We start from the raw sequence: 111,994 nt of genomic DNA on the forward strand, positions 1-111,994 counted from the left end.
GGCCGCCGCCCCGATCACAACGAAACTCGCGCATCAATACGGAGTGGCCCCTACCATGCTCTGGGCGGTGGTGATTTCGGCGCTCAGTTCGCTCGGATTTTACTACGCCGAGGATTTCTGGCTCTGGTTTCCTCTTCGCTTTGCCTTCCACGGTGCGACGACCACCCTGTTCATCCTGTCCGAGTTTTGGATCAACGCTGCCTCACCGCCCACGAAACGCGGATTCGTGCTTGGTATTTACGCGACGGTGCTTTCGCTCGGCTTCGCGGCGGGGCCTCTGCTCTTTTCGATTCTCGGCAGCGATGGAATTCTCCCATTTATTGTCGGTGCGGCCGCGATTCTGCTTGCGGCCATTCCGATCTTTATCGCGCGGCACGAAAGCCCGATCCTCGAAGAGAAGCCGGAACTGCATTTCATGCGCTACGTCTTCCTGGTGCCGACGGCAACAGCCGCGGTCTTCATTTTCGGCGCGGTCGAGGCGGGTGGCCTTTCGCTGTTTCCAATCTATGCGATCCGCGCGAACTTCACCGAATCGCAGGCGGCACTGCTGCTGACGGTCATGGGCATCGGCAACGTCATCTTTCAGATCCCGGTCGGAATGCTCTCCGACCGGATTTCCGACAAGCGCCCGCTGCTTGCCGCCATGGCCTTCATGGGCCTCATCGGCTCGCTGATGCTGCCGCTGCTCTCCCACAGCTGGATCATGATGGCAGGGGTCTTGCTCTTCTGGGGCGGCTGCGTTGCCGGTCTCTATACCGTCGGCCTCAGCCATCTCGGCTCCCGGCTAACAGGATCCGACCTTGCGGCGGCGAATGCCGCCTTCGTCTTCTGTTATGCGGTCGGCACCGTTGCCGGCCCGCAGGCGATCGGAGTTGCTATCGACGTTGCCGGAAACAATGGTTTTGCATGGGCGATTGCCTGTTTCTTCGGCCTTTATGCCTTGCTGGCGGGCATAAGGCTGCTTTTCCTCCGAAAGCGGGCTTGACTTTTCGGGCTGGATTCGTAGTTTCGCGCCAGAATTTGCCGTGGAGCCCATCCGGCTTTCCACGGCTTTCATTTTCTTAAAGGCAGGACGACCATGGCCAAGGCTACCACAATCAAGATCAAGCTGCTGTCGACGGCCGACACCGGTTTCTTCTACGTCACGACGAAGAACAGCCGTACGATGACGGACAAGATGACGAAGACCAAGTATGACCCGGTTGCTAAGAAGCACGTTGAGTTCAAGGAAACCAAGATCAAGTAACCCTTGATTTCAGGTTCTTTCAGGAAGCGCGCGCCACATGGTTGCGCGCTTTTTTCATTTCTGGATTGTTATTTTCCGCAAAAGCGCAAACGCCGTCTTTCCCTATGATGGGAACGACGGCGTTTTTCCGATAAGGGGTCGGCCAGCAGGCAACGCGGCACGAGGAACCGCGTAAGTTGCATGCTAGCCGACCGACCCCACGACCCAGGAGATGCGGCGGACCTGAGCATCATGGGGTATGCGGGCTCCTCAAGAGGGAGCACTTTCTCTTATGAGCCGATAATTTGCGCAAAAAAGAAAGAAAATCAACAAATTCTTAATGATGAGAAATTCCTGCCTGCTCCTATGGTTAAAAGTCCAATTTTGGGGCAGGTGGAGATCAGCCGAATGACTTAGGCGCTCAGGAAATGAACCAGTTTTGCGAAGAAACCTATAGGCACATAGCAGTAACTTTGTCGGATACTGACGTTACGTAATGTCGCAACATTTTCGCTGAGGAAATAGCACTGCTTGCACAGTTACCGGTCGCGATGGGTGTATTCTTTGGCGGTACGCCTTTGTTCTTCCCGCCGCCAGAGATGCACCATAAGAAGGTCACCGAAGGCAGAAATCCATTTCCAGATCTTTTCCACAAAAGAAATATGTCTTTTGCCTGCGCGACGATTACAAATTTGTAAGCTTCACCCTTTTCCGGTGGAAACGGTGTCCGGAGCCGTTCTTGAAACAGTATTGCCGTCAAGCCGCAGCAGCAACGACGCGGTTCCGGCCGGTGTTCTTTGCTTCATAAAGAGCAAGATCAGCCTGCTTCATAAGCTGATCCGGCGTGATGACCGAAGAGAGGCGCGAAGAAATGCCGAAGGAGGCGGTGACCTTCAGCTCCTGCCCCGCCGATTTCAGCTCGAAAGGAATGCTTTCGACGGAGGCCCGCAGACGCTCGGCAACCGCAGCGGCCACCTCGGGCGACGTATCCGGCATCACCACGACGAACTCTTCGCCGCCGTAACGGCAGGCGAGATCGGCGCCGCGGACGGTCGAGCGGATGCGATTGGCAAATTCCTTGATCACTTCGTCGCCGGCATCGTGGCCGTGCGTGTCGTTCACCTGCTTGAAGCGGTCTATGTCGGTGATGAGCACGGAAAGCGGCCGGCCCCGCGCCATCGAGCGGTTGAAGAGAACCTTGAGATGATTGTCGAGATAGCGGCGGTTGTTGAGGCCTGTCAGCGGATCGGTGACAGCAAGTTCGATCGTCTGCTTGACGCTCGCGCGCAGACGGTCGTTGAAACGCTTGCGGCGGATCTGCGTCAGGCTGCGGGCGACGAGTTCATTCGGATCGACCGGACGGACGATGTAGTCGTTGACGCCGAGATCGAGCGCCCGGATCACCATGTCATCTGCGCCCTGCTCCGTCATGATCAGGATCGGCAGAAAGCGGGTACGCTCCAGCGAGCGGAACTGGGAGCAGAGCCGCAAGGGATCGTAGTTGTCGAAATTGGCATTGACGATCACAAGTTCGAAGGCGTTCTCGGCGGCTTCGAACAGAGCTGCCTGCGGGTCGGAGATGGCGGTCACGTCGGCAATCGGCTTCAGCGCCTTGATGACGCGCTCCTGCGAATTGGCGCGGCTGTCGACCAGCAAAATCTGACCGGCCTCTTCCGGACGTGTTTCGCCGGCGCGGATGAGGTCGTCGATCCCCATCGTCTCAGCCGTTTCGGCGCGGATACGCAGTTCATCGCTCAGCGTCTTCAGGCGCAAAAGGCTCTTTACGCGGGAGATGAGCTGCAGGTCGTTGACCGGCTTGGTTAGGAAATCGTCCGCGCCCGCCTTCAGGCCTCGCACGCGGTCGGCCGGCTGGTCCAGCGCCGTGACCATCACGACGGGAATATGCGAGGTCTTCGCGTTCGCCTTCAGGCGCGCGCAGACTTCGAAGCCGTCTAGCCCCGGCATCATCACGTCGAGCAGGACGAGATCGACCTGGTTGCGCTCGCAAATCGCCAGCGCCTGATAACCGTCGGCGGCCGTCAGCACGTCGAAATATTCAGCGAGGAGCCGCGCTTCGAGCAGCTTCACATTCGCCGGAATATCATCAACCACCAATATGCGCGCCGTCATAAACGTCTTTCAGATGCGCTATGCATCACCGAGATAAGTCTTGATCGTTTCAATGAATTTCGGAACCGAGATGGGCTTGGACACGTAAGCTTCGCAGCCGCCCTGACGGATACGCTCCTCGTCGCCCTTCATGGCAAAGGCGGTCACCGCGATCACCGGGATGACATGCAGTTCGTCGTCTTCCTTCAGCCATTTGGTGACCTCCAGGCCGGAAACCTCCGGAAGCTGGATATCCATCAGGATCAGGTCCGGCTTGTATTTTCGAGCAAGATCAAGCGCTTCCATTCCGTTACGGGTCTGAATCGTCGTATAGCCGGACGCCTCGATCAGGTCGCGAAAGAGCTTCATGTTGAGCTCGTTATCTTCTACAATCATCACCTGTTTGGGCATTGCACGCTTGTCCCTACGTCTCGTCCCTGCAGCCGATCGCGCCGTGACAGAACACTGCGCGCGCGAATCCAGGAAACCGATAGTGGTAAACTACCGGTATTTGGTTGAAGAAAAGGTAACTTACCCAGCGAAATGCAAAGCAACTTCAAGACTTCCAAACATTTAGCCACAGACCCGCAGGAAACGGCGATCGCCGTTCTCGGCTGGCTGGCAAACGAGCCCGACATCTTCTCGCGTTTCCTGGCGCTGACGGGCGTGGAGCCTGCCCAGGTCCGCAACGCCATCAACGATCCGGGCTTCCTTGCCGGCATGCTGGATTTCCTGATGAACCACGAGCCGACGGCGGTGGCTTTCTGCCAAACGACCGGCACGGCGCCTGATACGCTCACTGCCGCGTGGCGGCATTTCTCCTCTCCCGGCCTCGATTCCGGAGAATACTGAGCGCAATGGAGACCGTGACCTTCGACATCTCGCATGTGCGGCTCGGCGACCGGCCGCTGATCGTCTGCGACGTCGATGACGTCGTGCTGCAGTTTATCGATCCTTTCCAGCGGTTTCTTCTCAGCGAAGGGCATGAGCTTTTGCCGCGTTCCTTCCGTCTTCATGGCAATATCGTTTCTAAAGATGGGGTTGCGCTCGAGGATATCCACGTCAGCCGGCTGGTCGAAACCTTCTTCGAACGGCAGGAAGAGTGGCAGTTGCCGGTTTCACTGGCCGCGGAGACGCTCAGCAGGCTCTCCGCCGAGGCCGATATCGTTTTCCTGACCGCAATGCCGCCGGTCTATGCCGATCAGCGGCGGCGGCTGCTCGACCGCTTCGGCCTGACCCACCCTCTTTTGGCGGCGCGTGAGCCGAAAGGGCCGATCGTCAAGATGCTGCATGGCGCTCGCCCCCTGCCCGTCGCTTTCATCGACGACATGGCGGTCAATCTTCATTCGGTGCGCGAACATGTCGATAACTGCCTTCTGCTACATCTGATGCCGGTCTCCGAAATTCACCGTTTCGCGCCTGCGGCGATGGACGGCACTCCACGCGTCAAGAACTGGAACGAAGCCGCATCCATGATCGGACGGCATTTTGCCGAAGCCAACGCGGCTCGAAGCCTCACTGCTGCAAATCCAGCCGCATAAGCGGCCGGCCGTCCTTTCGCCGCGCCACCGGCTCGAAGCCCGCCGCATCGAAGATCGCGGTCGAGCCGATGCAGAGCGTGACCGACTTTGATTGCTTCGTATGATCGATGGGGCAGCCTTCGAGATAGCGCGCGCCGTTCTGCCTCGCGTGGTCGATTGCGCCCTGCAGCAGATGGTGGCTGAGGCCCTTGCCGCGCAACGGTGCTGCAAGAAAGAAACAGCTGATCGCCCAGATGGACGCGTCCAGTGCATCGCCATCCTCTAGCGGCCGGGAAACGACGCGCGGTGAGTTGAACTGCGGAACGTCATGGCGCGGACCGATCTGCACCCAGGCGACCGGCCGGTCATCCGCATAGGCGAGAATGCCGGGCGGCGGACCGGCGGCGATGCGGCTTTTGATATGCTCTTTCCGCTCCTCCGGCCGCATTTTGGTGCGCACCGCATGCGGCAGCCTCAGCGCCACGCACCAGCAGTCGCAGAACGCGCCGCGCGGACCGAAGAGCGTCTCGAAATCCGTCCAGCGCTCCGGCGTCACCGGCTCAAAACGCAGATCGATGTCCAAAGCCAAACCTCTCCCGTCTCTTGAGACTCGGAAGCTTAAGGCGTAATCTCTCGATGTTCAATCTTTGTTCTCATCACGATGACGCCAACGCCTGACAAGACACCCGGCTTCTGTCGCGACTGCCTTGCCGAGCAGAAGGGCGAGGCACGCCGCTGCATGGCCTGCGGCAGCCCGCGTCTCGTGCGGCACAGGGAGCTTTACGATCTGACGCTCGCGCATATCGATTGCGACGCCTTCTACGCCGCGGTCGAAAAGCGCGACAATCCGGAGCTTGCCGACAAGCCGGTCATCATCGGCGGCGGCAAGCGCGGCGTCGTGTCCACTGCCTGCTATATCGCCCGCATCCACGGCGTCCGCTCCGCCATGCCGATGTTCAAGGCGCTGGAGGCGTGCCCGCAGGCGGTCGTCATCCGCCCCGATATGGAGAAATACGTCAAGGTCGGCCGCGAGATCCGCACCATGATGCAGGAGCTGACGCCGCTGGTGCAGCCGCTTTCGATCGACGAGGCATTCCTCGAACTCGGCGGCACCCAGCGCCTGCACCACGATCCGCCGGCGCGGACGCTGGCGAAATTCGCCCGCCGCGTGGAAAAGGAGATCGGCATCACGGTTTCCGTCGGGCTGTCCTACTGCAAGTTCCTCGCCAAGGTGGCTTCCGACCTGCAGAAGCCGCGGGGCTTTTCCATCATCGGCCGCGAAGAAGCCGTGGCGTTTCTGGCGCCGCGGCGGGTGACGACCATCTGGGGCGTTGGCAAGGCCTTTGCGGCAACGCTCGAAGCGGACGGCATCCGCACGATCGGCCAGCTTCAGACGATGGAGGAGACCGATCTGATGCGCCGCTACGGCAGTATCGGCCAGAGGCTTGCCCGCCTTTCGCGCGGCATCGACGACCGCAAGGTGCACCTCAACGATCCGGCAAAGAGCGTCTCCTCGGAGACGACCTTCTTCGACGATATTTCGCGCTATGAGGATCTGGTGCCGATCTTGCGCAGTCTCTCCGAGAAGGTCTCCTGGCGGCTGAAGAAGAGCGGCATTGCCGGGAGCACCGTCGTGTTGAAAATGAAGACGGCGGACTTCAAATCCCGTACACGCAACCGCAAGCTGGAGGACCCAACGCAGCTTGCCGACAGGATTTTCCGCACCGGCATCGAGCTTCTGGAGAAGGAAACGGACGGCACGAAATTCCGCCTGATCGGCATCGGCGTCACCGACCTTTGCGACCCGGCACGCGCCGACCCGCCGGATCTCATCGACCAGCAATCCACGCGTCGGGCGGCGGCGGAAGCCGCGATGGACAAGCTGCGCGAGAAATTTGGCAAGAAGACCGTGGAGACCGGCTACACGTTCGGCAGCGGCAAACGCGACGGATAATCTGGCAATCGCAAGTACATGGCTGAGCCGGCTATAGATCACCAATGCGTGAACGCCGATCCAGCGACCAATGCTCAAACCTTCCTTAAGCATCGTGCCGTAATATGCCGGTCAAGTATTGCGTATTGGTTGGCTAACATGTTCTCGCGTTTTGTTTTCGGCCTCGGCTTGCTGTCGGCGACCGCACTCGTGCATCACCCCGCTTTTGCGGCGGATGCCCGCACGCTGCAAATCTTCGTTTCAAAGGACAAGCAGTCGCTTGCCGTCTATGACGGCGCGGATGTGATCGCAACGTCGAAAGTCTCGACCGGCAAGGCCGGCCACACGACGCCGAGCGGCATCTTTTCCGTGCTCGAGAAGCAGAAATATCACGAGTCCAACCTCTACTCGGCGGCTCCGATGCCGTGGATGCAGCGGCTGACCTGGTCCGGCATCGCGCTTCATGAATCGAATTCTGTGCCGCGCAATCCGGCCTCCCACGGCTGCGTGCGCATGCCCGCCGCCTTTGCCAAACAGCTCTACAAGATGACGAGCCTCAGCGTGCCGGTCATCATCAGCGATGCGGAAGTGGCGCCCGAGCCGGTTGCGCATCCGAATCTCTTCCGTCCCGATCTGCCGGAACCGCCGCTGCTGCTTTCGGATGCGGCACTGCGTCCGGCGATCGGCGAAACCGGCGGCGAGCCGGTTCGACTGGCGATGAACAGCGCAGTGCCTCCTCCGGTCGCGCGGGCCGCAGTACCGGAAAACACCAATCCGATCCGCATTCTCATCACCCGCCGCACCGAGCGCGAGACGGTGATCAATATCCAGACCTATCTCAACCAGCTCGGCTTTTCCGCGGGCGCGCCAGACGGGCTTCTCGGTACTGCAACCATTCAGGCCATCAATGCCTTCAAAGCGCTTCGATCCATGCAGTTCAAGGACGACAAGGCGCTCGTCAGCGACACTCTCTTGAGGGAAATTTACGCGGCGGCAGGCAAGGGCGAACCGCCGAACGGCGTCATCATGGTGCGCCAGGATTTCAAACCGGTCTTCGAGGCGCCGATCACGATCGGCAATCCGCGGCAGGCGCTCGGCACGCATTTTTTCACGCTGCACGCCGTCGACGTCGAAAACGGCAGGGCTGACTGGCTGGGCGTGACGCTCAAGAACAATCTTTCCAGGCAGGCGATGAAGCGGCTCGGGATCGTCGCCAACGAGAGCTCGATCGTGACCGGCGGTACGCCGATCGCCGATGCGCTCGACCGCATCACAATACCAGACGGAACACGCAGCCGGATCGACGGCATGCTGGCCAAAGGCTCGACGCTGACGATCTCCGACACCGGCATCGGCCCGGAGACCGGCGCCGGCACGGATTTCATCACGATCACGCGTTAGAGTGCCGCTACACGCAAGATGCGGCGAAGGCGCTCAAACGACCTTCGCTTGAGAGCGAGCGCAGGAAATCTTGATTTATGCACATGGCCCTGATGAGATTCAGCATGAGCAAGCGCAAGCCGTTCGATCTCGATGGATACCTGCGTGATATCACGACACGGCCCTGCTTTATCTGCGGCGTGGTGAGCGGAGATCCCGCGTTCTTCCATCATCGCATTTTCGAGGATGAGGAGACAATCATCTTTCTCAGTAAGTATCCAACATTGCCCGGATACTGCTTGGTTTCCCCGAAGAAACACCGCGAAGACTTGGCGCAGGATCTCTCGACCGAAGAATACCTGCGATTGCAAAGGCATATACACGTCTTGTCTCGTGCTCTGAAAAAGCTACTCGAGGCTGAAAGGATCTACGTTCTTTCGCTGGGCAGCCAGCAAGCCAACAGCCACATCCATTTCCATGTGGTCCCTCTGCCCGCAGGCGTTCCGCTCCAGGAGCAACAGTACCACGCACTCATGGCCGAGCATGGCGTGCTGCAGATTCCGGCCGACGAGATGGCACGGCTAGCGGGGCAGATCACCCAAGCTTTCCTTGAAGAACTGAGCGCTTCATAGTGCAGGTTCAGTTCACGACCTAGACAAGCTCGACATCGACAATGCCGGGGGCGGCGCGCAAGGCGGCGGCGATTTCTGGCGTGATGCGGTATTTCTGCGGCAGCTCCACCTCGACCTCGCGCTTGCCGTCCTCCTTGATGACGATGAAGGAGACGAGGCCGTCGCCCTTGGCGTTCAGATGTGCTGCAACGGCGCGCAGCGGGCCGGAATCGCGAACATAAACGCGCAGCGCCTTCTGCATCTGCAGCGATTTCTCCTCGAGCGACTGGATCGTCTGCAAGCGCAGCCCTACGCCTTCCGGACGCTCTTCGCCGGTGGCGGTGAGCACGAAGGATTTCCCGGCCTCCAGCACATCGCGGTACTGGTTCAGCATTTCGGAGAACAGCACGGCTTCGAACTGTCCGGACGAATCCGAAAAGACGATGATCCCCATCTTGTTGCCGGTGCGGGTCTTGCGCTCCTGCTTCGAAATCACAGTTCCGGCAAGGCGGGCATTGGTTGCGCCCTGCTTCACGGCGGCGGAGAACTCGGCAAAGGTCTGGACCCGCATCTTCTGCAGGATGTTGTTGTAGCTGTCGAGCGGGTGCGCCGTCAGGTAGAAGCCGAGCACCTGGAACTCCTTGAGCAGCTGCTCGGAGGCGAGCCAGGGCGAAAACGGCGGCAGCGCGATCTTCTCCGGACCGGACGACAGCGCGCCGCCGAAGATATCCGACTGGCCGCTCAGCTTGTTTTCCTGCGCGCGCTGGGCATAACCCAGAATGCGATCAAGGCCGGCGGCGAGCTGGGCGCGATCCTGGCCGAAGCAATCGAAGGCGCCGGCATAGATCAGGCTTTCCAGCACGCGACGGTTGACCTGGCGCGGATCGATACGCAGGCAGAAATCCTCGATACTGGTAAAAGGCTTGTCGCCGCGCACCTCGACAATGTGATCGACGGCATTTTCGCCGACGCCCTTCAGCGCCGCCAGTGCATAATAAATGCGGTTGTCGCCCGTTTCAAATTGGCGGAATGAGCTTTGAACCGAAGGCGCAATGACCTCGATGCCTAGGCGCTTGGCATCCTGCCGGAAATCATTGACCTTATCCGTGTTCGACATGTCGAGCGTCATCGACGCGGCGAGGAACTCGACCGGATAATGCGCTTTCATATAGGCCGTCTGATAGGAGACGATGGCATAAGCTGCTGCGTGCGACTTGTTGAAGCCGTAATTCGCGAACTTCGCCAGCAGTTCGAAGATGTTATCGGCCTGCGGTTTCGAAACGCCGTTGCGGATGGCGCCGTCGACGAAGCGTTCGCGCTGCTGGTCCATTTCCGCCTTGATCTTCTTGCCCATGGCGCGGCGCAAGAGATCGGCTTCGCCGAGCGAATAGCCGGACAGGACCTGGGCGATCTGCATCACCTGTTCCTGATAGACGATGACGCCCTGCGTTTCCTTGAGCAGATGGTCGATCATCGGATGGATCGACTCGAGCTCTTCCTCGCCATGCTTGCGGGCATTGTAAGTCGGGATGTTTTCCATCGGGCCCGGGCGATAGAGGGCGACGAGGGCGATGATATCCTCGATGCAGTCCGGCTTCATGCCGATCAGCGCCTTGCGCATGCCGGCACTTTCCACCTGGAACACGCCGACCGTTTCGCCGCGCGAAAGCATCTCGTAGGTTTTCTTGTCGTTGAGCGGGATTGCAGCGAGGTCGATGTTGATGCCGCGCTTGGCGACGAAATCAACGGCGACCTTCAGCACAGTCAGAGTTTTCAGGCCGAGGAAGTCGAACTTGACGAGGCCGGCCTGCTCGACCCATTTCATATTGAACTGGGTAACCGGCATATCCGAGCGGGGGTCGCGATACATCGGGACCAGCTTCGAGAGCGGCCGGTCGCCAATGACGATGCCGGCGGCATGCGTCGAGGCGTGGCGGTAAAGGCCCTCGATCTTCTGGGCGATATCGAGCAGGCGCGCCACCACGGGCTCCTTTGCCGCCTCCTCCTGGAGCTTAGGCTCCTCTTCGATCGCCTTGGAAAGCGGCGTCGGATTGGCCGGGTTGTTCGGCACTAGCTTACAGATCTTGTCGACCTGGCCATAGGGCATTTCCAGCACGCGGCCGACATCGCGAAGGGCGGCCCGCGCCTGCAGCGAACCGAAGGTGATGATCTGCGCCACCTGCGCGCGACCGTATTTCTGCTGGACGTAGCGGATCACCTCTTCGCGGCGGTCCTGGCAGAAGTCGATATCGAAGTCGGGCATCGAGACGCGTTCCGGATTGAGGAAGCGTTCGAAAAGCAGCGAGAAGCGCAGCGGATCGACGTCGGTGATCGTCAGCGCATAGGCGACGAGCGAGCCCGCGCCCGAGCCGCGGCCGGGACCGACCGGGATACCATGCTGCTTCGCCCATTTGATGAAGTCCGCAACGATCAGGAAGTAGCCGGGGAACTTCATGCGCTCGATGACGCTGAGTTCGAATTCCAGCCGTTCGCGGTAATCCTTCTCCTCATAACCGGGCGACATGCCGAGGGTGGCGAGGCGCATGTCGAGCCCCTCCTCGGCCTGCCGGCGGAGCTCGAGCGATTCGGCGCGGTCCGCCTCCTCCGGATCGTCGGTGGCGCCGGTAAAGCGCGGCAGGATCGGCTTGCGGGTCTTCAGCACGAAGGAGCAGCGCCGGGCGATCTCGACCGTGTTTTGCAGCGCCTCCGGCAGATCGGCAAAGAGCTTCGCCATTTCGGCGCGACTCTTCAGATAATGGTCCGGTGTCAGGCGGAAGCGGCTGTCGTCCGACACGATGGCGTTATGGGCAACGGCCATCAACGCGTCATGGGCATCGTAGTCGTCGCGTGCCGGGAAGAATGCCTCGTTGGTCGCCACCAGCGGCAGATCGTGCTCGTAGGCAAGCCCCACGACCCTCTGCTCATGGCGCTTGTCGTAGGTTCCATGGCGCTGCAATTCGACATAGAGCCTGCCAGGGAAAAGGCGCTTCATGGCGAGCAGCCGGTTTTCCGCTTGTGCGCCATGCCCCTGCTTCAGTGCCACATCGACGGGACCGCCAAGCGCTCCCGTCAGCGCGATCAGGCCCTCCGTTCCCGCCTCCTCCAGCCAGGAGGCGCGGATATGGACCGCCTGATCGTCGCCGCCGCCGAGATAGGCGCGGCTGACGATATCGACCAGCCGCTCGTAACCTGCCGCGGTCGAGGCAAGCACGACGATCGCCGGTAGCTTGGCCAGCGCCTGGTGGCCGCCGCGCCTTTCGGTCTCCAGACCGTCTTCCATGTCGATCGACATCTGGCAACCGATGATCGGCTGCAGCCCTTCTTCCATCGCTTTCTGCGAAAACTCGAGAGCGACGAACAGGTTGTTGGTGTCGGTGATGGCGATCGCCGGCTGGCTGTCGCCCGATGCCTTGTAGAGAATCTTCTTCAGCGGCAGCGCGCCTTCAAGCAGCGAATAGGCCGAGTGGACGCGCAGATGCACGAAACCCGGAGTCCCGCTGACAAAGCCGCTCTCCGCATCCGCCATCTTATACCCTTCCAATCGCCCGAATGAATCGATTTGCATTGTCGGTGTTGATGACGGCGATGTCCAGAAGCGGTCCCTTGCGCGGACCACATGAAGCGATGCGGTCCCCTGAAAAATTACATTGCCATGAGAATCAGCGAGAAGCTGGCAACAAACATTGCGATGGAGGTGAATGCTGCGATATCACGGATCATGTCAGTCATCTTGCTCTCCTTACTCGTTATGTTTCCAATTTGTTCCGCTATTGTTCTGTTGTCAACAGGAATCTTTTCCGCATAGTTAACGGCGGAACCGGGGGAGAATCATGAGGACCGCCATCGCATTCATCGCCATTCTCGCTGCAACGGCGACATCGGCTGCGGACATAGACGCTGGCCATATCGTCGATGCCGCGACCGGAGACTGGAACGGCGACGGCAAGCCGGATCTCGCAATCCTCGCCGGACCGGCCGAAGCTGCAAGCGACGAGCAGATCGGCATCTATATCTATTTGCGCGACGCCGATCACGAGCTGCTCAGGCTTTCGGCGAGAGCGCCCGACAAAATCTGGGGCAGCACGGATGCAGACGGCGTCCTCGGTCAGGAACCGTCGATCAAGGCGGCCGGGAAGACCTCCATTGCCGTCCGTTCCCAGAACAGCGCGATCGGCCGCGAGCGCTGGGACCAGACGCTGACGCTCGCCTATCGTAACAAGCAGTTCGTGGTAGCCGGTTACACCTATAATCACTACGACACGCTCGCCAATGCCGGCGGTTCCTGCGACTACAATGCGCTGACTGGCAAGTTGCAGAAGGACGGAAAGGACGTGAAGACCGTGCCGCGCGTCATCGCGATCGAGCAATGGAGCGACGAGACCGGTCAATCGATCTGCGGCCAGTAGTCACAAGTTCTCATTTTGTTCTTTACAGGCATACGTTTTTCGGAGAGGTTCGGCGCGGGGGCCGAGCGCTATGAATCTTGCAGCATTGAACAGCTTTATCGTCGAAGCGAAGGCAAATACCTATGTCGGCGGCGGGAAAACATTAGGCGCCTGCCGCGCCGGGTCGCACGACATCGGCTACGAGCGCGGAGATTGGCGCTATCTCGACAGCTACTTTGGCGGAACGGATTTCGCCGGACAGGAAGTCGTGTGGCTGAGCGGCGAGCCTATCTGGGTGATGAATTATTTCGGCCGCATCGTCGAGCCGTCGCTGATCGATGGGCAGAAGGCAGGCGTGGTGATCAAGGCTGCGCTTTCGACGATGTATGCCGAGCACCAGCGCTTTCTGGGCGGCATGGAATTTGAACATGCCTTCGGCTTCTACGCCGACGACAGCACCGGCGATTGCGATCACTTCAGCGGGCGGGAAATGATCATCGTCGAGGAGCGGAGAGCCTACGAGCTGGACTATCGCGGCGGCCTCATCCGCCCCTAATCAGAATTCGACGATCTTGCCGTCGCTGATGGTCACGCGGCGGTCCATGCGGCCGGCGAGTTCGTGGTTGTGGGTGGCGATCAGCGCTGCGAGACCGGACTGGCGCACCAGCGCCTCCAGCGCGTCAAACACGTAATGCGCGGTTTCCGGATCAAGGTTTCCGGTCGGCTCATCGGCGAGAAACACGGTCGGCGCATTGGCAACGGCGCGCGCAATCGCGACCCGCTGCTGCTCGCCGCCCGACAGCTCGCCGGGACGATGATTGGCGCGATGGCCGATGCGCATATAGTCGAGCAACTGCTTAGCGCGCTCGGCCGCCTCCTTGCGCGGCAAACCGGCGATCAACTGCGGCATCATGATGTTTTCGAGCGCCGAGAACTCCGGCAGGAGATGGTGGAACTGGTAGACGAAGCCGATCTCGCTGCGGCGGATTGCCGTGCGCTTCTCGTCGTTCAGCCCTTCGCAGGCTTGACCATTGACGGCGACTTCGCCGCCGTCCGGATGCTCCAGCAGGCCGGCGACATGCAGCAACGTCGATTTGCCTGTGCCCGACGGAGCGACCAGCGCGACGATCTCGCCGCTGTGGAGAACAAAATCGGCCCCCTTCAGAATGGTGAGCACGGTATCGCCCTGGCCATAGTGACGCTCGACGCCCGAAAGCTTGAGAACGACGTTCCGTTTCATTGAAATCAGCATTCCTTATTCGTAGCGGAGCGCCTGCACCGGATCGAGCTTCGAGGCCCGCCAAGCTGGGAAAATGGTCGCGAGAAAGGAGAGCGACAGCGCCATGACAACGACAGAGACCGTCTCGCCAATGCTCATCTCGGCTGGCAACTGGCTCAGGAAATAGAGCTGCGGATTGAAGAGCACAGTGCCCGTAATCCAGGAGAAGAACTGGCGGATCGACTCGATATTGATGCAGACGACGACGCCGAGCAGCACGCCGGCAATGGTGCCGACGATGCCGATCGCAGCACCGGTCATGAAGAAGATGCGCATGATGGCGCCGGACGTCGCACCCATAGTGCGCAGGATCGCGATGTCGCTGCCCTTGTCCTTCACCAGCATGATCAGGCCGGAGATGATGTTTAGCGCCGCAACGAGCACGATCAGCGTCAGGATCATGAACATCACGTTGCGCTCCACCTGCAGAGCGGAAAAGAAGGTCTGGTTGCGCTGGCGCCAATCGGTGATGCCGATCTGGCGGCCGGCCGCTTCCTCCACCCTGGGGCGGAGATTGTCGATGTCGTCGGGATTGTTGGCGAAGAGCTCGATCGACTGAACGAGGCCCTCGGCATTGAAATAGAGCTGCGCCTCTTCGAGCGGCATATAGATGATCGCCGCATCATATTCCGACATGCCGATCTCGAAGATACCGGAGACGGTGTAGGATTTGACCCGCGGATTGATGCCCATCGGCGTCACGTCGCCTTCGGGGGAAATCAGCGTGATGGTATCGCCTGCCTGCAGGCCGAGTTGCTCCGCCATGCGCGAGCCGACGAGAACGCCCTGCCCCGAAGCGAAACCGACGAGGTCTCCGGACTTGATGTTGTCGGAAACCGTCTTGAGCTTGGTGAGATCTTCAGCGCGGATGCCGCGCACCAGGGCGCCGGTCCCGGCACCCGCCTGCCCGGAGGCCAGCGTCTGACCTTCGACCAGCGGCAGCGCCATCCTGATGCCGGGCACCGCCGCGAACCTGTCGGTCAATGCCGCATAATCATTGAAAGGCCCGTCCACCGGCTGGACGATCATATGACCGTTGATGCCGAGAATGCGCGAGATCAGCTCGGTTCGGAAACCGTTCATGACCGCCATGACGATGATCAGCGTTGCGACGCCCAGCATAATGCCGACGAAGGAAAAGCCCGCGATGACCGAGATGAAGGCCTCCTTGCGGCGAGCGCGCAGATAGCGCCACGCCACGAGGCGTTCGAAGGCGGAAAATGGCCTGCCCGCCGGACCGAGGCCGGATTTCGAACCCCGCTGGTCCACCGCCGCATCTGCCATTTCGCCTCCGTTCGGCCTTACGCCAAGAGCTTGTTGATCGCCGCGTCGATCGTCATCGTTTCGCGGGCACCGGTCTTGCGGTCCTTGAGTTCCACTTCGCCGTTTGCGACCGCGCGCGGGCCGGCGATGACCTGCACGGGTATGCCGATCAGGTCAGCGGTGGCGAACTTCGTTCCGGCGCGATCATCGGTGTCGTCATAGAGGACGTCCTTGCCGGCCTTCGAAAGTGCCGCGTAGATTTTATTGCAGACGCCGTCGCAGGCGGCATCGCCCGCCTTCATGTTGATTACGATCGCATCGAACGGCGCAACAGAAGCCGGCCAGATGATTCCGTTGTCGTCATGCGATGCTTCGATGATGGCGGGAACAAGGCGGGTCGGCCCGATACCGTAGGAACCCATGTGGACGGTGTGTTCCTTGCCGTCCGGACCCTGCACCTTAGCGCCCATTGGCTCGGAGTATTTGGTGCCGAAATAAAAGATGTGGCCGACCTCGATGCCGCGGGCGGAAAGACGCTCGCCTTCCGGAAGGGCGTTGAACGCAGCTTCGTCGTGCATCTCCGAGGTGGCCGCATAAACAGAGGTCCACTTGTCGAAAATCGCATTCAGGCCGGCGACATCGTCGAAGTCGGTGTCGGCCGGCGGGATATCGAAATTGACGAAATCCTTGTGGCTATAAACTTCGGATTCGCCGGTTTCCGCGAGAATGATGAATTCGTGGCTAAGATCGCCACCGATGGGACCGGTGTCGGCGCGCATCGGAATGGCGCGCAGGCCCAGGCGGTCGAAGGTGCGCAGATAGGCCGCGAACATTTTCTTATAGGAGTGCTCGGCGCCTTCGCGCGTCAGGTCGAAGGAATAGGCGTCCTTCATCATGAACTCGCGCGAGCGCATGGTGCCGAAACGCGGACGGATCTCGTCGCGGAACTTCAGCTGGATGTGATAGAGGTTCAGCGGCAGGTTCTTGTAGGACTTGACGTAGGAACGGAAGATATCCGTCACCATCTCCTCATTCGTCGGTCCATAGAGCATCGGCCGGTCCTGGCGGTCCTTGATGCGCAACATCTCCTTGCCGTAGGCGTCGTAGCGCCCGCTCTCCTGCCAGAGCTCGGCGGACTGCAGCGTCGGCATGGAAAGCTCGATTGCGCCGCTGCGGTTCTGCTCCTCGCGGATAATGGTGTTCACCTTGTCGAGAACGCGCTTGCCTAGCGGCAGCCAGGAATAAATGCCCTGCGATTGCTGGCGGATCATGCCGGCGCGCAGCATCAGCCGGTGGGAGACGATTTCCGCCTCCTTGGGGTTTTCCTTGAGGATAGGCATGAAATAGCGGGACAGTCGCATGACGGATTCCAGAGCAGTTGGGATTCCGCGTCTCATGCGGAATCGACAGCAATCGTTGATATCGGGTGCGTTCATAACCGCTTCGCGGCCGGAAAGAAACCCGCGTGACGCGCGAGCAGCCTATCGTAGACGCAAGTTTGCGGCCGAAAAATGCCAATGCGAAGAAAAGCGGGCGTTTCTAAAGGTTTGCATCAAAATGTTGTCAACAGGAATTTTTTTCTGAAGTGTAGCAAAAATGCAAAAAAAGCTGGTGACAAAGCTTATTCTTTGAGCTAGCTTTAGCTCACAAAACAGGCAGGGAGATTAAATTCCTGTCGAATTCGCGGTCAAGTCTTGGGAGGATCAGATCTTAGGCGCGCTCGTCGCAGCCCCGGCAACGGTTACAGATCACGCGATACTTAAAACAAGGCTTTCAGCCTTGTTTTTTTTTGGTTTTTCGACCTGCTCGTTCGCAGAAAAACCGTCTTCCTTCCCTTACGGCACGTTTCTCATGCCGTAGCGTGAGTTCCATGCAGCAATTCCATGACACGTGCATGACAGCTCCGAAGCCCTCGGAGTTACACATGCCCAAAGTTTGAGCAAAAGCTCCGCCTCACCGGAAGCTTGGGCCTATCTGCGGGAGAGCGTCAAACCCCCAGCCGAAATAGGTCGAGGAGATATACCAGGCGCCGTAGATGACCGCGGAAACGATGGTCGTCAGCGAGAAGGTGAAGAGCGCCCGAAAACGCGTCGGCGCGCTCGGTACGGTGCCGAGAACCACGTCATTGTCCTCCGCCTGCGTGCGCAGGCCGATCGGCAGCACGGCAAAAAGCGTGATCCACCAGACGATGAAATAGACGGCAAAGCCCTGTAGAAAAACCTGCAGCATTCCTGTGTCCTAAGACGCCGTTGCAAACATTGCAACAGACGCGCTTATAGAGCGGAATGGCGGATAGCTCAAATGGTGTCCGGCCGCCTTGCGCAGTCGGTTCGCTCTGCCGCAGCATCAATCTTCATGCAGCGCCCGGTCATAAAGCTCTTTGCATGCTGGGAGCCTATCCGTCAGCCGCCGTGCTTAATTATTTTCTGCAAGCTTGATGTATTGGGTGATGCTGGCCTTCATAAGTCTGTCTGCGTCCGTCGCCGCATTGCCGGCGCGCTGCAGGTTTCGGCGGCCAACGCTTCGCAAGAGTACATAGCGGTCATTCATGCTTTCGCGTCGTATCGTCTGCCAATTGGCGGGATAAATCTCGACCAGCAGCCGGATAAGGCCGCACATTCCAACTGCCGTGTGCCCTTCTCCTGAACTAGGGGCAGTCTTTCTTTCGCCGCCGAAAAGGTGGGGCTCCAGACCACAAGCAACATAGCAAGCAAAATGGCTGCTGAACCTCGCATGTCGATCCCTCTGTTCTTCATGAACGGATAGCACCAAGCACTGAAAGCAACCAAGAGTGGTGGATTCTTAGAGAATTCGCCTCAAATCTGTTCCAACTCGATCAGCGTGCCGAAGAAGTCCTTCGGATGCAGGAAGAGCACGGGCTTTCCATGGGCACCAGTCTGAGGTTCGCCGCTGCCGAGCACCCTTGCCCCTGATTTCACGAGTTGCTCGCGCGCGGCAATGATGTCCGAAACCTCGTAGCAGATGTGGTGCATGCCGCCAGAAGGATTTTTTTCGAGGAAGGCGGCGATCGGCGAATATTCGCCGAGCGGCTCCAGCAGCTCCACCTTCGTGTTCGGCAGTTCCACGAAGACGACGGTGACGCCGTGTTCAGGCAAAACTTGCGGCTGCGAGACCCTGGCGCCCAGGGTATCGCGGTAGCTTGCCGTTGCTGCGGCAAGGTCGGGAACGGCGATGGCTATATGGTTGACGCGGCCGAGCATCGATCAGACCTTTGTGATGAACGCGGTTACGATCGGCTTCTTGCCCCAGGTCTGGTTTGCCGCGGCACGGACTGCGCGGCGCACCGCTTCCTGCATCATGTCGAGGTCCTTGCGGCGGGCACGCGGGATGCTTTCTATGGCGCCGACGACAGCGTCGAAGAGTGTGTCTTCCATTTCGTCGCCCTCGTCGTCATAGTCCGGCAGGCCGATCGCGACGAGATCAGGATCGCCAACGATGTCGTAGCGGCTGTCGATCACGACGTTGACCGCGACGTGGCCGACATAGGAAAGCTTCTTCCGATCGCCGATGCCCATCTCATCGAAATCGCCGATCAGCGAGCCGTCCTTGTAGATACGCCCGTGCGGCGCCTCGTCGATGACTTCGACCGGACCGGGCGCAAGCCGCAGGATGTCGCCGTTGCGCACGCGCGGCACGATGCCGATGCCGGATTGTTCCGCCAGCTCCTTATGGGCCGACAGATGTATCGCCTCGCCGTGCACGGGCACGACAATCTTCGGACGCGTCAGCTCGTACATCTTCTGCAGCTCGTTGCGGCGCGGATGGCCGGAGACGTGAACGAGGGCTTCGTTGTCGGTGATGACGTGCACGCCCTGCTCCGTCAGGCCGTTCTTGATATCCTGGATCGCCTTCTCGTTGCCGGGAATGGCGCGGGAGGAGAAGACGACGATATCGCCGGCGGCAAGCGCCACGTTGCGCATCTCGTCGCGCGACAGCTTGGCAAGCGCGGCGCGCGGCTCGCCCTGGCTGCCGGTCAGGATGACCACAACCTTGTCGCGCGGAATGTAGCCGTATTCGTCCTCGGAGATGAAGGGCTTTACGCCTTCCATCAGGCCAACATCACGCGAAACGTCGACGACGCGCTTCAGCGAGCTTCCGAGCAGCAACACCTCACGGCCCGCGGCTTCGGCGGCCTCAGCAATAGTGCGGATACGGCCGACGTTCGACGAGAAGCTGGTGATTGCCACCCGACCTTCGGCATTCTCGATGATCCTGCTCAGGCTTTCCGAAACGTCCCTTTCGGACGGCGAGACGCCGTCGCGCAGCGCGTTGGTGGAATCGCACATCAGTGCCAGCACGCCTTCGTCGCCGAGCTGGCGGAAGCGGGTCTCGTCGGTCAGCGGCCCGAGCGACGGTTCGTGATCGATCTTCCAGTCGCCGGTGTGGATCACATTGCCGAGCGGCGTGCGGATCATCAGCGACATCGGCTCTGGAATCGAGTGATTGACGGCCACGCCTTCGATGCTGAAGGGACCGGCATTGATCGTATCGCCCGCCTTGAACATCGTCACGGGCACTTCGCCGATCGCATCCTTCTCGAAATTGCGCTTAGCCTCGAGCAGGCCCGCGGTGAAGGGCGAGCCGTAGACGGGAACATTCAGGCCCGGCCAGAGATCGGCCAACGCACCGTAGTGATCCTCATGCGCATGCGTGATGATGATCGCCTTGAGGTTCTTGCGCTCGGCGGCGAGAAAGCGAATGTCGGGCAGCACCAGATCGACGCCCGGGAGATCCGGACCGGGGAAGGTGACGCCGCAATCGACCATGATCCACTGGCGGTTTCCCGCCGGGCCGTAACCGTACAGCGCGAGATTCATGCCGATCTCGCCGACACCGCCCAAGGGCAGAAATACCAGTTCGTCCTGCTTAGCCATAAGCTCCACTATCCAAAAAATACATCCCCGGCGGCAATCCGCATCATCTTGCCCGCGCCGGTTTCGAGCATCAACACGCCATTATCATCAATCCCGGCGAATTGTCCGGAAATCGAGCGGTCCGGCAGGTTGACCGTGATCTTTTCGCCGATGCCGCAGGCCACATCTCGCCAGCGGGCGGCGATCTCGCGAACGCCGCGCCCCTCGTTCCAGATATCGAGCACCTCGGCCATCGAAGCGAAGAGATGGGCGAAAAGTTCCTCGGGGGCGGCGGTACTTCCCTCTTGGCGCAGGCAAGTCACCGGGTAGAGCGGATTGTCGGGCATGACCGAAACGTTGATGCCGATGCCGATCACCAGCGCATAGCGCCCATCCGCAAGCTTTTCACCTTCGACGAGGATCCCGCAGGTCTTCCTGCGCCCGATCAGGATATCATTCGGCCATTTCACCTCAAGCGGTGCAGCGCCGGGCGGCAGAACCATGCGGATCGCTCGATGCACGGCAACGGCGATCGCCAGCGGGAGCGACGAAAGACGCTCCATCGGCGCCGGATCGATCAAGAGAAGGGAGGCGTAAAGATTGCCGCGTTCCGAAGCCCAGGTGCGGCCGCGGCGGCCACGGCCGCTCGTCTGCTTCTGCGCGGTCACCCACAGGAAACCGCCGTCCCCTGCCCTAGCGCGGGCAAGGCATTCGCTGTTGGTGGATGATGTCTCCGACAGCGCCTCGTGCCGGAAATCGCCGAGCGATATCCGGCGCCGCGCGGGAGACATCATCAAAAGAGCGTCGCAGCCGCGAGTTCGGCCGCCCCGCCGATCGGCCCGCCGATGACGACATAGGCAAGAACGAACAGCCCGGAAAGGCCGAAGACGAGGCGAAGCGGACCCGAAACGCGGGCAAACTCATCCGTCGCCTCATCGAACCACATCAGCTTGATGACACGCAGATAATAGTAGGCGCCGACGACCGATGCGAGAACGCCGATGATGGCGAGGGCATAGAGCTTGGCTTCGATGGCGGCGACGAAGACGAAATACTTCGCGAAGAAGCCTGCAAGCGGCGGAATGCCGGCGAGCGAGAACATCAGGATCGTCAGCACCGTCGCCATGAAGGGGTTCGTGCTGGAAAGACCTGCCAGATCGTCGACGGCTTCGACGATCGTGCCGTCCTTGCGGCGCATCGACATGATGATCGCAAACGAGCCGAGCGTCATGACCATGTAGATGACCATGTAAAGCATGACGCCAGTCACACCCGTCTGGTTGCCGGCGGCAAGGCCGACGAGCGCGTAGCCCATGTGACCGATCGAGGAATAGGCCATCAGCCGCTTGATGTTCCGCTGACCGATGGCGGCGAAGGCGCCGAGCAGCATCGAAGCGATCGAGATGAAGACCACGACCTGCTGCCAGTCGGCAGCGACCGGCTGGAAGGCGGTGATGACGATACGCGTCATCATGGCCATGGCGGCAACCTTCGGCGCGCTAGCCAGAAAGGCGGTGACCGGGGTCGGCGCACCTTCGTAGACGTCCGGCGTCCACATGTGGAAGGGAACGGCCGAGATCTTGAAGGCGATGCCTGCGAGGATGAAGACCAGACCGAAGACCAGGCCGAGCGAGCGGGCGCCTTCAGCGGACAGCGCCTGGGCGATATCGGCGAAATGCGTGTGGCCGGTGAAGCCGTAGACCAGCGACATGCCGTAGAGCAGCAAGCCCGAGGAAAGAGCGCCTAGAACGAAATACTTGAGACCCGCTTCCGTGGACTTCAGGTTTTCCCGGTTGATCGCCGCCACGACGTAGATCGCCAGCGACTGCAACTCGAGGCCGAGATAGAGGGCGATCAGGTCGTTTGCCGAGATCATCAGCATGATGCCGAGCGTGCAGAGCACGAGCAGGACCGGAAACTCGAACTTGTCGAGCTGGTTTTCCCTGGCAAGGCCGATCGACATGAAGAGCGCCGCGAAGGAGCCGACGAGCGCGGTGATCTTCATGAAGCGGGAGAAGCCGTCCGCCTGGTAGACGCCGCCATAAGCAAGGCCATCGCCGGGCACGAAGATCAGCCACAGCGCCGAAGCCGCAAACAGGATCAGCGCTAGAACGCTCACCATGCGGCCCGACCGCTCGCCCGCAAAGACGCCGATCATGAGCAGGACAAGGGCGCCGACCGCGAGGATGATCTCCGGCGCGGAAAGATACAGGCTTGCGAGAATGGTTTCAGCGGTCATGTGCAAAAAGTCCCGTCATCATTTCATCGACAGCGCAACGTCGTGCGCGGCGTTTACAGCGGCCGTATAGTTGTTCACCAGCAGGTCCACGGAAGCGGCGGTCGCATCGAAGACCGGGGCTGGATAGACGCCGAAGAAGATCGTCAGCGCCACCAGCGGATAGAGGATCATCTGCTCGCGCGGCGAAAGATCGAGAAGCGCCTTCAGCTTTTCCTTCTCCAGCGCGCCGAAGATCACGCGGCGATAGAGCCAGAGAGCGTAGGCCGCCGATAGGATCACGCCGGTTGCAGCGAAGAGCGCTACCCACGTATTGACCCGGAAGACGCCGATCAGCGTCAGGAATTCGCCGATGAAGCCCGAGGTGCCCGGAAGGCCGACATTCGCCATGGTGAAGACCATGAGGGCCACGGCATATTTCGGCATGTTGTTGACCAGCCCGCCATAGGCCACGATCTCGCGGGTATGGGTGCGGTCATAGATGACGCCGACGCAGAGGAAGAGCGCGCCGGAGACGATGCCGTGCGACAGCATCTGGAAGATGGAGCCTTGCACGCCCTGCATGTTCGCCGCGAAGACGCCCATGGTGACGTAGCCCATGTGGGCCACCGAGGAATAGGCGATCAGCTTCTTGATATCGTCCTGCATCATCGCGACGAGCGAGGTATAGATGATGGCAATGACCGACAGGGCGAAGACCAGCGGCGCAAAGAAATCGGACGCGACCGGGAACATGCCGAGCGAGAAACGGATGAGCCCGTAGCCGCCGAGCTTCAGCAGCACGCCTGCCAGGATGACGGAACCAGCCGTCGGCGCCTGGACGTGCGCATCCGGCAGCCAGGTGTGAACCGGCCACATCGGCATCTTGACGGCAAAGGAGGCGAAGAAGGCAAGCCACAGCCAGGTCTGCATGGCCGGCGGGAACTTGTAGGCGAGCAGCGCGGAAATATCCGTCGTGCCGGCCTGCCAGTACATCGCCATGATCGCGAGCAGCATCAGCACGGAGCCGAGCAGCGTATAGAGGAAGAACTTGTAGCTCGCGTAAACGCGGTCCTTGCCACCCCAGACGCCGATGATGAGGAACATCGGAATGAGGCCGGCTTCGAAGAAGACGTAGAAAAGCACGATATCAAGCGATACGAAGACGCCGACCATCATCACTTCAAGGATGAGGAAGGCGATCATGTATTCCTTCAGGCGCTTCTCGATGGAGAGCCAGCTCGCCAGAATGCAGAAGGGCATGAGGACCGTCGTTAGGATGACGAACAGCATCGAGATGCCGTCGACTCCTACGTGATAGCCGATGCCGGTGCCGAGCCAACCGTGCTTCTCGATCATCTGGAAGCCCGGATTCGCATTGTCGAAGCCGATCCAGATGAACAGCGAAACGATGAACGTGACGATGGTCGTGACCAACGAGATGTTGAGCACGTTGCGCCGGCCGCTCGGGCCGTTTTCGTTCATCAGCAGCAGAAGCACCACGCCGACGAGCGGCAGGAAGGTGACCGTTGAAAGAATGGGCCAATCGGTCATCAGAAGGAACTCCCGAGCATCATCCAGGTAACGAGTGCGGCAATGCCGATCAGCATCGCGAAGGCATAGTGATAGAGGTAACCGGTCTGCAGGCGGACGACGCGATTGGTGACGTCGACGACGCGGGCGGCAACGCCGTTCGGGCCGTAAGCGTCGATGACGCCGATATCACCCTTCTTCCACAGGAAGCGGCCGAGCGCCTTGGCGGAACGGACGAAGAGGAAATCGTAGAGCTCGTCGAAGTACCACTTGTTGAGCAGGAATTGATAGAGCACGCGGTGCTGCTGCGCCAGAACACGGGGCGTCGAGGGCGACTGGATATACAAGTACCAGGCCGTGACGAAGCCGAGGAGCATCGCAATGAAGGGGCTGAGCGCCACCCAGGCCGGAACGTGGTGGAATTCTTCCAGCAATTCATTCTCGGCACCGGTGAAGAGCGCGCCCTTCCAGAACTCCGCATAGTCGTGGCCGTAGAAGTAGCCTTCGAACACGACACCCGAGAGAACCGCGCCGATCGCCAGAAGGTAGAGCGGCACGAGCATGACCTGCGGCGATTCGTGGACGTGGTGCATCACCTCGTGGGAAGCACGCGGGGTGCCGAAGAAAGTGAGGAACGCCAGGCGCCAGGAATAGAAGCTCGTGAACAGAGCCGCGATCACCAGCAGCGTGAAGGCAAAGCCTGCGACCGGCGAATGCGAGGCGTAGGTCGCTTCAATGATCACGTCCTTCGAGAAGAAGCCCGCGAAGCCGATCGGGGTAAACGGAATGCCAACGCCGGTGAGCGCCAGCGTGCCTATTGTCATCATCCAGAAGGTGACTGGGATGTGGGTGCGAAGGCCGCCCATGTAGCGCATGTCCTGCTCGCCATCGACGGCATGGATTACCGAGCCGGCGCCGAGGAAGAGCAACGCCTTGAAGAAGGCGTGCGTGAAGAGGTGGAAGATCGCCGCGCCGTAGGCCCCTACTCCCAGGGCCACGAACATGTAGCCGAGCTGCGAGCAGGTCGAATAGGCGATGACGCGCTTGATGTCGTTCTGCACGAGACCGACGGTCGCCGCGAAGAAGGCGGTTATCGCACCGATGGAGGTGACGAAGACCAGCGCATCGGGCGACAGTTCGAAGAGCGGTGACATGCGGGCGACGAGGAAGACGCCGGCGGTGACCATGGTTGCGGCATGGATGAGCGCCGAAACCGGGGTCGGGCCTTCCATGGCGTCTGGCAGCCAGGTGTGCAGCAGGAACTGCGCCGACTTGCCCATCGCGCCCATGAAGAGCAGCAGGCAAATGCCGGTCAGCGCATGCGCCTTGTCAAGCTGCATGCCGAAGAGGTTGAGGACGACATCGCCCGCCGCTTCGGCGCCTTCTTGCGGCGCGAAGCTCGAGGCATTGGCGAAAATCGTGTCGAGGTTGATCGAACCGAAGAGAACGAAAATACCCGCAATACCAAGCACGAAGCCGAAGTCGCCGACGCGGTTGACGACGAAGGCCTTGATGGCGGCCGCGTTTGCCGACGGCTTCTTGTACCAGAAACCGATAAGCAGATACGAGGCCAGACCCACGCCTTCCCAGCCGAAGAACATCTGGGCGAGGTTATCGGAGGTCACCAGCATCAGCATAGCGAAGGTGAAAAGCGAGAGATAGGCGAAGAAGCGCGGGCGATGCGGATCATGATGCATGTATCCGATCGAGTAGACGTGCACCAGCGTCGAGACCGTATTGACGACGATCAGCATGACGGAGGTGAGCGTGTCGACACGCAGCGACCAGGAAGCATCGATGCCACCGGACTGGATCCAGCGCAGAACCTCGACCTTGATCGGTCCGCCTTCGAGATGGCCCATGCCGACGGTAACGAAGACGTACCAGGACAGGACGGCAGCGACGATCATCAGACCGCAGGTGACGTATTCCGATGCCTTGGCGCCGATCGCACGACCGAAGAGGCCGGCTATGATCGCGCCGATCAAGGGAAGAAAGACGATAGCCTTATAGAGGAACATGAGCCGCTCAGCCCTTCATCATATTGACGTCTTCGACCGCGATCGAGCCGCGGTTGCGGTAGAAGACAACAAGAATTGCAAGACCGATCGCCGCTTCAGCCGCAGCAACCGTCAGAATGAACAATGCGAAAACCTGGCCGACGATATCGTTCAGGAACGACGAGAAAGCGACCATGTTGATGTTGACCGAAAGCAGGATAAGTTCGACCGACATCAGTATGATGATGACGTTCTTTCGATTGAGGAAGATGCCGAAAATGCCAATCGTGAAGAGGATGGCACTGACCGTCAGGTAGTGGGAAAGACCGATGACCATGTTCTTTGTTCCTTATCCCTGCCTTTAGAGGCCCTGCCCCGGCTTGACCGTGACCACCTCGACGGCGGTCGCAGGGGTGCGGGCAACCTGCCTCGGAATATTCTGCCGCTTGATGTTGGTGCGGTGCCTCAGCGTCAGCACGATCGCACCGATCATGGCGACGAGAAGGATCAGGCCGGCGATTTGGAAGAAGTAGATGTAATTCGTATAGAGCACGTCGCCGAGAGCGGCGGTATTGGTGCGCTCGGTGATGGCCGGGATCGGCATCGCGACAGTCTTTGCCACTTCCGGAGAGATCACGCTGCCGCCAACGACGACGATGAGTTCGGCCGCAAGAACCAGACCGATCAGGCCGCCGATCGGGGCGTATTCCAGAACGCCCGCGCGTAGCTCCGTGAAGTCGATGTCGAGCATCATGACCACGAAGAGGAAGAGGACCGCGACCGCGCCGACATAGACGACGAGCAGGATCATCGCCAGGAACTCGGCGCCGAGCAGCAGGAAGAGGCCCGCGGCATTGAAGAAGGTCACGATGAGGAAGAGAACCGAATGAACCGGATTCTTCGCCGAGATGACCATGAACGCCGACGCTACCGCGACAAAGGCGAAAAGATAGAAAAATAGAGCCTGCAGACCCATGTTGGTGCCTTTTTCATCTTACCCCGGGCAGCCGGGAGGTTCCCTGCCCGATGAAGCTTCGCAAGACGTCAAGCCAGCAAAGCTCCGGTGCATGTTGACCGCGGGAGGCGAGTGCCCGCCGCGCGGCATTTCCAATTCCAATCAGCGGTACGGCGCGTCGATCGCCATGTTGCGGGCGATTTCGCGTTCCCACCGGTCGCCATTGTCCAGAAGCCGCTGCTTGTCAAAATAAAGCTCTTCGCGGGTTTCCGTGGCGAATTCGAAATTCGGGCCTTCGACGATCGCATCGACCGGGCATGCCTCCTGGCAGAAGCCGCAATAGATGCACTTCACCATATCGATGTCGTAGCGCACCGTGCGGCGGGTGCCGTCGTTGCGGCGGGGACCTGCTTCAATGGTGATCGCCTGAGCGGGACAGATCGCTTCGCAAAGCTTGCAGGCGATGCAGCGCTCTTCGCCGTTCGGGTAACGGCGCAGCGCATGTTCACCGCGGAAGCGCGGGCTGACCGGACCTTTTTCGAAAGGATAATTGATCGTCGCCTTCTGGCGGAAGAAATAACGCATCGACAAGACGAATGCGCCGACGAATTCCTTGAGGAACAGCGAGCTGACGGCGTTGGACAAGCTTGCCATTTTCAACCTCCAAATTTGCTGGAAACGAGAGCGGGCGTCATCATGCCCATCCCATCAGTTTCAGCACGAATGCAACGATGACGACCATAGCGAGCGATAGCGGAAGGAAGACCTTCCAGCCGAGGCGCATCAGTTGGTCGTAGCGGTAGCGCGGCACGAAGGCTTTGACCATCGCGAACATGAAGAACACCAGGCAGGCCTTCAGCGTGAACCAGATGATGCCCGGCACCCAATTCAGGAACCAAACGTCAACCGGGGGCAGCCAGCCGCCGAGGAAGAGGATCGTCGTCAGCGCGCACATCAGGCAGACGGCCGCATATTCGCCGAGCATGAACATCATGTACGGCGAGGAGCCGTATTCGACCATGAAGCCGGCGACCAGTTCCGATTCCGCTTCCGGAAGATCGAAGGGCGGACGGTTTGTTTCGGCAAGGGCGGAAACAAAGAAGATGATGAACACCGGGAACAGCGCCAGCCAGTGCCAGTCGAGGAAGGACGCCGGCAGGCCGAGCATCGTTCCAAGGCCGTCATGCTGCGCATTGACGATGTCGGTCAGGTTCAGCGAGCCGACGCAAAGCAGGACGGTGACGATGACGAATCCGATCGAGACTTCGTAGGAAACCATCTGCGCAGCAGAACGGAGCGCACCGAGGAACGGATACTTCGAGTTCGAAGCCCAGCCGCCCATGATGATACCGTAGACCTCAAGCGAGGCGATCGCGAAGATATAGAGGATGCCGACATTGATGTCGGCAATCACCCAGCCATCCGCGAGCGGCACGACCGCCCAAGTGGAAAGTGCCAGAAGCACGGCGACGAGCGGCGCAAGTAGGAAGACGACCTTGTTTGCGCCCGCCGGAATGACCGGCTCCTTGAAGACGAACTTCAAAAGGTCGGCGAAGGATTGGAACAGGCCGAAAGGGCCGACGACATTCGGGCCGCGGCGAAGCTGCACTGCCGCCCAAATCTTGCGGTCGGCAAGGAGCACGTAGGCGATGAAGACCAGAAGGCAGACCAGCAGGAGAAGCGACTGGCCGACCATGATAATCCCCGGCCAGACATATGTGGAAAAGAAAGAGTCCATCGTCCCTGCCCTCACTCTGCCGCGACTTTGAAGTTGTTGCGGGCCAATGCCGAGCATTCGGCCATGACAGCCGAGGCGCGTGCGATCGGGTTCGTCAAATAGAAGTCTTTGACCGGTGACGCAAACCCGGATTTGTTCATCTTCCCGGCTTTTTTGGCCAGTGCGGCAATTTTGGCGCTGTCGCTTTCCGCAATCTCATCGATGGCGGCGAAATGCGGGAACGCGGCGTAGAGTTTCGAGCGCAGTTCGGCAAGCGAATCAAAGGGAAGCTTCTTGCCGAGGACGTCGGAAAGCGCACGCAGGATCGCCCAGTCTTCGCGGGCATCGCCCGGTGCGAAACCGGCGCGGCCGCCCATCTGGACGCGGCCTTCGGTATTGACCCAGATGCCCGACTTTTCGGTATAGGCGGCAGCCGGCAGGATGACATCGGCATGGTGCGCACCGTTGTCACCGTGCGAGCCGATATAGACCGTGAGCTTGGCCTTCTTGGCGGAGAAGTCGAGTTCGTCGGCGCCGAGCAGGAAGAGCACGTCCATCGAGCCCAGCATCTCGGCCGCGTTGACGCCCTTGGTGCCTGGCACGAAACCGAGGTCGAGGCCGCCGACACGCGATGCGGCCGTATGCAGGACGGCAAAACCGTTCCAGCCTTCGACGACCGCGCCTACATTGACGGCGAGCTTTGCAGCACTTGCCAGAACGCCTGCGCCATCTGTGCGCGAAAGCGCGCCCTGGCCGATGATGATCAGCGGCTTCTTCGCATCGGTCAGGACCTTGGCGAAGGCATGGTTGCCATCCACCAGATCCTTCAGCGTATCCGGACCGGCGCCGAGATATTCGTAGTCATAACGCAGGTCGGCGCCTTCGCCGATCACGCCGATCGGGAAGCCGCCGCGGCGCCAGCGCTTGCGGATACGGGCGTTGAGCACGGCTGCCTCGAAGCGCGGATTGGCGCCGATGATGAGCAGCGCGTCGGCCTGTTCGAGGCCTTCGATCGTCGGGTTGAAAAGGTAGCTTGCGCGGCCGAGCGACGGATCAAGTGCCGTCCCATCCTGGCGGCAGTCGAGGTTCCCGGAACCCAGCGACTTCATCAGCTCGGAGAGCGCATACATTTCCTCGACCGAAGCGAGGTCACCGGCAATCGAGCCGATCTTTTCTCCGGTCGTCTTGGAAACTGCGGTCTTGATGGCGCCGAAGGCTTCCGTCCAGGTCGCAGGCTGCAGACGGCCGCCCTTGCGGACATAGGGACGGTCCAGGCGCTGCGTCTTCAGGCCGTCCCAAATGAAGCGGCTCTTGTCGGAGATCCACTCCTCGTTGATCGCCTCGTTGACACGCGGGAGGATGCGCATGACTTCGCGGCCGCGGGTATCGACGCGGATGGCGGAGCCGAGCGCGTCCATGACGTCGATCGATTCCGTCTTGTTCAATTCCCACGGACGGGCCGTGAAGGCGAAGGGCTTCGAGGTCAGCGCGCCGACCGGGCACAGGTCGACGACGTTGCCCTGCAGCTCGGAGGTCATCGCCTGCTCGAGATAGGTGGTAATTTCGGCGTCTTCGCCGCGGCCGATCAGGCCAAGCTCCGAAATGCCGGCGACTTCCGTCGTGAAGCGGACGCAGCGCGTGCAGTGGATGCAGCGGTTCATGACCGTCTTGACGAGCGGGCCGATATACTTGTCCTCGACGGCGCGCTTGTCTTCCTGGTAGCGCGAGGTGTCGATGCCGAAGGCCATCGCCTGGTCCTGCAGGTCGCATTCGCCACCTTGGTCGCAGATCGGGCAATCGAGCGGATGGTTGATCAGAAGGAATTCCATCACGCCTTCGCGGGCCTTCTTGACCATCGGCGTGTTGGTGAAAACCTCAGGCAGTTCACCGTTCGGGCCACCGCGGATATCGCGCACGCCCATGGCGCAGGAAGCCTGCGGCTTCGGCGGGCCACCCTTCACTTCGACAAGGCACATGCGGCAATTGCCGGCGACCGACAGCCGCTCGTGGAAGCAGAAGCGCGGAACTTCAGCGCCGGCTTCCTCACACGCCTGAATGAGCGTGTAGTGATCCGGGACTTCGATCTCGTTGCCGTCAATCTTCAGTTTTGCCATCGTCACTCAGTCCTGTTTCCTGTTCGCCGGATGGCGGCAAACAAACCTATCCTGCAACATTGCCGCTGCCATGCGGGGATTTTGTCCCCGCAAGCACCGGTGTCGCCCAAATTGTCTTTCCGGCGTGCAGCTCAAAGGCGCTTGCCCATTTGCCGCTTCGCCATCTCCTTCCGCCTGCTTGGGTCAGCCGGAAAAAATCACGTCCGCTTCCGGCCCTTCGCAGAAAGCGCCTTCGCCTGACCGGTCCAATCGTCGCGTGCGATGCGGCCGTTGAAACCAAGTTCGGCGTCGAGCTTTGCGATTTGCGCATCCGTCCAGGACGCGATCTCGGCGAACGTGCGGATGCCCTTTGCGTTCAGCACCTGCTCGAGCTTCGGGCCGATTCCTGCAATCAGCTTCAGATCGTCAGCCTTTTTCGCCCGCGCCGCCGGATTCTTCGGTGCCGTAGGCTTTGGGCCGGTTCCGGTTGCGCCGACAATCGAAAGCTTGGCCTTCTTCGCGGCTGCCGGCCGGATATTCTCCGGCTTGATGCGCACTTCCGGCTTCGACTCTTCCGGCGCCGTGTCGTCGAGCGCCTCCGCCAGCTTATGGGTTGCCTCAAACGCACCCTGCAAAGCGCCGAAGAACGCGCTTGCTATCTGCGTCGAGAAACCAAAACCGATCGCGGTTGCCGCAGCCATCGCGGCTACGGGAGGCCCCATCAACGGATGCACCGGTAAAGCCCGTTCCAGCATCCCGGCAGCAAGACGGCCGAAGTCAGCTGCGAATTCGGCTGCTCCGTCCTTCCTTGTTGTGCTGTCGGATGCCTTCGTCATCTCTTATTCCGCAGCCTCCAGAACCGCACCGTGATCCATCGCGCTCGCCGTGTACTGGTCGATGCGCGCTTCGATCTCCGGGCGAAAGTTACGGATCAGACCCTGCACCGGCCATGCGGCGGCATCGCCGAGCGCACAGATGGTGTGACCTTCGATCTGCTTGGTGACCTGGAAGAGCATGTCGATTTCGCGCTTGTGCGCATTACCTTTGGCCATGCGCTCCATCACGCGCCACATCCAGCCGGTGCCTTCGCGGCACGGCGTGCATTGGCCACAGCTCTCATGCTTGAAGAAAGCCGAGATGCGGGCGATCGCCTTGATGACGTCCGTCGACTTGTCCATGACGATCGCGGCGGCCGTGCCGAAGGACGAGCCGACAGCGCGCAGGCCGTCGAAATCCATCGGGCAATCGATGATGTCCTTGGCGGGCACGATCGGGCAAGAGGCGCCACCCGGAATGACAGCAAGCAGGTTGTCCCAGCCGCCGCGGATGCCGCCGGCGTGACGATCGACGAGTTCGCGGAAAGTGATGCCCATCTCTTCTTCGACGGTGCACGGCTTGTTGACGTGACCGGAGAGCATGAAAAGCTTGGTGCCGACATTGTTCGGACGGCCGATCGAGGAAAACCAGCCGGCGCCGCGGCGAAGAATCGTCGGGGCAACGGCGATCGACTCGACGTTGTTGACCGTCGTTGGACAGCCGTAGAGACCCATGTTGGCCGGGAATGGCGGCTTCAGACGCGGCTGGCCCTTCTTGCCTTCCAGGCTTTCGAGCAGCGCGGTTTCTTCACCGCAGATGTAAGCGCCGGCGCCGTGATGAACAAAAATGTCCATATCCCAGCCGAGCTTGTTGTTTTTACCCAACAAACCGTAATCGTAGCATTCGTCGATGGCGGCCTGCAGCGCCTCGCGCTCGCGGATATATTCGCCGCGGACGTAGATGTAAGCGGCATTCGCACCCATGGCGAAGCTCGCGATCACGCAGCCTTCGATCAGCGTATGCGGATCGTGGCGCATGATGTCGCGATCCTTGCAGGTACCGGGCTCCGATTCGTCGGCATTGACGACGAGGTAATGTGGGCGGCCGTCGCTTTCCTTCGGCATGAAGGACCACTTGAGACCGGTCGGGAAGCCGGCGCCGCCGCGTCCGCGAAGGCCGGACGCCTTCATCTCGTTGACGATCCAGTCACGGCCCTTTTCGAGGATCTGCTTGGTGCCGTCCCAGTGGCCGCGGCTCATCGCACCTTTCAGGGACTTGTCCTTGAGGCCGTAGATGTTGGTAAAGATGCGGTCTTTATCTTGTAACATACTTCACACCTCTTACCGCGGCTTCTTGCCGAAGACCTTGATATATTCCGCTTCGCCGCCCTTGGCGAGCGCCTTGGCCTGCTTGACCCAGTCGTCGCGCTCGACACGGCCCTTGAAATTCAAGTATCCATCGACCCATTCGCGTTCGGCCTTCTTCCAGCCCGCGACCTGCGCGTAGGTGAAGATGCCGAGTTCGTTCAAAATGCCTTCGATCTTCGGACCGACGCCGGAGATCAGCTTGAGGTCGTCCGGAGCCGCCGGCTTTGCAACGCCGGCCGGGCGGTTCTTGTCAGTCAGCGCTGGCTTGCTAGCGGCCGCAGCAGCGGCGGCCTTTGCAGGCTTTTCAGCCGGTGCAGGCAGCGGCGCGGCCTCGACGGCCTTGGCATTCTTGGCAGCAGCCTTCGGCGCCGTATGCGGCGTCTTCAGCGACGGGTTGGTTTCAGCGTCCCCGCTCTTCGGGCGGCCGGCCTCGGAGGGCGGAAGGCTGACGGCATCCTGCACAGCCTTCTTCGCGGAAGCCTTCGGCTTCGGGTCCGGCGCCAGAAGCGTCGTCGGGCCACCTTCGGGCGAGGAAAAATGACGGTCGATCTGCGGGCCGGGCTTGATGCTTGCGCCGTTGCCGTCATTGAAGGTGTCGATGATCTCTTCCAGACGCTCCGGCGTCAGGTCTTCATAGGTATCCTTGCCGATCATCACCATCGGTGCGTTGACGCACGCCCCGAGACATTCGACCTCTTCCCAGGAGAGCGTGCCTTCGGCATTGCGCTCGAACGGGTGATCGTGGATCTTGCTCTTGCAGACCTTCATCAGGCCCTCGGCGCCGCGCAGCATGCAGGGCGTCGTACCGCAGACCTGCACATGGGCGCGCGTGCCGACCGGAGCAAGCTGGAACTGCGTGTAGAAGGTCGCGACCTCGAGCACGCGGATATAGGCCATGTCCAGCATGTCGGCGATCTTCTCGATCGCCGCGCGGGTGACCCATCCGTCCTGCTCCTGCGCCCGCATCAGCAGCGGGATGACCGCCGACTGCTGACGGCCCGCGGGATATTTCTTGATCGTCTTGTCCGCCCAAACCGCATTTTCGTCATTGAAGGCGAATGCGGCGGGCTGGAATTGATCTTCGGCTAGTCGACGAACGGACATTCTTCCTCACGCCTTGTCAGTTTAGGGTCCCACACCGCGAGGCTGTCAGAGACTGCATCTCGCACGCATAGGCCGACTGGTCTTTCTGCATAAACACAACGAACTTGTTGCCGTTCGGAACGGCAGCCTTGATTTCATAGCCCCTGGACAACAGCTCACCCATCGAGGCCTGGCCGCCCGGAGGCGGCGCATCCTGCGCGCCCAGCTTCTGGCCGAATCCCTGGTTGTCCTGAGCAAGCGCTCCGGATGCCACAAGGAAAACGGCTGTTGAAAGCGCGGCAAGCTGCATCAGCGGTCCACCTCGCCGAACACGATGTCGAGCGAGCCGAGAATGGCGGCAACGTCAGCCAACTGGTGGCCGCGGCACATGAAATCCATCGCCTGGAGGTGGGCATAGCCCGGAGCCTTGATCTTGCAGCGATACGGCTTGTTGGAGCCGTCTGAAACAAGATAGACGCCGAATTCGCCCTTGGGCGCCTCGACGGCGGCGTAAACTTCGCCGGCCGGGACGTGGTAGCCTTCGGTATAGAGCTTGAAGTGGTGAATCAGCGCTTCCATCGAGCGCTTCATCTCGCCGCGCTTCGGCGGAACGACCTTGCCGTCGATCGAGGAGAACGGACCGGTCTTGGCATCGCCGAGCAGGCGGTTGACGCACTGCTTCATGATGCGGACCGATTCACGCATTTCGATCATTCGGATCAGATAGCGGTCGTAACAGTCGCCGTTCTTGCCAATCGGAATGTCGAACTCTAGATCGGAATAGCACTCGTAAGGCTGCGCGCGGCGCAAGTCCCAGGCTGCGCCCGAGCCGCGGACCATGACGCCCGAGAAGCCCCAGGCCCAGGCATCCTCCAGCGAGACGACGCCGATATCGACGTTGCGCTGCTTGAAGATACGGTTGCCGGTGAGCAGGTCGTCGATGTCGTCCAGCGCCTTCAGGAACGGATCGCACCAGTCGCCGATATCCTGAACGAGCTTTTCCGGCAAGTCCTGGTGGACGCCGCCCGGGCGGAAGTAAGCCGCATGCATGCGCGAACCAGAAGCGCGCTCATAGAACACCATCAGCTTTTCGCGCTCTTCGAAGCCCCAGAGTGGCGGCGTCAAGGCACCGACGTCCATTGCCTGCGTCGTGACGTTCAAGAGATGCGACAGGATACGGCCGATTTCCGAATAGAGCACGCGGATAAGCTGACCGCGGATCGGTATCTCGATGCCGATCAGTTTCTCGACGGCTAGAGCGAAGGCGTGCTCCTGGTTCATCGGCGCCACGTAGTCGAGGCGGTCGAAGTAGGGAACGGCCTGCAGATAGGTCTTCGTCTCGATCAGCTTCTCAGTACCGCGATGCAGCAGGCCGATGTGCGGATCGACCCGCTCCACAATTTCGCCGTCAAGCTCCAGAACAAGACGAAGAACGCCGTGCGCCGCCGGATGCTGCGGTCCGAAATTGATGTTGAAGTTGCGGACGTTATGTTCGGTCATTTGCAACGCGCTCCGCGCCTGTAGGGATCAGCCCGTAGCCAGTAGGCGATAGGGCTTTGATTAACTCTTGCGATCATTCCGTTCATCCTGCAAAGCGTGGATCAGCGACTTCAGCATTTTGCCGATTTCCTCACCCAATCGCGATCTCCAGCTTAGCTGTAGAAACAAGTCCGACGCGCGAGGAAAGTATCAAATGCGTTTCCAACTCCTTCAGGGACCCTTGCCTATCTCTACTGCTTCGCCTTCTCATCCCCCGGCAGCACGTAATCGGTGCCTTCCCAGGGCGACATGAAATCGAAGTTGCGGAATTCCTGCTTCAGTTCCACCGGTTCGTAAACGACGCGCTTTGCCGCATCGTCGTAGCGGACCTCCACGAAGCCGGTCGTCGGGAAGTCCTTGCGCAGCGGATGGCCTTCGAAACCGTAGTCGGTCAAGATGCGGCGGAGATCCGGATGGCCCGTGAAGAGCACGCCGTACATGTCCCAGACCTCGCGCTCGAACCAGTCGGCGCCGGGATAGACGGAGCATGCGGACGGCACCGGCGTATCCTCGTCAGTCGCGACCTTCACGCGGATGCGTTGGTTCTGCTTCGGCGACAGAAAATGATAGACGACGTCGAAACGCAGCTCGCGCTGCGGCCAGTCGACGCCGCAGATGTCCGTCAGGTTGACGAAATCGCATCTGGCGTCGTCGCGCAGGAAGGTCAAAAGCGCGATCAGGTTTTCACCCGTCGTCGTCAGCGTAAGCTCGCCGTACTTCAGCTGCGAGGCGGCAATCAGGTTGCCACGCGCTTCCGAGAGATAGGACGAAAGCTCAGTGAGGGCTTCGCTCATAGTTCTTGTCCTCAACCCTTACCGTTCGATCGTGCCGGTGCGCCGGATCTTCTTCTGCAGCAGAAGCACGCCGTAAAGGAGCGCTTCGGCCGTGGGGGGACAGCCCGGCACATAGATGTCGATCGGTACGACGCGGTCGCAGCCGCGCACCACCGAGTAGGAATAGTGGTAGTAGCCGCCTCCGTTGGCGCAGGAGCCCATCGAGATGACGTAACGCGGCTCCGGCATCTGGTCGTAAACCTTGCGGAGCGCGGGCGCCATCTTGTTGGTCAGCGTGCCGGCGACAATCATCACGTCCGACTGACGCGGCGAGGCACGCGGCGCAAAACCGAAACGCTCGACATCGTAGCGCGGCATGGAGAGCTGCATCATCTCGACGGCGCAGCAGGCAAGACCGAAGGTCATCCACATCAGCGAGCCGGTACGGGCCCAGTTGATCAGTTCATCGGTCGAGGTGACGAGAAAACCCTTGTCGGCGAGCTCGTTGTTGATCTCGCCGAAGAACGCGTCGTTGCTGCCGATCGGCTTGCCGGTTGCGGGATCGATGATCCCCTTCGGCTGCGGCGCCACGAGCGTGTGGGCGCTTGCGGAGGTCACTGCCATTCCAGGGCTCCCTTCTTCCATTCATAGATAAAGCCGACGGTCAGCACAGCTAAGAAGACCATCATGGACCAGAAGCCGAACCAGCCGATAGCGCCGAACGAAACGGCCCAGGGGAAGAGGAAGGCAACTTCGAGGTCGAAGATGATGAAGAGAATCGACACGAGATAGAAGCGGATGTCGAACTTCATGCGGGCATCATCGAAGGCGTTGAAGCCGCATTCGTATGCGGAAAGCTTTTCCGAATCGGGCGCCTTGAAGGCCACGGCAAACGGCGCAATCAGAAGCGCCAGGCCGATAACGAGGGCAATGCCGATGAAGATAGCGATCGGAATATAGGAACTGAGCAGTTCAGTCATCATGTTCATCCCTGCTTGCCGGATGCGCCAGGCAGCGCAACGGGCAAATGCCCGGCAAGCGAACGTGCGTTGCAACAAGCCGTGGTTAGCGCAGCCGGAGCCAGGGCGCAAGACTTTTAGAACGCCAATTCCACCTGTGAGGATGCGACATTATCAAGCAGATGCAACGATGTCGCGACAAATACGCACAAGTTGCGAGAGGCTGCATGGCAGCCAACCAAAAACTGCATAGCTCGGAGAAAAGAATGGCGCGAGTGACGGGGCTCGAACCCGCGACCTCCGGCGTGACAGGCCGGCACTCTAACCGACTGAGCTACACCCNGCGCGAGTGACGGGGCTCGAACCCGCGACCTCCGGCGTGACAGGCCGGCACTCTAACCGACTGAGCTACACCCGCGCATGGCGAAGGAAAGACCGAAAACCTCGAAATGGCGCGAGTGACGGGGCTCGAACCCGCGACCTCCGGCGTGACAGGCCGGCACTCTAACCGACTGAGCTACACCCNTGGCGCGAGTGACGGGGCTCGAACCCGCGACCTCCGGCGTGACAGGCCGGCACTCTAACCGACTGAGCTACACCCGCACTTCATTTCAAGCAATCCGGAGGCTTTCGCATCCTTGTCAAAGCGGACTGGCCGCTTCGATGAGCGGCTAACTAAGGGGTTAGCATTTGAGTGTCAAGCAGCTTTGGAGACAAAACCATGACAGTCCGGAAATTGTTTTCAAAGCGAACTCGGGCCGCCGCGCAGGAGCTTAGCATTGACAGGACTTCCGGTGCATTTTCCTGTTGTCTGAAGCCGCCTCACGCCTTTCCGGCATATTGCTCGTCGCTGACCTGCTCCATCCAGTCCGCAACGTTGCCGTTCAGCGATTCCTGGATGGCGATGTGCGTCATCGCTGTTTCCAGGGTGGCACCATGCCAGTGCTTCTCGCCGGGCGCGAACCAGACGGTGTCGCCCGGCCGGATTTCGCGAATTTCGTCGCCCCAGCTCTGCACGAGACCTTTGCCGGACGTGACGATCAGGGTTTGCCCCAGAGGATGCGTGTGCCATGCGGTACGCGCGCCCGGCTCGAATGTCACATGCACAACCCTCACGCGGGCCGGATCCGGCGCTTCGATCAGCGGATCAAGCCGCACAGTGCCGGCGAAATAGTCCGCCGAAGCCTTCGCCGATGGCCGGGAACCGGCCCTCTTGATGTCCATGGTGTTTGCCTCTTTTGTTTGATCCGGCGTGCTCATAGGTAAGTAGGTTATCGATCCGCTCATTTGAAGTGCAGCGAGACGCCCTATCTCCTCCCCCTGCGGGTGCTTGCCCGACCCCTGCCCGGCTGATAGTTGCCGCGCGAGCTTTTCAGCGAATGGAGGATTCCCCGTGAAACAGCATTCTTTCGGCCGCATGCCGTTTTCAATCACCAATGTCGGGTTCGGCGCATGGCAGATCGGCGGTTCCTGGGGAGATGTCAGCGAGGCTGACGGCCGGGCAGCACTCAATGCCGCGCTCGACGCCGGCATGACCTTCATCGACACGGCCGACGTTTATGGCGACGGCCGGTCTGAGAAGATCGTCGCCGATGTTCTGAAGAGCCGTAGCGGCACGCGCCCGATGGTCGCCACCAAAGCGGGCCGAAGGCTGAATCCGCATGTCGCCGACGGCTATACGAAGGCCAATCTCGAAGGCTTCATCGACCGTAGTCTGAGGAACCTGCAGGTCGACAGCCTCGACCTTGTCCAGCTCCACTGCCCTCCGACGGAAGTTCTCTACCGGCCCGAAGTGTTCGAGGGTCTTAACGAGTTGCAGAAGGCCGGCAAGATCAAGGGCTACGGCGTCAGCGTTTCGACGGTGGAGGAAGGCCTGAAGGCGATCGAGTTTCCCGGCGTTGAAAGCATCCAGATCATCTACAACATGTTCCGTCAGCGTCCCGATCGTCTGTTCTTCCAGGAAGCCCGCCGCAGGAACGTCGCGGTGATCGCCCGCGTCCCGCTCGCAAGCGGCCTGCTTTCCGGCAAGATCACCCGCAACACCAAGTTCGCCAGCGACGACCACCGCAATTTCAACCGCCACGGCGAGGCCTTCGATGTCGGTGAAACCTTCGCAGGCGTTCCCTTCGAGGTCGGCCTGCAGGCGGTCGAGGAAGTGCGCAAGCTGGTGCCGCAGGGCGCCACCATGGCCGCCTTCGCGCTTCGCTGGATCCTGATGAACGACGCCGTCACCGTGGCCATCCCCGGCGCACGCAACGCCGAACAGGCAAGGGCCAACGCTGCGGCTGCCGATCTCGCGCCGCTCTCCCACGATGCCATGGAGGCGATCCGCGAGATCTACGAGCGGTTGATCGCCCCGCATGTGCATCAGCGCTGGTAAGTGTATCCTTTCGGAAACAGAAACTGCCGGGATTTGACCCCGGCAATTTCGGTTCGATCCGGAGACCTTAGTTCGTGCCGACCAGATCGACCGGGAAGAACAACGTTTCGCCCGAAGAATCGCTGACGCCGTCGTTATCGGTGACGGCATAAGCCTTGCCGCCGGCGTCGAAGGTGAAGCCTTCGATCTTGTCGAGCACGTAGCCGTTGGTGGCGGACTTCAGCTCGTTCAGGAAGTCGTAGGCTTCGGTCTTCTTGACGGCCGGAAGCTCGCCGCCGAGCTCGGCGGGCTTGAGATCGGTGATCGCCACCTTGTAGAGCTTCTTCAGCTTTGCGGCATCGCCGACGAGGTTGTCGCGCTCGATGATGTAGACATTGTCGCCACGAGCGGAGATTTCCGAAAGACCGACCCAGCCGTTTTCGGACTTGTCGAGCGGGTAGCGCACGGCGCCCCATTCCTTGCTCTTCGGATTGTAGGACACGAGCTTCACGAAGCCCTTCTCGTCGTCCTTCCATTCGCGCTGAATGGCCATCCAGAGCGTTGCATCATCGCCGGAGCCGATGATCGTCACACCTTCGAAACCGTAGCGGATTTCGTTGGCAGTCAGTTCCTTCGGAAGGGCGACCTCGGCCTTGATCTCGCCCTTCGGATTGACGTGGTAGAGGGCGTGCGGCAGCAGCTTATCGCTGTTGCCTTCTGACGCGAGCCAGAACCAGCCCTTCTCGTCGACGGCGATGCCCTCGATGTCGAGCTTCTGGGCGGCAGCACCGTCACGCTTGACCGTCAGCGTTTCGGTGATGACGGCGGGCCTTTGCGTCGCATCGATCGTGTAGATCGTCGGCTGCATGCCGAGCACGCTGTCGCTGACCGCAAAGAGCTTACCGGGCTTTTCCGGAACGGCCGCAAGGCCCGAAAGAGCGGCAAAGCCGACCGGATTGCTATCCTTCTCGGCCGCGACGATCTGCGGGTAGGCCTTCTCGCCTTCGGCAAGCTCGTAGATCATGACATGCGAGCGCGGGCCGCCATCCTCGCCGAGATCAACTTCGTTGGCTGTCGCAAAGAGGTTGCGCGAGGGAATGGCTACGGCGCCTTCCGGCGAAACGCCCGAGGGAAGGATCTGCGAGAGTTCCGGATCGGCACCGGTATCCTTGTACACGCCGACAACTGAAGCGCGCTCGGCAAGCACGAAGAAATACTGCTGGCCGCCGAAGGTCGCGGCTTCCAGGCCTTCCGGCTCGACGCCCTTCGACCCTGAGCGGCCGTCCGGATAGTGGCCGAGATCGGCAACGGCACGCTCGAAGGAGCTGCCGGATTCGTAGAGAACCCTGCCGGTCTTGTCGAAGATCGTGAAGCCGCGCGAGCCGCCTTCATAATCGCCTTCGTTGGCGACGATGAGACGGTTGCCGTCCAGCCACTTCACGGCGTCGGGTTCGCGCAGCACGCCCTTCAGCTCGCCAGCAAACTTCAGCGCGCCGTCCTTCTTCGTGTCGATACCGGCAAGGTCCGTGCTGCCGGCGGAGAAATGTGTCTTCACCTGAGCGGTCTTGGCGTCGATGATGACGATCTCGTTGTTTTCCTGCAGCGTCAGGGCGATCTCGTCCTGGCTGTTGAAGGAAACGAATTCGGGCTCCGGGTCCTCGGGGGCGACGGCGGAGAGGCCGGTCAGCGCAATGTGCTTGATCGTACCGCAATCGACCGTACCGTCTTTGACCTGGAAGATCACGAGATCGCCTGCCGGCATCTGCGGGATCTTGCCGTCGTTGACGTCTTCGTCACGCTCGTTTTCGATGGCGATCGTGCCGAGCGTCTTGTCCTTGTTGAGCGCGATCGAATCCGGCTGGCCGCCGAGATCGCAGGTGTTCTCGATCTTCTTGGTGGCAACGTCGACGATTACGAGACGGCCGGAGGGCTTCTGCTTGCTCTCGCCGGTGTTGACGGCGACGAGCGCCTTGCCGGCTGCCGACGTAACGGAGGTCGGTTCTCCGTCCATCATCAGCGCCCCGCCGGCCTTCGGGGCCTTGGCATCAGTGATGTCGACGAAGCCTATCGCGCCGAGCGGGCTGTCGCTGTAAATCAGAGTCTTGCCATCATCGGTGGCGGTGATGATTTCGGCGGAGGTTGTGGAAAGCTTGTCCTTGCCGGCGGGCAGGTTTGCGGCAACCGGGAAGGACGCGATACGATTGAAAACAGGCTCCGCAGCAGCCGGAAAAGCAACGGATGCGAGAAGAGCGGCAGCCAGCGCTGCTTTGCGCGATGAAATGGTCATGAAATCCCCACGTGTCGAATATTCGAAACGTGGGATTTTTGCGGCACGGCGATGACAGACGCATGACAGGTAGCGCGTTTTGCACTGCCTTGTCTATGTTGCCGTTCGCTCGCGGCTGAGTTCGTTGCGCATGATAAAAAGCGAGGCGCAGAGGATCAGTGCGGCGCCGAGCCATAGATAGCCTGTGGGCGCATAACCGAAGACGAGCCAGCCCGCAAAGACGTTGAGCGGCAGCTTGAGGTCGTCGAAGGGCTGCACATAGGCAGCGTCGGCCACCGCATAGGCAAGTGTGAGAAAATACTGCGCGAGCACGGTCAGCAGGCCGGCAAACATGAAGAGCCCAAGCGTGATATCCATCGGCACCTCGAAGCCAGCCGCCAAGGCAAGCCCGCCATTGATGGGCGTCAGCAGCACCAGCAGCCAGGCCGTTATGGTTTCGGGCCGCTCGATTCCCGTGAGGTTCTTCGTGATCAGCGAGGCTGCGCCCCAAAGCAGCGCCGAAAGCACCGGCAGCAGGGCCGCCCAGGTGAAACTGTCCGACCAGGGCTGCAAGATGATCATCGCGCCGGCAAAGCCGGCGGCCGTTGCCGCCCAGCGCGCCGGGCCGACGCGTTCCCCGAGGAAGAGACGCGCACCGAGGATGATGAAGAACGGCGAGGTCATCACCAGCGCGATCGCCTGCCAGATCGGCACGGAGGCGAGACCAGAGACCCAGGCTTCGACGCCGAGGGCGGCAAAAGCGACGCGCACGATATGGCGCCAGGGATAATTGGTGCGCATCGCCGAGAAGCCGACGCGATAAAGGAACGGCAGCGAGAAGACGAGCGCGAAGGCATATTGCCAAAAGGCGGCGGAAGCGGCCGGGAAGGCAAGCGTCATCGTCAACGATTGCGTGACGACATTGAGGATCGAGAAGGCCACGCCGGCGAGCACCATCCAGGCGGCACCCGCCATGGCACGCGACCTGGAAATGCTGAGGGAAGTCTGATTCATGTCATTCATCCAGAACAAAAGGACCAACACAAATCAGGACGCATGAGCGCAACAACACCGCCGGCAGTTCCCTGCCCTTCGTGCCTGCGATCATTCTCTTTCATCCGGACTGTAACCGTCGGCTCCGGCATCGCACCGGATCTGCTGACCCTTCCGCACTGAGCAAGGAAGGCGCTCGCGGGCTCGGGCAGAGACCCTTACCGCCGGTGGGGACTTTCACCCCGCCCTGAGAACAGAAAAGCCGTAAGTGAAACTTGAGAGCCCTGCAAGATCCTGCAGAAAATCGAAAAGGGTCCGGCTTTCGCCGAACCCTTCCAAACCTGGACTGCCGGTCTCGTTATCCGGCGGCCAAGCAAATCTCATTAGCCGTTGACAGCGTCCTTCAGGCCCTTGCCGGGCGTGAATTTCGGCACGTTGCGAGCCGGAATATTGACTTCAGCGCCCGTGGACGGGTTGCGGCCCTTGGTGGCAGCGCGATGAGAAACGGTGAAGCTGCCGAAGCCGGCGAGACGAATGTCGCCCTTATTCTTCAGTTCACCCTGGACAACGTCGAAAACAGCGTCGACAGCAGAAGCAGCGTCAGCCTTGGTGAGGCCAGCCTTTTCGGCAACTGCGGACACGAGTTCATTCTTGTTCATGTTTCCACCCCTTTCAATGGTTCGAAACGACTCAATCTGTAAGCCAGGCACAGAATAGGTTTCATCAGGCCCGCCGCAACCCAAAAGCCCTGCAAATCAAGGAAAAGCAAGCGGCTCTGTGACGTTTTCACAAAAAAGGCTGGCGTTTTAAGCCAGCCTTTTCCGAGTTTTGCAGCATTTTGACATAAATGTGGCAGACAGCGCTCAATGAGCGATGGCTGCACCTGTCTCATCGAGGCCCTCGACCGTCGCGATGACCGGCGTTTCAACCGTTCCATCCCATTCGATCGGCTCGGGCCTGCGAACCAGCGCATGCTTGATCACCTCGCCCATGCGGGATACCGGGATGATCTCCATGTTGTTCTTCACGTTGTCCGGAATCTCCGCCAGATCCTTGGCGTTTTCTTCCGGGATCAGCACCTTCTTGATGCCGCCGCGAAGCGCCGCGAGCAGCTTTTCCTTCAGACCGCCGATCGGCAGAACGCGGCCGCGAAGGGTGATCTCGCCGGTCATGGCGACATCCTTGTTGACCGGAATGCCGGTCATGATCGAGACGATCGCGGTTGCCATGGCGACACCCGCCGACGGACCATCCTTCGGAGTGGCACCTTCCGGCACGTGCACGTGGATGTCGCTCTTGTCGAAGCGCGGCGGCTCGATGCCGAAATCGACGGCGCGCGAGCGGACATAGGATGCCGCCGCCGAAATCGATTCCTTCATGACTTCCTTCAGGTTGCCGGTGACCGTCATGCGACCCTTGCCCGGCATCATCACGCCTTCGATCGTCAGCAGCTCACCGCCGACTTCCGTCCAGGCAAGACCGGTGACGACGCCGACCTGATCCTCGCGCTCGGCCTCACCATGGCGGAAGCGAGGAACACCCAGATAGTCATCGATGTTTTCGGCTGTGACGTGAACGGACTTCGCCTTGCCCTTGATGATCTCGGTCACCGCCTTGCGGGCGAGCTTCATCAGTTCGCGTTCGAAGTTACGGACACCAGCCTCGCGGGTGTACTGCTGGCTGATCGCCATCAGGGCGCCGTCGCTGACCGAAAACTCTTCTGGCTGCAGCGCATGCTCCTTAATGGCCTTCGGCAGCAGGTGCCGCTTGGCAATCTCGCGCTTTTCGTCTTCGGTATAGCCGGCGATACGGATGATCTCCATGCGGTCCATCAGGGGCGCAGGAATGTTCAGCGTATTCGCCGTCGTGATGAACATCACGTCCGACAGGTCGTATTCGACTTCCAGGTAGTGATCCATGAAGGTCATGTTCTGGGCCGGGTCGAGCACTTCAAGCAGGGCCGAGGACGGGTCGCCGCGGAAATCCATGCCCATCTTGTCGATCTCGTCGAGCAGAAAGAGCGGGTTGGACTTCTTCGCCTTCTTCATCGACTGGATGACCTTGCCGGGCATCGAGCCGATGTAGGTGCGGCGGTGACCGCGGATTTCGGCTTCGTCGCGCACTCCGCCGAGCGCCATGCGGACATACTCACGGCCGGTCGCCTTGGCGATCGACTGGGCGAGCGATGTCTTGCCGACGCCCGGAGGACCGACGAGGCACAGGATCGGGCCCTTGAGCTTAGTCGCACGCGCCTGCACGGCGAGATACTCGACGATCCGCTCCTTGACTTTGTCCAGGCCGAAATGATCGGCCTCGAGGATCTGTTCAGCATGGTTGAGGTCAGACTTGATCTTCGACTTCTTGCCCCACGGAATGCCGAGCAGCCAGTCGAGATAGTTGCGGACGACCGTCGCCTCAGCAGACATCGGGCTCATCTGACGCAGCTTCTTCAGCTCCGCGTCGGCCTTTTCACGGGCTTCCTTGGAAAGCTTGGTCTTGGAGATGCGCTCTTCCAGTTCGGCCATCTCGTCGCGACCCTCTTCGCCGTCGCCGAGCTCCTTCTGGATCGCCTTCATCTGTTCGTTCAGGTAGTATTCGCGCTGGGTCTTTTCCATCTGGCGCTTGACGCGCGAGCGGATGCGCTTTTCGACCTGCAGGACCGAAATCTCGCCTTCCATGAAGCCGAGCGCCTTTTCCAGGCGTGCCTTGACGCTGGTGGTTTCCAGCATCTCCTGCTTCTCGGTGATCTTGATCGACAGGTGCGAGGCGACCGTATCGGCGAGCTTGGAATAATCGTCGATCTGGCTGGCTGCGCCCACCACTTCAGGCGAAATCTTCTTGTTGAGCTTCACATAGCTTTCGAACTCCGAAACGACGGAGCGCGAGAGCGCTTCCAGTTCGACCGCATCGTCATGTGGTTCTTCAAGCACATGGCCGAGCGCTTCGTAGAAATCCTCGCGGCTGGTATAGGCATCGATCTCGGCACGGGCGCGGCCTTCGACAAGAACCTTTACGGTGCCGTCAGGTAGCTTCAGGAGTTGCAGAACATTGGCAACCGTGCCGACATTATGAATTGCGGAAGGATCCGGATCATCATCGCTGGCGTTGATCTGGGTGACGAGCATGATCTGCTTGTCGGAACCCATGACCTCTTCAAGCGCACGGATCGACTTTTCCCGTCCGACGAACAGCGGCACGATCATATGGGGGAAGACCACGATGTCGCGCAGGGGCAAAACAGGATAGGCAGTGCTGTTCGCTACAGACGTTTTCTTCGTCATTTTTATTTCCTTTCCATCGTCCCGTTTCCGGGCTCTCTGGCGCGGCCATGCGACCGGCCGGCACTCTCACTTGGGGCTACAAGTGGAGGTTCTGACTAAGCATTTCAAGCCACGCTAACGCCCGCGTTCCCCGGTTGTGACAGCTTTATTACAATAGAACGCAGGTACAATGAAGCGCATAACTGGATCGGTGCTTACCGCTTCCGAACCGCCTAAAGCACAAGGCCGGAAAACCCGCTATGGAATCATTCCATCATCGCCAAGGACGGCACATTCCGCAACGTCAGCAACAGCGTTTTCCCAGTCTTGCCAGCCATTATTAACAGGACCGTGCACGATTTTTCAAATAGAAAGGGGCCTGCCTTCGGCAAGCCCCTAAATCTAACCATACGAGGACCGGCATCAGGCCGAGGCGTTTGCCTTTTCCTCCTGACGGTCCGCATAAATGTAAAGCGGACGGGCAGAGCCGCGCACGACCTCCTCGGAGATGACAACCTCGCGGACACCTTCGAGCGTCGGCAATTCGAACATCGTGTCGAGCAGGATCTTTTCCATGATCGAACGGAGGCCACGGGCGCCGGTCTTGCGGATGATCGCCTTGCGGGCGATTTCGCGAAGCGCGTCTTCGTGGAAGTTCAATTCCACGTCCTCCATCTCGAACAGGCGCTGATACTGCTTGATGAGCGCGTTCTTCGGCTCGGACAGTATCTGGATCAGAGCATCCTCATCGAGGTCTTCGAGCGTTGCGAGAACCGGCAGACGGCCGATGAATTCCGGGATGAGGCCGAACTTGACCAGATCTTCCGGCTCGAGTTCGCGCAGCACTTCGCCGACGCGCCGGTCATCCGGGGCCTTGACGGACGCGCCGAAGCCGATCGAGGTCTTTTCGCCGCGGGCAGAGATGATCTTGTCGAGGCCTGCGAAGGCGCCGCCGCAGATGAACAGGATGTTCGTCGTGTCGACCTGCAGGAATTCCTGCTGGGGATGCTTGCGCCCGCCCTGCGGCGGTACGGAAGCGACCGTGCCTTCCATAATCTTCAGAAGCGCCTGCTGCACGCCTTCGCCTGACACGTCGCGGGTGATCGACGGGTTGTCGGACTTGCGGGAGATTTTGTCGACTTCGTCGATGTAGACGATGCCGCGCTGTGCGCGCTCGACATTGTAGTCCGCAGATTGCAGAAGCTTCAGGATGATGTTTTCGACGTCTTCGCCGACATAGCCGGCTTCCGTCAGCGTCGTTGCATCGGCCATCGTGAAGGGAACGTCGATGATGCGGGCGAGCGTCTGGGCGAGATAGGTCTTGCCGCAGCCGGTCGGGCCGACCAACATGATGTTCGACTTCGCCAGCTCGACTTCGCTGTTCTTGGTGGCGTGCGCCAGGCGCTTGTAATGGTTGTGGACAGCAACCGACAGGATCTTCTTCGCCTGCCGCTGACCGATGACGTATTCATCGAGAACCTTGATGATGTCCTGCGGCGTGGGAACGCCGTCGCGGGACTTGACCATCGAGGATTTGTTTTCCTCGCGGATAATGTCCATGCAAAGCTCGACGCATTCATCGCAGATGAAGACGGTCGGTCCCGCAATCAGTTTCCGGACTTCGTGCTGGCTCTTTCCGCAGAACGAACAATACAGGGTATTCTTGGAGTCGCCGCCGTTGCTGCCGCTGACCTTGCTCATATCACTTTCCTTCCAGCACGCCGCATTTCAAGGTGAAATTGCGGTCCACTCAATGGCCCGCCGGCCTGCTCCCACCGGAGCATCAGCCGGCCAAGGCTTTAAGGGGTAAGAACCGGTACCCAACCAATCATGCCCGGGTTCCGGCGGCAACGAACTCCCCTTCGAATGCCGAATGCTATGTCATAAAAAATCAAACATAGCATTAATAGTTACTATTAGCGCCTTCGCTACCGCATTAAACCCCTTGTTCAATCACAAATGGGATAGAACTGTGGCGGCAAAAACACCATCCCTATTAATTACTAGGCCGTCTCGCCTTCGATTTCGATGCGCGAGGTCAGAACCTTGTCGATCACGCCCCAGATCTGAGCCTCGTCGGCATCCATGAAGTGGTCGCGGTCGAGGGTCTTTTCGACTTCCTCGTAGGTGCGGCCCGTATGCTTCACGTAGACCTCGTTCAGGCGGCGCTTCATCTTCAGGATGTCCTTGGCATGGCGTTCGATGTCGGACGCCTGGCCCTGAAAGCCGCCGGAGGGCTGGTGAACCATGATACGGGCGTTCGGCGTCGCAAAGCGCATGTCCTTGTGGCCGGCCGCCAGAAGCAGTGAACCCATCGAAGCGGCTTGGCCGATGCAAAGCGTCGAAACCGCCGGCTTGATGAACTGCATCGTGTCATAGATGGCCATGCCGGCACTCACGACGCCGCCCGGCGAATTGATGTAGAGCGCGATTTCCTTCTTCGGGTTTTCGGCCTCGAGGAAGAGAAGCTGGGCGCAAACGAGCGTTGCCATCTGGTCCTCGACAGTACCCGTCAGGAAGATGATGCGTTCCTTCAGCAGGCGCGAAAAGATGTCGTAGGAGCGTTCACCGCGATTGGTCTGTTCCACGACCATCGGCACGAGGGCCATAGCGGTATCGACTGGGTTTCTCATGTGCGTCCTTTGTCAAGGTCTTGCCGGCGGCAGCCGGGAATCAAAGAAAATGTATCATCCCTACATAGAGTGTCACTGCCCTCCTCTTCAAGGCACGCATAAGGATAACGTTAAAGAAACGGCCCGAAGGCAGAATGCACTTCATAACAGCCCTATTCCCGCCCGCCGCCGGAGTGCGAGAGGCCGGCAAGCGCCCTCACAGCTTTTCTCAGCGACAGGATGAAGGAATTCTAAACACATTCGCATCGACCTTCGGGCGTTTACCTTGCGGAAAGCCTAATGGCGAATATAGGGCAGCGGAGGCCCCGGAATTAATGGGCTGTCGAACTTCGGCAGTGAGAATGCCTGCATCTAAGGGGTGTTGCCGTGTTTAATGTCGCTACAGGATTATCGATCTGGTGTTCGGAAGCCATGACGCTTGCTTTGTTGCTGTTCATGGCCTGGCGCCATAACGTCCGCAGCAAGGCCTATCTTTATTGGGGCCTCGGATTCTTCCTGAGCGGTACCGGTTTCGCCATGATCGCGCTGCGCGGCCAAATCCCCGATATCCTGTCGATCGAGGCTGGCAACGCGACTGCGTTGCTTGGACAGAGCGCCTGGGTTGCGGGTTTCATGGCGCTCGACCGCCGGAAGATCGAATGGTGGGCGTTGCTGCCGCCTGCCGTGTGGCTTGCCGGCGTCTACCTGCCATGGGTCAACGACGATTACGGCAACCGTGTCATCCTCTACAATCTTGCCTCAGCGACCGGGGCCACCGGCCTTGCCACGGCCGTCTGCAGCGCCGGCATACGCCGGGAGCCGACACGCGGTAAGCTTGCCGCCGTCTTCGTCATCCAGGCATGTCTATGCTTTGCTATTGCTTTTACGATGGCCGTGACCTTGCCGAGCGACGTGGAAGCAACCAATTACAGCGGCGCAGCCGCCATGGCGAGCGCCTTCCTGCTGACCATCGCCTTCGCATTCACCTGCCGCTTGATTATGGAACGTTCGGAAAGGCATTTGCGCGCCTTGAGCCTCACGGATTCGCTCACCGGCGTCTGGAACCGCCGCGGCCTCTTCGCCCAATTCGACGCCTTTCGTCAGCGAGCCTTCGATGACAAGCGTCAGATCGCCGTTCTGCTTTTCGATCTCGATCATTTCAAACGCGTCAACGACCGTTTCGGCCACCAGGCAGGCGACGTCGTTCTTTCCGCTTTCGCGAGGACCGCGCGCCAGTTCGTTCCGAACAACGTCTTCGGCCGCATGGGCGGCGAGGAATTCGCGGCCTTCACGATCGTTGCCGACCAGACGGAAGCAGAAGCGCTTGCTGAATCGATCCGCGCCGAATTCGGCCGCGTGCCGGTCGCAACCGGCGAGGCGATCGTTCCGGCCACCGTCAGCATCGGCATTGCGCTCAGCTCTGCGGCCGAAGCCAATATGGACAGGCTGATTTCCGCAGCCGACCGCGCGCTCTACGCGGCAAAGGGCGCGGGCCGGAACTGCAGCGTCGTTTTCGGCGCGGAAGAGACTGCCGCCCCCGCGCCGGCGGAAATGGACAAGAACGCCGGCGAGCTGGTCCCGACGGTCGATGACCAGGTCGACGCGCTTCGCAGGATGGGCTCGCTGTCGCGCGCCGTCTGACCTTCCGATCGGTCTTTTCGGGGCCGGGCAAATCCGCTAAGCCTCGGAACATGATGATAGCGCCTTTTTTCTCGATCGATCCAGCCACCCGCCGCGTGTCCCTCGACAGCGGCAATCGGACTTTCTACGGCAATCCGAACGCCGTCTATGCGGCGCTGCACAGCCATTGTCCGACCTTCTATTGGGAACAGCAGAAGCAGTGGTTCTTCACCGGCTACGACCATGTGAACGGGTTGCTACGCGACCGGCGCTTCGGCCGCCAGATTCTGCACATCGCGACACGCGAAGAGCTTGGCCTTGCCGAGCCAGAAGAGCATCTGGCGAATTTCGATCTCGCCGAGCGCTACTCGTTGCTCGAACTCGAGCCGCCGGAGCACACGCGCCTGCGCACCCTGGTCAACCGCGCCTTCGTCTCGCGGCATGTCGAGAAGATGAAGCCGGAGCTTGCCGAACTCGCGAATAGGCTCATAGACGGCTTCGAGGACAAGCGCGAGGTCGAATTGCTTTCCGCCTTCGCCGACGTCATCCCGGTCACGATGATCGCCCGGATGATCGGCATTCCGGAAGACATGGGACCGCAGCTTCTTGCTTGGTCGCATGCCTATATCCGTATGTACCTTTTCGGCCGCACGCGCGAGGACGAGGTCGGCGCCGAGGGAGCGGCAAGAGAATTTTCCGATTACGTGAAGACGGTGATCGCCGAGCGCCGCGCCAACCCGCGCGACGATCTGCTGACGCATATGATCCACACCGAGCACAAGGGCCAGTATCTGACCGATGAAGAGCTGGTCTCGACGACGATCGTGCTCCTCAATGCCGGCCACGAAGCGACCGTGCACCAGATCGGCAATTCGGTACGGGTCATCCTGGAAAGCGGCTGCGATCCCGCCGAACTGTTCAAGGACGAAGCGGCGACGGAGCGGACGGTCGAGGAAACGCTGCGCATCTGCGCGCCGGTCCATATCTTCCAGCGCTGGGCCCTGGAGCCCGTCGAGATCGACGGCATCTCCTTCAAGCGGGGCGACAAGGTGAGCCTGATCCTTGCCGCCGCCAATCTCGACCCGGGTAAATTCACCGATCCTTTGAGCTTCAAGCCCGACCGCAACGAGGCGCCGAACCTCTCCTTCGGGGCCGGCATCCATTTCTGCATCGGCGCGCCGCTGGCACGGCTCGAACTCAACGTCGTCCTGCCGATTCTCTTCGCGCGCCTGCCGGGGCTCAGAATGGCGAAGACACCGGCTGTGAAGGACGTCTACCACTTCCATGGACTGGACCGGCTGGACCTCGACTGGTGACGATTGTCCTCCAGAACTTCAGCGATGCGGCACCCGGTTCGTGATCGCTGCGATTTCGCTCATGTTGGAAATTTCGCGCAGAAGCTTCCGGTAGATCGCCGATGAATATTGTTCGGGAGCTGCAACCGGCTCCGCAAAGGCGCCCGGGCCGCCGATCACCTCGCGGCGGAAATAGGCCAGCAGGCTTTCGGGCGATATGGCTTCCTCGTCAACACCCTGTAATCCGCCATATACAACGGGCAAGGCATTGATGGTGATGCCGCCGGCAAGCACGCCGCCGCGGACGGGCGCGACATCGCGCCCCTTGTTGTTGACGCCGTCGCCGGAGATGTTGATGAGCGAGCGCGTCGCCTTATAGCCGCTGGAGCGGATCAGATAATCGGCATAGGAAAGCATGCTGCTGATCGATGTGCCCCGGTGTATCTTTGCCGGTGAATTCACCTCAAGCTTCAGCGAAAACAGCCAGGAATCCATCTCATTCGTGATGATGGTCCATGGAATGACCAGCCTTCGCTGCTCGTCGCCGCCCCATTCGACATAAGTGACGGCGATCCGGCCATTCCTACCTGCTGTGATCGCTTCGATGATTTCCGGGCGCCGGAACGCTTCGACGAAGCCCCGCTGCTGCAGCGCTTTTTCCTCCGCATCCATTGACGTCGATACGTCAGCTGCGATCACGAGCTGCATATCCACACGCTCACCGGCCTCGGCGGCGGCGCAAATAGCAACGGAAAGCAAAAGGCCGGGAATCAATTTCGCGGCGATACGGCGTTTTCCTTTGCATGCTTCCTCCCGCAGAGGCATGTCGCTCTCCTAAAACGTGTTGATTGAATGCCTGAAGAAAGAAGCATGGACGAAACCGCCAGGCGCGAAGATCGGGCCGGACGATGTTCAATATTGGAAAGCGACCCAACAATAAATTAGTCAAATGTAATATAACGACCGACGCGATTTGCCATCAGCCAATTTCAGTAATACTTTGTAAGTAACTCGCTTTGGTAGAAACGCGCCGCAATATTGCTTCAGGAAGCCGCGTCGAGCGAGGTTGAGATTTGCGTCGAACGATGGGAAGCGGCGCATTGGCGCGAGGGGAATCGGCAGCGCTGCGCGATGCGATACCGCATCGCTTCGCCAGACTCTGCAAAGAAGTTAGCCGCCGGCCCTGAAAAGGACTGACCGAAGCTCTGCGCTCTAAACCCGGATCACATAGTCTTTACGAGTGGTTTCAACAACTTCCCAGATTCCCTTGAAGCCTGGCTTCAGGATCATCCGGTCGCCTGCTTTCAGATGCACCGGCTCACCGCCGTCCTCGGTCACGATCGAATGGCCGGAGAGCACGCTGAAATATTCCCACTCGTCATAGGAAATCCGCCACTTGCCGGGCGTCGCCTCCCAGACGCCCGCATAGAGGCCGCCTTCGGCCTCCTCCAGATTCCAGGTGCGAAATTGCGGGTCGCCGGAAATGATACGGTCCGCATCCGGCGCGCCAAATTCGGGTTCGGTGCCGTCTATGCCGAGGATGATGTGGTTTGCCATGGAACCCTCACACCTTCGAAAGCGACTGTTCGAGGTCGGCGATGATATCCTTGACGTCCTCAATGCCGATCGAGAGGCGGACGACATCGGGGCCGGCGCCGGCGGCGGTCTTCTGTTCGTCGGTCAGCTGGCGATGGGTGGTGGAGGCCGGGTGTATCACCAACGAGCGCGTGTCGCCGATATTTGCGAGGTGGGAGAAGAGCTCCAGCCCTTCCACCAGGGCCTTGCCCGCGTCGTAGCCGCCCTTGACGCCGAAGGTGAAGACGGAGCCGGCGCCCTTCGGCGAATAGCGGCTCTGCAGGGTATGGTTCGGATCGTCTTCGAGCCCGGCATAATTCACCCAGGCAATCTTGCTATGCGCCTTCAGCCATTTGGCGACAGCAAGCGCATTGTCGCTGTGGCGCTGCATCCTGAGCGGCAGCGTTTCAATGCCGGTGAGGATCAGGAACGCATTGAAGGGCGAGATAGCTGGACCGAGATCGCGCAGGCCGAGCACGCGGGCGGCGATCGCGAAGGCGAAATTGCCGAAGGTCGAATGCAGCACCATGCCGTTATATTCCGGGCGCGGAGTGGACAGCATCGGATAGTTGCCGGACTTCGACCAATCGAAGGTGCCGCCGTCGACGATGATGCCGCCCATGGAATTGCCATGACCGCCGAGGAACTTCGTCAGCGAATGCACGATGATATCGGCGCCATGCTCGATCGGCCGGATGAGGTAAGGCGTCGCCATCGTATTGTCGACGATCAGCGGTAGGCCGCGTCTGTGCGCCACCTCGGCGATCGCGGAGATATCGACGAAGGTGCCGCCCGGATTGGCAAGGCTCTCGATGAAGATCGCCCGCGTCTTCTCGTCGATTTGGCTTTCGAAGCTTGCCGGATCGGCGGAATCGGCCCAGCGCACCTGCCAGCCGAAATTCTCGAAGGCATTGCCGAACTGATTGATCGAGCCGCCGTAAAGCTGCCTTGCCGCGACGAAATTCTCGCCCGGCCGCATGATCGTATGAAAGACGATGACCTGCGCGGCATGACCGGACGCCACGGCAAGCGCTGCGGTGCCGCCCTCAAGGGCCGCCACGCGCTCCTCCAATACCGCCTGCGTCGGGTTCATGATGCGCGTATAGATATTGCCGAAGGCCTGTAGGCCGAAGAGCGAAGCGGCGTGATCGGAATCGTTGAAGATGAAGGCTGTCGTCTGGTAGATCGGCGTCGCCCGCGCCCCCGTCGCAGGGTCGGGCTGCGCGCCGGCATGGATTGCCAGCGTATTGAAACCCGGATCGTTCTTCGCCATGTCGTCCTCCCGTCGCTATCGATGGCGGGAGCATAGACTACGATCCGCAAAAGTTAACCGCTTTGCGTTTCAGCCATCGGACGTTCCCCGAAAAATCCATGCACTCATGCGGCAAGGCGCGGGATTTCGATTGCGGGGCAGCGGTCCATCACGACCTTTATACTGGCCGCTTCTGCCTTCGCCGCGGCAGCATCGTCGCGCACGCCAAGCTGCGACCAGATTACCTTCGGCCTCCATATAAGCGTCAGAGCCTCATCCACCACGCCCTGGAGATATTCGGAGGCGCGAAACACATCGACCATATCGACCGGCACTGGGATATCGGCGAGCCGGGCGTAGACGAGCTGGCCCTGGATCTGCTTGCCTGCCTGCCCGGGATTAACGGGAATGACATTGTAGCCGCGCGACAGGAGATAGCCCATCACGCCGTTGCTCGGCCGTGCCGGATTGGGCGACGCGCCGGTCAGCGCAATCGTCTTCACGGAGTTCAGAATTCCGGCAATGTAATCATCAGGATAACGGTCGTGGTTCATCGGCTTTCCTCCAGCCGCCACTATCTGCAGAAAGTTGAAACCGGCGGCTTTTTTCGGGCGTATATATACGCGCTCAGGATCCAAGGAGGAACAACCCATGAAAAAACTTGCTCTCGCCGCAGCACTTGTCCTTGCGGCCGCGCCGGCACTGGCGATCTCCCGCTACAATCCGCTTTCCATGACCTGCCAGAGCGCGCGTGCCGCCATCCACAATCAGGGCGCCGTCATCTTCCGCTGGACCTCGCCGCGCGGCCTGCCGCTTTACGATCGCTACGTCCGCAACAGCCGCTACTGCGATGCCAACGAATACGCGGAGTGGAAGAACATACCGACAAGAGACGACCGATCCTGCCCGGTTCTCAATTGCCAGAGCATCGACAACCTGGACGGGATGTTCTTTGTGCCGGACAATTACTTGTAATCCTCCGCAGCGATGCGAAAACGATTTCGTAAAGGCCGGAACCAATCAGCAGCCGACTTTTGGCTGTTCGAAATGATTCGAATTACTACTTGGGTTTGCATCAAAATGGATATAGCAAAATTATAGAACAATCTCTTTATTACAGAAGTATAAATCGAAGGAGGACTAAGCGGAGAAATATTATCATCTATTAAGCTTCTTTCGTCTTCCTTTTGTTCCTTTTTCGTTCGCATATCTATTAGAAACATCTCATAGTTGAATAAGTATGACTAAAATAAACGCATGTCGAGCGCACGCTTTACGCGCCGATTTTGCAATGCTTTAACCGCGGAATTTGAATGTCACAATTCCCATTTCTGAACAGAAGGCCAGCCGCTGGTTGCAAAATACGCCCCGCAAGATTGATTTCTACGTGAACGCGGCTCATACCGTGTTCCCTCCAGATTGCCTCCCGTTTCTCCATTCCGGTCCGCATCGTGTCCCTCGACGTCATTCTGCTCGTTCTCTTCGGCGCATTTTTGCACGCAACTTGGAACGCGATCATCAAGGCCGGAACCAACAAGTCGCTGGACGCGGCGCTGGTTTCGGCCGGCGGGGCCGTCGCGGCGATGCCGTTCCTAGCCTTCCTGCCATTGCCGCAGCCTGCGGCCTGGCCTTTCATCGGCGCATCGGCGATCCTGCAATTTGCGTATTTTCAGCTAGTCGCGGCCGCTTACCGCGCGGGCGATATCGGCCTCGTCTATCCGCTGATGCGCGGTTGCGCGCCGCTCCTAATCACCGCCACAAGCGGTTTCGTACTGAACGAGAGCCTTTCGGGCGGCGCTCTTATCGGCACGATGACGATCTGCGCCGGCATTCTGACGCTTGCCTTCGAGGCGCGGCACGGCAGCCGGCATGCCATCATGCTCGCGCTCGTCAACGCCTGCGTCATCGCCAGCTATACCTATGTCGACGGCATTGGCGCGCGCATTTCCGGCAATGCTATTTCCTATACGCTGTGGATGGCGCTGCTGCCGCCGGTGCTGCTTTTCGCCTGGGCGATCGGCCGGCACGGGCTCTTCACCGTTGCCGTTCACGTCCGCTACAACTGGTGGCGCGGTCTCCTCGGCGGCTCAGGCTCGATTGCCTCCTACGGGTTCGCCCTCTGGGCCATGACAAAGGCGCCTGTCGCCACCGTCGCCGCGCTGCGGGAAACGTCGATCCTTTTCGCACTCATCATTTCCGTCGTAGTGCTGAAGGAAAAGGCGAGCGTCTGGCGCTACATCGCCGGTGCGGTCATCGCTCTCGGCGGACTGATCCTGAAGCTGGGGTAAGGCCTACGCAGCAGATTGAGCTGGATCCTCTTCCGAAATCCGCTCGCCGTTTTCACGCTCCGCAACGGCAACGGATTGCAGATTGAGCCAAAACTGCGGATCGCTTTAACGGCCGAGGTGAAGCGGGGCTGACGGCACGCTTCTCGTTGAGAATTTCCGAAATACGGCCACGGATGCGGACGAACTTCGAACATTGCCTTCCTGCTACTCGCCCGTCCATTCCGGCATCCGCTTTGCAAGGAACGCGCCGATGCCTTCCTCCGCGTCCGCGGTCAGCATGTTGTCGACCATCACCTGGGCCGCATAGCTGTAGGCTTCTTCCACAGGCATATCGAGTTGGCGGTAGAAGGCCTCCTTGCCGATCTTCAGCGTCAGCGGCGATTTCGAGGCGATGACGGACGCGTATTTCGTCACGACCTGCGTCAGGTACTGCCTGGGCACGATGCGGTTGACGAGGCCGAAATCCTTGGCGGTCGAGGCATCGATCGTCTCGCCGGTCAGCAGCATTTCCATCGCCTGCTTGCGGTGCGCGGCGCGCGTAACGGCGACCATGGGCGTCGAGCAGAAGAGCCCGATATTGACACCCGGCGTACAGAAGGTCGCATTGTCGGTGCAGATCGCCAGATCGCAGGAGGCCACGAGCTGGCAGCCTGCTGCCGTTGCCAGGCCTTCGATCTCCGCGATCACCGGCTTCGGCAGGCGGATGATTTCCAGCATCAGATCGGCAGCGAGTGCAAATGTCTCCTCGAAGAAGGCCACCCCGCCGTCCGGATCGGCGCGATGGGCCGTCAGCTCTTTGAGATCGTGGCCGGCCGAGAAGACGTTGCCGGTCGATGCGATGACCACGACGCGGACAGCCGTGTCCTTTGCGGCGTTTTGCAGTTCGCCCATCAGCGTTTCCATGACCGCGATCGAAAGCGCGTGGGCCGGCGGATTGTTGAATGTCAGCCGCAATATGCCGTCGCTGAACTGGCGAAGGACGAGTGCACCCTCACCCGCTTTGCTTGGATCCTTCCTGAAGGATACGACTTCGGCCATGCTCTAACTCCTCACATTGCGATTTCGTGCTAACAGTTCTGGCACAAGCTACCGGCAATTTCGAGGAGAAGCGATGCAACCGGTGATGACGATCGCGGAGCTCCGCCAATTTCTGGAAACCGACTTCCCGCAAATCCATACAGACGGCCGCGTCTTCACGGTGACGGACATTACGCCCGGCAGCGTCTCGATGCGGCTCGATCCATCCGACCGGCACCTGCGCCCCGGCGGCACCGTGTCCGGCCCTGCCCTCTTCACGCTGGCGGACGTCACCGCCTACGCCGCGGTGCTCGCCCATGTCGGCCCCGTCGCGCTTGCCGTCACCACCAGCCTCAACATCAACTTCCTGCGCCTGCCGAAGCTGCAGCCGACGACCTGCACCTGCAAAATCCTCAAGCTCGGAAAGCGGCTCGCCGTCATCGAGGCGGCCATCTTTCAACAGAATCCGGCCGAATTGGTGGCCCACGCAACGGCAACTTATTCGATTCCACCGCGATAAATTTACGGTAGCATGTTACCACATAATCAACACATTGATTTTGTTCCGTATTTTTTATAGTAGAGCGAATAGGTAATATTGACCGTTAAAGCCTTTCCCTCTATACACCGCGCCAGAAACGCAGCCTTTCCGGGCGGCTTTCTTTTTGGCGCGCCTTCGGGTGCGTCAAACCAAGCAACAAGAAACGCCCTTGGCCCTCGGGCTCAGGGATCCGAAAGAGAGAATTTACTATGGCAACCTTCTCCCAGAAGCCTGCAGAGGTGGAGAAGAAGTGGGTGATCATCGACGCCGAAGGGCTTGTCGTTGGCCGTCTCGCTTCCATCATCGCTATGCGTCTTCGCGGCAAGCACAAAGCTACTTTCACGCCTCACGTTGACGACGGCGACAACGTTATCGTCATCAACGCCGACAAGGTCGTTTTCACCGGCAAGAAGTATTCCGACAAAGTCTACTACTGGCATACCGGTTATGCCGGCGGCATCAAGGAGCGTAGCGCTCGCCAGATCATCGAAGGCCGCTTCCCGGAGCGCGTCCTTGAGAAGGCCGTTGAGCGCATGGTTCCGCGCGGCCCGCTCGGCCGCCGCCAGATGAAGAACCTCCGCGTCTACGCCGGTTCCAACCATCCCCATGAAGCCCAGCAGCCGGCCGTCCTCGACGTCGCCAAGCTGAACAAGAAGAATGTAAGGAGCGCCTAAGAATGGCTGACCTCTCCTCCCTGAAGGATCTCGGCACGTCGTCGGAAGCAGCTGCTCCCGTTCACGTCCGCAAGGTCGATTCGCTTGGCCGCTCCTATGCGACCGGCAAGCGTAAGGACGCCGTAGCCCGTGTTTGGCTAAAGCCCGGCTCAGGCAAAATCACCATCAACGGCAAGGACTTTTCGGCATACTTCGCCCGTCCGGTCCTTCAGATGATCCTGCGCCAGCCGATCGTCGCAGCTAGCCGCGACGGCCAGTTCGACATCGTTGCAACTGTTGCAGGCGGCGGTCTTTCCGGCCAGGCCGGTGCCGTTCGTCACGGTCTTTCCAAGGCACTCACCTACTTCGAGCCGGGCCTTCGCGGCGTGCTCAAGAAGGGTGGCTTCCTGACCCGCGACAGCCGCGTCGTCGAGCGTAAGAAGTACGGCAAGGCCAAGGCCCGCCGTTCGTTCCAGTTCTCGAAGCGCTAATCGCTTCGGCATACGGATTTTTGCGAAGGCCGGGTTTTCCCGGCCTTTTCTTTTTGCCACCCTCGCAACCGGCCGTCAGATCGGCAGCTCGGTCGTCGACTTCAGTTCGCGCAGGACGAAGCTCGAAACCACGTTGCGCACATGCGGATTGCGCATCAGGTAGCGTGTCATGAAGGCTTCGTAGGCCTCGACGTCGCGCGCCCTGATCTTCAGCATATAGTCGAACGTCCCGGACAGCGCGTAGCATTCCATGATCTCGGGCCGGTCGCGCACTGCGGCGGCAAAGGCTTCGATCGCCTCCTCGTGGTGATCCTCCAACGTCACATGGGCGATGATGCAGAGCTTGAGATCAAGCTTGGCCGGATCGAGAAGCGCCACGCGCTTGCGAATGACGCCTTCCGTCTCGAGTTCCTGCATTTTGCGCCAGGCGGTGCTTTGCGACATGCCGGCCTTTTCGGCGAGTTCGGCAAGCGACAGACCGCTGCCGGCCTGCACAAGCTGCAGGAGTTTGCGGGCCGCTTTCACATTTTCCTTCATTTTTTCCCCTCTCCGCGGATTATTCTCCCATTTTCCAACCATAATCCGGCAATGCTGAAATGTTTACCCGCATTTCCGGGATATAATGGTGGTGACATGACAGCCGGCGACTGAAATTGCCCCAACTCATTGGATCAGAAGAACTGGAGGCCGCTCATGACCAAGGAAAGCACCTACATGGCGAACCTGCCGGATGCGGACGGCATCTATCACTACACGGCCGAGGAAGACCAAATCTGGAGCGAGCTTTATCAGCGCCAGATGACGCTGCTCGCCGACAAAGCCTGTCGGGAATATCTGGACGGCGTGAAGACGCTCGGATTGAAGCCGGACAAGGTTCCGCAGCTTCGCGACGTCAACCGGCGCCTCAATGAAACCACCGGCTTCGGCGTGGAAGGGGTGCCAGCCCTCATCCCGCCGTCGCGCTTCTATGAATTGCTGTCGCAGGGCAGGTTTCCACTGGCGACGTTCATCCGCCGCCGCGAACACATCGACTACATCGAGGAGCCGGATATCTTCCACGAGGTCTTCGGCCATTGTCCGCTGCTGACCAACCAGAGCTACGCCAATTTCGTGCGCCGCTTCGGCGAGAAGGCAGTCGGCCTCGGAAAGGGATATTCTTGGCATCTGTTCCGGATTTTCTGGTTCACGGTGGAATTCGGCCTGATCAAAACGTCGCAGGGACGCCGCTGCTTCGGCGCCGGCATTGTCTCCTCGCCCAGCGAGACGCGGGCGGCGATGGAGGGCAAGGCATGCGAGTTCCGGCCCTTCGACCTGATGACGGTGCTGAGGACGCCATACCGGATCGACATCGTCCAGCCAATCTACTACGTGATTGACAGCTTTTCGCAGCTGGAGTCGATCATCGAAGAAGATATCGGCGCCCGCATCAACGAGGCCAAGGCGCTCGGCGACTTTCCGCCGGCATTCGAAGCCAAGGCGTCCTGAGAGGCCGGAATTTCGCTTCCTTCGTGCTTGCCTTGTCGGCTCTGATTGTCCAACGTCGCGCCAAGCTATAATGGAGGGACGCCATGGCACAGAAGTCGATCGATCACGCCTTTACGGCAACCAGCCTCACTTCGACGGCCACCGATCCGACCTTTGCCGGCGCGCTTTCGTTCATGCGGCGGCGGTTCACGAAGGATCTCGTGGGCGCCGACGCTGTTGTCTGGGGCGTCCCTTTTGACGCAGCGACCTCCAACAGACCGGGAACGCGCTTCGGGCCGCAGGCGATCCGCCGCGCCTCGGCAATCTTCGACAACGATCCGCAGTATCCCTTCAATCGCGAGATTTTCGCCGAGATGGCGGTGATCGACTACGGCGACTGCTTGCTCGACTACGGCAATCACCAAGAGACGCCGGCGGCCATCGAGCGGCAGGCAAACACAATTCTCGACAGCGGCGCCTTCATGCTGACGCTCGGCGGCGATCACTATGTCACATGGCCGATCGTGAAAGCGCATGCCGCCAGGCACGGACCGCTGGCGCTGGTGCAGTTCGACGCACATCAGGATACCTGGCTCGACGACGACCGGCGGATCGACCACGGCTCCTTCGTGGCGCGCGCCGTTCGCGACGGCATCATCGATGCCGGCCGCTCCATCCAGATCGGCATCCGCACCCACGCGCCGGAGGATTTCGGCATCCGGATTCTCTACGGCCACCAGGTCGAAGAGATGAGCGCCGCCGAGATCGCTTCGATAGTGATCTCGCACACGAATGGCGCTCCAGTCTATCTGACCTTCGATATCGACTGCCTCGATCCGGCCTATGCGCCGGGCACTGGCACGCCGGTTGCCGGCGGGCCGTCGAGCGCCAAGGTTCTTTCGGTCCTGCAGCGCCTGCACCAGCTCGATATCCGCGGCGCGGACGTGGTCGAGGTCTCGCCGCCCTACGATCACGCGGATATCAGCGCCATTGCGGGGGCGACAGTCGCGATGTATATGCTGGGGCTCCGCGCCGAGAGGCGCGCGGCGGCACGCTGAAGCCGTTATCAATCTGACTCAACTTCATGGCACATTGATCCGGAAGCAATCCGAACTCATTGAAAGCGCAGGATTATCATGGCACCGAAAATCTTCATCGATGGCGAACACGGCACGACGGGTCTGCAGATCCGCACGCGCATGGCCGGCCGGCGTGATGTCGAGCTTTTGTCCATTCCGGAAGCCGAACGCCGCAATGCCGCAATGCGCGAGGACATGCTGAACAGCGCGGATATAGCTATCCTCTGCCTGCCCGACGATGCGTCGAAGGAAGCCGTTCAGATGGTTTCGGCGAACAACAATACGCGCGTCATCGACACGTCGACCGCCTTCCGCGTCAATCCTGGCTGGGCCTACGGGTTTGCCGAAATGGACAAGGAGCAGGCCGGTAAGATCAGGGCCGCCCGCTTCGTCGCCAATCCGGGCTGCTATCCGACGGGCGCCATCGGCCTCATCCGGCCGCTGCGTGCCGCCGGCATTCTGCCGGACGGCTATCCGGTCACCGTCAACGCGGTCTCCGGCTATACCGGAGGCGGCAAGCAGATGATCGCGCAGATCGAAGACCAAAGCCGCGAAGACGCGATCACCGCGCCGCATTTCCTTTACGGCCTGCCGCTGACCCACAAGCACGTGCCGGAAATGAAAATCCATGGTCTGCTCGACCGCGCGCCGATCTTCTCGCCTTCCGTCGGCAAGTTCCCGCAAGGCATGATCGTGCAGGTGCCGCTCTATCTCGACGATCTCCCGGGTGACGTGACGCTAGAGAGCATCCATGCGGCGCTGACGGCCCATTATGCCGGCCAGGACATCGTCACGGTCGTGCCGCTCGAGAAAAGCCGCACGCTTCCCCGCATTGATGCCGTCGAGCTTGCCGGCAAGGACACGATGAAGCTCTTCGTGTTCGGAACGCCCGGCGCGGGCCAGGTCAACCTCGTCGCCCTGCTCGACAATCTCGGCAAGGGGGCCTCGGGCGCAGCCGTCCAGAACATGGACCTGATGCTCGCCTCGTAAACCGTCCGGAGCCCCGCCGACATGCCGAACGATACGCTTCGGCGGGCGTTGCCGAATAGTTTCCGCAGCGCTGTCAGAGGATGGTATCCTTGCGTTGATCTTTTTGGCCTTCGTTGCCGGGCTCGCGCGCGGCTTTCGGGCCTCGGGGCGGCGCTGATCTTCATTCCGCTCGGCGAAGCGACCGTCGGCCGGAAGCTGATTCCGCCCGTTTTGCTGCTCATTGACGGACTTGCGACGCTCGGCATGATTCCACCTGCCTGGCACAGCGCCAACCGGCGCGAGCTGTTCGCGATGGCGGGCGGCGCAGCGCTCGGCGTTCCTGCGGGCACAGTCGCACTTGCGCTGATGTGATGCTCCGCTGGATCATCACCGTCATCCCCATCTCACTGCTGGCACCGCTCGTATCCGGCTGGCGCTACCACGGCGAGCCGCGCGCCGCTCAGTGCCGGGGTCGGCCTCACCAGCGGCGCGGCACAGCTCGGCGACCCGCCGGTCGTTGCGTATTGGGCCGGCGGCAAGAGCGACTTCACCCGTGTCCGGGCGAATGTCATCCTCTACTTCGCGATCTCCACCCGATTCAGCGCGATCAGCTATTATGCCGGAGGGCTTTTCGTCCAGGCCGCCTTCGCGCTGACGCTCGTCGTTCTGCCGGGCTATGCGCTCGGCCTCTATGACGGCTCGAAGCTATTCGGATTGGTAAGGAGGGCACCTTCCGGCTGATCTGCTATCTGCTCATCGCCGCGGCCGCCATCATCGGCATGCCGGCGCTCGACGGGATTTTGCAGTAAGCGCCCAACGCCACCTCCTGCTCAGTCTCTTTCGGCAACTATCGTGTCGCGCGGAAACTCGCCGTAGAAGGCGCGCCAGTTGGCGACGGCGAAGCCCAGGACGACGAGGGCACCGGCCTGGTGCAGAAGACCCCAATGAAGCGGGACCTGCAGGAGGAGTGTGGCGATGCCGATTGCGGCCTGCAGCGCGACGAGCGCGAAGAGGACGACGGCGCGGCGGGCGTGGGTGGTTTGAGGGGCTGCGCGGAGCGCGATCACCATGTTGATCAACGCGAGCGCGAAGAGCGCGTAGGCGCCGGCGCGATGGATGAACTGTACGGTCTTCGGGTTTTCAAAGAAGTTGATCCAGGCGGGCTGCTGGATAAGAAGGTCGGACGGGATGATCGCGCCATCCATCAGCGGCCAGGTGTTGTAGGTGAAGCCTGCATCGAGGCCGGCAACCAGCGCGCCGAGATAGATCTGGAAGAGCGAGAGGGCTGCGATTATCGCTGCCCATGTCCGCGAGCTTACGGTGGGCGCGGCGTCATCCGAATGGGGAGAAAGGCCCCGCATGATCCACATGCAGGCCGCAAAGATCAGACAGGCCATGACGAGGTGCGTCGCCAGGCGATACTGGCTGACATCGGTGCGGACCGAAAGACCGGAAGAGACCATCCACCAGCCGATGAAGCCCTGCAGGCCGCCGAGCGCCAGGATGCCGATGAGCGGCCAGCGCAGATGCCGTTCGACCATGCCCGCCACCCAGAAATAGGCAAGCGGCAAAGCAAAAATGACGCCGATCCCGCGGGCGATCAGCCGATGCGCCCATTCCCACCAGAAGATGGTCTTGAAATCCTCGACGGTCATGTCGCTATTCAACTGCTGGAATTCGGGGATGCGCTGGTAGAGCTTGAACTCTTCCTCCCATTCGGCGGCAGTGAGCGGCGGAACGATCCCATGGATCGGCTTCCATTCGGTGATCGAGAGGCCGGAATTGGTAAGCCGCGTCGCGCCGCCGACGAGGACGAGACTGACGAGCGCGAGAAGCACGAAACCAAGCCACATGCGGAGCGCGCGGCGGTTCCTGTCCAGCCTGTGGACCTCGCTCAAGATCGCCTGTTCCGTGGTCGAGTTCGCGACAGCCATGATTGCTCCTTCTTTCCGGCAGTTGATTTGCCCCACCGGCTCATGCAAAACAAGCCCCGAAGCTTTGCGGCATGCCGTCGCGCCGCTCCATACGTTCCGGAAAGAGAATTCATGCCCGTCCGCTTGCGCAAATTCATCGGCACGATCCTCATCGTCGTTCTCGTGATTCTTTATGCGCTTTTGGCGAACACGATCGCCGTCGCGACGCTCGCGGAATCCCCGTGGTGGGTCCACCTTCTCTATTTCTCGCTGACGGGCCTTCTCTGGGTTCTACCAGCTATGCTGATCATCAGATGGATGGCCGGCCCGCCGCCGAAGTGAGTGCCGTTAACGCCGGAATAACCGTGATCCGCGGAAAAGACGACCTCCCCTCTTGCATTTAAGCCAAATGAAGGCACTCGCCCTTTATGTTTCCGGCCAAGCCATCTTGACCGGAGAAGACCCGTGCAGACGCAAAAGCTCGATGCCCATCAACCGCCGCTCGACGAAGCGGCGAAAGCCGACACCAGCATCGCAAGCCTTCACTCACTTGGTGCGAAGCTCGCCGTCGCAGAACTCGATGTCACGGTCTTCGACACGATGGCGCCGCTGGAAAAGGATTGGCGCGCGCTGGAGCGGAACAATCTGACATCGCTCCATCAGGCCTATGACTGGTGTCACAGCTGGGTCAGCGCCTACAGACGGCCGCTCGCCATTTTGCGGGGCGTCTGCGGGCTAGAGACGGCCTTTATCCTGCCGGTTGAAATCGAACGCGTCCATGGCGTGCGGATCGCGAAATTCATCGGTGCCGATCACAGCAATATCAATACGGGGCTTTTCTCGGAGCATGTTCTCCACGGCAGCGGTGATCTCGACGCGCATCGTTTCGCCAAGAGCCTTCGCCACGCCCTTCGCAGCAAGGCCGATCTGCTGCTGCTGCAGAACATCCCGCTGGAATGGCGCGGCCGGAGGAACCCGCTCGGCCTGCTGCCGGTGGTGCAGAACCAGAACCACGCCTATCAGCTGCCGCTGCTTGAAGACTTCGAGGCGACCCTCAAGCAATTGAACGCCAAGAGCCGCCGGAAGAAGTTTCGGGTGCAATCGAAGCGGCTCGAGGCCATTGGCGGCTTCGACTATGTCGCAGGCGGGATGGCCGACGAGCAGCACGCCTTTCTTGAGCAGTTTTTTGCGCAGAAAGCCGAGCGCTTCAAGGCACTCGGGCTGCTTGACGTCTTTGCGGATGCGGATACGCGGGCTTTCCTCCATGGCCTGATCGATATTCGCAACGGCGATGATTTCGGGCTGCAGATGCACGCGATCCGTCTCAAGGGCGAGAATGAAGACCATATCGCCGCGTTGTCCGGCATTTCGCGCAAGGGCGATCACGTGGTCTGCCAATTCAGCTCGATCGACGAGAGCCTGGCGGCCGATGCAAGCCCGGGCGAATTCCTCTTTTGGCAGATGATTTCCGGCCTGCATGGGAAGGGCACCGCGCTCTTCGATTTCGGCCTCGGCGACCAGGTCTACAAGCGCTCCTGGGCACCGATCGAAACGGATCACCACGACGTCATACTGCCGGTCTCTGCTATCGGACGCATCGCCGGGATTGCACACCGGATGATCACGCGGAGCAAGGCCTATATCAAGGCCCGCCCGGATCTCTATAAATTCGCACAGCGCATCCGGGCAAAGATCGGCGCCTGATCAGGCAGCGTGGCGTCGGAGGTCGTCCGCGATGGCCTCGCCGCCGGACATCAGCACGACTCGCTGATAGCCCGCCTTCTCGAACTCCGTCATCGCGAAGACGAATTCCTCTTCGATCACCTCCGGCATCGAAAGGATGATCTCGACATCCTTGCTGCGCGTGAGGCGGGAGACGCCGGCAACATCCGCTGCGCCGCACTCGACGATCACGAGGTCGTAGGCAGAGGACAATGCATCGAGCAGCAGCGAAAGCCGGTCTGCGCCGCGCATCGCCTGACGGATATCGCTGGTGCCTTGCGGGATCAGGTGCGCGTCGGAGTGACGGTCGCCATGGATCGTTTCACCGAAGGCGGCAGCACCGCAGAGCAGATCGGTGACGCCCGGCGCGTTCAGATCCTCAGCCATCAGCTCGGTCGGATAGCCGGAACCGGTCATGTCGACCAGAACCACGCGCCGGCCGGCATCGGTCAGCGTGCGGGCAAGTGTAACGGTTGCCGCGGAGCCATCATCACCGGTTGGCGATATCGCGACGGCGAGCGTTGCCCGGCTGCTCGTCAGGTAGTCCGCGACGGAGCTGATCGAGAATTCGTTTTCTTCTTGCAGAGCTGCATGCGGTTCTGCGGAAGCCTCCTCCGCAGGCTCCTCCTCCACCGGTGCCGAAAGCATGCTGGGCTTGACGTCACGCCTGGCTTTCGGCGCCGCGGCGGCCTGCCTGCCTTCCTCGATCGGCGCGGCGGCGGGCTCGACGCTGCCGACGACCGGGCGCAAGGCCCGGCCGCTGAAGAGCTCAGCGAGCATTATGACGATCGCGCTCGTGATCAGTGTCGCGATGGCGGCAACGGCAACGATCGGCACGACTTTCGGGAAATACGGATCGACTGGCTCGATGGCGCTCGAGACGATGCGCGCATCCGCCGGGCTTGAATTGCTGTCGGCGCGGGAAGCGGCTTCCCGGTAGCGCGCGAGGTAGGTTTCGAGCAGCTGGCGCTGGGCGTTCGCCTCGCGCTGCAGCGCGTTGAGGCCGACCTCGTCCTCGCCCGCCTGGGCACTGTTTGCCTGCAACGTGCCGGACTGGCGCTCGAGTTCGGCGGCCCGAAGACCGGCGACCTTCGCCTCGCTCTCGATGCCGGCCAGGATCTTCTGCGTCTCCTGGCGGATCTGCGTCTTGATGTCGGCAAGCTGCGCACGCAGGCTCTTCAGCCTCGGATGGTTGTTGAGCAGCGACGTGCTGAGATCGGAAATCTGCGACTGGAGGCCGGATTCGGTGGCCTTCAGGCGCTGCATGGATTGCGACGCCATGATGTCCGGCAGCGTATCCGACGCCTCGCCGGAGGCAAGGGCGTTGCGGACGGACTGGGCGCGTGCCTCCGCATTTGCCTTCTCGCCGCGCACGCGGGTCAGCTCGGCTGAGATATCATTGAGCTGCTGCTGCGGAAAATTGCTGCCGCCGTTCGTTGGCAGGAGGCCGTGCTTGGCCCGGTATTCGGCAACCTTTTGCTCGGCCTCGCTCACCTTTCGGCGGAGGCTGTCGATTTCCGGCTCGAGCCAGCGGGTGGCTTCGGAGTTCGTATCGAGTTTGGCGCCGCTCTGCGTCGCGAGATAGACGTTCGCCATGGCATTCGGGATGCGCGCGGCAACCTTCGGGTCTTTCGACGTGAAGGTGATGCCGATGACGCGCGAACCCGGAACCTGGTAAACCTGGAGACGTTCCATGAACGCGTCGATCACCCGCTCTTCCGGCGGATTTTCGAGCGGGTTCTTCTTGATTTGCAGCGCCACGAGGATATCGCTCAGGGCCGAGCCGTTGGCGGCATTGTCGAACTCGGGCAGCTCGTAGAGCTTCTCGCTGTTGATGACCTGCTTGATGATATCGGCGGACTGCAGGAGCTGAACCTGGCTCGCAATGTTCAACTCGTCGAGCAGCGGCCCGGCATTGCCGTCGTTCGGCCGCGTATTGGCGAAGGCCGGTGCGCGCTGCTCAATCAGCAGACGCGTTTCGGCACGGTATTTCGGCGAGATCATCTTGGCGCCGGCAAAGGCAACCCCTGCCCCGATCAGCGTGATCGCGAGAACCTTTAGCCGGCGCGTCCAGACTGCTCGCGCGAGCTGGCCAAGGTCGATGTCCACATCCTGATTACCCGCTACGCCGGACATACTCGTACTCCAAGAACAAACATGGCGCGAAGTGTAAACGACTATAGTAACCCGACGGTTAATGTTGCCTGGCACAAGCAAAGCAAAGCGTGACCGGGCGAAGAGCAAAAAATCCGACGCATTTTTACCGGCCATTAACCCTAACGGATCGATAACGGCAGCATCGAGTTCGTTTCCTGTGAGCATAACGCGGATGCTTTTCGCCCAGCCCAAGACGCTTCTGGCTCTGAGCCTTGTCGCAATGACGGCGGCATTGAGCGGCTGCAACACCTATAAGCCAGCGCCGAGAGCTTTCAACCAGGCCACCATCCAGCCCTATGCGCTCGACAGCGGCGACCGCCTGCGCATCACCGTTTTTGATCAGCCGAGCATGACCAATACCTATATGGTCGATCAGGCCGGCTACATCGCCTTCCCGCTCGTCGGACAGGTGCCTGCGCGCGGACGCACGCTGCAGCAGCTTTCCGGCCAGATCGCCCAAAAACTGCAGCAGGGTTATCTGCGCGACCCCGACGTGACGATCGATGTCGACCGCTACCGTTCCATCTTCATCATGGGCGAAGTCGGCCAGCCGGGCCAGTATTCCTATGTGCCGGGCATGACGGTGCAGAACGCGATCGCCGTTGCCGGCGGCTTCACCTCCCGCGCCAATCAGGGCACGGTCGACGTCACCCGCAAGATCAACGGCCAAGTACTGACCGGACGCGTCAACATTTCATCCTCGATCATCGCCGGCGACACGATCTATGTCCGCGAACGGCTGTTCTGATCGCTGATGGCTGAACAGCGACCTCTCCGCATACTCCATTGTTTCAGGTCCCCCGTTGGCGGGATATTTCGCCATGTTCGCGATTTGGTGGAAGAACACAGCAAGGCGGGACATGAGGTCGGCATCCTCTGCGACAGTTCCACCGGGGGCGAGCACGAGGACCGGCTGTTCGACGATATCCGTCCCTACCTCTCGCTCGGGCTGACGCGCATACCGATCCGGCGCTCCGTCGCGCTCTCCGATATCGGAGTGATATGGGACACATACAACAAAATCAAAAGTTTGCGGCCGGACGTGCTGCACGGACACGGCGCCAAGGGCGGCGTGCTCGCGCGGCTTGTCGGCTCAGCCTTGCGGGTGAACAGGTATCGCGTAGCCCGCCTCTATACCGCCCATGGCGGAAGCCTGCACTATTCCCGCTCGTCGCTCACCGGACAGTTCATTCTGCGGATGGAGCGGCTGCAGGAATATTTCACCGATGCCCTCGTTTTCATCTGCGAATACGAGCGCGACACCTATGCAAAGAAGGTCGGACGGCCGAGGCCCATGACGCGGCTGATCTACAACGGGATCGCAGAGCGGGATTTTCAGATCATCCCCACACGATCCGACGCCGTGCATTTCATCTATGTCGGCATGCTCCGAGACCTCAAGGGTCCCGATCTGTTTGTGGACGCATTTGCCAAAACCGAACGGCTGATCGGACGGCCCCTCTCGGCGCTGATGATCGGCGACGGGCCGGATCGCGAGAAATACCGCGACATGATGGTCGAACGCGGCCTCGGCAAGCGTATCGGCATGCTGCCGCCCATGCGTGTGCAGGAAGCCTTCGGGATGTCGCAGAACCTGGTGGTGCCATCTCGCGCCGAAGCCATGCCCTACATCATCCTCGAAGGACTCGGCGCCGGAAAGACCGTCATCGCCAGCCGCGTCGGCGGCATCCCGGAAGTGCTCGGCGGGAACAGTCCCGCTCTCGTCGCACCTGACAACGCGGATGACCTTGCCCGCGTCATGGCCGAAGCGCTGACGACACCCGGCTGGCATCATGCCGTGATGCCTTCGATCGACTCGGTGAAATCCGTTTTTTCCGCTGCCGTGATGGCAAGAGATGTCCTGAAACTGTACCACACGCTCGTCGAGGGGGCGCCGACCTCCGAAACCTATGAGGCATCCGTAAATCTTTCTTAGGGCCTTTCTGCTAATGCCGTTTGAGACAACGAGCGGCTGAAGCCCATGAACAAAGCAGAGAAAAGCGATCAGTTCGACGTGGAAGCCCTGCGCAAGCGGGTCTCCGCGGCCAACGCAGACGGCGGCGACCAGGAAACGCCGGGACAGATCAACCCTTATGCCCGGCAGATCGCCGAACAGTTCCGCGAGGGAACGCGTTCGCCGTCGATGGTCATCGGCCAGCTGCGCCTCTTCGAATTCGTCTCGCAATTCGCAATCGGGCTGCTCGCCTTCCTGATCTGGCCCGGCGACGGTAGCGAAAGCCTTGCTGCACGCGCGGGCATGGCAGCCGCCGTGGCGGCGCTGGGCGTTGTGGCGCTGCAGCTTGCGGATACCTATTCCATTCCGGCGCTCAGAGCCCGCATTCGCCTACTGCCGCGCATCCTCAGTGCCTGGGCAGCCGCCTTTACCGGAACGGAAGTGATCTTTTCGCTCTTCCGCGATCTCCCATGGTCGCAGATAAACCTGCATATCGCCTGGTTCTCGCTTGCCTCGCTCTTCCTGCTTGGGTCGCGCTTCCTGGTCGCCTACGGCATCCGCAACTGGGCGCGCAACGGCGTCATGGAGCGCCGCGCCGTGATCGTCGGCGGCGGCGAACCTGCCAAGGATCTGATCCGCATCCTCGAGCAACAGGCCGACAACGACATCCGCATATGCGGCATCTTCGATGATCGGGGCGAGAAGCGCTCGCCGGTCATGGTCGCCGGCTATCCGAAGCTCGGCACGGTTGCCGAGCTGGTCGAATTCGTGCGGCTCACCCGGATCGACATGCTGATCATCGCGCTGCCGCTCAGCGCCGAGGCCCGTATCCTGCAGCTCCTGAAGAAACTCTGGATCCTGCCGGTCGACATTCGCCTTGCGGCCCATGCCAACCGGCTGCGGTTCCGGCCGCGTGCCTATTCCCACGTCGGCTCCGTGCCGATGCTCGACATTTTCAAGAAGCCGATCCGCGATTGGGATTCCGTCGCCAAGCGCGGCTTCGACATCTTCTTCGCATCGCTTGCCCTTGCCCTGCTCTGGCCGGTGATGATCCTCACCGCCATCGCAATCAAGCTGACGTCCAAGGGGCCTGTCTTCTTCATGCAGAAGCGGCATGGCTTCAATAACGAGGTCATTAACGTCTTCAAGTTCCGCTCGATGTACACCAGCATGAGCGATTACAACGCCAAGACAGTGGTGACCAAGGGCGATCCCCGCGTGACGCCGGTCGGCCGCTTCATCCGCAAATCCTCGATCGATGAATTGCCGCAACTATTCAATGTGCTAAAGGGCGATCTGTCGCTCGTCGGTCCCCGGCCTCACGCCGTCCTGGCGCAGACGAAGGATCGCGCCTGGGGCGATATCGTGGAAGGCTATTTCGCACGCCATCGCGTCAAGCCCGGCGTGACCGGCTGGGCGCAGATCAACGGCTGGCGAGGCGAGATCGACAATGACGACAAGATCAAATTCCGCACGGCCTACGACCTCTACTATATCGAGAACTGGTCGCTCTGGTTCGATCTCAAGATTTTGTTCCTGACGCCGATCCGGCTGCTCAACACGGAAAACGCCTATTGAGCGCGGTCGAGGCGACACAGTTCCGCGTCGCCCAGCCGCAGCGCGCCGCACTGCGCCTCATTGGCTCGGCGATGGTCGCCTTCGGCGTCTTCCTCGCCGGCTTCGTGATTAATGAGCCCGCGCCTTACGAACTGTGGATGGCGGGGCTTGTCGGCATCTGGTTCATCCTCGGCCTTCGCATCTCGCGCTACACCGCGGTGCTTCTGACCCTACTCCTCACCTTCAATGTCGGCGGCATGCTGTCGCTAACCCAAATGAAGGATATGACCGGCGGGCTGATGTATGTCGCTGTCTCGACCTTCCTGGCCCTGACCTCGGTGTTCTATGCGGCAATCATCGAAGACAGCGCCAAACGACTGCCGCTGATGTTCAATGCCTGGGTCGTTGCCGCCGTCATCACCTCGTTGCTCGGTATCCTCGGCTATTTCCATGCCTTTCCCGGCGCCGAAGTCTTCACGCTCTACGACCGTGCGAAGGGCGCATTCCAGGATCCAAACGTCTTCGGACCGTTCCTCGTCGCCCCTTCCCTCTACCTCATCCATGGCATTCTGACGCGCGACCTGAAGACCTCGCCGTTGCGCGCCGCCGCACTGCTGATCCTAGCGCTCGGCGTGTTCCTGTCCTTCTCGCGCGCCGCCTGGGGTCTCTTCCTGCTCGCCGTCGCGCTGCTCATATTCATGATGCTGCTGAAGGAGCGAAGCGGCGCCTTCCGGCTGCGCATCCTCGTCCTCTCGCTGATGGCGATGGTCCTGATGGTCTCAGCGCTTTTGATCGCCCTGCAGTTTCCGCAGGTCAGCGATCTTTTCAGCGCACGCGCGCAACTCGTCCAGGAATATGACGGCGCCTATCTCGGCCGTTTCGACCGCCACCGCATCGGCTTCCAGATGATGATGGAAAGGCCGCTCGGCATCGGGCCGATGGTGTTCGGCACGATCTTTCCGGAAGACGAGCACAATATCTGGCTGAAGACGCTGACAACCTATGGCTGGCTCGGCTTCGTCTCCTACGTGTCGATGCTCGTGTGGACGCTTTACCTTGGTTTCAAGAGCCTCCTCAGGGACCGGCCATGGCAGCCTTACCTGATGATCGCATGGATCTGCATCATCGGCCATGCGGCGGTCGGCAACGTCATCGACATCGACCATTGGCGGCATGTCTATCTTCTCCTCGGCATCGTCTGGGGATGCGCTGCGCTCGAACACCGCCACCGACAGAATTTCACGGCCCCGGGCGCAGCCTAAATACTTGAGAACGGCGGCATTCGCGCTAAACTTCCAAACATGATCACAGGAATGCAGATACGCGGCGCGCGCGCCATGACCGGGATGAGCATCGATGAGCTTGCCGCTGCGTCTGGCCTGACGCCGGAAGCGATAGAGGCACTCGAAGACGGCGACGGGACGGGCGAGCCCCGCGCCTTTCTGGCCGCCAAGCACGCGCTGGAAGCAGCCGGCGTGATCTTCATCGCAAGCGGCAATCAGGACGAAGGCGGTCCCGGCGTGCGGCTGCGGGCGCGCACGTCAAGCGACGATGGCATCCGCCCCGAAAACCTCAACGCCGCCAACGACGATTGATAGTTGCCGCATTTCCGTCGATGAGAAGTGAGGGCTAGAGATAAGCCTGCGCAAGCGCGGCGAGTTTTGTGCTGTCCTTGGCGCCCTGGCGATAGAGCTGGATGATCAGCGCGCCGAGATGTTCGGCTTCGGGCGTGTTACGGCTCAGCCCCCTCGCCTCGCAGACAATATCGAGCACTCCGGAAATCACATCCAGATCCTCCGAAAAGAGCGGCAAATCACGGGGATGAAAAGGTGTATTGAGCATCGAGCCGCACTTCCCATGAGGGCGAAAGCACAACCGCATCATTCGCCAGCCGCCCATCCATGGCCGACGATATAGACAGTATGCACGCCGATTTCCGGCTTGGCAACTGGAACAAATGTCTCGAGGTTCGAGGTGGGTTGTTGGCGTGACGGCACTTGTGCTCGCACCCCTGACTGCCGTTTGCCTACTTTATTTCGCACGCTAATCGAGCTTATGCTTTCCTGCATAAAGCAGAGCACCATCTACTGTTGCGCGCGAAAGACGCGCAACATTGAAAACGTTACGCCGTTACGCGGCAAAACATTTGAAGGCCGGCAATGATGGAAATTCGGTGGACGATTTTGGTGGCTGCACTCGCGTTATCTGGCTGCTCCAGCGGCTCCGAAGGAATTGAGCCGATACGCGGGAGCATCACATATGGCGGCCAGCCACAGGCCCGACTTAGCAAATCGCCGCCCGGCTCCGTTCTTCCCCACCAGTTTATCGACCCGACCGGCCGATGGGTGGAGGAGACCTACATCATTCAGGCAGACAGAAGCCTCAAGCTCGTCAGACGACGTGATGTGGTCGACAGCGCCGACTGAGCAGCCAGTGATCCTCAAGGAAGGGCCGGCCCCCGCAGGAAGCCGGCCTCCTTTTCGACAGCGCCCCGTTACTTGTTGCCGCACAATTCAGCCGTATCAGTCTGGTCGTCACCGCGGCCAGGAGAGGTCCGTGCCTTGTCGTACGCAGAGCAATTGCTTTCCATGGAGCCACCTGGCGTCGTGGTTATGCTGCCGGTTGGATTGGGATCAACCCTGGCAGGCGGATTGTTATCTTGGCCAAAGGGGTAGTCTTCCGCTTCGGGCACCATTGGCGGCGAAGTCGTTGAGCCGGCCGGGGCGCCCTGGCTCTGGGCATAGGAAACCGATGTTGCCATGCCAAGGGCCAAAATCGATGCTGCTAAAAGTTTCATACGCATAGGGTCCTCCAGTGTTGCGTGGGTGACGGAGGCTAACCCTGAGGGGGACGGACTTGTTCCGGAAAAAACCGGCATAACGCGATAACAGATCATCACGGTTTCGCGAGCGGCCGGTTTTCTTCCGGCTTTGCTCCATGACGAGGTCATGGTCAAGTTTTGACTGAGATTTCAAGGGGATAAATGGTCGGGGCGACTGGATTCGAACCAGCGACCCCTTGACCCCCAGTCAAGTGCGCTACCGGGCTGCGCTACGCCCCGACCTGCCGAAACGGCTTGTTTCGTTTAGTTTTTCGCGGCGTCCAATGCAAGCGGAAAAAGCCGTTCTCCGCGCAAAAAGCCGATATCCCACTCAGGCTCCGACGATTCCGATTCCGCTGCCGCCGATTGTCTTCACGGTCCATGCCTCGTAGTCCGCGATCGTGAAATGCGGCGTTTCGAAGGGTGTGGCATGTGTTGCGGTAATGACGGTGACATCGGCTCCTGCACCTTCTCCTGCAAGTATGCCCGCAACCGCATCTTCGAAGACCAGGCAGCGCTTTGGATCGACTCCCAGGCGGCTGGCGCCGAGCAGATAGCATTCCGGGCTGGGTTTGCCTGCCGAAACCTCCTCGCCGGTGACGATGACCTTCGGCATCGGGATGCCGGCGGCAGCCATGCGGCGCTTGGCGAGTTCGATCGGGGCCGACGTGACAATCGCCCACCTATCGAAGGGAATGTTGTTTAGAAAGCGGATTGCGCCGGGGATCTGTATGATACCTTCGACATCTTCCATTTCCTCGGCCAGCAGCTTATCCGCCTCGTATTTCGGATCCACACCGGGGAGCGCCAGCTGACGGATGACGTCGCTGGCGCGGATGCCGTGTATCGTCTTCAGGAAGACTTCCGGCTCGAGGCCGTGATCCTTTGCCCATTCGCTCCATACGCGCTCGACGACCGCTATGGAGTTGAGCAGCGTGCCATCCATGTCGAAGAGGAACGCATCATAGGCTTTGCCGGGTACATTGGGAGAAGACACAGGGAATTCCTTGCGAAATGGACTTTGGAAGCAGAAAGGCGGACGCAGATCAGGATTGTCCCTTCTGTTTCTCCTGACGGTTCTCGTCGCACGAGTCCGCTCATGCGATCCTCTCTACACAGATGCCGGCAGCTTTGCCAAGGTCAGTGCAGAGGCAGCAGCAGGCGGCGGTGACCTTTTCCGGAACAACGGACCCGTGGGGGCGTTTTTTTATCAAGGCTGGGTAAGGAAAGGAGGTTTGTCCTATGCGCAAGACCATGCTGGCCACGACCGCCGCCGTGCTGACGGCCTGCTCCGCTGCCTTCGCGCAGGGTACGGTTGTCATCGACCCCGCCCCTACGGGTTCCATCGTGTTGCCGGGCGAAGTTCGCACCTATGTGATGGAGCAGCAGGTGCCTTCTATCGTCTATGAGGGCGATGTCGTCGTCGGAACGACACTTCCGGAAACGGTCGAAATCCATGAGGTCCCGAATGTCGACGGCTATGCTTATACCGTCGTGAACAATCGCAGAGTGATCGTCGAACCTCAGACGCACCGCGTCATTGAAATCCTCGAGTGATCGGATCAGGCGTGAATCCGCCCGCTCGCGGAGGCGAGGCTCGAACGCAATCTTCTACCGCACTTGATCCAGGAGGCGCTTGCATTCCAGAAGATCGTAGAGCGCCTCCTGCAGAAGTGCCCTGTCCTCCTTGCTGACGCTCGATTTGCCGATCGAGACTTCCGCCTGATCGTCGTCGCCGGCAACGAAATTGAAGAAGCGGCGGGTAATCGGCGGCTTGGCGCGGCCGACCAATTGATCCTCCTCCGCAATGCCGACGCGCGGCTCACCCGGAGCGCTGTCCCTGCCACCCGAGGCAAGTGCCTCGACGCTGGCAAGATCACCCTGCGCAACAGCGACGACGAACTTGTTGCCGTTGGTCTTCAAGAGCTTCTGAACGCCCTTGATCGTATAGCCGTGGTCGTAAAGAAGATGCCGGATGCCCTTCAGCAGATCCACGTCTTCCGGCCGGTAATAGCGGCGCCCGCCGCCCCTCTTCATCGGCTTTATCTGCGGAAAGCGTGTTTCCCAGAAACGCAGAACGTGTTGCGGCAGATCGAGGTCGTCAGCGACTTCGCTGATTGTTCGGAAAGCATCGGGGCTCTTGTCCAAGGTCGTACTCCCTACGCGATCACCGGCGGCGGTTCAAACCGCGACTCATCATATTTCAACGGTTTGCGGCGTCGAATTCAAGTCACGTCTTCGCATAGCCCACAAGTCGGAAGCGCGATTGAAGAAAAAATGATCGGGAGATAGCAATCAGGGACAGGTGTAAACCTATCTCTTTGCATCCTTACATGGCCGGATTTGCGGGCTTCTGCTTGACCTTGCGCAACGTATGCGCCTTGAGAATACGGGTCTTCAGGACATTCGAAGCCTTGAAGGTCATTACCCGACGGGGCGAGATCGGCACTTCTTCGCCCGTCTTGGGATTGCGGCCGATCCGCTCGTTCTTATCGCGGACCTGGAAGGTGGCGAAGGAGGAAAGCTTGACGGTTTCGCCACGGACGATCGCATTGCAGATTTCGTCGAGCACGGTCTCTACGAGTTCGGCAGATTCGGTCCTGGAGAGACCGACCTTCCGGAAAACCGATTCCGCCAGGTCTGCTCGCGTCACTGTCTTTCCGGTCATGGTCTCCCCGCCAATTCTACAAAATATTTTTTAAAAGCGAGCAAAGACTATTTGTCTTGCGCCTTACGGTCAAGCTCTTGTTCGTCGCCAGTTTTTTGCGATTCTTCGCCGTCACCAGCGCAGCAGCATGGCACCCCAAGTGAAGCCGCCGCCCATCGCCTCCAGCATCACCAGATCGCCCTTCTTGATGCGTCCGTCGCCTGCGGCAGTGGCAAGTGCGAGCGGGATCGAGGCGGCTGATGTGTTGCCGTGCAGGTCGACGGTGATGACGACCTTCTCGGGAGCGATATGCAGCTTCTTGGCGGAGCCGTCGATGATACGGCGGTTCGCCTGGTGCGGCACGAGCCAGTCGAGGTCTTCGGCGGTCGTTCCCGTCGAATCGAACGCGGCCTGGATCACGTCGGTGATCATGCCGACGGCATATTTGAAGACCTCGCGGCCTTCCATGCGCAGCTTGCCGACGGTGCCGGTGGTGGACGGGCCGCCATCGACGAAGAGTTTCTCCTTGTGCGATCCATCGGAGCGAAGATGCGCCGTCAGGATGCCGCGGTCAGCCGTCGTTCCTTCACCTTCGGCAGCCTCGAGCACAATCGCGCCGGCACCGTCGCCGAAGAGCACGCAGGTCGTGCGGTCGTTCCAATCAAGGATGCGGGAGAAGGTTTCCGCGCCGATCACGAGGGCACGCTTGGCAAGGCCGCCGCGGATATAGGCGTCCGCCGTCGTCACGGCATAGACGAAACCGGTGCAGACGGCCTGAACGTCGAAAGCAAAGCCGTGGTGCATGCCGAGGCGGTTCTGAATATTGACCGCCGTCGCCGGGAAGGTGTTGTCGGGCGTTGAGGTGGCGCAGATGATGAGATCGATATCGGCAGACGTCAGGCCGGCCTTGTCGAGCGCCGCACGCGCAGCCTGCTCGCCGAGCGAGGACGTCGTTTCGCCGTCGCCTGCGATGTATCGCTGGCGGATGCCGGTGCGCTGGACGATCCACTCGTCCGACGTATCGACGACATCTTCCATCTCGCGATTGGTCATTACGCGCTTCGGGAGTGCGGCTCCGAACCCGCGAACCACTGAACGGATCATTCTGCTAAAACCCTGTCGCTCATGCAGCTTCCGGCCCCATCGGGGGCAGCCGCTTGGCATGATATTTCTTGAGATCGTTTTCTATTTTCTGATTAAGGCCATTCTTGGCCATGTCATAGCCGACCTCGATGGCTGCGGCGATGCCGTCTGCATCGGCGCCGCCATGGCTCTTGATGACGATGCCGTTGAGACCAAGGAATACGCCGCCATTGACCTTGCTAGGGTCCATCTTTTCGCGAAGCATGTCGAAGGCGCTCTTGGCGAAGAGATAGCCGATCCTAGCAAGTAGCGTGCGCGACATCGCGGCACGCAGGTATTCGGCGATCTGCTTTGCCGTACCTTCTGCCGCCTTCAGGGCGATATTGCCCGAGAAACCTTCGGTCACGACGACATCGACGGTGCCCTTGCCGATGTCATTGCCTTCGACGAAACCGGAATATTCGAGCGAATCGATATGGGCCTCGCGAAGCAGCCGGCCTGCCTCCTTGACCTCCTCCTGGCCCTTCACCTCTTCGACGCCGACGTTCAGCAAGCCCACCGTCGGACGTTCGAGTTCGAAAAGCGCGCGCGCCATCGCACCGCCCATCAGAGCGAAATCCATCAACTGCTGAGAATCAGCGCCGATCGTGGCGCCGACATCGAGAACGATGCTCTCGCCCCGAAGCGTCGGCCAGATGGCCGCAATCGCCGGGCGCTCGATATTGGCCATCGTGCGCAGACAGAACTTTGCCATGGCCATCAGCGCGCCGGTATTTCCCGCGGAAACGGCGACATCGGCGTCGCCCTTCTTCACGGCCTCGATGGAGCGCCACATGGTGGAAACATAGCGGCCGCGGCGCAGCGCCTGGCTCGGCTTCTCGTCCATGCGAACGGCAAGTTCGCAATCGTGGAAGACAGACTTTTCCCTGACCTTCGGAAACTTGGCGAGAACCGGATCGCACTGCTCTTTCAGTCCAAAAAAGACGAAGGAGATATCCGGATGCCTTTCCAAAGCTTTCGCGGCACCGGGGATGACAACTTGGGGACCAAAGTCGCCACCCATGAGGTCGAGAGATATTCTTATCACGCGTCCCTGATCCTTTTCTTTCGCCTGAGGGGAGCGAAAATTTCGGCCAAAATACCGGTTTTCCTATCGCTTACAACTGAATTGTATCAAATACTCAACGGGTTTTCAGTCCTTCTTCCAATCCTTGAGCACCGCAAAGGCAGAAGGCTTCTTGTCGTTTTCGCCGGTATCCTCGATATGGCCGGTAAACTCGACACCCTGCTTGCGGGGATAGGGATCGATCGCCAGCGCGGCGAATTCCATCACCACCTCACCCGCGTCGATCGTGTCGCCGCAGAAGGTCTCCGGCAGGTCCGGCCCGTCGGGATCGAGAATCATTTCGCCGGCCTCGCTGGCCGGAGGTCGGGCGAGTTTCGAATTTTCGGGCACGAATATCTGATCGAACTGCTCGTCAATATCAGCCGGCACCGGCTCGAGCGTCACCACGCAGGCCTGAACGATCTTTGCCTGTACCCTGCCCTTCACGCGGATGCCATCCTTCTTCCAGCGATTGATCTGCAGGTCCGCACGCAGATCGTCGACGGACAGGACGTTCCAGTTTTCGGCAAGCGCCTTCCGCTCCTTCTCGTCCGCTTCGAGATGCACCTCGACGGGGTTCGCGGAGATATGGCCGACCTTGACGAGGTAAGAAAACGGAATGTCGTCGTTGCGGTGCTTCATGGCGTCCTCCTTACGCTGTTTGTGGCAGCGTCGCTGAGCCGGTGGCGATCCGGTCTTCGGACTGGGCCGACAGGTCGGCTTCGGCATCAAACATCCAGTTGGCAAGCCTTGCCATATCGTAAGCGCCGGCGGCTTGCGGATGGATGTTGCGGTTAAGGGCTGCGGCAAGGGCCGCGCGGTCGCCGGCATCCATTGCCGCCGAATAGGATTCGAGCCGTCCATAGAACATGCCGGCAAGCTTCTTCATGCGTTTCGGCACACCATTGTCGCTGATGCCGAGTTCGCGGATCGAATGGTCGATATCCTCAAAGAAGGCATCGACGATCTCCTGGGCGATTTCCTGTCCGCTGGTTCCGGAAGAGCGTGTGCGGCGGAAGAAGAGGATCATCACCAGCGACAGCATCTCGAAGCGGCCCATCACGGTGTCCGGAACATGCATGGTCTCATAGAATTCCGGCATGCGGGCTGCTGCGGTCAGTACCGAATACTGCCGCTCGACGATCACCTGATTATTGTTTTTCTTGCGAAAGAGCCCGAGGATCATTGTTTCTTCCGGAAAAGCCTCATTCTTCACGCGGAGTTGCGTGGGTCGTGTTGCATGATTTCGAAAGCTGGTTTACCGAAGCAGGCGCGAATTGCAATGCCGAAGGTGGCCACTTTCGGGACAGTGCCCTCGTCGGTTCGATCTCGGGGAATTGGGAGTATTCGACCCCGGAAAGGCCACAAAGGTTTTGCATCAGCGGTGATTGCAGGGCCGAGAAGTTGCCTATCGATACCTCAAGGGAGTAGATGTCGTTGAAGAAACGGTATTTCAAGTCTGATATAAAATTCTTCAGCAGCGCAGCCATTGCCATCATGATTGCCTCAGCAAGCCTCACAGGTTGCCAAACGGGAACAGTGCTCAACGGCGGCTATATCGTCGACGACCAATCCCTCAATCTCGTTCCGGAAGGCTCGAGCCGCGAACAGGTGCTCCTGTCGCTCGGCACGCCTTCGACGACGGCAACGTTCGACACCGAGGTCTTCTATTACATCTCACAGAAGCGCACTCGCGCCGTCGCCTTCCAGAAACTGAAGGTTGTCGATCAGAGCGTGCTTGCGATCTACTTCGACAAGGACGGTGTCGTCGCGCGCCGCGCAAACTACACGCTCCAGGACGGCAAGGTCTTCGATTCGGTCTCGCGCGTGACCCCAACCGGTGGCCGCGAACTGACCTTCCTGCAGCAGGTTCTGGCAGGCGGCGCAGGCGGCGCAGCAAAGAGCCTTTTCGGAACGCCTTCAGGCAACCCACAGAATCCTGCAAGTATCCGGTAAATATCCGACTCAACAAAGAAACCCGCCGGAGCGATCCGGCGGGTTTCTTCTTTGTCTCTATGCGTTCGATCAGGCTAGGACGGCCAAGAGCAGCAAGGCGACGATATTGGTGATCTTGATAGCCGGATTGACGGCCGGACCTGCGGTATCCTTATAAGGATCGCCGACCGTGTCGCCGGTGACGGAAGCCTTGTGTGCGTCCGAACCCTTCATGTGGCGGATGCCGTCCTTGTCGACGAAGCCGTCCTCGAAGGATTTCTTCGCGTTGTCCCATGCACCGCCGCCGGACGTCATCGAGATGGCGACGAACAGGCCGTTGATGATGACGCCGAGGAGCGACGCGCCGAGTGCGGCGAAGGCCGAGGCCTTGGAGCCGGAGACCAGCAGAACACCGAAGTAGACGACGATCGGCGCCAGGACCGGCAACAGCGAGGGGATGATCATCTCGCGGATTGCGGCCTTGGTCAGAAGGTCGACGGCCTTACCGTAGTCCGGCTTTTCCGTGCCCTGCATGATGCCCGGCTTTTCCTTGAACTGACGGCGCACTTCCTCGACGATCGCGCCGGCGGCGCGGCCGACGGCCGTCATGGCGATACCACCGAAGAGGTAGGGAATGAGCCCACCGAAAATCAGTCCAGCCACCACATAGGGGTTGGAGAGATCGAATGAAATTTCCCCTATGCCGGCGAAGTAGGGAAACTTGTCGCCATTTGCCGCAAAATACTTGAGGTCATAGGAATAGGCCGCAAAGAGCACGAGAGCGCCAAGACCGGCAGAGCCGATCGCGTAGCCCTTGGTCACGGCCTTCGTCGTGTTGCCGACGGCGTCGAGCGCATCCGTCGATTTGCGGACTTCCGGCGGCAGATGGGACATTTCGGCAATGCCGCCGGCATTGTCGGTCACAGGACCGAAGGCATCGAGCGCGACGATCATCCCGGCAAGCCCGAGCATGGCGGTAACGGCGATGCCGGTGCCGAAGAGGCCGGCGAGCTGGTAGGTGCCGATAATGCCGCCCACGATGACGATCGCAGGCAGCGCCGTCGATTCCAGCGAGACCGCAAGGCCCTGGATGACGTTCGTGCCGTGGCCGGTCACGGATGCCTGGGCGATCGAATTGACCGGGCGCTTGTTGGTGCCGGTATAATATTCGGTGATGACGACAATGAGCGCCGTTACCAGGAGGCCGACGAGGCCGCAGAAGAAGAGATTGGTGCCCGTAATATCCGCACCGCCGGCCTGTCCGAGCGAACCCCAACCCACCGTCAACGATGTTGCGGCGCCGAGACCGATGATCGACAGGAGGCCGGTGACGACAAGGCCCTTATAGAGAGCGCCCATGATCGAGCCGTTGGTGCCGAGCTTGACGAAGAAGGTGCCGACGATCGACGTGAGGATGCAGGCGCCGCAGATTGCCAGCGGATAGATCATCGCCGATTGCAGGATCGGCGCGCCGGCAAAGAAGATCGAGGCGAGAACCATGGTGGCGACGACGGAGACGGCATAGGTTTCGAAAAGGTCGGCAGCCATGCCAGCGCAGTCGCCGACATTGTCGCCGACGTTGTCCGCGATCGTCGCCGGATTGCGCGGATCGTCTTCCGGAATGCCTGCCTCGACCTTGCCGACGAGATCGCCGCCGACATCGGCACCCTTGGTAAAGATACCGCCGCCGAGACGGGCGAAGATCGAGATCAGCGAGGCACCGAAGCCGAGCGCGACAAGCGCATCGATGACTTCGCGCGCACCGCTTTCATGACCGAGCAAAATTGTCAGGATGAAATAATAGATGGATACGCCGAGCAGCGCCAAACCGGCGACCAGCATGCCGGTGATGGCTCCGGATTTGAAGGCGATATCGAGGCCGGCCGAGAGGCTGTGCGATGCGGCCTGCGCCGTGCGGACGTTGGCACGAACGGATACGTGCATGCCGATAAAGCCGGCGGCACCGGAAAGCACAGCGCCGATCAGAAAGCCGATGGCGGCCATGCCGGAGAGAAGCAGCCAGGCTGCAATGAAAACAACGATGCCGACGATCGCGATCGTCTTGTACTGGCGCATGAGATAGGCCTGCGCGCCTTCACGGATATAACCCGCGATTTCCTGCATGCGGCTGTTTCCCTGATCGGCGGCCAGCACCGAACGGGTTGCCCAGATGGCATAAACCACCGAGAGCAGACCGCATGCAATTACGCATAAAAGAATGATCATTTCGCTCTTTCCTCCAAAAGTGCCGGAGCACTCCTCCCTCCGGCCACGAACGCAGCCGAATCGTCTTCTCTCCACAGAAACGCTCTAGCTTTGCGTGCGGAGATTGCGGGGTGAGAAACAGGACGTCAAGACCGCAAGGGACGAAAACCCTTGCAGTGCAGCGTAAAGAGCGAAATGGTCCGATAGAGGACGGAAGGCCTACTTCTTCGTCTCGCCGCGCACCTGTTTGGCGATGCGGTCGAGAACGGCGTTGACGAGCTTCGGCTCGTCATCCTCAAAGAAGGCCTGGGCGATCTCGACATATTCCGTTACGATCACGGCTACCGGCACGTCCTTGCGGTCGAGAAGTTCAAAGACGCCAGCGCGCAGGATGGCCCGCACGGTGCTATCCAGGCGCGACAGCGCCCAGTCGTCCTGCAGGGCGGAGGCGATCAAAGGATCGAGACGAACCTGCTCGCGCACGACGCCCGAGACGATGGAGCGGAACCACGAGGCATCGGCCTTGAGATAGGTTTCGCCGTCGATTTCCTGGCCGAGGCGATGCGCCTCGTATTCGGCGACGATTTCCAAGACGCCGGTGCCGCCGATATCCATCTGGTAGAGCGCCTGAACGGCAGCCAGACGCGCAGCGCCGCGCTGGTTTGCAGTTTTCACCTGACGCTCCGGATTTTCATTGCTCATTCGTATGCACCCAGTTTCTTCTTCAGCTCAATCATCGTGAGAGCTGCGCGAGCGGCAAATCCGCCCTTGTCCTTCTCCGAGCGGCGGGCGCGTGCCCAGGCCTGCTCATCGTCTTCGACCGTCAGGATGCCGTTGCCTATGGCAAGGGATTCGCTGACGGCGAGATCCATCAGTGCGCGCGAGGATTCGTTCGACACGATGTCGAAGTGATAGGTCTCGCCGCGGATGACCATGCCGAGCGCGACATAGCCGTCATAATGCGTGCCGCCATTGTCGGCCCCATCGAGGGCCATGGCAATCGTCGGCGGAATTTCCAAAGCGCCCGGAACGGTGACGACATCGTAGGTCGCGCCCGCTTCCTTGAGCGCAAAGGTGGCTCCTTCCAGAAGCGCGTCGGCCATGTCGTCGTAGAAGCGGGCTTCGACGATCAAAATATGGGGAGCGTTATCTCGCGCCATGCATCACCTTCGGTTTCTGAGGACTTGCCATTCGGCAGGCCGCGGTCAAAACATGCCTTTCGACGAATGGCAAGCAAATTCGGATCATGGCCGGAATGCAAATCCGGAAATCCCTGCAACAGGATATCAGAAATATACGCAGGCCGCTTACGCTGCGCCTCGCAAGCATGTTGAAAACGGCAAATCGAGGGCAATCGGCATGAACAATTTGTAATGTTATTTCAGGTAGTTAGCTATTGATTTAGCGCCGCGGCCGACCCAACTCAAGAAGCGTAACGCCGACGATCCCCTGCGCGACAGCCGACCGTCGTAGCAGATGAAAGGATACCATCATGAACCGCGTTGCCACAATCGCCATCGTTTCCGCCTTTTCCTCCCTTGCGCTTGCCGGCGCCAGCCGGGCGGAAAGCTTTGGCATGAACAGCCCATCGGGCATCGAACAGACGCTCCGCAATTTCCGGGGCAACGACTTCAACGTTGAGCATTTCTATAACTGGCGCGATGCAGGTTCCGAAGCTTATGGTCCGCGCTCCGCTCCGCCTCGCTCAGCACAGGATGTGCGGCAGATCCAGGCATCGATCGGCGCCAACAGGATGCTGACGCGCAAGCTCGCCAATGACGGTGTCAATGTCCGCAACGTCATCAATGCCGAAAAGGCGGCCGACGGCAGCATCACCTTCTACATCGACTGATGGGCATGAGGCGGCGCAGCGATTTGCGCCGCCTCTCCCCGACAATTCTGCTGGCGCCTATTGAAAACTATCCCGGATTAATGGTCTGTTCCCTCTACAAAAGGGAAGAAGACATGCCACGGGACATCAAACCAGTTCTCAACATTGCCGACCTGACACTGGGGCAATGGAAACAGGGCGCGCTCTACGAGAGCGCCGACACATCCTTCGGCCGCCTGCTCGGCCTTTCCAATCTCGGGATCAGCTACAACGAGGTGCCGCCCGGCAAGTCGGGCTGTCCGTTCCACAACCATCATGTCGAAGATGAGTTGTTCTTCGTGATCGAAGGAACAGGGGAATATCGCTTCGGAAGCGAACGCTATCCGATCAAGAAAGGCGACACGCTCGGCGCGCCCGCCGGGGGCAAGGAAACGGCGCATCAGATCCTCAACACCGGCAGCACGACTCTGATCTATCTCGGCATCTCCACGATGGCGAAGACTGAGATCGTCGAATACCCGGATTCCGGAAAATTCCTTGCCAAGACGAACCGTGACGGCACAAGATCCGGCCGCTTCGCCGTCATCGGACGCGAAGAGAGCAATCTTGACTATTGGGACGGGGAGCCCGGCGCGTAACCGCAGTTTTTCAGAGAGCGATATTCATGATCGATATTCCGACCATCGAAACGGAGCGATTGGTTCTGCGCCCGCACCGGCTCGATGATTTCGACGTCTATGTCGGTTTGTGGGCCGATGAAGACGTCGTCCGCTATATCAGCGGTGTGCCATCAACACGCGAACAGACATGGTCCCGCCTCATAAGGGCGAGCGGCATGTGGCATCATATGGGTTTCGGCTTTCTAATCATCGAAGAAAAGGAAAGCGGGCGGCTGATCGGCGAAGCGGGCTTCCATGAAGCCCGCCGCGACATGTTTCCCTCCATCGAGGAAACATTGGAAACCGGCTGGGTGTTGCTGCCTTCAGCACACGGACGGGGCTATGCGACTGAAGCGCTCGCGGCGCTGATCGCATGGGCCGACCGTCATATCCCCGGCAAGGAGATGACCTGCATTATCAGCCCTGATAACAAACCATCGCTACGCGTCGCGGAAAAGCTCGGCTTCCGTGAAGTGACACGCACCAATTATCACGGCGAAATCATTCTGTTCTCGCGGCAGGGAACTCAGCCAGCCTAGCCGCATAGCGCGCCATCGTGTCGACTTCGAAATTGACGAAGTCGCCCGCCTGGCGCTCGCCCCAGGTGGTGACCTCGAGCGTGTGGCGGATCAGCAGGACGTCGAAATCCGTTCCATTGACGGCATTGACCGTCAGCGACGTGCCATCGAGCGCGATCGAGCCCTTGGGCGCCACGAACTTTGCAAGATGCTCCGGCGCACGCAGGCGGAAGCGGGTCGCGTCACCCTCGGTGGTCACCGACAGGATTTCCGCCTTGCCGTCGACATGCCCGGAGACGATGTGGCCGCCGAGTTCGTCGCCGATCTTCAGGGAGCGCTCGAGATTGACGCGGGTGCCTGATTTCCAGTTCGTGAGCGTCGTGAGCCTCAGCGCCTCTTCCCAGGCCTCCACCTCGAACCAGCGGCCGTTGCTGCCTTCGCCCGGCAGGCCGGTTACCGTGAGGCAAATGCCCGAGTGGGAAATCGACGCACCCATATCGATGGTCTTGGGGTCGTAATTGGTCGCGACGCGGAGCTTCACACCCTCGTTCATGGGCGAAATGGATTCGATCGTGCCGATATCGGTGACAATTCCGGTGAACATCAGGATTCTCTTTCGTATTCGTCCAGCCGGTCGTCGCCGAACATGAATGTGCCCTTGTGGACAAAACCGGGTGGCATATCGGTCTTCGTCAAAGGCGATTCAATACCGCCTTCGCCGATGATCACCTGCCCCTGGTAAAGCTGGATGCGGTCGACGAGACCGACGTCGAGGAAAAGCCGCGCCGTCTTCGCGCCACCCTCGATGAGGAGCGAGGAGATGCCGCGCGAGGCAAGTGCAGGGAGCAGCACTTCGGGATGGTAAGGATTGCAGTAAAGGATTTCGACGCCTGCGGATTCCAGGGCTGAACGGCGGGTTTCGATTTCGAAGGTTTCGGCGAATGGCTTACCCCCCTCTGCCCCGCTGGGCATCTCCCGCACAAGTGGAAAGATTGGACGAGCGTGGGCTGCCTGCCCCTCATTCTCGGTCACGGGGGTCGAACTATCGCCGCCGGATTTTCTGGAATTAGGATCGTGCTGCTCGCCAATCTCTCCCGTTGTGGGGGAGATGTCCGGCCGGACAGAAGGGGGGGCCTCGCTGGCAACCACGATGACCGGCACGTCTCGCGCCGACCTGACCAGCTTGCTCGTGAGCGGCAAGTCAAGCCAAGGATCAAGCACGACCCGCACCGGCGACAGCGATTGCAAGCCCGGCGTTCGCACCGTCAGTTCCGGATCGTCGGCGATCGCCGTGCCGATGCCGACGAGGATGGCGTCGGTTTTGGCGCGGAGCGCCTGAACCTGCGCGCGCGCAAGCGGGCCGGTGATGGCGATCTGTCCCTCGCCTTTGCGGCCGATCATGCCGTCGGCCGAAACGGCAAGCTTGACGGTCACATAGGGCCGGTTCTTCGCCTGCCGGGTGAGATAGCCGGCAAGCGAGCGAGCGCCTTCCTCCTCCAGCACGCCGGTGTCAACCTCAATACCGGCGTCGCGCAGCATGGCGATACCGCGGCCGGAAACGCGGGCGTCAGGATCCGTAACACTGATAACAACGCGGGCGACACCAGTAGCGATCAGCGCTTCCGCGCAGGGCGGCGTCTTGCCGTGATGCGAGCAGGGTTCGAGCGTCACATAGGCGGTGGCGCCGCGGGCAAGATCGCCTGCCTCGGCAAGCGCCTGCGGCTCGGCATGCGGACGGCCCCCAAGCGCGGTAACCGCACGCCCTACGATTTCGCCGTCTCTGACGATAACGCAGCCGACGGAGGGATTGGTCGAGGTCTGGCCGAGATGCAAAAGACCAAGACGGATTGCCTCGGCCATGAAACGCTCGTCCTGCGGCCCCGTGCTCATGGCTCAGGTCTCCAGCGTGTCGCGGCTGATCTTGGCGTTGATTTCGGAAATGACCTTTTCGAAATCCTCGGCATGCGAGAAATCCCGGTAGACGGACGCATAGCGGACGAAGCCGACGTCATCGAGGCTCTTGAGCGCTTCCAGCACCTGAAGGCCGATGGCCTCGGAGCTGATCTCGACTTCGCCGGAGCTTTCGAGACGGCGGACGATGCCGGAAACGGCCCTTTCGATGCGGTCGCGGTCGACCGGACGCTTGCGCAGCGCGATCTCGAAGGAGCGCACCAGCTTGTCGCGGTCGAAAGGCACCTTGCGGCCAGTCTTCTTGACGACCATCAGCTCGCGCAACTGCACGCGTTCGAACGTCGTGAAGCGGCCGCCGCAATCGGGGCAGATACGCCTGCGGCGGATGGACGTATTGTCCTCCGCCGGGCGTGAATCCTTAACCTGGGTGTCTTCCGATCCGCAGAATGGGCAGCGCATGCGCTATCCTTAGCCGATGTAGTCGTACATTGGGAAGCGGCCGGTAAGGTCGACCACCTTGCCACGAACGGCTGCTTCGACTGCTGCGTTGCCTTCGTCGGAATTGGCGACCTTCAGGCCGTCGAGAACCTCAACGATGAGGTTACCGATTTCCTTGAATTCCGCTTCCTTGAAGCCGCGCGTCGTGCCTGCCGGAGCGCCGAGACGGACGCCGGAAGTGACGAAAGGCTTTTCCGGATCGAACGGAATGCCGTTCTTGTTGCAGGTGATGTAAGCGCGGCCGAGCGCTGCTTCGGCGCGCTTGCCGGTGGCGTTCTTCTTGCGGAGGTCGACGAGCATCAGGTGGTTGTCGGTGCCGCCGGAGACGACGTCGAGGCCGCCCGCCATAAGGGTCTCGGCAAGTGCCTTGGCGTTCTTGACGATCTGAGCGGCGTAGTCTTTGAATTCCGGCTGCAGCGCTTCGCCGAAGGCGACGGCCTTGGCGGCGATGATGTGCATCAGCGGACCGCCCTGCAGACCAGGGAAAACGGCCGAATTGAACTTCTTCGCCAGATCTTCGTCGTTCGTAAGGATGACGCCGCCGCGCGGGCCGCGGAGCGACTTGTGGGTCGTGGTCGTCGCGACGTGGCAGTGCGGGAATGGCGACGGATGCTGGTCACCGGCGACGAGGCCAGCAATATGGGCCATGTCGACCATGAGATAGGCACCGACCGAGTCGGCGATCTCGCGGAAACGCTTCCAGTCCCAGATACGGGAGTAAGCCGTACCGCCGGCGATGATCAGCTTCGGCTTGTGCTCTTCGGCCTTGCGGGCGACTTCGTCCATATCGAGCAGGTTGTCGCCTTCGCGAACGCCGTAGGACACGACGTTGAACCACTTGCCGGACATGTTGACCGGCGAGCCGTGCGTCAGATGACCGCCCGAATTCAGGTCGAGGCCCATGAAGGTGTCGCCCGGCTGCAGCAGCGCCAGGAAGACCGCCTGGTTCATCTGCGAACCGGAGTTCGGCTGGACGTTGGCGAAGTTGACGCCGAAGAGCTTCTTGGCCCGTTCGATCGCCAGTTCCTCGGCGATATCGACAAACTGGCAGCCACCGTAGTAGCGCTTACCCGGATAACCTTCCGCATATTTGTTCGTCATGATGGAGCCCTGGGCTTCCAGCACCGCGCGGGAAACGATGTTCTCCGATGCGATCAATTCGATCTCATGCCGCTGGCGGCCGAGCTCCTTTTCGATCGCGCCGAAGATATCCGGATCGGTGTCAGCAAGCGAACGATTGAAGAAGGTCTGCGTGGAAGCATTTGTCATGGGCGGGCTCCTCAACTGGAATGCGCGAAGGTTTAGCGTTCCACCCCGCAGAGAGCAATACGAAGAACGACATTTGCTGGGCAATCTACGCGCAGCCTATGCTCCCAACTGAGTATCTTAGGATTTGGAGAGCTGAGTCCCTCGCCCAGCGCCATTCCTGTGGGCGCCCTTTCAGCGACGTCGCATGCTTAGCGATGTGGCTGTTTCGCTGCGCTTCCCGCAATATCCTCATCTCTGTGCTTGTCACAGAGATCCAACCACGGCGGCCCTTGCCTGCGATTCAAGTCAAGAATGCCGCCTGCCCTCGCCCTCGACTGACTTGCGGCGTGGCCTCCACAACAAAAAGCCGCGCCCGAAGACGCGGCTTTCAGAAAGCTACAAGCATCAATTTTTACTGAACCGGCTGCTCCATTCCAGCGGTCGTATCGAGCGCCAGTTCGGCGTTGCCGTCCATCTGGTAGATGTCGTCGCGGAACTGGACGAGGCCGTCGGGCATGCCCCAGGCGGAGATGTAGACGAAATAGACCGGGATTTCCTCGGCGAGCGTGATCGGCGTGTTGACGCGGCTCGCGATCACCTGCTCCATCTGCTGACGCGACCACGGCGGGGTGTCGCGCAGCAGCCAGGTCGTCAGGTCGCGGACGTTCTGGACGCGCACGCAACCGGACGACTCGAAGCGCATCAGCTTGTTGAACAGGCCCTGCTGCGGCGTGTCGTGCATGTACTCGCCGTTCTTGTTATGGAAATTGATCTTCGCCGAAGCCATGGCGTTAATCTTACCCGGATCCTGACGGAACATCAGGTTCGGCGCCTCGCCATTCCAGTCGATCGTTTCCGGGGCGACTTCGTTGCCCTTGCCGTCAATCAGACGAATGGCGTTCCTCTCGAGATAGGTCGGATCCTTGCGCATCAGCGGCATGATGTCCTTCTCGACGATCGAGCGCGGCGCAGTCCAATAGGGATTGAGGATGACCTCGTAGATCTTCGAATTGACGATATGCGTTGGACGGCTGATACGTCCGACGACGGCCGCATGACGCGTCGCCACGCTGCCGTCTTCGACCGCCTCGACATAGGCGGCCGGAATATTGACCATGACGTGGCGGCGGCCGAGATCTTCCGGGAAGGTCTGTAGCCGGACGAGGTTGGTGTTCAGCTGCTGCAGGCGCACGTCGACCGGAATGTTCATCGCCTTTAACGTGAATTCGCCGATGACGCCGTCTGCGGGAAGGCCATGACGGGCCTGGAAGCGCTTGACCGCACCGTCGACATAGGAATCGAAGGCGGAAGACATGCCGGCTTCGCGCGGCAAGTCGCCGGTGATGGCGAGGCGCTGGCGCAGCGCCTGAACGGAAGGATCCGTCACGCCGAGCTGGAGACGCACGCCAGCAGGATTGACCTCAGGCCAACCGCCTGCGGACGCGATCTGCTGATATTCCATGATCGCCAGCTGGATGCTCGGAACCGATTGCGGACTGAGGATCGGGGTATTGGAAACGGCGGCGTTCGCCGTGCGCGATGCGGCCTTGGCGTCGAACTGATCGTCCCAATCGCCGCGGCGGGGCGCGTTGATCAACGCATCGAGCGCGGACTGCGCAAAAGCCGGGGCGGCGATTGCGCTGGCGCTGACGGTTGCCGCAGACGCAAGAAAGGCGCGGCGCGAAAGAGCTTCAATTCGGTTTTTCTTCGACATAATCCCAACCACTGAATGCCGCAGCCTGATAAGGAAAACCGCGGGCTTTGCGATTCACTGCGCCACGGCGCAGATCACTACCATTCCGTTCTCCGGCGCATCACAAGTTTTCCGCGCCTGGCCATCACAAGATTGCGAGCCGGAAGCGCGGACGACTTTGAACTATTGTGTTAGAAAGCGCCGCTTTGCCGTGCATTTCCGCTGTCATACCAATATGGCCAATTCGTGTCGCCGACGTCCAATATGCCTACCATTGGTAGGGAGCGGCACGGACGAAACCATATCGATCCGTAATCGGTGCTGGTTAATAACGGCTAAAAGACCGCCTGAATACAGGGCCGCTGCGCGCGGGCGCGATGCGTTGCAAAGATGACACGCTGGCTGCGAACACGGCAAACCGGACGCGCAGGGACGCATCCGGTTTTCTTCGACCTTGGAGGAGGTCTCTTACCCTAGAGCCGATAAAGGATCTGGTCGTTCCAGAAGCGGTCGAGGCGCTGCAGGAGCTTGTTCATCTGGGTGAACTCGTCGGTGCCAATGCCGCCGACCTTGTCGATCGAAGTGATGTGGCGTTCGTAGAGCTTGGCCACCGTTTCGGCAATCTCCGTGCCGGTTTCCGTCAGGCTGATGCGGACGGAGCGGCGGTCGATGCGCGAACGCTGGTGGTTGATGAAGCCGAGATCGACCAGCTTCTTCACGTTGTAGGACACATTCGAGCCGAGATAGTAGCCACGCGAGCGCAGCTCGCCGGCGGTCAGCTCGGAATTGCCGATGTTGAAAAGGAGCAGGGCCTGGATGGCGTTGACGTCGCTGCGGCCCTGACGGTCGAACTCGTCCTTGATGACATCCAGAAGGCGGCGGTGAAGACGTTCGACAAGGTGAAGGGATTCCATGTAAAGATCACGGATGTCGTGGTCCTGCTGATCACGGAAGCTTGATACCGCCTGCGGCTTGATTTTCGTATTCATGATGACTGCCTCACTGTTTTGTTTGGCGGTGTTGGTTTTCTTCCCGCCTTGAGACAGACCTTATCGAATACAAATAAAATTCTACTTAAACTGCAGGCTTAACAGCACCTTACCGAAAACCCCGCGTTGTATCAGGGTAAATCAACGCTTACTTTGCGGCGTTGGCGGCGCTTCTCCAGCCAGAGCGCCAGGCGGAAAACCAGGTAGACAGCGGCAACCGCGCCATGCATCAGCAGGATGAGCCGGTTGGAGCCGAAGGTCTGCGGCAGCAGGCCGTACATCAGGATTTGACCGCCTGCGGCGAGCACCCAAACGACCGGCCCCCAGGATACCGTCAGCCAGAGGCCGAGCGACGCGACGGGGAAGAGAACGGCAAGGCTGGTGGCCGCAACCTTCCACGGCAGGCTCAGGAGATCGAAGCGCCCTGCTCCCACGAGCGAATAGCCGACGAGCATCGCCCAATATTGCAGGCCGAACCAGAAGCAGGAGATCGCGACCAGCCTCAAGAAGAGGATGAACAGGATGTCTAACAGCGTCCGCTTCGGCATCGTCGGAGAATCATTTTCCATGGCGCAGACTTTAGGGTTCCCGTTGCGGCTCCACCAGCGGCTTATCCGCCGCGGCCAATCGCCCGGTTTGGTTTTCCGGATCGTCATGATAATGAGCGGACCTATAAATGGAATGGCCAGGGACGAAAGACAATGCAGGACAGGACCCACCTCGTTGACGAGATCACCGGACACCGCCGCATGCGCCGCAACCGCAAGGCGGACTGGACACGGCGCCTTGTGCAGGAAAACCGGCTGACGGTGGACGACCTGATATGGCCGGTCTTCATAGTCCCCGGTTCAGGCATCGTGCAACCGATTCCGGCCATGCCGGGCGTCAACCGCATCAGCGTCGACAAATTAGCGGAAGCCGCCCGGGAGGCGGCCGATCTCGGCGTCCCGGCGATCGCCACCTTCCCAAACATCGAGATGGCACTGCGCGACGAGACGGGCTCGAACAGCCTTCAGGCCAGCAATCTCATCAATCAGGCGACGATTGCCATCAAGAAGGCCGTCCCGAACATCGGCGTGATCACCGACGTCGCGCTCGATCCCTTTACCAGCCACGGCCATGACGGCATCCTGCGCGGCTCAGAAATCGTCAATGACGAGACCGTCGATCAGGTGGCGCGCGCTGCCGTCATGCAGGCTGATGCCGGTTCCGACATCATTGCCCCGTCGGAAATGATGGACGGCCGCATCGGAGCGATCCGCCGGGCACTCGATGCCGCCGGGCATCAGAATGTCGGGATCATGAGCTATGCGACCAAGTTCGCGTCCGCTTTCTATGGCCCCTACCGCGAGGCGATCTCGACCAGCAGCTTGCTGAAGGGCGACAAGAAGACCTATTATATCGATCCCGCCAATGGCACCGAGGCGATCCGCGATGCCGCACTCGACGTTGAGGAGGGCGCGGATATGCTGATGGTCAAGCCTGGTCTTCCCTATCTCGATATCTGCTGGCGGATGAAGGAGGCTTTCGGCCTTCCGACCTTCGCCTATCAGGTTTCCGGCGAATATACGCAGATCAAGGCTGCGGCGATGAACGGCTGGATCGACGGCGAACGGGCGATGCTGGAAACGCTGCTCGCCTTCAAGCGCGCCGGCTGCGACGGGATCCTCACCTATTTCGCGATCGAGGTCGCCAGACTGCTGGCAAAGCGCTGATCTTCACGCATTGTTGTATCTCCGGCCACCGACACCATATCAATGGCACCGATTTCCAAAGGAGACCGCAGATGAGCCTTAACCCGAACCCGCTTTATGCCGCACCGGAAGACTGGCGCGCCTATAGCGGCACGCTGAGCCGGCGGGTCTTTGCGTTCATTCTCGACTACATCATCGTGCTGCTGCTCTGCATTCCTGCCGCAGTCGTGCTGTTTTTCCTGTCGATTCTGACTCTCGGCCTCGGTTTCTTTCTCTATCCGGCGCTCTTCGTGTTGGTTGCCGGCCTCTATTTCGGCTTGACGGTCGGCGGGCCGAGTCAGGCATCGCCCGGCATGCGGGCGATGGGGATCGCAATCGTGCGCGTCGATGGCCGCCCGATGGATTTCCTACTAGCGATCGCCCACCTGGCGCTTTTCTGGATCCTGAACTCTGTGCTGACGCCGCTGATTCTGCTCGCCGGTCTGTTTACCGAGCGCAGCCGACTCATTCACGATCTGCTTGTGGGCACGGTCACGGTGCGAACCGCCTGACGCGGCGAAATAAAGCCCGCCGCCGGTCTTTGCCGACCAGCAGGCGGCGCCATATCAAAAAAGAATAGGAAAATGATAGCGCGGACAGACCAGCCGCGCTGTTGACGTTTTCTATTCTTAGGTCATGCTGTCATAATAAAACAATCAATGCGAAAGGACGTCTCTCCGGCAAATGAATACGCAGGCCTCGCCATCACCGCAGTTTTATCTGACGGCTCCGGCTGCATGTCCGTATTTGCCGCATGAGATGGAGCGTAAGGTCTTTACGCATCTTGTCGGTCCGCGCGCTGCCGAAATGAACGACATCCTGACGCAAGGCGGTTTCCGCCGTTCGCAGAACATCGCCTACCGCCCAGCTTGCGAATCCTGCCGCGCCTGCGTCTCGGTGCGCATCCTCGCGCAGGAGTTCCAGCCGACGAAATCGATGAAACGGGTGCTCGCTCACAACGCAGATGTCATTGCGACCGAATTTTCGGCGCAGCCTTCCAGCGAGCAGTATTCACTCTTCCGCCGCTATCTCGACGACCGCCACCAGCAAGGCGGCATGTCCGACATGACCGTTCTCGACTATGCGATCATGGTGGAAGATACGCACGTAAACACCAAAATCATCGAATACCGCAAACGGGAAGAAGGCTCGGGTCTCGATGCCCGCCCGCGCGGCGAACTCCTGGCTGCCGCGTTGACCGACACAATGAGCGACGGCCTTTCCATGGTCTATTCCTATTTCAATCCGGAATATGACAGGCGCTCGCTCGGCACCTTCATGATCCTGGACCATGTGAAGCGCACCAAGGCGCTCGGCCTTCCGCATGTTTACCTCGGCTATTGGGTTCAGGGATCGCGCAAAATGGATTACAAGACGCGCTTCCAACCTCAGGAACACCTGACGCCACGCGGCTGGGAACGCTTCGATCCCTCCACCATGCCCGAAAGCACGCACGATTAAATGCCCCTCACCTGGATGCGTGCGGAAGCCGTGTTGGGCATGCGCGGAACGGCTACGAAATTGAACCGACAGACGCGCGTCTATACGAGTTCGTCCTCGCTGTTGCCGCCGGCGAGATAGACGAAGCAGGCGCGACGCGCTTTCTGCGTGATTTCTCCGTTCCCCTAGCTCGCTAGTCGGTCCGTCTGCTGCAGCACCCGTTCCAGGCCGTCCATAACGTGCATCCAGCCCTGGCGCGTCTTCTCTTCGAACGCCCCCCATTCGGCGCACATTTCGTGCGTCAGCGTTAGGCGGCTGCCGTCGCCCAGCGGCTCGATGTCGATTTCGACGCGATCGGGATTGTGGTCGTGCTCTTCAGCTGAGAAGCTAAAAACCATGTGTTTCGGCCTACGAAGTTCGAGGAAAATGCCGCAGTGGCACGCGTCGCCGGTCGGGCGTCGGTCGATGATCAGGAAGCGTCCGCCGACACGGGGATCGATTTCGGCGCGGACAACATGCCCCTGCTCCGTCGCAAAAAGAAAACGTTTGGCCATCTGCGGATTAAGCCATGCGTCATAGACGACGGAAGGAGGTACGTTGTAAGTGTGATCGACATGCAACTTGATAGTGTTGGCAGACATTGAGGCTCCTCCGTTTCAGGGCAGCGCTCGCGCACAAAGCCCACCGGCCATTCCGTCCGCCTTCGGAATGAACCCGTTCCCAATTTTTGATAACAGGAAGGAGATAGAGGACGCGACCCGCGTGCCAAGAGCGGATCGCCAATTTGTCATCGCATTCAGCCGGAAAATTTGCCGCTGCGCGGGAAGCCCTTCGGAACGAGGCGGCCCGCGGACGCACGGTCAGCCAACCATTCAGCCAGTTCTTCCTTGTTTTTTGTGAAGGTACGGCCCGCGCTGTCTTCCCAAACAAGACCGTCAGCGATCGCGAAGCAACGAACGTCGGAAATGCCGCCATCCTTGTATCTCTGCAGGCGCACACCCTTGCCGCGGGCCATTTCCGGCACCTGGGCCAGTGGGAAGACCAGCATCTTGCGGTTCTCACCGACGACGGCAACGTGATCACCGCTGACGGGCACGATGAGCTTGGTCTCGTCCGGCATCGCAACATTCATGACCTGCTTACCCTTGCGGGTATTGGCAGCCATTTCGGATTCCGCCACGACAAAGCCGTTGCCGACGGTCGAGACGATCATCTGCTTGCGCGCCGGATCATGGACGAAGGCCGTCAGCACGTCCTGATCATTTTCCATGTCGACCATGATTCGCAGCGGCTCGCCGTGACCGCGGCCGCCGGGCAGCTTGTCGCCGCCGAGCGTGAAAGCTTTGCCGCCGGTCGTGACGACAAGTATCTTGTCCGTCGTCTGTGCCGGAAAGGCTATCTTCAGCGCGTCGCCTTCCTTGAAGGTCAGGCTCGCCGTGTCCGCGATGTGGCCCTTCAGCGCACGTATCCAACCTTTTTCGGAAACGACGACGGTGATCGGTTCCTTCTCGATCATGGCGTGCTGAATGGCCTGCTCGTCGGCTTCGGGCGCCTCCGCGAACTGCGTGCGGCGGCGGCCTATTTCGGTCGCCTTGGCGAACTTCTTCTTCACCTCGCCGATTTCCCAGGCGACCGTCTGCCACTGCTTTTCCTCGGAGGCGAGCAACGCCTCGATGCCGGCCTTCTCTGTGGTGAGCTCGGCAAACTCGGTCCGGATTTCGAACTCTTCGAGCTTGCGCAAGGAGCGTAGCCGCATGTTGAGGATCGCTTCGACCTGGTTGTCGGTCAGTCCCCAGCGGGCCACCATCACCGGCTTCGGCTCGTCCTCCTCACGGATGATGCGGATCACCTCGTCGATGTTCAGGTAGGCGATCAACAGGCCGTCGAGGATTTCGAGGCGTCTGTCGATTGCGGCGAGGCGGAAGCGCGAACGGCGCTGCAGGACCTCGCGGCGGTGATTCAGCCACTCCTTCAGCACCTCGTTCAGCGCCATGACGCGCGGAATGCGCCCCATGGAAAGAACATTCATGTTCAGCGGAAAGCGGTTCTCCAGCTCCGTCAGCTTGAACATCGATTCCATCAGGATCGTCGGATCGACGGTCCTGCTCTTCGGCATCAGCACGACGCGGACGTCTTCGGCGGATTCGTCGCGGATGTCTTCCAGCAGCGGCAGCTTGCGGGCAATCAGCAGCTCGGCGATCTTTTCGATCAGACGTGACTTCTGCACCTGGAAGGGGATTTCGGTGACGATAATCTGATAGCCGCCGCGTCCCAGATCCTCGATCTGCCATTTGGCGCGCACCCGGAAGCCGCCGCGGCCGGTGCGGTAGCTCTCTATGATGCTTTCGCGGTTGTCGATGATGATGCCGCCCGTCGGAAAGTCCGGTCCCGGAATGAATTCGACGAGCTTTTCGACAGTCGCATCCGGATGCTTGATGAGGTGCAGCGCCGCATCGCAAAGTTCATGGGCGTTGTGCGAAGGAATGGAGGTCGCCATGCCGACGGCGATGCCGGAGGAGCCGTTCGCGAGCAGGTTAGGAAAAGCGCCGGGCAGGACGACCGGCTCGGAATTGGATTCGTCGTAGGTGTCGCGGAAATCGACGGCATCCTGATCTATGCCTTCGAGCAGCAGCTCCGAGACTGCCGTCATCTTCGATTCGGTGTAGCGCATGGCGGCGGGACTGTCGCCATCGATGTTGCCGAAATTGCCCTGGCCGTTCACCAGCGTGTAGCGCTGCGAGAAATCCTGGGCGAGGCGTGCGAGTGCGTCGTAGATCGACTGGTCGCCGTGCGGGTGGAAGTTACCCATCACCTCGCCGACGATCTTGGCGCATTTCCTGAAGGCTGAGTTGGGTCTGAGCCCCATCTCGTTCATCGCATAGACGATGCGCCGATGGACCGGCTTCAGGCCATCGCGAACGTCCGGAAGCGCGCGGTGCATGATGGTCGAAAGCGCATAGGCCAAGTAACGCTCTTCGAGCGCGGCCTTCAGATCAACCGGGTGAATGCTGTCGTCGTCTCCGCCGGAGGGCGGCAAAATCTCTTGTCCCATAGGCTCTGCCTAGCCTAGAAGACGATTCACGGCAAGGAATCGAGGGCTTTGGCCTGTGGATGACGTCCCGGAACGACATGAATGGGTCATCATGCATCGCCACAAATTTGGACTCGTTTGCTTTCCCCTTCAACAGAAATTTAGAACCCTGCAAATATAAACCGCGTTCGATCCGCAGTAATTCGCTGCAATTTGCAACCGCCACCAAAGGACTTACCGATGACTTTTTACCGGACAACCCGGCTGATGCTGTCTGGCGCCGCATTTCTGTCGCTCGCCGGCTCCGCAGTCGCCCTCGACGGGCAGGATTTTCTGAAGAAGTTGAATGCCGCCTACAGTACCCAAGGCGGAACGATCACTGCCGATGGTGTCGACGTCAACGACACGACGGTGACGCTGAAGAACGCGAGCTTCAAGCCGACTGGCAGCGACGCCCTCAACATCGGCGACATCACGATGACCGGTGTCGAGGAAGACGAAGACGGCGGTTACTACATCGAGGAAGCAGCCTTCCCCGACATCAACGTGACCAAGGATGGCACGACGGTCAGCGCCACCGAACTGACGCTCGGCGGCATCTCGATCCCGGCAGACGCCAGCGGTGACCGCCTCGATTCGATCCTGCTTTACGAAACCGCTCATGCCGGTCCGATAAAAGTGGTCAACGGCGGCAAGGAAGTCTTCTCGCTCGGCGAGACGGAGATGAACCTGACGCTGCGCGAGGACGAATCCGGCTTCGACTTCGACGGCGCGTTCAAGAGCATGAAGGCAGACCTCAGCGATACTCCGGACCCCCAGGCGAAGGAAGCGATCGAGAAACTCGCCCTGCAGCACCTCAACGGCGACATCACCATGAAAGGCGCGTGGGACCTCGGCCCCGGTGCGATCGATATCTCCGAATTCGCCTTCGACGTCACGAATGTCGGCCGCCTGAACCTTGCCTTCAAGATTTCGGGATACACCCTGCCCTTCGTGAAGTCGCTGCAGGAGGCAACCAAGGCTTCCGAAGCCAATCCGAACAAGGAAGAAGCGCAGCAGGCGCTCGGCCTCGCCATGCTCGGCCTCATGCAGCAGCTTTCGTTCAACGGTGCCGAAATCCGCTTCGATGACGCGTCGATCACGAAGCGCGCGCTGGAATATGCAGGCTCTAAGCAGAACATCTCGGCACAGCAGATGGCAGACGCGCTGAAGGCGATGGCGCCGATCGCGCTGGCGCAGCTCAACATCCCGGAACTGCAGAACGCGATTTCGGCAGCGGTCAACACCTATCTCGACGACCCGAATAGCTTCACCATCAGCGCCGCGCCGCCTCAGCCGGTCCCCTTCCCGACCATCATGGGCGCTGCCATGGGCGCACCGAACACTTTGCCGAACGTGCTCGGTGTGAAGGTAACGGCGAACCAGTAAGCTGACGAAAAGGCCCGCCTTGTAAACTTGCCCCCGAAGTGGTCCAACTTTCGGGAGTAAGTTTACAAGGCGGGATTTTCTTTCTGCGTCGCTTGACCTCAACTTAACTTGAGGAACTAAACCGGTTGCCGTGACATCGAAAACCAAGGAGATGGTGATGAACGGCGCTTTTTATCGCGTGGACAAGTTTGCGGTGCCGGAGGCGGCACGCGAGGAGTTTCTGATCAATGTGCTGAAGACGCACGAGGTGCTGCAGGCCCAGGAAGGCTTCATTCGGCACACCGTTCTGGAGCAGGTTTCGGGACCGGGCGAATTCAATTTCGTGACGATCGCCGAGTGGGAAAGCGCTGAGGTCCTCGAGCGGGTGAAGGCCGCCGTCCAAGCGGCGCACCGGGCACGTAACTTCGATCCGCAGGCACTTTTCGCACGGCTCGGCATTCGCGCCGACATCGCCAATTACAAGCCAGTTGCGGCGTAGGAGCATGGCATCGGCCCGACGGTCAACAAGCCTTAATGGGGCCTTAAGATCGCTACTCTACAACCTCTGGCGAGCCTCAGGGCTTTTCAGAGGTTGGATATGGACAGGGAACGCCACATCGGTAGCCTTGACGGTCTGCGTGGCATTGCTGCCGCAGGCGTGATTGTCGCGCACGTCAATCTGATGTTTCCCTCCGCCCTCTCCATGCCTATCCGCGATATCGGCAGCAATGCAGTAGGCCTATTTTTTGCACTGAGTGGCTTCCTGATGGCGTACATCTACGGCAATCGGCCGCTCAGTCCGAAAAGCTGTGCCGACTTTCTCGTAACTCGCTTCGCGCGCATCTATCCTGTTTATATTGCTGCAGTGCTGGCCATTGCGCTCCTGTCGCTCTTTCAGGACCTGAATTATTTCCAGCCGATCAACGGTATAGGTCAGGTACTCCGCCATATGGCACTAATGGGCTCCAGCGGGGTTTTCTGGTCGGTCCCGCCCGAGATTCAGTTCTATCTGCTTTTCCCATTAATATGGCTCTTTCTATCGAATCCCATTCGCTACCGGAATATCGCGATTGCCATCGCCATCTTCCTGGCGCTCGACGGACTACTCGGATTTCCCGGTAGCGGCATCATGCTGCCATCCAAGCTGCCGTTCTTTTTATTCGGCGTTGTCGCAGGTCGAATGCACCGGCGCATCGACAGACAAGAGCCAAACATCATCATTGGGATGCTTGCGCTGCTGTTACCGCTGTTCCTACTGGTTCGTCAGGGCGTCGCACCGCAAACAGCGAGCTCACTCTGGGATATGGCGACGGCTTTTGCGGCTGCGCTATCGGTCTTTCTGGTGGCACTTGAGCATCCGATCTCCGTAGTAGCCTTCGGCGCAGCTCCGTTACGCTTCGCCGGCAGAATCAGCTTCTCGCTCTATCTCTTCCACGCGCCTGCGCTCTTTCTCGTCGAGAAGACGCTCGGCGGTACCGCACCGTCGGATCTCGTTATCCCCGTCGGAGTAGCCACTGCCTTCGGGCTTGCTTGCGTGAGTTACTATGTGATCGAGGTACCGGCACGCCGCTTTCTCGTATCACGATGGAAACGGCATCGCGAAGACGCGAAATGGCTAGGGAAGCTCGATGCGGCTCAGGCGCCGGCCATTTTCTCCTCGCGGCGCACGAGAATGTAGAAACGTGCGCAGAGCATGATGGCAGCCGCCGCAAGGCCGACGAGGAAGCCGAACCAGATGCCTACGCCGCCGAAGCCCATCGGGAAAGCGAAGAACCAGGCAAGGAAGAAGCCGATCGGCCAATAGGCGATCAGCGCCATGATCATCGGCACGCGCGCATCCTTGAGGCCGCGCAGCAAACCGCTGGCAACCGCCTGCATGCCGTCGACAAGTTGGAAAAGGCCGGCGACGACGATCAGCGGGCCGGCATAGGAAAGCACTTGCGAAGCCTCGGGACGACTGACGTCGAGGAACCAGCGCGCCAGGAACTCCGGCATGACCGCAAACAGGATACCCCCGATACCCGAGATCGCCGCCGCGATGATCAGCACCGCGATCGAGGCGCGAACCAGAGCGGAATGGTCCCCTTGCCCGTGCGCAATGCCGACGCGGACGGTTGCGGCCTGCGAGAGGCCGAGTGGGATCATGAAGGCGATCGACGCCCATTGGAGCGCAATGCCATGTGCCGCAAGCTCGATCGTGCCGATATAACCCATCAGCAGCGAGGCAACCGTAAAGAGGCTGACCTCCGCAAGAATGGTCACGCTGATCGGCAGACCGAGACGAACGACATCCCAAAGCGCGTGCCAGTCCGGGCGCCAGAAACGCACCAGGATTTCATAGCGCCGTGTCTCCTCCCTCATCTGCACATAGGCGAGGATGAAGATAAAGCCCGCGGTCTGCACCGCGACCGAGACGATCGCAGCGCCCTGAAGGCCCATTGCCGGAAAACCGAAATGGCCGAGGATGAGGGCGTAGGCGAAGATCGCGTTCATCACCAGCATGGCAATGGTCACGTTCAGGACGACGGCAGCCTTGCCGATCGCGCTGACGAGCGCCCGCACGACGTTATAGAGCAGCCCCGGCAGCACGCCGAAATGACCGATCAGGATATAGCCGTGCGCAAGCTTTGCCACTTCCGGCTTCTGGCCAGCGGCGAGCAATATCTCCTCGGCATAGAAAAAGGCCGGCTGCATGACGAGCCAATAGACGGTGACCATCCAAAGGCCCATGCGCATCGAGCGGCGAACTGTGACGATATCGCCCCGGCCGTAAGCCTGCGCGACCATCGGAATAACCGCGATGGCAAAGCCCGAACCAAAAATCAGGATCGTGAACAGAAACTGTGCCGAAAGGACCATGGCAGCGAGATTCTCGGCGCCGAGGCGGCCGACGATCATGACGTCCGTCGTGTTGATGCCAAGCTGGGCAAGCTGTGCGCCGATGAACGGAATGCCGAGTGCCAGCGTGGCGCGGAAATGCGCACCCCAACGATTGTCGGTTTGCGGCGCAAGCCTGTGCACGTCGATCGGCGCGTCCATCAGAGCCATTCCTGTTTGGTTGAATCACTTAGGGCCGCATTTCGCGGCAAAGTAATATCGGGCCTTAGATCAAAGCCCCGCAAAGAGCCACCCCAAAAGAGGCAAATGATGAAAAATTCATCACATCATCACGAATTCTGATAGCTCACTCCGCCGCCGCTTCCAGGGCTTCCGGGCGCTTCGCAGTCTTAACCTTCGCGAGAAAGACCAGAGCCGCCGAGAGAATAAAGAAAGCGGCCAGCAGGTAGGGCGCACCGGCAAAGGTCACCGGAGCATCCGGCTTGGTGAAATAGCCGAACATCTGCGTGAAGATCAGCGGGCCGACGATCGTCGTGATGCTGCTGAGGCTCGTGAGCGCTCCCTGCAATTCACCCTGTGCAGACGGCGGCACCTTGCCGGCGGCAATACTGCGAAGCGGCGGATCGGCGACGTTTTCCATGACGGTCAGGATGATGACCGTATAGACGACCCAGCCCTCCCAGGCGAAAGCATAGCCCGTCAGGCCGACGACCGAGAAAGAAAGGCCGACGACCGCCGTCTTCCACTCGCCAAGCACCGGCACGATCTTCGGCAGCACGAGACCCATGACGATCGCGGCGCCGATACCGTAGATGCCAAGCGAAAGGCCGATCTGGCCCTCGCTCCAGCCGTAGCGATAGGTCGAAACGAAGGACCAGACGGACGGATAAACGGCGTGTGCCAGCCAGAAGAGGAACATGACGGCGCCGACCCAGCCGATGCCGGGATAATTGCGCATCTGCTTCAACGCGCCCAGCGGATTGGCCCGCTTCCATTCGAAGGTGCGCCGATGTTTGGCGTCCAGCGTTTCCGGCAGCAGGAAATAGGCAGCGACGAAATTGAGGAAGGAAAGCGCCGCCGCGCCGAAGAACGGAACGCGCGGGCCGAACTCACCGAGGATGCCGCCGATAACGGGGCCGATGGTGAAACCGACCCCGAAGGCGATGCCGATTAGGCCGAAATTCTTGGCGCGGTTCTCGTCAGTGCTGATGTCAGCGATATAGGCCGAACACGTCGCATAGCTGCCGCCGCTGAAGCCTGCGAGCGCCCGGCCGACAAAAAGCATCCAGAAGCTGGTGGCGACCGCGCAGATCAGATTGTCGATCGCGAAGGTCAACACGGAGAGAAGCAGGATCGGGCGGCGGCCGAAACGGTCACTGAGATTGCCAAGCAGGGGCGAGAACAAGAACAGCATGCCGGCATAGACGACCAGCAGCCAGCCGCCGTCGAGTGCGGCATCGCTGATGGTACCGCCGGTGAGTTCCTCCAGATAAGCGGGCAGCACCGGCATGATGATCGCAATGCCAATTACGTCCAGAAACAGGATCACGAAAACGAGGAAGAGGCCGCGGCGAACGAATTTGGGATCAAGCATGGAACATCTCTCAACAGGGGATTGCTTTCTGGAAAGACGATCTCGTCGCCGGGGTTGTTACATAGCTCATCGCGAAAAATGAAACAATACGTGAACATTTCAAAGTTTTTGATCAAGCCGCCAGCGAAATTGATCGGCGGGCGGAACAAACGGGGATTTTAGGCGGCCCGCCGCTGCTCCTTCACGAAATCGACAAATGCGCGCAACGCGGACGGCATGTGCCTACGGCCGGCATAATAGAGAAACGGACCGGAGAATTCCGTGATCCACTCCTGAAGGATCGGCACCAGTTCGCCGCGTGCGATGGCAGGAGCGAGGACTTCCTCGAAGGAGCCGATGACGCCGAGGCCAGCGACGGCAGCACCAACCTCCATCTCGATGACGTTGGCCACCAGCGGCCCGGACGGCGAGATCACCAGTGTTTCGCCACCGCGCTCGAATTCCCAGGCGAACGGTGCGCCGCTCAGGAAACGGTGGCGGATGCAATCGTGCCCGAGCAGGTCTTTCGGGTGCTGCGGCACGCCGCGTCGTTCGAGGTAGGCAGGCGACGCAGCAACGATATAGCACTGGCGGCGTGGGCCGATCGGCACGGCGATCATGTCGCGCTCCAATCGCTCGCCATAGCGTATGCCGGCGTCATAGCCCGCGGCGAGCACGTCGATGAAGCTGTCTTCGGCAACCACTTCAAGCGTGATCTGCGGATAGCGCTGCAGAAACCGGTTGGCGAGATCCGGCAGGAAGAGCTTTGCGGCGATCACCGGCACGTTAAGCCGCAGCGTCCCCGCCGGACTGTCGCGAAAGCTATCGAGTTGGCTGAGCGCCGAAGCGACCTCGCCAAGCGCCGGCGCGAGGCGCTCCAGCAGCCTTTCGCCGGCCTCGGTCGGCGTCACGCTGCGGGTCGTGCGGTTGAGAAGACGTACGCCGAGCCGCTCTTCGAGGCGCCGGAGGGATTCGCTGAGCGAGGAAGGCGACACTCCGCGCTTGCGGGCTGCCGCACGAAAGCTCCGCTCCCTTGCAATGGCGGCAAAGGCAGCCAGATCACTGAGAGGCAAGTCATCCATTGTGCGTATTTCCGTACAGGCTGTTCAAGATTATCCAGATTATCGCACAAATTCTGCCGTAGTAAAAATACTTCAAGGATGCCGCTCGGGTATCGAAGAGGAGAAAGAGATGCAAACCTATCGTTTGGGAAAGACCGGGCCCGAAGTTTCCGCCCTCGGCCTCGGCTGCATGGGCATGTCGGGCATGTACGGCCCTTCCGATCGCGAAGAGGGCATCGCCACCATCCATGCCGCGCTGGATGCCGGCGTCAACCTGCTAGATACTGGCGATTTCTATGGCATGGGCCATAACGAGATGCTGATCGGCGAGGCATTGAAAGGCCGCAAACGGGACAGTGTCGTGATCAGCGTCAAGACCGGAGCGCTTCGCGATCCGCAGGGCGCGTGGCTCGGCTACGATTGCCGGCCCGCGGCACTCAAGAACTTCGTCGCCTATTCGCTGCAGCGTCTCGGCGTCGATTACATCGATATCTACCGCCCCGCCCGACTCGATCCCAATGTGCCGATCGAAGAAACCGTCGGCGCGATCGCCGATATGATCAAGGCTGGTTATGTCCGGCATGTCGGGCTTTCCGAAGTCGGCGCCGACACGATCCGCAGAGCGGCCGCCGTCCATCCGATCGTCGATCTTCAGACCGAATATTCGCTGATTTCCCGCGGCATCGAAGATGTGATCCTGGCCACCTGCCGCGAACTCGGCATCTCAATCACCGCTTACGGCGTCCTTTCGCGAGGCCTGATCAGCGGCCACTGGCACAAGGGCCTGGGCAGCAGCAAGGGCGATTTCCGCAGCGACAGCCCGCGCTTCCAAGAGGGCAATATCGAGCAGAACCTGGCGCTCGTCGAAGAACTCCGCAAAATCGCCGAGGCAAAGCGGGTCTCGGTCGCACAGATCGCGATCGCCTGGGTTGCCGCACAGGGCAAGGACATCATCCCGCTCGTCGGCGCCCGCCGCCGCGACCGGCTGACAGAAGCGCTCGGTTCAAGAGCCGTCGAGCTTTCGGCCGACGATATGGCCGCGATCGAACGCGCCGTGCCAAAGGATGCCGCGGCAGGCGCGCGCTACCCGGATGCGCAGTTGAAGCATATGGATAGCGAGAGATAGCGACAGTCCGTCGACTGTGAGTACCGCTTGCCCTCCCTTCGAAAGGTGAGAGAGCAAGCGGCAACGCCGCTCGACTCAGACCGGGCCGGAGAACGTATCGCAGGCGGCGAGCTGACCGCTGTCGAAGCCACGCTTGAACCAGCGCATGCGCTGATCCGACGTGCCGTGGTTGAAGCTTTCCGGCACGACATAGCCTTGGCTGCGCTTCTGCAGCGTATCGTCGCCGATCTGTTGGGCGGCGTTCAGCGCCTCCTCAAGGTCGCCGGCTTCGAGGATGCCCTTCTGCTCGGTATATTTGCCCCAGATGCCCGCAAAGCAATCGGCCTGCAGCTCGACGCGCACCGACATCTTGTTGGCGTCGGCTTCGCTCATGCGCTGCCGCGCTTCGTTGAACTTCGGCAGGATGCCGAGGAGGTTCTGGACGTGGTGGCCGACTTCGTGGGCCACGACATAGGCTTCGGCGAAATCGCCGGAGGCGCCGAACTTGCTCTCAAGCTCCTGGAAGAACACGGTGTCGAGATAGACCTTGTGATCGCCTGGGCAATAGAACGGCCCGGTGGCGGCGGATGCGAAACCACAGGCCGATCGTGTGGCATCCGCAAAGAGCACCAGCGTCGGGTCTTTATATTCCCTTCCCTGTGCCTGGAAGATGCCGCGCCAGGTGTCCTCGGTCTCGGCGAGCACGGTGCGCATGAACGCGGTCATCTCGTCATTGGCAGGCGTGCTCGTGCCCTCCGATTGGCTTTGCTCGTAGCCGGAGCCACCCGTCATGCCGCCGTCCAACGCCTGCATCAGGTCAATGCCCATCGCCTTGAAGATCAGATAGATGACGACGAGGAAGATGATCGTGCCGATCGAAAGCCCGCCACCCCTGCGCCCCACACCGCCGCCGGACGGAAAGCTGAAGCCGCCGTTGCGGCCGAACGGATTGCGCCGCAGCCCGCCACCTGTCGCATCACCGCGGCGATCCTCGACATTGTCCGACTGGCGGCGCCCCTTCCATTCCATCTGAATTCTCCCCCGACGATGCGCAGGCATGCGCTCTACGTGCAATTATATATCCGGCGAGGGTGCGAATGCCAGCAGGTTTCAGGCGAAGAGCTTTAGACGCGGACGAAGCACGAAAATGGCGCCGATAATCACCAGCCCAATGCCGGCCATGGCCGAAGCCGTATCATTCCCGCTGAAGATCACCTCATTCATGATTCGCCCCGGCACGAGCGTGAACAGACCAGCGCTGACAACGCCGCCGAAATAGAGACCTTTGACGATACGCTTGTGCGTACGAATGTCGCGCCGGCGCGCCGCAGCTATCGCCTGCCAGCTGCCGAAGAGCGTTGCAGTCGAAAGGAGATGGATGGGGCCGAAGCCGAAAAACAGATCGAGCTCATGAATAAAGAAGCTGGAAAGCGCCGTGACCACCATCAGTATCATCCAGATCCTGCCAAGCGCCTTGTGGCGGCGGGTACCTTTCGGGCGAAGCAGAATGTAGGCGCCGAGGAGTGCTGCAGGCGTGACGGCAGCAACGTGGATCTGGATGGCAAGCGGGGCTTGAAGAAGCGGCTCAAGGGTCATGGTTGGTATCCGGTTGAACTTGAGCGATCTTTCCGCCATGACTTCTCTCTCTCAATCGATTTGGCGTGAACGGCAGGAAAACTTCGTGGATCACTCCTTCATGCAATTTCATGCAATCCACGCTTCGCGAATTGCGGCTATTCATCCGTTCGCCGCGCTTCTGGGGAACCTTTGCCGTGGTCATTCTGATCTTTGCGGTCAGCGGTCCCTACGGGACGTCCGAGCGAATGACGGCGGGCCAAAGGCTTGGCTACTGGCTGGTCGTTCAGGCGGCGGCCTGGTTGATCGCGATCCTCTGTTCGGTGATTGCGGAGGTTGTGTTGCGCCGCCATATCGCGAGCATGTTCTGGCGCATGATGCTCGGCTCGGTCGCCGCAGCGCTGCCGATCGGCTATGCTCTTAGCCTTATAGACGTCATCTTCGACGGCACTCGGCATTCGATGCACAGCGGCCTGCAACGCGCGTTCTTTGCCGTACCGCTCTGCGCGCTCTTCTGTCTGCTCACCTACATGGCAATGAACGAGCGGATCAACGAAGTGGTTGCGACATCAGGCAGTACGCCGCGACCGCCTTCCATTCTTGACAGGCTAAAGCCGCAGAACCGGGGCGAACTGCTCAGGCTCTCGGTGCAAGATCATTACACCGAGGTCGTGACAAGTCTCGGGCGCGAACTCGTGCTGCTGCGCTTCGCCGACGCGCTGAGGGAGACGGGCGGCACAGCCGGGCTGCAGGTTCATCGCTCGCATTGGATCGCCGATGCCCATGTCGAGCGCTTGAAGCGGGACAACGGAAAGCTGCTTATCCTGACGCACGACGGCTTCGAAATTCCAGTCAGCCGCAGCTACGCGGCAGAGGTGCGGCGGCACTTTGGTTGAGGAAATTGCAGCAAATGCTTGACGCGACTCCTGCTTTCGCCCTCACTGAAGGAGAGGATGCAGGAGGATCTAATGAAAGCTGTGCGCCTGGAAGCGACGGGACGGCTTGCGGTGAGCCGTGTGGGAAAACCGGTGCCGGGGCCTGGCGAAGTGCTGGTGAAAGTCGAGGCCTGCGGCATTTGTGGCACTGACCGTCATCTGTTCCTGGGTGAATTTCCGTCGAAGCCGCCGGTGACGCTCGGGCATGAATTCACCGGCATCGTCGAAGCCGTCGGCGAAGGCGTAACCGCCTTTCGTCCCGGCATGCGGGTGACAGGCGACCCGAACATCGCCTGCGGACGCTGCCCGGACTGCCAGCGCGGACGTGTCAATCTCTGCCGGAACCTGCAGGCGATCGGCATTCACCGGGATGGCGGTTTTGCCGAATATGTCTGCATGCCGGAGCAACAGGCGTTCGAACTGCCACAGTCGCTGGCACCGCTGCATGGCGTCTTCTGTGAACCCCTCGCCTGCTGTCTGCACGGCGTCGATCTGGCGGAGATCAAGGCCGGCGCATCCGTGGCGGTGCTCGGCGGCGGCGTGATCGGCTTGCTCGTCGTGCAGCTTGCGCGGCTTGCCGGCGCAACGCGCGTCGTGCTCGTGACGCGCAACGCCGCTAAACGGCGGCTCGCCGAAGAGCTTGGCGCGACGGTCACGGTCGATCCGTTGGCAGGCGACACCGCCGGTCTGGTGACGCCTGACGACGGTCTTCTGCCGGGCGGGGCCGATATCGTGTTCGAATGCGCGGGGGTGACTGAGACCATGGAGCAGGCGCCTCTCCTCGCCCGCCGCGGCGGCACCGTCGTGGTCCTCGGTGTCATGCCGCAAGGCGCCAGAATTTCGCTACAGCCCTTCGATCTGCTGTTCCGCGAGATCAAGCTGGTGAACTCGTTCCTGAACCCGTTCACCCATGGCCGCGCCGCGGACCTGATCGCCTCTGGCGCCATCAAGGTCGAGCCTCTCATCTCCCGCCGTATCGGGCTTGATGACGCACCGGACGCGATCGCCAATCCGGCGCGAAACGGCGAAATCCGTGTGATCGTCGTGCCGGCTCCCTGACCGGCATTTCAGGAGTTTTCGGATTCCTGTCGATTCCGCGATTTATGGGGTTCCGTTTGCAAATACATTTGCCTATAAGCCGCTTCTAGCCTGAAAAGACCCTCCATGCGCGACCCGACCGGTGCCTCCCACCCTGGCCGGCTTTTTGCGCAGCTAGAAACGGATATCGCCATGCCGAAGCGCCAAGACATCAAATCGATCCTCATCATCGGCGCGGGACCGATCGTCATTGGCCAGGCTTGCGAATTTGACTATTCCGGCACCCAGGCCTGCAAGGCGCTGAAGGAGGAAGGCTACCGCGTCATCCTCGTCAACTCCAACCCGGCGACGATCATGACCGACCCAGGTCTCGCGGACGCGACCTATGTCGAGCCGATCACCCCGGAGGTCGTCGCCAAGATCATCGCCAAGGAGCGGCCGGACGCGCT

At 60.3% G+C, this 111,994-nt stretch carries 112 protein-coding genes, 3 tRNA genes, 3 pseudogenes and 1 riboswitch (1 of these 119 cut by a window edge); of the genes and pseudogenes, 46 read left to right on the plus strand and 72 right to left on the minus strand.

Annotated features, from left to right (window positions below; translation table 11 throughout):
* On the plus strand, positions 1-985 hold a 985-nt coding region (locus tag BN1800_RS01970; protein ID WP_244564421.1), incomplete at its 5' end, for an MFS transporter.
* A 93-nt stretch (positions 986-1,078) separates the two neighbouring features.
* On the plus strand, positions 1,079-1,246 hold the full coding sequence (rpmG, locus tag BN1800_RS01975) for a 50S ribosomal protein L33 (protein ID WP_003547442.1): 168 nt from the start codon (positions 1,079-1,081) through the stop codon (positions 1,244-1,246).
* Between the two features lie 735 nt (positions 1,247-1,981).
* Here rpmG and BN1800_RS01985 read toward each other — a convergent pair.
* Both BN1800_RS01985 and BN1800_RS01990 read right to left on the minus strand, forming a co-directional pair.
* Positions 1,982-3,355 (minus strand): PleD family two-component system response regulator, encoded by a 1,374-nt coding sequence (locus BN1800_RS01985; protein WP_027508562.1) that lies wholly within the window; start codon positions 3,353-3,355, stop codon positions 1,982-1,984.
* Positions 3,356-3,373: 18 nt separating this feature from the next.
* The gene (locus BN1800_RS01990) at positions 3,374-3,745 is read right to left on the minus strand and encodes a response regulator (protein WP_022714852.1); all 372 of its coding nucleotides are present in this window, start codon (positions 3,743-3,745) and stop codon (positions 3,374-3,376) included.
* 132 nt (positions 3,746-3,877) lie between these two features.
* On the opposite strand from BN1800_RS01990, the gene BN1800_RS01995 reads away from it, so the two are divergent.
* Complete coding sequence (locus BN1800_RS01995) at positions 3,878-4,186, plus strand: DUF3572 domain-containing protein (protein WP_086993991.1); 309 nt, start codon at positions 3,878-3,880, stop codon at positions 4,184-4,186.
* A gap of 5 nt (positions 4,187-4,191) precedes the next feature.
* On the plus strand, positions 4,192-4,875 hold the full coding sequence (locus tag BN1800_RS02000; RefSeq protein ID WP_086993994.1) for a hypothetical protein: 684 nt from the start codon (positions 4,192-4,194) through the stop codon (positions 4,873-4,875).
* On the opposite strand, the gene BN1800_RS02005 is transcribed toward BN1800_RS02000, so the two are convergent.
* Positions 4,850-5,437: a GNAT family N-acetyltransferase gene (locus BN1800_RS02005; RefSeq protein WP_086993997.1), complete on the minus strand. Its 588-nt coding sequence runs from the start codon at positions 5,435-5,437 to the stop codon at positions 4,850-4,852. The genes BN1800_RS02000 and BN1800_RS02005 overlap by 26 nt on opposite strands.
* Positions 5,438-5,515: 78 nt before the next feature.
* On the opposite strand from BN1800_RS02005, the gene BN1800_RS02010 reads away from it, so the two are divergent.
* From BN1800_RS02010 to BN1800_RS02020, 3 genes are all read left to right on the plus strand, one after another.
* Entirely contained in the window at positions 5,516-6,808 is a 1,293-nt protein-coding gene (locus BN1800_RS02010; protein ID WP_086994000.1) for a DNA polymerase IV, read from the plus strand.
* Between the two features lie 138 nt (positions 6,809-6,946).
* Positions 6,947-8,188, plus strand: a complete 1,242-nt coding sequence (locus BN1800_RS02015; RefSeq protein ID WP_086994003.1) for a L,D-transpeptidase family protein — start codon at positions 6,947-6,949, stop codon at positions 8,186-8,188.
* Between the two features lie 104 nt (positions 8,189-8,292).
* Positions 8,293-8,799 (plus strand): HIT family protein, encoded by a 507-nt coding sequence (locus tag BN1800_RS02020; RefSeq protein ID WP_086994481.1) that lies wholly within the window; start codon positions 8,293-8,295, stop codon positions 8,797-8,799.
* Positions 8,800-8,818: 19 nt separating this feature from the next.
* Here the strand turns inward: BN1800_RS02020 and dnaE are convergent, their stop codons facing one another.
* On the minus strand, positions 8,819-12,304 hold the full coding sequence (gene dnaE, locus BN1800_RS02025; RefSeq protein WP_086994005.1) for a DNA polymerase III subunit alpha: 3,486 nt from the start codon (positions 12,302-12,304) through the stop codon (positions 8,819-8,821).
* 304 nt (positions 12,305-12,608) lie between these two features.
* Here dnaE and BN1800_RS02030 point away from each other — a divergent pair, with 304 nt between their 5' ends.
* Both BN1800_RS02030 and BN1800_RS02035 read left to right on the plus strand, forming a co-directional pair.
* Positions 12,609-13,184, plus strand: coding sequence for a hypothetical protein (locus BN1800_RS02030; protein ID WP_027508554.1), 576 nt, complete (start codon positions 12,609-12,611; stop codon positions 13,182-13,184).
* 70 nt (positions 13,185-13,254) lie between these two features.
* Positions 13,255-13,719 (plus strand): DUF5680 domain-containing protein, encoded by a 465-nt coding sequence (locus tag BN1800_RS02035; RefSeq protein WP_027508553.1) that lies wholly within the window; start codon positions 13,255-13,257, stop codon positions 13,717-13,719.
* Here BN1800_RS02035 and BN1800_RS02040 read toward each other — a convergent pair whose 3' ends face one another.
* From BN1800_RS02040 to BN1800_RS02055, 4 genes are all read right to left on the minus strand, one after another.
* On the minus strand, positions 13,720-14,403 hold the full coding sequence (locus BN1800_RS02040; protein ID WP_027508552.1) for an ABC transporter ATP-binding protein: 684 nt from the start codon (positions 14,401-14,403) through the stop codon (positions 13,720-13,722).
* Positions 14,404-14,418: 15 nt separating this feature from the next.
* On the minus strand, positions 14,419-15,726 hold the full coding sequence (locus BN1800_RS02045; RefSeq protein WP_086994008.1) for a lipoprotein-releasing ABC transporter permease subunit: 1,308 nt from the start codon (positions 15,724-15,726) through the stop codon (positions 14,419-14,421).
* A 17-nt stretch (positions 15,727-15,743) separates the two neighbouring features.
* Positions 15,744-17,066 carry a proline--tRNA ligase gene (proS, locus tag BN1800_RS02050; RefSeq protein ID WP_086994011.1) on the minus strand — a complete coding sequence of 441 codons (1,323 nt, stop codon included), beginning with the start codon at positions 17,064-17,066 and terminating at the stop codon, positions 15,744-15,746.
* Between the two features lie 592 nt (positions 17,067-17,658).
* A complete protein-coding gene (locus BN1800_RS02055) occupies positions 17,659-17,934 on the minus strand; it encodes a DUF1467 family protein (RefSeq protein ID WP_027508549.1) in 276 nt (91 codons plus the stop codon).
* Between the two features lie 72 nt (positions 17,935-18,006).
* Between BN1800_RS02055 and BN1800_RS40110 the strand changes: the two genes are divergently transcribed.
* Complete coding sequence (locus tag BN1800_RS40110; protein WP_143533868.1) at positions 18,007-18,351, plus strand: hypothetical protein; 345 nt, start codon at positions 18,007-18,009, stop codon at positions 18,349-18,351.
* 170 nt (positions 18,352-18,521) lie between these two features.
* On the opposite strand, the gene mce is transcribed toward BN1800_RS40110, so the two are convergent.
* The 22 genes from mce to BN1800_RS02180 form a co-directional block, all read right to left on the minus strand.
* On the minus strand, positions 18,522-18,926 hold the full coding sequence (mce, locus tag BN1800_RS02065; RefSeq protein ID WP_086994017.1) for a methylmalonyl-CoA epimerase: 405 nt from the start codon (positions 18,924-18,926) through the stop codon (positions 18,522-18,524).
* Between the two features lie 3 nt (positions 18,927-18,929).
* Entirely contained in the window at positions 18,930-20,600 is a 1,671-nt protein-coding gene (locus BN1800_RS02070; protein WP_027508546.1) for a ribonuclease J, read from the minus strand.
* Between the two features lie 8 nt (positions 20,601-20,608).
* Positions 20,609-21,373: a biotin--[acetyl-CoA-carboxylase] ligase gene (locus BN1800_RS02075; protein ID WP_086994019.1), complete on the minus strand. Its 765-nt coding sequence runs from the start codon at positions 21,371-21,373 to the stop codon at positions 20,609-20,611.
* Positions 21,373-22,818 carry an NADH-quinone oxidoreductase subunit NuoN gene (gene nuoN / locus BN1800_RS02080; RefSeq protein ID WP_086994022.1) on the minus strand — a complete coding sequence of 482 codons (1,446 nt, stop codon included), beginning with the start codon at positions 22,816-22,818 and terminating at the stop codon, positions 21,373-21,375. The genes BN1800_RS02075 and nuoN overlap by 1 nt, the downstream gene beginning before the upstream one ends.
* Before the next feature lie 18 nt (positions 22,819-22,836).
* Complete coding sequence (locus tag BN1800_RS02085) at positions 22,837-24,348, minus strand: NADH-quinone oxidoreductase subunit M (protein ID WP_027508543.1); 1,512 nt, start codon at positions 24,346-24,348, stop codon at positions 22,837-22,839.
* The gene (nuoL, locus tag BN1800_RS02090) at positions 24,348-26,348 is read right to left on the minus strand and encodes an NADH-quinone oxidoreductase subunit L (RefSeq protein WP_027508542.1); all 2,001 of its coding nucleotides are present in this window, start codon (positions 26,346-26,348) and stop codon (positions 24,348-24,350) included. The genes BN1800_RS02085 and nuoL overlap by 1 nt, the downstream gene beginning before the upstream one ends.
* Before the next feature lie 7 nt (positions 26,349-26,355).
* Positions 26,356-26,664: an NADH-quinone oxidoreductase subunit NuoK gene (gene nuoK, locus BN1800_RS02095; protein WP_027508541.1), complete on the minus strand. Its 309-nt coding sequence runs from the start codon at positions 26,662-26,664 to the stop codon at positions 26,356-26,358.
* A 24-nt stretch (positions 26,665-26,688) separates the two neighbouring features.
* Positions 26,689-27,303, minus strand: a complete 615-nt coding sequence (locus tag BN1800_RS02100) for an NADH-quinone oxidoreductase subunit J (protein WP_027508540.1) — start codon at positions 27,301-27,303, stop codon at positions 26,689-26,691.
* A gap of 141 nt (positions 27,304-27,444) precedes the next feature.
* The gene (gene nuoI, locus BN1800_RS02105; protein ID WP_086994024.1) at positions 27,445-27,936 is read right to left on the minus strand and encodes an NADH-quinone oxidoreductase subunit NuoI; all 492 of its coding nucleotides are present in this window, start codon (positions 27,934-27,936) and stop codon (positions 27,445-27,447) included.
* 40 nt (positions 27,937-27,976) lie between these two features.
* The gene (gene nuoH / locus BN1800_RS02110; protein ID WP_027508538.1) at positions 27,977-29,020 is read right to left on the minus strand and encodes an NADH-quinone oxidoreductase subunit NuoH; all 1,044 of its coding nucleotides are present in this window, start codon (positions 29,018-29,020) and stop codon (positions 27,977-27,979) included.
* A gap of 11 nt (positions 29,021-29,031) precedes the next feature.
* Positions 29,032-31,113 (minus strand): NADH-quinone oxidoreductase subunit NuoG, encoded by a 2,082-nt coding sequence (gene nuoG, locus BN1800_RS02115; protein WP_086994027.1) that lies wholly within the window; start codon positions 31,111-31,113, stop codon positions 29,032-29,034.
* Between the two features lie 197 nt (positions 31,114-31,310).
* The gene (locus tag BN1800_RS02120) at positions 31,311-31,928 is read right to left on the minus strand and encodes a 5' DNA nuclease (protein ID WP_086994030.1); all 618 of its coding nucleotides are present in this window, start codon (positions 31,926-31,928) and stop codon (positions 31,311-31,313) included.
* A 3-nt stretch (positions 31,929-31,931) separates the two neighbouring features.
* The gene (gene nuoF / locus BN1800_RS02125; RefSeq protein ID WP_027508535.1) at positions 31,932-33,236 is read right to left on the minus strand and encodes an NADH-quinone oxidoreductase subunit NuoF; all 1,305 of its coding nucleotides are present in this window, start codon (positions 33,234-33,236) and stop codon (positions 31,932-31,934) included.
* Positions 33,237-33,248: 12 nt separating this feature from the next.
* Positions 33,249-34,379 carry an NADH-quinone oxidoreductase subunit E gene (locus BN1800_RS02130; protein WP_086994033.1) on the minus strand — a complete coding sequence of 377 codons (1,131 nt, stop codon included), beginning with the start codon at positions 34,377-34,379 and terminating at the stop codon, positions 33,249-33,251.
* Between the two features lie 16 nt (positions 34,380-34,395).
* Positions 34,396-34,668, minus strand: coding sequence for a hypothetical protein (locus BN1800_RS02135; protein WP_027508533.1), 273 nt, complete (start codon positions 34,666-34,668; stop codon positions 34,396-34,398).
* Positions 34,668-35,858: an NADH-quinone oxidoreductase subunit D gene (locus BN1800_RS02140; RefSeq protein WP_027508532.1), complete on the minus strand. Its 1,191-nt coding sequence runs from the start codon at positions 35,856-35,858 to the stop codon at positions 34,668-34,670. Before BN1800_RS02140 ends, BN1800_RS02135 begins: the two co-directional genes overlap by 1 nt.
* A 230-nt stretch (positions 35,859-36,088) precedes the next feature.
* Positions 36,089-36,691, minus strand: a complete 603-nt coding sequence (locus tag BN1800_RS02145) for an NADH-quinone oxidoreductase subunit C (RefSeq protein ID WP_027508531.1) — start codon at positions 36,689-36,691, stop codon at positions 36,089-36,091.
* Positions 36,692-36,709: 18 nt separating this feature from the next.
* A complete protein-coding gene (locus BN1800_RS02150) occupies positions 36,710-37,294 on the minus strand; it encodes a NuoB/complex I 20 kDa subunit family protein (protein WP_027508530.1) in 585 nt (194 codons plus the stop codon).
* Entirely contained in the window at positions 37,285-37,650 is a 366-nt protein-coding gene (locus BN1800_RS02155; protein ID WP_027508529.1) for an NADH-quinone oxidoreductase subunit A, read from the minus strand. Before BN1800_RS02155 ends, BN1800_RS02150 begins: the two co-directional genes overlap by 10 nt.
* Before the next feature lie 323 nt (positions 37,651-37,973).
* Positions 37,974-38,047, minus strand: a tRNA-Asp gene (locus BN1800_RS02165).
* Between the two features lie 108 nt (positions 38,048-38,155).
* A tRNA-Asp gene (locus BN1800_RS02175) sits at positions 38,156-38,232 on the minus strand.
* Between the two features lie 219 nt (positions 38,233-38,451).
* On the minus strand, positions 38,452-38,853 hold the full coding sequence (locus BN1800_RS02180; RefSeq protein WP_086994040.1) for a (R)-mandelonitrile lyase: 402 nt from the start codon (positions 38,851-38,853) through the stop codon (positions 38,452-38,454).
* A gap of 169 nt (positions 38,854-39,022) precedes the next feature.
* Here BN1800_RS02180 and BN1800_RS02185 point away from each other — a divergent pair, with 169 nt between their 5' ends.
* Positions 39,023-40,009, plus strand: coding sequence for an aldo/keto reductase (locus BN1800_RS02185; protein WP_027508527.1), 987 nt, complete (start codon positions 39,023-39,025; stop codon positions 40,007-40,009).
* 67 nt (positions 40,010-40,076) lie between these two features.
* On the opposite strand, the gene BN1800_RS02190 is transcribed toward BN1800_RS02185, so the two are convergent.
* From BN1800_RS02190 to BN1800_RS02215, 7 genes are all read right to left on the minus strand, one after another.
* Positions 40,077-42,275 carry an esterase-like activity of phytase family protein gene (locus BN1800_RS02190; RefSeq protein ID WP_086994043.1) on the minus strand — a complete coding sequence of 733 codons (2,199 nt, stop codon included), beginning with the start codon at positions 42,273-42,275 and terminating at the stop codon, positions 40,077-40,079.
* A gap of 93 nt (positions 42,276-42,368) precedes the next feature.
* The gene (locus BN1800_RS02195) at positions 42,369-43,268 is read right to left on the minus strand and encodes a DMT family transporter (protein WP_086994046.1); all 900 of its coding nucleotides are present in this window, start codon (positions 43,266-43,268) and stop codon (positions 42,369-42,371) included.
* A gap of 88 nt (positions 43,269-43,356) precedes the next feature.
* A riboswitch (FMN riboswitch) is annotated at positions 43,357-43,506 on the minus strand.
* Positions 43,507-43,630: 124 nt separating this feature from the next.
* Positions 43,631-43,906: a DNA-binding protein HupB gene (gene hupB, locus BN1800_RS02200; RefSeq protein WP_027508524.1), complete on the minus strand. Its 276-nt coding sequence runs from the start codon at positions 43,904-43,906 to the stop codon at positions 43,631-43,633.
* On the minus strand, positions 43,903-44,139 hold the full coding sequence (locus tag BN1800_RS40115; RefSeq protein WP_132561580.1) for a hypothetical protein: 237 nt from the start codon (positions 44,137-44,139) through the stop codon (positions 43,903-43,905). Before BN1800_RS40115 ends, hupB begins: the two co-directional genes overlap by 4 nt.
* Positions 44,111-46,528, minus strand: a complete 2,418-nt coding sequence (gene lon / locus BN1800_RS02205) for an endopeptidase La (protein WP_086994048.1) — start codon at positions 46,526-46,528, stop codon at positions 44,111-44,113. Before lon ends, BN1800_RS40115 begins: the two co-directional genes overlap by 29 nt.
* A gap of 402 nt (positions 46,529-46,930) precedes the next feature.
* Positions 46,931-48,208 carry an ATP-dependent Clp protease ATP-binding subunit ClpX gene (clpX, locus tag BN1800_RS02210; protein WP_027508522.1) on the minus strand — a complete coding sequence of 426 codons (1,278 nt, stop codon included), beginning with the start codon at positions 48,206-48,208 and terminating at the stop codon, positions 46,931-46,933.
* 302 nt (positions 48,209-48,510) lie between these two features.
* A complete protein-coding gene (locus tag BN1800_RS02215) occupies positions 48,511-49,140 on the minus strand; it encodes an ATP-dependent Clp protease proteolytic subunit (RefSeq protein ID WP_086994051.1) in 630 nt (209 codons plus the stop codon).
* 366 nt (positions 49,141-49,506) lie between these two features.
* On the opposite strand from BN1800_RS02215, the gene BN1800_RS02220 reads away from it, so the two are divergent.
* On the plus strand, positions 49,507-50,760 hold the full coding sequence (locus BN1800_RS02220) for a GGDEF domain-containing protein (RefSeq protein WP_086994054.1): 1,254 nt from the start codon (positions 49,507-49,509) through the stop codon (positions 50,758-50,760).
* 50 nt (positions 50,761-50,810) lie between these two features.
* On the plus strand, positions 50,811-52,055 hold the full coding sequence (locus tag BN1800_RS02225; protein WP_086994057.1) for a cytochrome P450: 1,245 nt from the start codon (positions 50,811-50,813) through the stop codon (positions 52,053-52,055).
* Between the two features lie 18 nt (positions 52,056-52,073).
* Here the strand turns inward: BN1800_RS02225 and BN1800_RS02230 are convergent, their stop codons facing one another.
* The 4 genes from BN1800_RS02230 to BN1800_RS02245 all read right to left on the minus strand — a co-directional run bounded on the left by BN1800_RS02230 (position 52,074) and on the right by BN1800_RS02245 (position 55,415).
* Complete coding sequence (locus tag BN1800_RS02230) at positions 52,074-52,859, minus strand: DUF1194 domain-containing protein (RefSeq protein WP_086994060.1); 786 nt, start codon at positions 52,857-52,859, stop codon at positions 52,074-52,076.
* A gap of 387 nt (positions 52,860-53,246) precedes the next feature.
* The gene (locus BN1800_RS02235) at positions 53,247-53,591 is read right to left on the minus strand and encodes a cupin domain-containing protein (RefSeq protein WP_086994063.1); all 345 of its coding nucleotides are present in this window, start codon (positions 53,589-53,591) and stop codon (positions 53,247-53,249) included.
* 7 nt (positions 53,592-53,598) lie between these two features.
* Entirely contained in the window at positions 53,599-54,882 is a 1,284-nt protein-coding gene (locus BN1800_RS02240) for an O-acetylhomoserine aminocarboxypropyltransferase (RefSeq protein ID WP_027508517.1), read from the minus strand.
* Positions 54,883-54,986: 104 nt separating this feature from the next.
* Complete coding sequence (locus BN1800_RS02245) at positions 54,987-55,415, minus strand: CoA-binding protein (RefSeq protein WP_027508516.1); 429 nt, start codon at positions 55,413-55,415, stop codon at positions 54,987-54,989.
* Between the two features lie 97 nt (positions 55,416-55,512).
* On the opposite strand from BN1800_RS02245, the gene BN1800_RS02250 reads away from it, so the two are divergent.
* Both BN1800_RS02250 and BN1800_RS02255 read left to right on the plus strand, forming a co-directional pair.
* Positions 55,513-55,836, plus strand: coding sequence for a hypothetical protein (locus tag BN1800_RS02250; protein ID WP_086994066.1), 324 nt, complete (start codon positions 55,513-55,515; stop codon positions 55,834-55,836).
* A gap of 476 nt (positions 55,837-56,312) precedes the next feature.
* Positions 56,313-57,149 carry an EamA family transporter gene (locus BN1800_RS02255; protein ID WP_027508514.1) on the plus strand — a complete coding sequence of 279 codons (837 nt, stop codon included), beginning with the start codon at positions 56,313-56,315 and terminating at the stop codon, positions 57,147-57,149.
* Positions 57,150-57,353: 204 nt separating this feature from the next.
* Here BN1800_RS02255 and BN1800_RS02260 read toward each other — a convergent pair whose 3' ends face one another.
* Entirely contained in the window at positions 57,354-58,187 is an 834-nt protein-coding gene (locus BN1800_RS02260) for an enoyl-CoA hydratase (RefSeq protein WP_086994069.1), read from the minus strand.
* A 73-nt stretch (positions 58,188-58,260) separates the two neighbouring features.
* On the opposite strand from BN1800_RS02260, the gene BN1800_RS02265 reads away from it, so the two are divergent.
* The 3 genes from BN1800_RS02265 to rpsI all read left to right on the plus strand — a co-directional run bounded on the left by BN1800_RS02265 (position 58,261) and on the right by rpsI (position 59,851).
* A complete protein-coding gene (locus tag BN1800_RS02265) occupies positions 58,261-58,686 on the plus strand; it encodes a PaaI family thioesterase (protein ID WP_086994071.1) in 426 nt (141 codons plus the stop codon).
* A gap of 230 nt (positions 58,687-58,916) precedes the next feature.
* The gene (gene rplM, locus BN1800_RS02270; RefSeq protein WP_027508511.1) at positions 58,917-59,381 is read left to right on the plus strand and encodes a 50S ribosomal protein L13; all 465 of its coding nucleotides are present in this window, start codon (positions 58,917-58,919) and stop codon (positions 59,379-59,381) included.
* Between the two features lie 2 nt (positions 59,382-59,383).
* Positions 59,384-59,851, plus strand: a complete 468-nt coding sequence (gene rpsI, locus BN1800_RS02275) for a 30S ribosomal protein S9 (RefSeq protein WP_027508510.1) — start codon at positions 59,384-59,386, stop codon at positions 59,849-59,851.
* Positions 59,852-59,926: 75 nt separating this feature from the next.
* On the opposite strand, the gene BN1800_RS02280 is transcribed toward rpsI, so the two are convergent.
* Positions 59,927-60,388 carry an Lrp/AsnC family transcriptional regulator gene (locus tag BN1800_RS02280; RefSeq protein ID WP_027508509.1) on the minus strand — a complete coding sequence of 154 codons (462 nt, stop codon included), beginning with the start codon at positions 60,386-60,388 and terminating at the stop codon, positions 59,927-59,929.
* Positions 60,389-60,544: 156 nt separating this feature from the next.
* Between BN1800_RS02280 and BN1800_RS02285 the strand changes: the two genes are divergently transcribed.
* From BN1800_RS02285 to BN1800_RS02300, 4 genes and pseudogenes are all read left to right on the plus strand, one after another.
* Positions 60,545-61,336: a phenylalanine 4-monooxygenase gene (locus tag BN1800_RS02285; protein WP_086994074.1), complete on the plus strand. Its 792-nt coding sequence runs from the start codon at positions 60,545-60,547 to the stop codon at positions 61,334-61,336.
* An 83-nt stretch (positions 61,337-61,419) separates the two neighbouring features.
* Positions 61,420-62,373 carry an agmatinase gene (gene speB / locus BN1800_RS02290; RefSeq protein WP_086994077.1) on the plus strand — a complete coding sequence of 318 codons (954 nt, stop codon included), beginning with the start codon at positions 61,420-61,422 and terminating at the stop codon, positions 62,371-62,373.
* A gap of 78 nt (positions 62,374-62,451) precedes the next feature.
* Entirely contained in the window at positions 62,452-63,384 is a 933-nt protein-coding gene (gene argC / locus BN1800_RS02295) for an N-acetyl-gamma-glutamyl-phosphate reductase (protein ID WP_086994080.1), read from the plus strand.
* Between the two features lie 31 nt (positions 63,385-63,415).
* Positions 63,416-64,172, plus strand: a pseudogene (locus BN1800_RS02300) (TSUP family transporter).
* 21 nt (positions 64,173-64,193) lie between these two features.
* Here the strand turns inward: BN1800_RS02300 and BN1800_RS02305 are convergent.
* Positions 64,194-65,297: a COX15/CtaA family protein gene (locus tag BN1800_RS02305; RefSeq protein WP_086994084.1), complete on the minus strand. Its 1,104-nt coding sequence runs from the start codon at positions 65,295-65,297 to the stop codon at positions 64,194-64,196.
* A gap of 111 nt (positions 65,298-65,408) precedes the next feature.
* On the opposite strand from BN1800_RS02305, the gene BN1800_RS02310 reads away from it, so the two are divergent.
* Both BN1800_RS02310 and BN1800_RS02315 read left to right on the plus strand, forming a co-directional pair.
* Positions 65,409-65,618, plus strand: coding sequence for a DUF2842 domain-containing protein (locus BN1800_RS02310; RefSeq protein WP_027508503.1), 210 nt, complete (start codon positions 65,409-65,411; stop codon positions 65,616-65,618).
* Between the two features lie 123 nt (positions 65,619-65,741).
* The gene (locus tag BN1800_RS02315) at positions 65,742-66,980 is read left to right on the plus strand and encodes a GNAT family N-acetyltransferase (RefSeq protein ID WP_086994087.1); all 1,239 of its coding nucleotides are present in this window, start codon (positions 65,742-65,744) and stop codon (positions 66,978-66,980) included.
* On the opposite strand, the gene BN1800_RS02320 is transcribed toward BN1800_RS02315, so the two are convergent.
* A complete protein-coding gene (locus BN1800_RS02320; RefSeq protein WP_027508501.1) occupies positions 66,981-69,134 on the minus strand; it encodes a GumC family protein in 2,154 nt (717 codons plus the stop codon).
* 193 nt (positions 69,135-69,327) lie between these two features.
* On the opposite strand from BN1800_RS02320, the gene BN1800_RS02325 reads away from it, so the two are divergent.
* Genes BN1800_RS02325 through BN1800_RS02345 form a run of 5 tightly spaced genes read left to right on the plus strand, consistent with a single transcriptional unit; the run spans position 69,328 to position 74,261 of the window.
* The gene (locus BN1800_RS02325) at positions 69,328-69,903 is read left to right on the plus strand and encodes a polysaccharide biosynthesis/export family protein (RefSeq protein WP_027508500.1); all 576 of its coding nucleotides are present in this window, start codon (positions 69,328-69,330) and stop codon (positions 69,901-69,903) included.
* Positions 69,904-69,909: 6 nt separating this feature from the next.
* Entirely contained in the window at positions 69,910-71,091 is a 1,182-nt protein-coding gene (locus BN1800_RS02330) for a glycosyltransferase family 4 protein (RefSeq protein ID WP_086994090.1), read from the plus strand.
* Between the two features lie 45 nt (positions 71,092-71,136).
* A complete protein-coding gene (locus BN1800_RS02335) occupies positions 71,137-72,687 on the plus strand; it encodes an undecaprenyl-phosphate glucose phosphotransferase (protein WP_086994093.1) in 1,551 nt (516 codons plus the stop codon).
* On the plus strand, positions 72,684-73,928 hold the full coding sequence (locus BN1800_RS02340) for an O-antigen ligase family protein (RefSeq protein ID WP_086994096.1): 1,245 nt from the start codon (positions 72,684-72,686) through the stop codon (positions 73,926-73,928). The genes BN1800_RS02335 and BN1800_RS02340 overlap by 4 nt, the downstream gene beginning before the upstream one ends.
* Positions 73,929-73,967: 39 nt before the next feature.
* On the plus strand, positions 73,968-74,261 hold the full coding sequence (locus BN1800_RS02345) for a helix-turn-helix domain-containing protein (RefSeq protein ID WP_027508496.1): 294 nt from the start codon (positions 73,968-73,970) through the stop codon (positions 74,259-74,261).
* Positions 74,262-74,295: 34 nt separating this feature from the next.
* Here BN1800_RS02345 and BN1800_RS02350 read toward each other — a convergent pair whose 3' ends face one another.
* Positions 74,296-74,508 (minus strand): hypothetical protein, encoded by a 213-nt coding sequence (locus BN1800_RS02350; RefSeq protein WP_027508495.1) that lies wholly within the window; start codon positions 74,506-74,508, stop codon positions 74,296-74,298.
* A gap of 320 nt (positions 74,509-74,828) precedes the next feature.
* Here BN1800_RS02350 and BN1800_RS02355 point away from each other — a divergent pair, with 320 nt between their 5' ends.
* Entirely contained in the window at positions 74,829-75,092 is a 264-nt protein-coding gene (locus BN1800_RS02355) for a hypothetical protein (protein ID WP_086994484.1), read from the plus strand.
* A gap of 68 nt (positions 75,093-75,160) precedes the next feature.
* On the opposite strand, the gene BN1800_RS02360 is transcribed toward BN1800_RS02355, so the two are convergent.
* From BN1800_RS02360 to BN1800_RS02370, 3 genes are all read right to left on the minus strand, one after another.
* Positions 75,161-75,469, minus strand: coding sequence for a hypothetical protein (locus BN1800_RS02360; protein ID WP_027508493.1), 309 nt, complete (start codon positions 75,467-75,469; stop codon positions 75,161-75,163).
* A 181-nt stretch (positions 75,470-75,650) separates the two neighbouring features.
* Positions 75,651-75,727 (minus strand) — tRNA-Pro (locus BN1800_RS02365).
* 91 nt (positions 75,728-75,818) lie between these two features.
* Positions 75,819-76,484 carry an HAD family hydrolase gene (locus tag BN1800_RS02370; protein ID WP_342210294.1) on the minus strand — a complete coding sequence of 222 codons (666 nt, stop codon included), beginning with the start codon at positions 76,482-76,484 and terminating at the stop codon, positions 75,819-75,821.
* Between the two features lie 245 nt (positions 76,485-76,729).
* On the opposite strand from BN1800_RS02370, the gene BN1800_RS02375 reads away from it, so the two are divergent.
* Positions 76,730-77,044 carry a DUF1236 domain-containing protein gene (locus BN1800_RS02375; protein WP_086994103.1) on the plus strand — a complete coding sequence of 105 codons (315 nt, stop codon included), beginning with the start codon at positions 76,730-76,732 and terminating at the stop codon, positions 77,042-77,044.
* Between the two features lie 54 nt (positions 77,045-77,098).
* Here the strand turns inward: BN1800_RS02375 and BN1800_RS02380 are convergent, their stop codons facing one another.
* The 6 genes and pseudogenes from BN1800_RS02380 to BN1800_RS02405 form a co-directional block, all read right to left on the minus strand.
* Positions 77,099-77,635, minus strand: coding sequence for a MerR family transcriptional regulator (locus BN1800_RS02380; protein WP_027508491.1), 537 nt, complete (start codon positions 77,633-77,635; stop codon positions 77,099-77,101).
* A gap of 181 nt (positions 77,636-77,816) precedes the next feature.
* Positions 77,817-78,155: an integration host factor subunit alpha gene (locus BN1800_RS02385; RefSeq protein WP_022714764.1), complete on the minus strand. Its 339-nt coding sequence runs from the start codon at positions 78,153-78,155 to the stop codon at positions 77,817-77,819.
* Positions 78,156-78,266: 111 nt separating this feature from the next.
* Positions 78,267-79,238 (minus strand): beta-ketoacyl-ACP synthase III, encoded by a 972-nt coding sequence (locus tag BN1800_RS02390; protein WP_027508490.1) that lies wholly within the window; start codon positions 79,236-79,238, stop codon positions 78,267-78,269.
* 19 nt (positions 79,239-79,257) lie between these two features.
* Positions 79,258-80,304 (minus strand): phosphate acyltransferase PlsX, encoded by a 1,047-nt coding sequence (gene plsX / locus BN1800_RS02395; protein ID WP_027508489.1) that lies wholly within the window; start codon positions 80,302-80,304, stop codon positions 79,258-79,260.
* Between the two features lie 105 nt (positions 80,305-80,409).
* Entirely contained in the window at positions 80,410-80,964 is a 555-nt protein-coding gene (locus BN1800_RS02400) for a YceD family protein (protein ID WP_027508488.1), read from the minus strand.
* Positions 80,965-80,974: 10 nt separating this feature from the next.
* Positions 80,975-81,564, minus strand: a pseudogene (locus BN1800_RS02405) (ubiquinol-cytochrome C chaperone family protein).
* Positions 81,565-81,753: 189 nt separating this feature from the next.
* On the opposite strand from BN1800_RS02405, the gene BN1800_RS02410 reads away from it, so the two are divergent.
* Positions 81,754-82,278, plus strand: coding sequence for an outer membrane protein assembly factor BamE (locus BN1800_RS02410; RefSeq protein WP_086994106.1), 525 nt, complete (start codon positions 81,754-81,756; stop codon positions 82,276-82,278).
* A 69-nt stretch (positions 82,279-82,347) separates the two neighbouring features.
* Here the strand turns inward: BN1800_RS02410 and BN1800_RS02415 are convergent, their stop codons facing one another.
* From BN1800_RS02415 to ribH, 3 genes are all read right to left on the minus strand, one after another.
* The gene (locus tag BN1800_RS02415; protein WP_086994110.1) at positions 82,348-84,483 is read right to left on the minus strand and encodes a sodium-translocating pyrophosphatase; all 2,136 of its coding nucleotides are present in this window, start codon (positions 84,481-84,483) and stop codon (positions 82,348-82,350) included.
* A 198-nt stretch (positions 84,484-84,681) separates the two neighbouring features.
* Entirely contained in the window at positions 84,682-85,164 is a 483-nt protein-coding gene (gene nusB / locus BN1800_RS02420) for a transcription antitermination factor NusB (RefSeq protein ID WP_027508484.1), read from the minus strand.
* Entirely contained in the window at positions 85,161-85,622 is a 462-nt protein-coding gene (ribH, locus tag BN1800_RS02425) for a 6,7-dimethyl-8-ribityllumazine synthase (protein WP_027508483.1), read from the minus strand. The genes nusB and ribH overlap by 4 nt, the downstream gene beginning before the upstream one ends.
* A 332-nt stretch (positions 85,623-85,954) precedes the next feature.
* On the opposite strand from ribH, the gene BN1800_RS02430 reads away from it, so the two are divergent.
* The 3 genes from BN1800_RS02430 (at position 85,955) to BN1800_RS02440 (ending at position 87,491) form a co-directional block, all read left to right on the plus strand.
* A complete protein-coding gene (locus BN1800_RS02430) occupies positions 85,955-86,314 on the plus strand; it encodes a hypothetical protein (RefSeq protein WP_086994113.1) in 360 nt (119 codons plus the stop codon).
* A gap of 113 nt (positions 86,315-86,427) precedes the next feature.
* On the plus strand, positions 86,428-86,931 hold the full coding sequence (locus BN1800_RS02435; protein WP_086994116.1) for a cupin domain-containing protein: 504 nt from the start codon (positions 86,428-86,430) through the stop codon (positions 86,929-86,931).
* A 26-nt stretch (positions 86,932-86,957) separates the two neighbouring features.
* Positions 86,958-87,491, plus strand: a complete 534-nt coding sequence (locus BN1800_RS02440; RefSeq protein WP_027508480.1) for a GNAT family N-acetyltransferase — start codon at positions 86,958-86,960, stop codon at positions 87,489-87,491.
* Here the strand turns inward: BN1800_RS02440 and BN1800_RS02445 are convergent.
* The 7 genes from BN1800_RS02445 to BN1800_RS02475 all read right to left on the minus strand — a co-directional run bounded on the left by BN1800_RS02445 (position 87,454) and on the right by BN1800_RS02475 (position 94,378).
* Entirely contained in the window at positions 87,454-88,074 is a 621-nt protein-coding gene (locus tag BN1800_RS02445; RefSeq protein ID WP_027508479.1) for a riboflavin synthase, read from the minus strand. The two genes, BN1800_RS02440 and BN1800_RS02445, sit on opposite strands and share 38 nt — an antisense overlap.
* Entirely contained in the window at positions 88,074-89,360 is a 1,287-nt protein-coding gene (gene ribD, locus BN1800_RS02450) for a bifunctional diaminohydroxyphosphoribosylaminopyrimidine deaminase/5-amino-6-(5-phosphoribosylamino)uracil reductase RibD (protein WP_027508478.1), read from the minus strand. Before ribD ends, BN1800_RS02445 begins: the two co-directional genes overlap by 1 nt.
* A 3-nt stretch (positions 89,361-89,363) precedes the next feature.
* Entirely contained in the window at positions 89,364-89,840 is a 477-nt protein-coding gene (gene nrdR / locus BN1800_RS02455) for a transcriptional regulator NrdR (RefSeq protein WP_022714748.1), read from the minus strand.
* A gap of 9 nt (positions 89,841-89,849) precedes the next feature.
* Positions 89,850-91,148 (minus strand): serine hydroxymethyltransferase, encoded by a 1,299-nt coding sequence (gene glyA, locus BN1800_RS02460; RefSeq protein WP_027508477.1) that lies wholly within the window; start codon positions 91,146-91,148, stop codon positions 89,850-89,852.
* A 391-nt stretch (positions 91,149-91,539) separates the two neighbouring features.
* A complete protein-coding gene (locus BN1800_RS02465) occupies positions 91,540-92,841 on the minus strand; it encodes a L,D-transpeptidase family protein (protein ID WP_086994119.1) in 1,302 nt (433 codons plus the stop codon).
* A gap of 452 nt (positions 92,842-93,293) precedes the next feature.
* Positions 93,294-93,809: a transcriptional regulator LdtR gene (gene ldtR, locus BN1800_RS02470; RefSeq protein WP_086994122.1), complete on the minus strand. Its 516-nt coding sequence runs from the start codon at positions 93,807-93,809 to the stop codon at positions 93,294-93,296.
* 131 nt (positions 93,810-93,940) lie between these two features.
* Positions 93,941-94,378, minus strand: a complete 438-nt coding sequence (locus BN1800_RS02475) for a DUF6163 family protein (protein WP_086994125.1) — start codon at positions 94,376-94,378, stop codon at positions 93,941-93,943.
* Between the two features lie 132 nt (positions 94,379-94,510).
* On the opposite strand from BN1800_RS02475, the gene hemB reads away from it, so the two are divergent.
* The 4 genes and pseudogenes from hemB to BN1800_RS42185 form a co-directional block, all read left to right on the plus strand.
* The gene (gene hemB, locus BN1800_RS02480) at positions 94,511-95,524 is read left to right on the plus strand and encodes a porphobilinogen synthase (protein ID WP_086994128.1); all 1,014 of its coding nucleotides are present in this window, start codon (positions 94,511-94,513) and stop codon (positions 95,522-95,524) included.
* 71 nt (positions 95,525-95,595) lie between these two features.
* Positions 95,596-96,054, plus strand: a complete 459-nt coding sequence (locus BN1800_RS02485) for an RDD family protein (protein ID WP_027508472.1) — start codon at positions 95,596-95,598, stop codon at positions 96,052-96,054.
* 172 nt (positions 96,055-96,226) lie between these two features.
* Positions 96,227-97,003, plus strand: a complete 777-nt coding sequence (locus tag BN1800_RS02490) for an arginyltransferase (RefSeq protein ID WP_027508471.1) — start codon at positions 96,227-96,229, stop codon at positions 97,001-97,003.
* 47 nt (positions 97,004-97,050) lie between these two features.
* A pseudogene (locus BN1800_RS42185) lies at positions 97,051-97,179 on the plus strand (type II toxin-antitoxin system death-on-curing family toxin); the annotation flags it as partial.
* Here BN1800_RS42185 and BN1800_RS02500 read toward each other — a convergent pair.
* Positions 97,168-97,623 carry an SRPBCC family protein gene (locus tag BN1800_RS02500; RefSeq protein ID WP_086994131.1) on the minus strand — a complete coding sequence of 152 codons (456 nt, stop codon included), beginning with the start codon at positions 97,621-97,623 and terminating at the stop codon, positions 97,168-97,170. The pseudogene BN1800_RS42185 and the gene BN1800_RS02500 sit on opposite strands and share 12 nt — an antisense overlap.
* A gap of 155 nt (positions 97,624-97,778) precedes the next feature.
* Entirely contained in the window at positions 97,779-100,034 is a 2,256-nt protein-coding gene (gene parC / locus BN1800_RS02505) for a DNA topoisomerase IV subunit A (protein ID WP_086994134.1), read from the minus strand.
* A 219-nt stretch (positions 100,035-100,253) separates the two neighbouring features.
* Between parC and BN1800_RS02510 the strand changes: the two genes are divergently transcribed.
* The 3 genes from BN1800_RS02510 to BN1800_RS02520 all read left to right on the plus strand — a co-directional run bounded on the left by BN1800_RS02510 (position 100,254) and on the right by BN1800_RS02520 (position 103,098).
* Positions 100,254-101,441 (plus strand): hypothetical protein, encoded by a 1,188-nt coding sequence (locus tag BN1800_RS02510; protein WP_086994137.1) that lies wholly within the window; start codon positions 100,254-100,256, stop codon positions 101,439-101,441.
* 157 nt (positions 101,442-101,598) lie between these two features.
* Complete coding sequence (locus tag BN1800_RS02515) at positions 101,599-101,919, plus strand: antibiotic biosynthesis monooxygenase family protein (RefSeq protein WP_086994487.1); 321 nt, start codon at positions 101,599-101,601, stop codon at positions 101,917-101,919.
* Positions 101,920-102,018: 99 nt separating this feature from the next.
* Positions 102,019-103,098: an acyltransferase family protein gene (locus BN1800_RS02520; RefSeq protein WP_086994140.1), complete on the plus strand. Its 1,080-nt coding sequence runs from the start codon at positions 102,019-102,021 to the stop codon at positions 103,096-103,098.
* Here the strand turns inward: BN1800_RS02520 and BN1800_RS02525 are convergent.
* The 3 genes from BN1800_RS02525 to BN1800_RS02535 form a co-directional block, all read right to left on the minus strand.
* Positions 103,056-104,459 (minus strand): MATE family efflux transporter, encoded by a 1,404-nt coding sequence (locus tag BN1800_RS02525; protein WP_086994490.1) that lies wholly within the window; start codon positions 104,457-104,459, stop codon positions 103,056-103,058. The genes BN1800_RS02520 and BN1800_RS02525 overlap by 43 nt on opposite strands.
* Positions 104,460-104,604: 145 nt before the next feature.
* A complete protein-coding gene (locus BN1800_RS02530) occupies positions 104,605-105,852 on the minus strand; it encodes a TCR/Tet family MFS transporter (protein WP_086994143.1) in 1,248 nt (415 codons plus the stop codon).
* Positions 105,853-106,010: 158 nt separating this feature from the next.
* A complete protein-coding gene (locus tag BN1800_RS02535; protein ID WP_086994145.1) occupies positions 106,011-106,913 on the minus strand; it encodes a LysR family transcriptional regulator in 903 nt (300 codons plus the stop codon).
* Between the two features lie 109 nt (positions 106,914-107,022).
* Here BN1800_RS02535 and BN1800_RS02540 point away from each other — a divergent pair, with 109 nt between their 5' ends.
* Positions 107,023-108,018, plus strand: a complete 996-nt coding sequence (locus BN1800_RS02540) for an aldo/keto reductase (RefSeq protein WP_086994148.1) — start codon at positions 107,023-107,025, stop codon at positions 108,016-108,018.
* Positions 108,019-108,093: 75 nt separating this feature from the next.
* On the opposite strand, the gene ypfJ is transcribed toward BN1800_RS02540, so the two are convergent.
* Together ypfJ and BN1800_RS02550 are read right to left on the minus strand one after the other, a co-directional pair.
* Complete coding sequence (gene ypfJ, locus BN1800_RS02545) at positions 108,094-109,026, minus strand: KPN_02809 family neutral zinc metallopeptidase (protein ID WP_086994150.1); 933 nt, start codon at positions 109,024-109,026, stop codon at positions 108,094-108,096.
* Positions 109,027-109,107: 81 nt separating this feature from the next.
* Positions 109,108-109,632, minus strand: a complete 525-nt coding sequence (locus BN1800_RS02550) for a DUF2306 domain-containing protein (RefSeq protein ID WP_086994153.1) — start codon at positions 109,630-109,632, stop codon at positions 109,108-109,110.
* Positions 109,633-109,703: 71 nt separating this feature from the next.
* Here BN1800_RS02550 and BN1800_RS02555 point away from each other — a divergent pair, with 71 nt between their 5' ends.
* From BN1800_RS02555 to carB, 3 genes are all read left to right on the plus strand, one after another.
* Positions 109,704-110,468 carry a LytTR family DNA-binding domain-containing protein gene (locus tag BN1800_RS02555; RefSeq protein WP_086994155.1) on the plus strand — a complete coding sequence of 255 codons (765 nt, stop codon included), beginning with the start codon at positions 109,704-109,706 and terminating at the stop codon, positions 110,466-110,468.
* A gap of 72 nt (positions 110,469-110,540) precedes the next feature.
* Entirely contained in the window at positions 110,541-111,566 is a 1,026-nt protein-coding gene (locus BN1800_RS02560) for a zinc-dependent alcohol dehydrogenase family protein (protein WP_086994158.1), read from the plus strand.
* Positions 111,567-111,737: 171 nt separating this feature from the next.
* Positions 111,738-111,994 carry the 5' portion of a carbamoyl-phosphate synthase large subunit gene (gene carB, locus BN1800_RS02565; protein WP_086994492.1) on the plus strand. It continues 3,229 nt past the right edge of the window, so the window shows 257 of its 3,486 coding nt (coding positions 1-257); it begins with the start codon at positions 111,738-111,740; its stop codon lies off the right edge, out of view.

Source organism: Rhizobium sullae (genome assembly GCF_900169785.1).
In the GTDB taxonomy this organism is placed as follows: Bacteria; Pseudomonadota; Alphaproteobacteria; order Rhizobiales; family Rhizobiaceae; genus Rhizobium; species Rhizobium sullae.

Excerpts from the sequence above, each read along its gene's own strand:
- BN1800_RS02235 (WP_086994063.1), bottom strand. The coding sequence starts at position 53,591 with ATGGCAAACCACATCATCCTCGGCATAGACGGCACCGAACCCGAATTT.
- speB (WP_086994077.1), top strand. The coding sequence starts at position 61,420 with ATGGCACAGAAGTCGATCGATCACGCCTTTACGGCAACCAGCCTCACT.
- BN1800_RS02525 (WP_086994490.1), bottom strand. The coding sequence starts at position 104,459 with ATGGACGCGCCGATCGACGTGCACAGGCTTGCGCCGCAAACCGACAAT.
- BN1800_RS02390 (WP_027508490.1), bottom strand. The coding sequence starts at position 79,238 with ATGATCCGTTCAGTGGTTCGCGGGTTCGGAGCCGCACTCCCGAAGCGC.
- BN1800_RS02230 (WP_086994060.1), bottom strand. The coding sequence starts at position 52,859 with ATGCCTCTGCGGGAGGAAGCATGCAAAGGAAAACGCCGTATCGCCGCG.
- BN1800_RS02430 (WP_086994113.1), top strand. The coding sequence starts at position 85,955 with ATGAACCGCGTTGCCACAATCGCCATCGTTTCCGCCTTTTCCTCCCTT.
- dnaE (WP_086994005.1), bottom strand. The coding sequence starts at position 12,304 with ATGGCGGATGCGGAGAGCGGCTTTGTCAGCGGGACTCCGGGTTTCGTG.
- nuoI (WP_086994024.1), bottom strand. The coding sequence starts at position 27,936 with ATGGCAAGCTTGTCCAACGCCGTCAGCTCGCTGTTCCTCAAGGAATTC.
- BN1800_RS02485 (WP_027508472.1), top strand. The coding sequence starts at position 95,596 with ATGAGCCTTAACCCGAACCCGCTTTATGCCGCACCGGAAGACTGGCGC.
- BN1800_RS02400 (WP_027508488.1), bottom strand. The coding sequence starts at position 80,964 with ATGAAGCACCGCAACGACGACATTCCGTTTTCTTACCTCGTCAAGGTC.
- BN1800_RS02035 (WP_027508553.1), top strand. The coding sequence starts at position 13,255 with ATGAATCTTGCAGCATTGAACAGCTTTATCGTCGAAGCGAAGGCAAAT.
- rpmG (WP_003547442.1), top strand. The coding sequence starts at position 1,079 with ATGGCCAAGGCTACCACAATCAAGATCAAGCTGCTGTCGACGGCCGAC.
- BN1800_RS02540 (WP_086994148.1), top strand. The coding sequence starts at position 107,023 with ATGCAAACCTATCGTTTGGGAAAGACCGGGCCCGAAGTTTCCGCCCTC.
- BN1800_RS01985 (WP_027508562.1), bottom strand. The coding sequence starts at position 3,355 with ATGACGGCGCGCATATTGGTGGTTGATGATATTCCGGCGAATGTGAAG.
- BN1800_RS02440 (WP_027508480.1), top strand. The coding sequence starts at position 86,958 with ATGATCGATATTCCGACCATCGAAACGGAGCGATTGGTTCTGCGCCCG.
- nuoL (WP_027508542.1), bottom strand. The coding sequence starts at position 26,348 with ATGTTCCTCTATAAGGCTATCGTCTTTCTTCCCTTGATCGGCGCGATC.
- BN1800_RS01990 (WP_022714852.1), bottom strand. The coding sequence starts at position 3,745 with ATGCCCAAACAGGTGATGATTGTAGAAGATAACGAGCTCAACATGAAG.
- BN1800_RS02535 (WP_086994145.1), bottom strand. The coding sequence starts at position 106,913 with ATGGATGACTTGCCTCTCAGTGATCTGGCTGCCTTTGCCGCCATTGCA.
- BN1800_RS02515 (WP_086994487.1), top strand. The coding sequence starts at position 101,599 with ATGAACGGCGCTTTTTATCGCGTGGACAAGTTTGCGGTGCCGGAGGCG.
- hemB (WP_086994128.1), top strand. The coding sequence starts at position 94,511 with ATGCAGGACAGGACCCACCTCGTTGACGAGATCACCGGACACCGCCGC.
- BN1800_RS02120 (WP_086994030.1), bottom strand. The coding sequence starts at position 31,928 with ATGACGAAGGCATCCGACAGCACAACAAGGAAGGACGGAGCAGCCGAA.
- hupB (WP_027508524.1), bottom strand. The coding sequence starts at position 43,906 with ATGAACAAGAATGAACTCGTGTCCGCAGTTGCCGAAAAGGCTGGCCTC.
- nuoG (WP_086994027.1), bottom strand. The coding sequence starts at position 31,113 with ATGGCAAAACTGAAGATTGACGGCAACGAGATCGAAGTCCCGGATCAC.
- BN1800_RS02085 (WP_027508543.1), bottom strand. The coding sequence starts at position 24,348 with ATGACCGATTGGCCCATTCTTTCAACGGTCACCTTCCTGCCGCTCGTC.
- ldtR (WP_086994122.1), bottom strand. The coding sequence starts at position 93,809 with ATGAATACGAAAATCAAGCCGCAGGCGGTATCAAGCTTCCGTGATCAG.
- BN1800_RS02225 (WP_086994057.1), top strand. The coding sequence starts at position 50,811 with ATGATGATAGCGCCTTTTTTCTCGATCGATCCAGCCACCCGCCGCGTG.
- BN1800_RS02130 (WP_086994033.1), bottom strand. The coding sequence starts at position 34,379 with ATGTCCGTTCGTCGACTAGCCGAAGATCAATTCCAGCCCGCCGCATTC.
- BN1800_RS02350 (WP_027508495.1), bottom strand. The coding sequence starts at position 74,508 with ATGCTCAATACACCTTTTCATCCCCGTGATTTGCCGCTCTTTTCGGAG.
- BN1800_RS02330 (WP_086994090.1), top strand. The coding sequence starts at position 69,910 with ATGGCTGAACAGCGACCTCTCCGCATACTCCATTGTTTCAGGTCCCCC.
- nrdR (WP_022714748.1), bottom strand. The coding sequence starts at position 89,840 with ATGCGCTGCCCATTCTGCGGATCGGAAGACACCCAGGTTAAGGATTCA.
- BN1800_RS02510 (WP_086994137.1), top strand. The coding sequence starts at position 100,254 with ATGACTTTTTACCGGACAACCCGGCTGATGCTGTCTGGCGCCGCATTT.
- mce (WP_086994017.1), bottom strand. The coding sequence starts at position 18,926 with ATGCTCGGCCGCGTCAACCATATAGCCATCGCCGTTCCCGACCTTGCC.
- BN1800_RS02360 (WP_027508493.1), bottom strand. The coding sequence starts at position 75,469 with ATGCGTATGAAACTTTTAGCAGCATCGATTTTGGCCCTTGGCATGGCA.
- glyA (WP_027508477.1), bottom strand. The coding sequence starts at position 91,148 with ATGACAAATGCTTCCACGCAGACCTTCTTCAATCGTTCGCTTGCTGAC.
- BN1800_RS02150 (WP_027508530.1), bottom strand. The coding sequence starts at position 37,294 with ATGGCAGTGACCTCCGCAAGCGCCCACACGCTCGTGGCGCCGCAGCCG.
- ribH (WP_027508483.1), bottom strand. The coding sequence starts at position 85,622 with ATGGCGCGAGATAACGCTCCCCATATTTTGATCGTCGAAGCCCGCTTC.
- BN1800_RS02265 (WP_086994071.1), top strand. The coding sequence starts at position 58,261 with ATGCAACCGGTGATGACGATCGCGGAGCTCCGCCAATTTCTGGAAACC.
- BN1800_RS02335 (WP_086994093.1), top strand. The coding sequence starts at position 71,137 with ATGAACAAAGCAGAGAAAAGCGATCAGTTCGACGTGGAAGCCCTGCGC.
- BN1800_RS02325 (WP_027508500.1), top strand. The coding sequence starts at position 69,328 with ATGCTTTTCGCCCAGCCCAAGACGCTTCTGGCTCTGAGCCTTGTCGCA.
- BN1800_RS02075 (WP_086994019.1), bottom strand. The coding sequence starts at position 21,373 with ATGATGTCTCCCGCGCGGCGCCGGATATCGCTCGGCGATTTCCGGCAC.
- BN1800_RS02190 (WP_086994043.1), bottom strand. The coding sequence starts at position 42,275 with ATGACCATTTCATCGCGCAAAGCAGCGCTGGCTGCCGCTCTTCTCGCA.
- BN1800_RS02260 (WP_086994069.1), bottom strand. The coding sequence starts at position 58,187 with ATGGCCGAAGTCGTATCCTTCAGGAAGGATCCAAGCAAAGCGGGTGAG.
- BN1800_RS02520 (WP_086994140.1), top strand. The coding sequence starts at position 102,019 with ATGGACAGGGAACGCCACATCGGTAGCCTTGACGGTCTGCGTGGCATT.
- BN1800_RS02040 (WP_027508552.1), bottom strand. The coding sequence starts at position 14,403 with ATGAAACGGAACGTCGTTCTCAAGCTTTCGGGCGTCGAGCGTCACTAT.
- nusB (WP_027508484.1), bottom strand. The coding sequence starts at position 85,164 with ATGAGCAATGAAAATCCGGAGCGTCAGGTGAAAACTGCAAACCAGCGC.
- nuoN (WP_086994022.1), bottom strand. The coding sequence starts at position 22,818 with ATGACCGCTGAAACCATTCTCGCAAGCCTGTATCTTTCCGCGCCGGAG.
- BN1800_RS02465 (WP_086994119.1), bottom strand. The coding sequence starts at position 92,841 with ATGTCGAAGAAAAACCGAATTGAAGCTCTTTCGCGCCGCGCCTTTCTT.
- rpsI (WP_027508510.1), top strand. The coding sequence starts at position 59,384 with ATGGCTGACCTCTCCTCCCTGAAGGATCTCGGCACGTCGTCGGAAGCA.
- BN1800_RS02195 (WP_086994046.1), bottom strand. The coding sequence starts at position 43,268 with ATGAATCAGACTTCCCTCAGCATTTCCAGGTCGCGTGCCATGGCGGGT.
- ypfJ (WP_086994150.1), bottom strand. The coding sequence starts at position 109,026 with ATGGAATGGAAGGGGCGCCGCCAGTCGGACAATGTCGAGGATCGCCGC.
- BN1800_RS02320 (WP_027508501.1), bottom strand. The coding sequence starts at position 69,134 with ATGTCCGGCGTAGCGGGTAATCAGGATGTGGACATCGACCTTGGCCAG.
- BN1800_RS02280 (WP_027508509.1), bottom strand. The coding sequence starts at position 60,388 with ATGAAGGAAAATGTGAAAGCGGCCCGCAAACTCCTGCAGCTTGTGCAG.
- BN1800_RS02550 (WP_086994153.1), bottom strand. The coding sequence starts at position 109,632 with ATGGCGGAAAGATCGCTCAAGTTCAACCGGATACCAACCATGACCCTT.
- BN1800_RS02475 (WP_086994125.1), bottom strand. The coding sequence starts at position 94,378 with ATGGAAAATGATTCTCCGACGATGCCGAAGCGGACGCTGTTAGACATC.
- BN1800_RS02070 (WP_027508546.1), bottom strand. The coding sequence starts at position 20,600 with ATGGCTAAGCAGGACGAACTGGTATTTCTGCCCTTGGGCGGTGTCGGC.
- BN1800_RS02240 (WP_027508517.1), bottom strand. The coding sequence starts at position 54,882 with ATGGCGAAGAACGATCCGGGTTTCAATACGCTGGCAATCCATGCCGGC.
- BN1800_RS02305 (WP_086994084.1), bottom strand. The coding sequence starts at position 65,297 with ATGGCTGTCGCGAACTCGACCACGGAACAGGCGATCTTGAGCGAGGTC.
- BN1800_RS02355 (WP_086994484.1), top strand. The coding sequence starts at position 74,829 with ATGGAAATTCGGTGGACGATTTTGGTGGCTGCACTCGCGTTATCTGGC.
- BN1800_RS01995 (WP_086993991.1), top strand. The coding sequence starts at position 3,878 with ATGCAAAGCAACTTCAAGACTTCCAAACATTTAGCCACAGACCCGCAG.
- nuoH (WP_027508538.1), bottom strand. The coding sequence starts at position 29,020 with ATGGACTCTTTCTTTTCCACATATGTCTGGCCGGGGATTATCATGGTC.
- BN1800_RS02215 (WP_086994051.1), bottom strand. The coding sequence starts at position 49,140 with ATGAGAAACCCAGTCGATACCGCTATGGCCCTCGTGCCGATGGTCGTG.
- BN1800_RS02140 (WP_027508532.1), bottom strand. The coding sequence starts at position 35,858 with ATGACCGAACATAACGTCCGCAACTTCAACATCAATTTCGGACCGCAG.
- BN1800_RS02435 (WP_086994116.1), top strand. The coding sequence starts at position 86,428 with ATGCCACGGGACATCAAACCAGTTCTCAACATTGCCGACCTGACACTG.
- BN1800_RS02310 (WP_027508503.1), top strand. The coding sequence starts at position 65,409 with ATGCCCGTCCGCTTGCGCAAATTCATCGGCACGATCCTCATCGTCGTT.
- BN1800_RS02385 (WP_022714764.1), bottom strand. The coding sequence starts at position 78,155 with ATGACCGGAAAGACAGTGACGCGAGCAGACCTGGCGGAATCGGTTTTC.
- nuoK (WP_027508541.1), bottom strand. The coding sequence starts at position 26,664 with ATGGTCATCGGTCTTTCCCACTACCTGACGGTCAGTGCCATCCTCTTC.
- BN1800_RS02000 (WP_086993994.1), top strand. The coding sequence starts at position 4,192 with ATGGAGACCGTGACCTTCGACATCTCGCATGTGCGGCTCGGCGACCGG.
- BN1800_RS02180 (WP_086994040.1), bottom strand. The coding sequence starts at position 38,853 with ATGGACATCAAGAGGGCCGGTTCCCGGCCATCGGCGAAGGCTTCGGCG.
- ribD (WP_027508478.1), bottom strand. The coding sequence starts at position 89,360 with ATGAGCACGGGGCCGCAGGACGAGCGTTTCATGGCCGAGGCAATCCGT.
- BN1800_RS02345 (WP_027508496.1), top strand. The coding sequence starts at position 73,968 with ATGATCACAGGAATGCAGATACGCGGCGCGCGCGCCATGACCGGGATG.
- BN1800_RS02155 (WP_027508529.1), bottom strand. The coding sequence starts at position 37,650 with ATGACTGAACTGCTCAGTTCCTATATTCCGATCGCTATCTTCATCGGC.
- BN1800_RS40110 (WP_143533868.1), top strand. The coding sequence starts at position 18,007 with ATGGTGTCCGGCCGCCTTGCGCAGTCGGTTCGCTCTGCCGCAGCATCA.
- BN1800_RS02445 (WP_027508479.1), bottom strand. The coding sequence starts at position 88,074 with ATGTTCACCGGAATTGTCACCGATATCGGCACGATCGAATCCATTTCG.
- BN1800_RS02500 (WP_086994131.1), bottom strand. The coding sequence starts at position 97,623 with ATGTCTGCCAACACTATCAAGTTGCATGTCGATCACACTTACAACGTA.
- BN1800_RS02250 (WP_086994066.1), top strand. The coding sequence starts at position 55,513 with ATGAAAAAACTTGCTCTCGCCGCAGCACTTGTCCTTGCGGCCGCGCCG.
- clpX (WP_027508522.1), bottom strand. The coding sequence starts at position 48,208 with ATGAGCAAGGTCAGCGGCAGCAACGGCGGCGACTCCAAGAATACCCTG.
- lon (WP_086994048.1), bottom strand. The coding sequence starts at position 46,528 with ATGACGAAGAAAACGTCTGTAGCGAACAGCACTGCCTATCCTGTTTTG.
- proS (WP_086994011.1), bottom strand. The coding sequence starts at position 17,066 with ATGCGACTGTCCCGCTATTTCATGCCTATCCTCAAGGAAAACCCCAAG.
- BN1800_RS02015 (WP_086994003.1), top strand. The coding sequence starts at position 6,947 with ATGTTCTCGCGTTTTGTTTTCGGCCTCGGCTTGCTGTCGGCGACCGCA.
- BN1800_RS02490 (WP_027508471.1), top strand. The coding sequence starts at position 96,227 with ATGAATACGCAGGCCTCGCCATCACCGCAGTTTTATCTGACGGCTCCG.
- BN1800_RS02415 (WP_086994110.1), bottom strand. The coding sequence starts at position 84,483 with ATGATCATTCTTTTATGCGTAATTGCATGCGGTCTGCTCTCGGTGGTT.
- parC (WP_086994134.1), bottom strand. The coding sequence starts at position 100,034 with ATGGGACAAGAGATTTTGCCGCCCTCCGGCGGAGACGACGACAGCATT.
- BN1800_RS02560 (WP_086994158.1), top strand. The coding sequence starts at position 110,541 with ATGAAAGCTGTGCGCCTGGAAGCGACGGGACGGCTTGCGGTGAGCCGT.
- BN1800_RS40115 (WP_132561580.1), bottom strand. The coding sequence starts at position 44,139 with ATGAGACAGGTGCAGCCATCGCTCATTGAGCGCTGTCTGCCACATTTA.
- BN1800_RS02285 (WP_086994074.1), top strand. The coding sequence starts at position 60,545 with ATGACCAAGGAAAGCACCTACATGGCGAACCTGCCGGATGCGGACGGC.
- BN1800_RS02030 (WP_027508554.1), top strand. The coding sequence starts at position 12,609 with ATGAGGACCGCCATCGCATTCATCGCCATTCTCGCTGCAACGGCGACA.
- BN1800_RS02245 (WP_027508516.1), bottom strand. The coding sequence starts at position 55,415 with ATGAACCACGACCGTTATCCTGATGATTACATTGCCGGAATTCTGAAC.
- BN1800_RS02375 (WP_086994103.1), top strand. The coding sequence starts at position 76,730 with ATGCGCAAGACCATGCTGGCCACGACCGCCGCCGTGCTGACGGCCTGC.
- BN1800_RS02045 (WP_086994008.1), bottom strand. The coding sequence starts at position 15,726 with ATGGCAGATGCGGCGGTGGACCAGCGGGGTTCGAAATCCGGCCTCGGT.
- BN1800_RS02530 (WP_086994143.1), bottom strand. The coding sequence starts at position 105,852 with ATGCTTGATCCCAAATTCGTTCGCCGCGGCCTCTTCCTCGTTTTCGTG.
- nuoF (WP_027508535.1), bottom strand. The coding sequence starts at position 33,236 with ATGTTACAAGATAAAGACCGCATCTTTACCAACATCTACGGCCTCAAG.
- rplM (WP_027508511.1), top strand. The coding sequence starts at position 58,917 with ATGGCAACCTTCTCCCAGAAGCCTGCAGAGGTGGAGAAGAAGTGGGTG.
- BN1800_RS02145 (WP_027508531.1), bottom strand. The coding sequence starts at position 36,691 with ATGAGCGAAGCCCTCACTGAGCTTTCGTCCTATCTCTCGGAAGCGCGT.
- BN1800_RS02410 (WP_086994106.1), top strand. The coding sequence starts at position 81,754 with ATGTCGTTGAAGAAACGGTATTTCAAGTCTGATATAAAATTCTTCAGC.
- BN1800_RS02135 (WP_027508533.1), bottom strand. The coding sequence starts at position 34,668 with ATGCAGCTTGCCGCGCTTTCAACAGCCGTTTTCCTTGTGGCATCCGGA.
- BN1800_RS02555 (WP_086994155.1), top strand. The coding sequence starts at position 109,704 with ATGCAATCCACGCTTCGCGAATTGCGGCTATTCATCCGTTCGCCGCGC.
- BN1800_RS02055 (WP_027508549.1), bottom strand. The coding sequence starts at position 17,934 with ATGCTGCAGGTTTTTCTACAGGGCTTTGCCGTCTATTTCATCGTCTGG.
- BN1800_RS02100 (WP_027508540.1), bottom strand. The coding sequence starts at position 27,303 with ATGGGTCTGCAGGCTCTATTTTTCTATCTTTTCGCCTTTGTCGCGGTA.
- BN1800_RS02010 (WP_086994000.1), top strand. The coding sequence starts at position 5,516 with ATGACGCCAACGCCTGACAAGACACCCGGCTTCTGTCGCGACTGCCTT.
- argC (WP_086994080.1), top strand. The coding sequence starts at position 62,452 with ATGGCACCGAAAATCTTCATCGATGGCGAACACGGCACGACGGGTCTG.
- BN1800_RS02020 (WP_086994481.1), top strand. The coding sequence starts at position 8,293 with ATGAGCAAGCGCAAGCCGTTCGATCTCGATGGATACCTGCGTGATATC.